Source organism: Paraburkholderia caribensis (assembly GCF_002902945.1).
Taxonomy (GTDB): Bacteria; Pseudomonadota; Gammaproteobacteria; order Burkholderiales; family Burkholderiaceae; genus Paraburkholderia; species Paraburkholderia caribensis.
Window position 1 is genome coordinate 285,407 of the sequence record NZ_CP026102.1, and the last position, 114,308, is coordinate 399,714.

The following is a 114,308-nucleotide window of genomic DNA, read 5'->3' on the forward strand; positions in this document are numbered from 1 at the left end:
CAGAATGATCAAGGCGGGGATCGTCCAGACGGCGACTTCGATTGCCGTCGAATGCGACCAGTTCGGACGGTATTCGGCGGACTTGTTCGATGCGCGATAGCGCCATGCGAACAGCAGCGTCAGGAAGATGACGGGAATCACGACGATCAGCATGGCCCACGTCGAGGTCGCGATCAGCGACTTCTCGGCGGCGCCGATGGGGCCTTTCGGCGTGAGCAGCTCGAGGTTGTTGCACCCCGAAAGCAGGAGGGCTGGGGCAATTGAAACGAGACCGGCTAGCCGGCCCGCGATTTTTTTCGTCATCGCGGCCCTCTACAAAAACAAACGAACGAACGCATGCATTTCCTTGCTCCTTTTATAAGCGCTCGCATAATACGAAATGCACGTGTTGCAGTACAGCACTTTGATGCGAACGAACTATTGCGCGATCAGAGGTGAGACATAGTGTCGCAATGCCGCATCGGAGCCCCTTTTGTGGCGCGCCGACGGTCGGAAAGGCGGGGCTGAAAGGTTGTTGTATGGAATTGGCGGGTATGCCGGATGCGTTTGCTGCGGCACGCCAAAGAATTGCGGAGGACGGGATGGACGATAAATTCGACCTTCGACGCTTCGTCGATGCTCAGGCACCTATTTATGAGCAGGCGCTAGCGGAATTGCGAGGCGGGCGCAAGCAAACCCACTGGATGTGGTATGTCTTTCCCCAGTTTCAGGGGCTCGGATCGAGTCAAATGGCCCAAAAATTTGCCATTGACTCACTCCCCGAAGCTGTCGCGTATTTGCAACATCCGGTGCTCGGTCCCCGTTTAAAGCAGGTGACGCGGGCCGTCAACGAAGTCGAGGGCCGGTCGATCGAGACCATCTTCGGCTATCCGGATTACCTGAAGTTCCATTCGTCGATGACGCTGTTTTCGAAAGCCGCGCCCGACGAGCCGGTGTTCACCGAAGCGCTCGCCAGATACTTCGGCGGCAAGCCGGACGAGAGGACGCTGGAGCTCCTCTGAGCGTCGTACGCAAAGCGCGCGAAGCACCCAAGACGCGCTGCGCCCGCCCCGCAAGCCCGCTAAGCAATTCTTAAGGATCGCGCGGCCAGAATGGCCCGTTGCGAAGCCCGACAGAGGCTTTGCGCTACCGGACGGGGCTCCCCATGATTGCAATCTACGCTGCGTTAAAAGCGGCCGGCCTGCGCCCGACCTCGAGCCGGGCCTCCGTGCTGAGGCTTTTCCACGAGCTCCCGCACGAGCATTTCACTGCCGATCAGGTGTATCGCAAGCTGTCGCGCGAGCCGGAGCCTTGCAGCCTGGCGAGTGTCTACCGCGCGCTCTCGCAGTTGCATGAGGCGGACCTCATCTCGAGCGCGACATTGGGCGATGCGCGCATCATCTACGAACTCAATCGCGGGCAGCGCCACTATCACCTCGTCTGCAACCGCTGCGGACGCATTCAGGACGCGTACGATCCGGGCCTTGAACAGCAGCAGGCCAAGATCGCCGCCGATCAGCACTTTCACTACCTGGCGTCTAGCCTCGTGATCTTCGGCCGATGCGAAGCCTGCGAAGGCCTCCCTGCGATACCGAAGCGCGTCGGCGCGAGCGTCTGAGCGGCCTTCCGGCGAACCGCTGCTTAAGGGCGCGTTAAGCTACGGGTTCCGAGAATGGAGGCTATCGACGGAGAGCATGGGCCATGCGTTTGCTGCTGGTGGAAGATGACGAAATGATTGGCGAGCCCGTCGTGGATACGATGCGTGGCGCGGGCTATGCCATCGACTGGGCGCACGACGGGCGCGAAGCCGAGCTGTCGCTCGCCCACGACGTCTACGATCTGGTGCTGCTCGATCTCGGCCTGCCGAAGGCCGATGGCATCGACGTGCTCAACCGCTACCGGCGCAGCGGCGGCAGCGCGCCCGTGATGATTCTCACCGCGCGCGACGCCGTCGAGAGTCGCATTGCGGGGCTCGACGCGGGCGCCGACGACTATCTCGTCAAGCCCTTCGATCTCGACGAACTCGCGGCGCGCGTACGCGCGTTGCTGCGCCGGCGCACGGGGCACGCCCATCCCGAGTACGCGCACGGCGATCTGACCTTGAACCCGGCCGCACACGAAGCGACGCTGAAGGGCGAACGGCTGTCGCTCGTGCCGCGTGAATTCAGCCTGCTGCAGGCGCTGATCGAAGAGCCGGCGCGCGTCTTCACGCGCTCCGAACTCGAAGACAAGCTGTATGGCTGGGGCGAGGAAGTGGGCAGCAACACCATCGAAGTGCATGTGCATAGCCTGCGGCGCAAGATCGGCGCCGACCAGATCGTGACGGTGCGTGGCGTCGGCTACCGGCTCAAGCGCGCCGTATGACGTCGATCCGGCGCTGGTTGCTCGGCTGGCTGATTGCGGGTCTCGCGCTCGCGGCGTTGAGCGCGGCGTATGGCATTTTCTATACCGCGCGGCTCGAAGCCACCGAGCTGTTCGACTACGAATTGCGCACGGTGGCGCTCTCGGTGCCGGCGACGGTCGGCAGCATCAACGAACTCGCGCGGCGCACGCCGGACTTCGCGGGCCTCGCCGACGATCGCCTGTTCATCGAAGTGTGGGACGACGCAGGTCAGAGCGTGTACAAGTCGCTCGAAGGCATAGACGTGCCGCGCTATCCGCCGGGCTTGCGCACCGTCGAGCGCGACGAGTATCACTGGCGGGTCTTCGGCGTACAGGAAGGCGACCGGTTCGTGCAGGTCGCGCAACCCGTGTCCGTGCGCGAAGATCTCGCGCTGCATCTCGCATTGCGCACGCTGTGGCCGCTCGCGCTGCTTCTGCCCGTCATCGTGCTGATCGTGCTGTTCGTGGTGAGACGCGGTCTTGCGCCGATCGGCAGCATCTCGCGCGCACTCGCGACCCGTTCGTTCGATTCGCTCGATCCGTTGCGCCTGGACGGACACATGCCCGTCGAACTGAAGCCGCTCGTCGATGCGCTCAATGACCTGCTGCACCGCCTGAACCTCGCATCGCAATCGCAACGCACTTTTGTCGGCGACGCTGCACACGAACTGCGCTCGCCGCTCGCCGCATTGAAACTGCAGTTGCAGGGGGCCGAGCGCGACGGCTCGCTGGTCGGTAACAAGCAGACTTTCGAGCGCATCGAAGGGCGTCTGAACCGGCTGATCCATCTCGTGCAACAACTGCTGACGATGGCGCGCGAAGACGCGCAGCGCAGCGCGCATTTCGAGCCGGTAAGCCTGCGCCGCCTGTGCGAGCGCGCCGTGGGCGACTTTTCGACGCTCGCCGAAGCGCGGCAGATCGACCTCGGCCTGGAGTTCAATCCCTCTCGCGATGCCGACGACGCCTACAAGGTCAGCGCCGAGCCAGCCGGTATCGAGGTGCTGCTCAACAATCTGATCGACAACGCTATCCGCTATACGCCGCGCGGCGGCAAGGTGGATGTGATCCTGAAGCGCAATGGCGACACCGTCGGCCTGTGCGTGTCGGACAGCGGGCCCGGCATTCCGGACGTGGAGCGCGAACGCGTGTTCGACCGCTTCTATCGCAGCGCGGGCAACAAGGAACATGGCAGCGGGCTGGGCCTCGCGATTGCGCTGAAAGTCGCGCAACGCCATCAGGCGACGCTGAGCATCGACAACAACGAAAACGGTACGGGGCTTCGCGTCACGCTGTCGGGGCTGCGGGCGCAATAGAGGCGCAATAGCCGCTGAATAGCAGCTGAATCGCAGCTGAATCGCAGCTAGCTTGGCGCGCGCACTCAACGAAACGTCAGCACGAAGCGCGTGCTGCGCGCGTCGCTTTCCGCATGCACGGTGCCGCCGTGCAGCTCCATGATCGTGCGCACGATTGCGAGGCCCAGCCCCGTCGATCCCGGCGAGCCTTGCGGCGAACCTGATGACGGCAACGAACTGCGCGACGGGTCGACGCGATAGAAGCGGTCGAAAATCCGTTCGAGATGTTCGGGCGCAATCGGCTCGCCTTCGTTCGACACCGTGATGCGTACGCTGCCGTCGGTCTCATGAGCGTCGAGCACGATCTCGCGGTCGCGCGGTGTATAGCGCAGCGCGTTCGCGAGCAGGTTGCCGATGGCGCGGCGGAAGAGTTCGAGATCGGCGGTGAGCATCGCGGCGCCTGTCACGCGAACGCGCACGCCGGCATCTTCCGCGACACCTTCGAAATACTCGCCGATGCGCGTCAGTTCCTGTACGGCATCGAACACGCGCATGTGCTTGACGAATTGTGGATGCTCCGCGCGCGCGAGAAACAGCACGTTCTCGATCATGCGCGACAGGCGTTCGCACTCTTCGAGGTTCGATGCGAGCAGGGCTTCGTATTCGTCGGCGGAGCGCGTGCGTGCGAGCGCGACTTCCGTCGCGCCGCGCATATTGCTGAGCGGCGTGCGCATGTCGTGCGCGAGATCGGCGGTGAAACGCGACATCTGTTTGAAGCCGTGATCCATGCGTTCGAGCATGGCGTTGAGCGTGGTCACCAATGTTTCGAGTTCGCGCGGCACGCGTTTAACGGCAATGCGCGTGTTCAGGCGGTTCACGGTGACTTGCGCGGCGCTCGCGGCGATATCGCGTACGGGCCGCATCGCCGCGCGAATCAGCAGATAGCTGAGCACGGTGGTCAGCAGCACGCCAATGATGCCGTAGATCTTGATCTGATCGCGGTAGTGATCGAGCAGTTCGTAGCGGTCGCTCAGGTTGCGCGCGATCAGAATGCTGACGGTTTCGCCGTCGCGCAAGGTCGCGTCGGTGGCGACGCCGCGAATCGGCGCACCCGTGTTGTTGCGCCACGCGACGATGTCGTCTTGCGTGATGCGCACCGTTGGCGGCACGCGCTGAATGGAGCGGCCGGTGGCGAGAATCGAGCCGTCGCTGGCGGGCATGGGCATGCCGAGCGTGCTCGTCAGATTGTGTTCGATGGCGAGTTGCCCGTTGGGATCGAACACCTCCATCGACATGCCGGGATTGCCCAGCACGATGCTCGTGATGCGGTCGCCATGCTCGCGAATGCCTTTCGATGCTTCGATTTCCTGCGCGAGGCGTCGTGCATGACGGGCCGCGAGCACGATGCTCATGTCGTCCTGCGAACTGATCTCCCGTTCGAGCGCGCGATACAGAAAGTTGCCGACCAGCACGAACACGGCGAGCGTCGTCGCGCCGAACGCGAGCGCGAGCGTGGTGGTGATCGAACGGCCGCGCATCAACCCGCGTCCTTGATTTCGAGCACATAGCCGACACCGCGAACGGTATGAATCAGCTTGACGGGGAAGTTGTCGTCGATCTTGCTGCGCAGGCGGCGAATGGCGACTTCGACGACGTTCGTATCGCTGTCGAAGTTCATGTCCCATACGTACGACGCGATCTGCGTACGGCTGAGCACCTCGCCGTGCCGGCGCGCGAGCAGTTGCAGCAGCGAGAACTCGCGCGGCGTGAGATCGATGCGCGTCGTGCCGCGCTTGACGCGGCGGCGGTTCACGTCCATTTCCAGGTCGCCGATGCGGATCAGTTCGCTTTCGCGCGGCGGCCCGCGACGCGCGAGCGTGCGTACGCGTGCGAGCAGTTCGACGAACGCAAAAGGTTTGACGAGGTAGTCGTCGGCGCCGAGTTCGAGACCGCGCACGCGGTCGTCGACGTCGTCGCGGGCGGTGAGAAAGAGCACGGGGGTGGTGCGCGTGGCGCGCAGCGTTTTCACGACGGTCCAGCCGTCCATCCACGGGAGCATTACGTCGAGGATGATGACGTCGTAGTCCTCCTCCTGCGCGAGAATCAGGCCGTGGGAGCCGTCGTTCGCTACCTCGACTGAATAGCCGGACTCTTCCAGTCCTTTCTTCAGGTAGGCGGCTGTTTTGGGTTCGTCCTCGATGACCAGGATGCGCATTGTTCTGCTCCGCTTTGCGGATAGAGGGGGATGGTTTGATCATACCGAGATGTGGGTGGGGGTTGATTACATTTCGGTAATGTTGGTTTGGTTTTGGTTTTGGTTTTGGTTTGTTGGTGTTTGCGCTGGCATCCGCGAATTGTTAGCTCGCTTCACGCGTCGCCCCTGTGCGGGGCGGCACCTACTTTTCTTTGCCGCCGCAAAGAAAAGTAGGCAAAAGAAAGCGGCTCACACCGCCAATTCTTGACGTTTGCCCACGGGCCCCCAACGTCCCCACACTTCAAACATCAGTGCCATGGTTGGCGGCCGTTGCCAACGCTTCGAATGAATGCCTCACCTGCTTCGGATACCCGTACCCGGTCAAGCGGCAGCGAATGGTATGTGCCGCCCAGGTGGCAAACTGTGTGTAGGTTGTCGCGTCGTATAGCCTGGCGCTCTTACCGGGTGGGACGCGTGCGCTAATGGTCCGGAGTGAGGCGTGTGGAGCACTGAGGGCCGACACACAGTTTGCCACCTGGGCGGCGGAGGACTGTCTGGCAAGGCGTGCTGCGACGCGGACGCATGAAGCGGGTGAGGCGCACCGCAAGAGCGTTGGCAACGAAGATGGGTCACGTGATTGCCGTGTGAAGCGTAAGAACCTGTGGGGGCCCTCAGGCAAGAATTAGCGCTGGCGGTGTGAGCCGCTTTCTTTTGCCTACTTTTCTTTGCGGCGGCAAAGAAAAGTAGGTGCCGCCCCGCACAGGGGCGACGCTTGAAGCAAGCTAACGTAACGCGGATGCCAGCGCAAAGTCCAAAATCCAGAACGGCGACGCCTGAAGCAAGCTAACGAATCGCGGATGCCAGCGCAAAGTCCAAAACCCAGAACGGCGACGCCTGAAGCAACCTAACAAATCGCGGATGCCAGCGCAAAGGCTAAAAACACCAAACCGCGACGCGCAAAGCCCGCCAACAACGCAAACACCAAAACACCAAACCGCATTGCCCAATTCGACCACCCCTCCGCGCAGCGTCTATCATTGATCTGGCAATACGAGAGCGAACACCGCAAAAAACATCACGTGCATGCTCTCTGGCTAGCTAACAGCAGCCGCTGCACAAACCTTATGGAGCGGATATGGACGCAGTCCGGACATTGCTCGAATCGCAGCCATTGCTCACCTTGTTTCTCACCGTCGCACTGGGCTATGTGATCGGCGAATGCAGCATCAAAGGCGTGGCGCTCGGCTCGGGCGCGGTGCTGTTCGTCGGACTCGCAATCGGCGGATTCGCGCCGAAGTCCGCGCCGCCCGCGGTGCTCGGCACGTTGGGTCTGCTGCTGTTTCTCTATGGCATCGGCGTGCAGTACGGCGCGCAATTTTTCGCTGGCTTGTCGAGTGCCGATGGACTCAAGGCAAACGCAGCCGCCGTGCTCGGCGTGATCGGCGCGGGCTTCGTGTCGCTCGCGCTCGGGCCGCTATTCGGCGTGAAGCTCGATCAGGCGCTCGGCCTGTATGCGGGCGCAGGCACCAGCACGGCAAGCCTGCAGGCGGTGCTCGCCGTGCTGAAGGGCGAAGGCGCGGCCGTCGGCTATAGCGTCGCGTATCCGTTCGGCGTCGCGGGGCCAATCCTGTTTTTGTATCTGCTGAGCGTCGCGCTGGCGCGCAAGATCGAAGCGCCGCCCGCGCACATCATGGAGACAGCCGAGATCGCGCTGCGTAACCAGGCATTCGTCGGCCTCACCTTTCCCGAACTCAAGGCGCGCCTGCCCGCAGGCCTCGGCATCGCAGCCGTGCGCCGCGCGCATCACAACCAGCTGCCCGCCGACGATCTCGTCATGCAAGCCGACGACGTCCTGCTCGCCACATCAATGGATGGCGACGAACTGCGCAAGGCCACCGAACTGCTCGGCGAATTGCACCCCGGACGCATGACGCGTTTCCGCGAAGACCTCGACTATCTGCGCGTGTTCGCGTCGAGCCGCATCGTCGTCGGCCACGCGCTGCGCGATGTCCGCTTCCCCGACGGCATGGTGTGCTCGATCGCGCACGTGCGCCGCGGCGACGCCGACATGCTGCCGAGCCCCGAGCTGATACTCGAGTTCGGCGACCGTGTCGGCTTGCTGATCGGCCCCGGTCAACGCGAAGCCGTGCGCAAGCTGTTCGGCGATTCGATCAAGGGCACGGCGGAGTTGAGCTACATCTCGATCGGCGTCGGCGCCGCGATCGGCTTGCTGGTCGGCCTGATTCCGCTGCCGATACCGGGCGTCGGCAAGTTGTCGCTGGGGCTTGCCGCGCTGCTGCTGGTCGCGCTCTATCTCGGCAAGATCCGGCGACTGGGTGGACTGGTCTGGACGATGCCGCTTTCCGCCAATCTCGTGCTGCGCAACTTCGGCCTGACTGTGTTTCTCGCGCAAGTGGGGCTGTCGTCGGGACCGAAGTTCTTTGCGACGATCGGCCTCACGGGCATCTCATTTCTGCTGTACGGCGCCGTCATTCTGATTGCACTCGTGTGCATTACTGCGGCGTGCTGCCTGTGGCTTTTTCGCCTGCCGTTCGACGCGACCGTCGGCGTGATCAGCGGTGCGACGGGCAACCCGGCCATCCTCGCGTTCGCGAACCGCATTGCGCCCACCGATCGCCCCGATGTCGGCTACGCCATGATCTTTCCGTCGATGACGATCGTGAAAATCCTGTTCGTCGAGATCGCGGCTGTGGTCCTGGGCGGATAAACCAAACCGCTGTTCAGGCACTATTGATCTGAGGAATGCCCTGCAAAAATGGGCTTTTTGCGAGCATTAGCAGGCGTGTTGCGCAAGCGTGTGTGGCGCCGTCGACACAGCGCGGCACATCACGCAGGTTTCTTTACTGGCGAACGCAGTCGCTCTCGTATCATCAGGTTCGCCGTGAAACTGCCGTAAACATGCAGGAGCGTGACAAACGCGACCGCGTCCCGCAGCCTGGACCAATCGACAGGCGGCGCACCTTGCCGACCCATTCACGCTGCCGAGCCATGATTCGCCCGCAGGACCTCGCTTCGTTCCGCACCATTCCCGCCGTGAAGGCCGCGCTGTCACGCTCGCAGTTCGACGCGTTTTCGCGGCAATTGCCGCTGCTGTACGTGATCCTCGTGATCAACAGCGTTGCTGTGGCCGCAACGCATGTCGCCGTTGCGCCGGCGTGGCTCGCCATCTGGGTGCCGCTCGCGATGTGCACGGCCTGCGCGATCCGGCTCGTCGTGTGGGTGAGGCGAAGAAAATACCTCGCTTCGCTGACGGACGAGCAGGTCGCGTCGCGGCTCAAGACGACCGTCTGGCTGATTGCGCTGCTGGGTGTCATCTTCACCGGCTGGGGATTGCTGTTGTTCCCGTATGGCGATCCGTACGCGCGCGCGCACGTAGCGTTCTACATGTCGATTACGGTGATCGGCTGCATCTTCTGTCTGATGCATATGCGCAAGGCCGCGTTGCTGCTGACGGCCATTGTGATCGTGCCGTTCTCGCTGTTCTTTTCGCTGACGCATAACGCGGTGCTCGTCGCGATTGCGATCAACATGTTGCTCGTTGCCGTCGCGATGATCTTCATTTTGATCACCTACTATCGCGACTTCGCGAACCTCGTCGAATCAAAACACGCCTTGCAGGCGAAACAGGCCGAACTGCAACGGTTGAGCGACGAAAATTCGCGCCTCGCCAATCTCGACCTCTTGACGGGACTGCCGAACCGCCGACGCTTTCTCGCCGATCTCGACGCGCTTTTTCAAACGGCGCAGGACGGGCATGCGCGCTTTGCCGTTGGTGTAATCGATCTTGACGGCTTCAAGCAGGTCAACGATCTGTACGGCCACGGCGCGGGCGACCGGGTGCTCGAAGAAGTGGGCCGTCGGTTGCTCGATGTGTCGGGGCCGCGCATCAGGCTGGCGCGCCTGGGCGGTGACGAGTTCGGGCTGCTGGTGACGGACGTGCGCGAGACGCAGGAACTGCGCGATATCGGCGCGGCGATCTGCGAGATGCTGCGTGCGCCGTATGCGTGGCCGGGTGCGACCGCGCGGCTGTCGGGATCGCTGGGCTTCGCCGTTTATCCCGATGCGGGGTTTTCGCCCGCACAACTGTTCGAGCGTGCGGACTATGCGTTGTATTTCGCCAAGGAGTATCGCCGCGGCTGCACGACGATCTTCTCGTCGGAGCATGAAAGGCAGATTCGCGAGTTGGGACAGGTGGAGCAGGCGTTGCGGCACGCGGACCTCGAACGCGAAATGACGCTGCATTTTCAGCCTATCGTTGACACGTTGCACGAGCGAGTCGTGTCGTATGAGGCGCTTGCGCGATGGCGCAGTCCGGCGCTGGGTGACGTGCCGCCGTCGCTTTTCATCAAGGTTGCTGAACGCAGCGATTTCATTCATACGGTGACGGCGGCGTTGTTGCGCAAGGTGCTCGCAACGATGCGCACGTGCGATCCGGCCGTGCGTGTCGCTTTTAATCTGTCGGCGCGCGATATTGGCTCGGCGGATGCGGTTGCGAATATTGCGGGCATGATTCGCGAGAGCGGTATTGCGCCTGAGCGTTTGACGTTCGAGGTGACGGAGACTGCCGTGATTCAGGATTTCGAGCAGGCGTCTGCAGCGCTGGATGCGTTCAAGCAGCTTGGCGTGCATATCTCGCTCGATGATTTCGGCACGGGGTATTCGAGTCTTACCTGTATTCATCGGCTGCCGTTGGATAAGGTAAAGATCGATCGCGGGTTTCTGGATCGAATCGACAGTGATCCGGCGGCGCGGGATATCGTGAGGAGCATTCTGGAGTTGTGCCGGTCGCTGGAATTGACGTGCGTTGCGGAGGGAGTGCAGACGGAGGCGCAGGCTGATGCGCTGCGGGGGCTGGGGTGCACGGTCATGCAAGGGTTTTTCTTTGGCGCGCCCGCGCCGTTTGAAGAGCAGTCTCTTGTGGTGTGATTTTTGGGGTTTTTTGTCTGCGACGGCTGGATGGGGGTTGGGGTTTGGTCTTTGTGCTGTCGCATTGGCGGTTTGCCTTTGCGTTGGCATCCGCGATTCGTTAGCTTGCTGCAGGCGTCGCGGTTTGGTGTTTTGGCCTTTGCGCGGGCATCCGCGTTACGTTAGCTTGCTTCACGCGTTGCCCCTGTGCGGGGCGGCACCTACTTTTCTTTGCCGCCGCAAAGAAAAGTAGGCAAAAGAAAGCGGCTCACACCGCCAGCCCATGTTCTTGCCTGAGGGCCCCCAAAGGTTCTTACACTTCACACGGCAATCACGTGACCCACGTTTGTTGCTAACGCTCTTGCGGTGCGCCTCACCCGCTTCATATCCCCGCGTTTCAGCATGCTGCGCCACACAGTCCACGGCCGCCCAGGTGGCAAACTGTGTGTGGGCCCTCGCTGCTCCACACGCTTCACTCCAGACCAATAGCGCACGCGTCCCACCCGGTAAGAGCGCCAAGATATACGACGCGACAACCTACACACAGTTTGCCACCTGGGCGGCCCATACCATTCGCTGCCGCTGGCCCGGGTACGGGTAATTGAAGCGGGTGAGGCGTTTGTTCGAAGCGTTGGCAACGGGCACCAACCAAGGCGCTGGTGTGTGAACGATGGGGACGTTGGGGGCCCGTGGGCAAAGGTCAAGAATTGGCGGTGTGAGCCGCTTTCTTTTGCCTACTTTTCTTTGCGGCGGCAAAGAAAAGTAGGTGCCGCCCCGCACAGGGGCGACGCGTGAAGCGCGCTAACAAAACGCGGATGCCAGCGCAAAGGCGAAAAACACCAAACAGCGACGCGCCTGAAGCACGCAAACAAATCGCGAATGCAAGCGCAAACACCAAAACACCAAAACACCAAACCGCGACGCGCGAAGCGCGATAACAAAACGCGGACGCCAGCGCAAAGGCGCAAAAACCCCCGACCTGGCAACGCCCGCGCCGCGAGGGCACATTCCCGAGGGTTTCCCCCCATACCCCGCGCCGCAGGCAAATTTGTATGATGACCCTATGACATGGCAAATCCACTGATATGTTCGAAAAAATCCCGAGCCGGGCACTCAGCGACACCGTCGCCCAACAACTGCTCGCGCAAATCGACAAAGGCACCTTCGCCCGCGGCGGCAAGCTGCCGACAGAAGCCGTGCTATCGCAAGAATTCGGCGTAAGCCGCACAGTCATCAGGGAAGCCATCTCGCGCCTGAAGAACGAAGGCGTGGTCGAGCCCCGCCAGGGCAGCGGCGTGTACGTGTCAGTCCACGGCGCGATCCGCCCGCTGCGAATCGACTACGCAGAAGCAATGGAAGGCGGCTCAGTACTGCACATCCTCGCAGTGCGCCGCGCGATCGAAGCCGAAGTCGCAGCGGAGGCTGCCATGCGCCGCACGGACGCCGACATGCTGGCAATCGACGCCGTCCTCAAAAAGATCGACGAAGCCGTCGCCGAAGGCCGGGACGGTGTCGCTGAAGACGTCGCGTTTCATCGCACCATCGCCACCGTGACGGGCAACCCGTATTTCCTGAAGACCCTAACGTTCCTCAACCAGTATCTCGAAGCAGGCACCGTCATCACGCGCCGCAACGAAGCGCTGCGCGAGGACTTCTCGCGTCAGGTGCGCGACGAGCACGCCGCAATCGTCGCCGCGATTCGCGCAGGCGATCCAATGGCCGCCCGCAACGCCGCGCAAACGCATATGTACAACGCCGCCCGCCGCCTGGCCGAGGCCGGCATCTGCTGATCCACACACACGTGCGCTCGCGACACGCGCGAGCCGTTGTCCGAAGCATTGTTCGTAGGGGAAGGGTATGTCCAGAAATGTCGGAGTGATCGGTCTTGGCGCGATGGGAATGGGCGTCGCGCGCTCGCTGCTGCGCGGCGGCTTCAATGTGCATGCGTGCGACGTGCGCCGCGAAGTGCTCGACCAGTTCGTCGCCGATGGCGGCAAGGCCTGCGCAAGTCCCGCTGAACTCGGCGCGCGATGCGACGTCGTCGTCACGCTCGTCGTCAATGCGGCGCAAACCGAAACCGTGCTGTTCGGTGAGCAAGGCGCCGTTCGCGCGATGAAGCCGGGCGGCGTCGTGATCGCCTGCGCCACCGTTGCGCCCGACTTCGCCATCGACCTCGGCCGCCGCGTCGAAGCGGCCGGCTTGCACCTGCTCGACGCGCCCGTATCGGGCGGCGCGGCGCGCGCGGCATCGGGCGAAATGACGATGATGACCTCCGGCCCCGCCGCCGCCTACGCCGCCTGCGACGACGTGCTCGCCGCGATGGCGGGCAAGGTCTATCGCCTCGGCGACCAGCATGGCGCGGGATCGAAGGTGAAGATCATCAACCAGCTGCTCGCAGGCGTGCACATCGCCGCCGCCGCCGAAGCCATGGCGCTCGGCCTGCGCGAAGGCGTCGACCCCGACGCGCTCTACGACGTCATCACGCACAGCGCGGGCAACTCGTGGATGTTCGAGAACCGCGTGCCGCACATTCTCAACGGCGACTACACGCCGCTTTCCGCCGTCGATATCTTCGTCAAGGACCTCGGTCTCGTGCTCGATACCGCGCGCCGCTCGAAGTTTCCGCTGCCGTTGTCGGCGGCGGCGCATCAGATGTTCATGATGGCGTCGACGGCGGGGCATGGCGGCGAAGACGATTCCGCCGTCATCAAGATTTTCCCCGGCATCGACGTGCCGCCGAAGCGCTAAGCGGAGCCGAAAGAGATGACCACCTCTACCCGCAAGCCTCTGCTCGGCTGTATCGCCGACGACTTCACCGGCGCGACCGACCTCGCGAACATGCTGGTGCGCGGCGGCATGCGCACCGTCCAGACCATCGGCGTACCTACTGCCGATACCCACATCGAAGCCGATGCGCTGGTCGTCGCGCTGAAGTCACGCACCATCGACGCCGCCGATGCCGTCGCGCAGTCGCTCGCCGCGCTCGAATGGCTGCGCGCGCAAGGCTGCCGCCAGTTCTTCTTCAAGTACTGCTCGACCTTCGATTCGACGGATCAAGGCAATATCGGCCCCGTCGCCGATGCGCTGCTCGATGCGCTGTCGGCCGCCGGCGGCGGCACGCCGTTCACGATCGCGTGCCCGGCGTTTCCGGAGAACGGCCGCACGATCTATCGCGGACATCTGTTCGTGGGCGACGTGCTGCTCAACGAATCGGGCATGGAGCATCATCCGCTTACGCCGATGACGGACGCGAACCTGGTGCGCGTGCTGCAACGGCAGACGCGCTCGACAGTCGGCCTCGTACGCCATGACGTGGTGGCGCAAGGCCCGCAAGCCGTGCGCGCGTCGATCGATGCGCTGCGCCGCGACGGTGTGCGCATGGCGATCGCCGATGCTGTTTCGGACGCCGATCTCTACACGCTCGGCGAGGCCTGCGCGGAACTGCCGCTGATCACGGGCGGCTCGGGCGTCGCGCTCGGCTTGCCGGGCAATTTCCGCCGCGCCGGCCTGCTCGACGACGCCGCCGATGCGGGTGAACTGCCGCGCGTCGAAGGCGCGTCGGCCGTGCTGGCGGGCAGCGCATCGAAAGCGACCAACGCGCAGGTTGCCGCATGGCGCGAAACGCGCCCCGCGTTCCGCATCGATCCATTGGCGGCCGCGCGCGGCGAGCCCGTCGTCGATCAGGCGCTCGCCTTCGCGCGCGAGCATATGAATGCGGCGCAGCCTCAGCCCGTGCTGATCTACGCAACGGCATCGCCGGACGACGTGAAGGCCACGCAACGCGAACTCGGCGTCGCGCAGGCCGGCGAACTGGTCGAACGCACGCTGGCTGCGATCGCGCGCGGGCTGCACGATCTCGGCGTGCGCAAGTTCGTCGTCGCGGGCGGCGAGACATCGGGCGCCGTGGTGCAGGCGCTCGACGTCGAAATGCTGCGCATCGGCAAGCAGATTGATCCCGGCGTGCCGGCGACCGCGACCATCGGTGCGCAACCGCTCGCGCTCGCGCTCAAGTCGGGGAACTTCGGCGCCGTCGATTTCTTCGCGAAGGCGCTGCGTCAACTCGACGGAGGCGCGCAATGACGCTCGCCATCCACGCGAACAGCGAGGCGAAAGTCCGCGAAGAAATCTGCGTGACGGGCGCGAGCCTGTACGAGCGCGGCTACACCGTCGGCAGCGCGGGCAACATCAGCGCGCGCCTCGACGACGGCTGGCTGATCACGCCGACAGACGCGTGTCTCGGCCGTCTCGACCCCGCGCAGATCGCGAAGGTCGATCTCGAAGGCAACGCTGTTTCAGGCGGCAAGCCGTCGAAAACGCTCGCCCTGCATCGCGGCGTCTACGAGCGCAACCGCGAGGCGCGCGGCATCGTGCACACGCATTCGACGCATCTCGTCGCGCTGACGCTCGCGGGCGTCTGGAACGATGCCGACGTGCTGCCGCCCATCACGCCGTACTACGTGATGAAGGTCGGCCACATTCCGCTGATCCGCTACCGGCGTCCCGGCGATCCGCAGGTCGCGCAACAGATCGCGGCGCTCGCCGAAAGCGTGCGCGGCGTGCTGCTCGAACGGCTCGGGCCGGTGGTATGGGAGCGGTCCGTCTCTCAGGCTTCGTACGTGCTCGAAGAACTCGAAGAGACAGCGCGCCTGTGGCTGATGACGAACCCGCGTCCCGCCTCACTCGACGAAGCCGCGCTCGAAGAGTTGCGCGCGGTGTTCGGTGCGCGCTGGTGAATCGCTCGCACGCGTAAAGGCTCAACGGTCCGCGAACGCCGCGGACCATCCGCATGACCAACCAGGCATAAAGCCGGAGGACCGACCGCCATGAAGCGGTCGGCCAACAACCGGCGCCATCCGAAGGAGACAGTGCATGACTAGCTATCAGGCGGCATCCGCTCGCCCCGCCTCAACCGCCGACGCAGCCGGCCAACCCGGCGCGGCCGAAATCGAACGCACCTACGGCAAGGTGTTCTGGCGCATCGTGCCGTTCCTGATGCTGTGTTACGTGGTCGCGTATCTGGACCGCGTCAACGTCGGCTTCGCGAAGCTGCAGATGTCGCAGGACCTCGCGTTCAGCGAAACCGTATTCGGGCTGGGCGCGGGTGTGTTCTTCGTCGGTTACTTCCTGTTCGAATTGCCGAGCAATATCCTGATGCACAAGCTCGGCGCGCGGATCTGGATCGCACGGATCATGATCACCTGGGGCGTGATGTCCGCGCTCTTCGTCTTCGTGAAGACGCCCGCGCAGTTCTACGCGCTGCGCTTTCTGCTCGGCCTTGCCGAAGCCGGTTTCTATCCCGGCGTGATCCTGTACCTGACCTACTGGTTCCCGTCGCATCGTCGCGCGAAGATCATCGCAGTGTTCATGTCGGCGATTCCCGTGTCGGGCATTTTCGGCAATCCGCTGTCGGGCTGGATCATGCAGAGCTTCGATTCGCATCACGGATTCGCGGGCTGGCAATGGATGTTCGTGATCGAAGCGGTGCCCGCCATCGCTATCGGCATCGCGACGATTCTGTATCTCGACAACGGCATCGCCAGCGCGAAATGGCTCACGCCGCGCGAGAAGAAACTGCTCGCCGATGAAATCGCCGCGCAGCCGCAAGAAAAAGCGAAGTCGCATTCGGTGCGTGCTGTGTTTCGCGATCCGCGCACGTGGTGGATGTCGCTGATCTATTTCGCTTTCGTCACGGGTCAATATGGGTTGACGTTCTGGATGCCGACGCTCGTTAAATCGACGGGCGTGACGGGCGCGTTCCAGATCGGCCTGTTGAGCGCCATTCCGTTTCTGGTCGCGATCGTCGTGATGAACGTGATGGGCCACAGCGCGGACAAGCGCCGCGAGCGCCGCTGGCATCTGATCGGCCCTGCGCTCGCGGGTGCTGTCGGCTTCACGGTCGCGGCTTCGTTTGCTGACAACACGGTCGTATCGATCGCGTCCCTGTCGATCGCGGCAGCGGGCGTGCTGACTTGCGCGCCGCTGTTCTGGTCGCTGCCGACGGCGTTCATGTCGGGCGCGACGGCGGCGGCGGGTATTGCGATCATCAATTCGATCGGCAATCTGGCGGGCTTCGCGAGTCCGTACATGATCGGCTATCTTAAGGACCTCACGCACAGCACGCAGTCCGGCATGTACGTGCTCGCCGCGATGCTCGTGATCGGCGCGCTCGCCACCTGGCTGACGCCCGCGCGGCTCGTGAACCGCTAAACGTGCTTTAAAAGGAGTTGCTTCGATGCCTCGCTTCGCCGCCAATCTGACGATGATGTACAACGAACACGCGTTTCTCGATCGCTTCGCCGCTGCGGCGCGCGACGGTTTCGAGGCCGTGGAGTTCCTGTTCCCCTATGACTTTCCCGCTGCCGATCTGAAGGCGCGCCTCGACGAGCATGGCCTCACCCAGGCGTTGTTCAATGCGCCGCCCGGCGACTGGGCGGCGGGCGAGCGCGGCATCGCGTCGTTGCCGGGCCGCGAGGACGAGTTTCGCCGCAGCGTCGACACGGCGCTCGACTACGTGCGCGTGCTCGGCAACGACAAGCTGCATGTGATGGCGGGTTTGATCAAGCCGGAGCAATCGCGCGCCGCGCATCGCGAGGTGTATCTGAAGAACCTCGCGTACGCAGCGAAGGCCGCGCAGGCGGACGGCATCACCGTCGTCATCGAGCCGATCAACACGCGCGACATCCCCGGCTTCTTTCTGAACCGGCAGGACGATGCGCAGGCGATCTGCGCGGAAGTCGGCGCGGCCAACCTGAAAGTGCAGTTCGATCTTTACCACTGCCAGATCGTCGAAGGCGATCTCGCCGTGAAGCTCAAGCGCGATATGAAGGGCATCGGTCATATCCAGATTGCGGGCGTACCCGAGCGGCACGAGCCGGATATCGGCGAAGTGAACTATCCGTATCTGTTCTCGCTGATCGATGAACTGGGTTACGACGGCTGGATCGGCTGCGAATACCGGCCGCGTGCGGGCACGTCCGATGGACTTGGATGGATCAGGCCATACGTGAAGGCACGCGGCTGAGGTTGTACCTGAGCGCGTTCGACAGACACACTGAGGATTAACAGGAACATGAAAGTACTGATCACGGGCGGCGCGGGATTTCTCGGCCAGCGTCTCGCGCGCGAGTTGCTCGCGCGCGGCGAACTGAAGGGCACGGACGGACAGCGTCAGCCGATTACCGAACTGGTGTTGCTCGACGTCGTCGCGGCGCAAGGTCCGAAAGACGAACGCGTGCGCGTCGAAGTCGGCGACATTGCCGAGCGCAGCGTGCTCGAACGTCTGATCGACGACAAGACGGCGGCGATCTTCCATCTCGCGGCGATCGTCAGCGGCCAGGCGGAAGCCGATTTCGAGCTTGGCATGCGTATCAATCTGGACGCGTCGCGGCTGTTGCTCGACGTGTGCCGCGCGCGCGGGCATCGGCCGCGCGTTCTGTTCACGAGTTCGGTCGCCGTCTACGGCGGCGACTTGCCCGATGTCGTGCTCGACGAAACCGCGCTCAATCCGCAGTCGTCGTATGGCGCGCAGAAAGCGGGCGCCGAGCTGCTGCTCAACGACTACGCACGGCGCGGTTTCGTCGATGGCCGCGTGCTGCGGCTGCCGACCATCAGCGTGCGGCCGGGCAAGCCGAATGCGGCGGCGTCGTCGTTCGCGAGCGGCATCATTCGCGAGCCGCTGACTGGCGAGCCGGCCGTCTGCCCCGTGCGCGGCTCGACACGCTTGTGGCTGCTGTCGCCGCGCAAGGCGATCGAGTGTCTGATCGCGGGTAGCGAGATCGACAGCGCGGCGTTGGGCAAGAGCCGCACCGTGAACCTGCCGGGCGTGTCGGTGACGGTCGACGAAATGGTCGCCGCGCTGCGCGAAGTGGCGGGCGAGGCGGTCGCGGCGCGCATCGAATGGAAGGCGGACGAGCGTGTCGAGAAGATCGTCGGCAGCTGGCCTGCGCGATGGGATGTATCGCGCGCGACGCAGCTTGGGCTGCACGGCGACGCGTCGTTCAAGGACATCGTCCGCGCGTTCATCGACGACGAACTCGGCGGGAAGATTCCGCAGCACTGAGTGCATCGAGTTGAGCGGGAGCGTGCGTTCGCTCCCGTTATCTGCGCGCATCGGCTTCTATAATCGGACGATCCACTCACACCGAGGGAATCTGATGCGGCGCAGCGCGATTCTCCTGATGTTTTTTCTGACCGCGTGCAGCGCGACTGTCAAGCCGACGCTCACGAACGGCCGCGACGGTGCGGTGATTGCGTGTGACGGCCTGCTCTATAGCTGGAAGATCTGCGACAAGGCGGCAAGGAAAACATGTCCGGGCGGCTACGATGTGGTGGATCGCCAGGAAAGCAGAAACCACACCGATTACGGCAGCTATCCGACGCGCAAGCTCGTCGTGAGCTGCAAACAGTATTAGCGCGGGTCACGCATTGCGCTATTCGACACCGTGGCAGACACGCGAGACTCCCCGCGCGGCGCTGCCAATTTCTTCTTCTCTACGAGCGGCTTCTTCGATCTGAACCGGTCGCGATAGTCGGCCGGGTTGATCTGCAGACGGCGATGGAAGGTCCGGCGAAATCCGTCGGTGTCGTCGAAGCCGCAGCGTTGCGCGATGTCGCGCAGCGACAGGTCGGTGGCTTCGAGAAAGCGCCTCGCTGCATCGATACGCGCATTGGCGAGAAACGTCATCGGCGTGATGCCGCATTCCTTGGCGAACAGTCGCGACAGGTTGCGCGCGCTCATGTGCACGCGTTCGGCGAGCGACGCCACCGTATGGTCGACATGCAGGTTGTCGAGCATGAACTGCTGCAGCGCGACCATCTGCGAACCCGGCGACGCCTGCGTCTCCAGCAGCGGGCTGAATTGCGACTGCCCGCCCGCGCGCCGCAGATAGACGATCAGATACTTCGCGACATCGAGCGCCATCTGGCGGCCGAAGTCGTCTTCGATCATGGCGAGCGACAGATCGATGCCCGCCGTCACGCCCGCTGTCGTGTAGATATTGCCGTCCTGCACGAAGATGTGATCCGGTTCGATCTTCGCCTTAGGAAACGTCGCGGCAAGGCGAGGCACGTCCATCCAGTGTGTCGTCACCACCTTGTTGTCGAGCAGGCCCGCCGCGCCGAGCGCAAACAGCCCGTTGCAGATCGCCGACACGCGGCGGCAATGCCTGTGCTGTGTCCTGAGCCAGCCGCTCAACGCCGGGTCGTCGAACGTGTCGAAGATGCCGAGGCCGCCGGGCACGATGATCGTGTCGAACTCGGGGCATACGTCGAAGATCGTGCGGTCGGGCATGGTGTTCAAGCCACTCGACGATTGCACCGCGCCGCGCGTCGTGCCGACCGTCAGCATTTCGTATTCGCACTCGCCCTTGCTCAGTATCTTCACTTCGGCGAACGCATCCCTCGGCCCGGCGATATCGAGCAGCTGGAAACCGGGAAAGACAAGCATGCCGACCTTGATGCGTTTCATCGCGAGTGTCCGAATACGCTGGAAGACGGGCGCCCGCTTACGCGAGCGCCGCGAACGGTTAGTCTATACGGCAATGTCCGATGCGTCCGGGCGGTCAAAAAGCTTGCGTTGCTGCGCTCGCTTCGCGCGCATTGCGGCGCGCGGGCGAGTCCGCGAGCCCGAGGCGTTCGGCGAGCACGCCGAACAGCGCGCCTAGCGTCGCCCAGATCACGGCCTGCATGCCGATCGCGGCGATGCGGAATTTCCACAAGAGCGTGGCAGGGAAAGCGGCCGGGACTTCGTCGATGGCGGGCAAGGCCGCGAGCACGGCGGTCAGCATCACGACGAACGCGAGCAGCCCCGCCAGCGCGCCGTTCCATGCGCCCAAGCGCCGCGCGGCGACGCTGCGCACGTTCAGCGACAACACCATGATCGCGACCGAGATTGCGATGGCCAGGAAAAACAGTCCCGTGCGATAGCCGATCGTCTCCGGATCGCCGACGGACGGCGGGTTGGCGGGATACTTGAGATTCGGCACGACGACGAGCGCGACGAACGCGCCCAGCGCAAGCCACGCGGCGAGTGGCCGTGCGCCGAGCTTGCCGACGCGTCCCCACGCCCACGCAAAGGTCAGCGCGAAGAGCCCGCCAAACGCCGCGCCGTACGCGACGACGCCCGTCAGCAAACCGAGACCGGCTTGCGTGTCGCGGCTCACCAGTTCGGGTTCGTGCGCGTCGCCTTCCGTGGCGTGCGTATGTTCCTCGAAGGCGATCGCGCGATCGACCTGCGGCTCGCCCGCCACGCGCGCGAATCCAAACGCGATCAACCCCGCGACGACACCCGCGAGCATGCCGTGCATCAACAGCTTGCCGACCATGATGGTCTCCTTGTCAGTGGCAGGGAAAGCCGAGCAGATGGCGCCCGTCGTGCACGAACTCATGCACGTACATACCGGGCACCAGCGACGTCGCGCCTTCCTCCGCGCCGACAAAGTACAGCACCAGCAACATCAGCAGGCCGCCGAACACGATCCAGGGCAATAGCTCGCGCAATGGAATGGGCGTGAGCGCGTCTACGGGTTGGAGCACAGCATCGTTCATGAATGACCTCTTGAGTGTGATTGAATGTTCAGAATGTTCCGCTCACGATTGAGCCGCCGCGCGCCGCGCCGTGACGACTCGCGCGAGTTCGTCGCGCGATAGCACGCCGCTCGCTTCGACCACGTTCAACAACGCTTCGAGAAAGCGTTCGTAGTAGTCCCAGCGCGGCTGGTTCTCGCAGTCGATCGTTTCCCACTTCGCGATCGACGCAATCAGGCTCTGTCGAAAGTCTTCCCATTCGAAGCAGCCCGCCTTCGATAGCGACAGCGCGAGCCCGAACACGTCGCGTTCCCAGCGGTTGGTGAAGAACAGCTTGCCGTCCAGACGCGGCGGCGAGTCCGGCGTGCCGAGCATCGATGCCGCGGCGTATTCCTCGAAGCGCGTGAACATGGCGATGTCCTCAGGCCGCAGGCGCGGCGACGAGCGCGACGCCCATCATCGATTCCGGCGTGACGAGCGCGGCGAGTTCCTCCTCGTTCAGATGCTCCGTGTTCGCGGGACGCTCAGGCACGACGAACCAGCGGATTTGCGCGCTGCTGTCCCACACCTTCACTTCCTTATCCGCGGGCACGGTCACGCCGAATTCCTGCAACACCGCGCGCGGTTCGCGCACGCCGCGCGCGCGAAACACCGGGTCCTTGTACCAGTACGGCGGCAGGCCGAGCACGGGCCACGGGTAACACGAGCACAGCGTGCAGATGATCAGGTTGTGCACGTCGGCGTCGTTGGCGACGGCGGCCATGTGCTCGCCTTCCGCACCCGCCATGCCAAGCGGCAGCGAAAGCTCGGCAATCGCTTTGGGCGTGTCTTCAATGAGCCTTTGCTTGTACGCCGGATCGACCCACGCGTGCGCGACGATCTTCGCACCGTTGAACGGGCCTGCCATCGTCTCGAAGTGTGCGAGCACGGCATCGACGGAATCGCTGCCTATCACGCCTTTCTCGATCAACAACGCTTCGAGTGCGCGGACCTTGGCCGCACTCGATGCTTCGCGGTCTTCCGGATATTCGAACTGTTGGGTCATGCTGGTCTCGCTGTCGGTTTAGTTGGCCGGCTGCACGTAGGCTTCGTACAGGTCGGCGTAGAGGGTCGTGTTCGCTTCGCTCTTGCCTTCGCCCCAGATGTCGGCGGTATCGAAGGCGATCCGGTAGACGGGCATCGGCTCGCCGATGCCGTCCACGCCCGTCGACACGAAGTACGAGAACGCGCCCGGATAGACGAGATCGACGGTGCCCGTCTTGTTGCGCAGATAGCCGGGCAGACGCGTGTGATCGACGGCGTCGGGGTCGGCGATACGCACCGTGTCGCCTTTTGCAAAGCGTGCTTCCCGTTCGAGCGTGTGATAGCCCGAATCGCCGTTTTGCAGATATGAATCGACCTGCGCGGCGAGGGCTGTGTCCGGTTTGTGCGGCAAGGTGGCATCCGGGCTCGCGCGATAGTGCGCCGTCTTCTGCGCGAGTTCTTCCGCCGTGATGTAGCCCTGATCGACGAAGAACTGCGAAATGCCGCCTAGCCACTTCTCGTAGTAGCGGTACTTGAAGTAATCGAATGGCTGCATGTCTTCGGCGCCCGTGCGCAGCGACGCCCATGTCCAGTCGTTCTTGAACGTGGTCGGCAGCTGATCGATCGGGTAGGGATGCAGCGCGTTCGCCAGATGCGCGCTCTCGGCCATCATCACGGTATGAATGCCGAAGATGCGCTTTTCCCACGGCTCGACGAATACGCGCGTCTCGGTGCTGACAGGGCCGAGGTTTTCAATGCCGCCAAGGTGATGCTGTAATTTCACGGTTCGCTCCGCAGAGTGGTGAAGAGAGACTTAGCCAAGCCGGTGCTCGCGCCTGAATGCGAGCGCTTCGCCCACGACTTCCGACACGAAGCCGAACGCCGCGCCCGTCACGAGCGCGGCAGCGGCGACGAGCGCGGGGTTGCCGATGCCCGCCGTCGTGATCGCCTTGCCGGTGGCGACGGTGGTGCCGACTGTCGATGCAAAGCCCCACACGATCGCGGGCAACACGTCGAGCAGCTTGAGCTTCGACGCCTGCACCATCGCCGCGCTGCCGATGCCGACCAGCACGGCGGCCGCGAATGCGCCGCCGCTCGTCGCCGCAATGCACAGCAGCGTCAGCGAGGCGATCACGAGTCCCGTGAGGTTGGACGCGACGCTCTTGACGAAGCCGCCTCGGCCGCCGCCCAGCACGAAGAACGATGCCCAGGCGATGAACGTCACCCAGACGGGGACGGGAAGCAGGGTTCCCGTGAGCCATGTGTCGGCGACAGCAAGAACGCCGATGCTCAATGTGTACGCCTCAGGCTTTTTCATTTGCGTGCTCCTTCAAGGAAGTTGAGTGAAAAGGGTTAGTGCATGCAACTCAATAGACCGTCGCGCATGCGCACGGCGTCGATGTTTCTGCCGATCATCACGAAGCGGTTCTCGCGGTGTTCGTCGCGTGACCATGGCTTGCCGAACTTCGCGTCGAGCAGCATGTGAACGCTGTGAAAATGCAGCCGCCTCGCCTCGTCGTGCAGGTTGAGCACGCCTTTCATGCGCAGCAGTTGCTGGCCGTCGGTCTGCACGAGCTGATTGATCCAGCGGTTGAAGCGCGTTGCGTCGAGCGCGCCTGGCACGACGAACGCGCACGATGCAATGGTGTCGTCGTGTTCGTGGTCATGGGCTGCTTCGTCGAGCAGATCGGGTTCGACGGCGAGCAGGTTGTCGAGCGAAAAGCTGCGCACGCCCAGCAGCGAATCGACGGTGACGGCCGAGTGATTCGCGAAGTCGAGCTGCGCGGTGGGATTGAGCTGGCGGATGCGTTCGACGAGCGCATCGACTGCTTGCGGCGAGGCGAGGTCGGTCTTGTTGACGATGATCCGGTCGGCGAATACCACCTGTTCTCTTGCGATGTCGTCGTCGAGTTGCGCATCGGCATGCAATGCGTCGATAACGGCGACCACCGATTCCAGTTCGACGCGCTCGCGCACGTCGGGATCGGCGAGAAAGGTCTGCAAGACAGGCGCGGGATCGGCCAGGCCCGAGGTCTCGACGATCAGCCGTTCCAGCTGGTCGCCGAAGCGCGCGAGCAGATCGCGCACGCTCGCGACGAGGTCCGCGCGCACCGTGCAGCACACGCAGCCGTTGTTGATTTCGATGACGGCCTGTTCGTCGGCGACGATCAACTGGCCGTCGATACCCACTTCGCCGAACTCGTTCACGACGATGCCGATCTGCATGGGCCGTGTCGCGTCGAGGATGTGATTGACGAGTGTCGTCTTGCCGGCGCCGAGAAAGCCGGTCACTACGGTCGTAGGGATTTTCTTGAGTCGCATCGCGGTCGTCCTTGGCGCTTGCCTTGCGGCGGTGCGCAGGTTGGGAACGCACGATTCTTAGCGACTTCCAGGCCGAATTGTCGCGGCTGTCTTCGGGGCGACCATAGTTGGCAGGAATATGCGGCCAGGGTTACCGGATTTGCCGGAACGGTGCCGGACGGACAGAAGACGGGTGGGAGAGAAAAGGCGCGGCGCTATCGACAATGGGGCGCGCGTGATCGCAAACGGTGCGGGAGATGCATCGAAGCGTGCGGTGCGAGGTGCGAGGCTTGAAAAAGGGAAATGCAATGGTGTGTGCGACGCCACACATACGCGCATCGCCGAAATCTTATCCTCGGATATAAGCGTCAACCGATGGATCGCGAGTTGTTGCTGTTCTATCTCAGGGCCAGTTGCAGTTCAGGCTCGCGCAGGCGGGAGACTGCGATGGGTGTCCATGCATGTGCCGCTACGGAGTTAACATGATTCCTCCGATATTGCAGAGCGTTCAGCAGGCGTGCAACGATTTCTACAACAACACGGGGATACAGACGAGTCCACAGGCCGTGGACTTCATGGCTGGCGTCATTAGCCTCGTCACTGAAGATCCGCATCCCACCTGGAACATACCGGGAGGAAACGTCGAGAAGCTGACGCAAGCCTACCAGGCAGCCGTACCGATCTTTCTGTATCAGATTCTCAAGCAGATGGAATACGAAAGAAATATTACGGCGTTCGACGTGGTGCATTGGCTAGCCTTCAATCTGGATCAGTTCATTTGCGTGATCAAGAAATAGCGGACCCGGCAAAGCCTTCATATGTCTTCTCCTCCGCCATCGCCCGATCCTCCGCCGAGTCCGTGGACGGTTCTCAGTGAATTCTCGAAAGGCATTGTGACGCTTTCGAGTGCCATTTTCGCACTGACAGCGGCGTTCTCGGGCAATCTGCTCGGCAAGCCCAGTAGTTCGAACTACATTGTCCTGCTGCTGTTGTCGTGGGCGGCGCTTGCTTTTTCTATCTGGAGTGCTTCGACTTGTCAGGGTCTTCTGATTAATTTTCTAAGAGATCCCACTGACGATAAAAGCAGAAAGCGCGCAATCTGGAGAGCAAACGGGTCGCACTTCACGATGCTGCTCGGTCTCCTGTTGTTTGCCGCTTTCGCAATGTTATGTTTGAACGTCAAACCAGTCGAACCGCTCGATGCACGCGCAGCCGCCGACAAGACCGTGGGCGCCGCGACCGATATGTACAAACGTCCGGCGTCCGATTTCGCAGTTCGTACAGTGGAGTGGGTAGAACGCGCAAAGACCTATAACGTGACATTGGACCAGGCATCGGCGTCACGCCGTGTTGTCTTCGAGATCGATGCAACGAATGGGCACGTGATTCAAAGCTCGGTTCAGGACCTCACAAAACCCGTCGTGGTTCATCGTGATCCATTCGATATCCAGCTTCAACTCGCGAGACAGGGCTACAAGCCTGGACCGGTCGACGGCGTGATCGGAAAGCGAACCATCGCGGCGATTGCCCGTTTTCAGGCCGATCACGGGCTTGCAGCAAGCGGGATGGTAGATGAAGCGACATTGGCCGCCTTGTTTCCGACGCACGTTTCTTCGCAAGCAGGGGCTCCCTGACCGACCTTTCGGCGATGAATCCCGTTTAGTACCGTCGCGGTTTCTCACTCGTCAACGTAGGTAGAATGCCCGTGTCCCACAAGGCTACCCCTTCGCTATGGAAATCAAGTGGATCGAGGACTTCATTGCCCTCGCTCAGTACCAGAGCTTTTCACGCGCAGCAGAATTCCGGAACGTCACTCAATCTGGATTCAGCAGGCGCATTCAGTCTCTCGAACAATGGGTTGGCGCGGAACTGATCGACCGCAGCAGCTTTCCTCCCGTCCTGACGCCTGCGGGGCAACTGTTCCGCGAAGTCGCCGACGACGTCCTGAACAAGCTCTTCGATACCCGCGCGATCATCCGTACCGAGCAACGCATCGCCGGCAAGAGCCTGCAGATTGCAGCCGGGCACACGATCGCGTTGAGCTTCCTGCCTGCGTGGCTCAAGCATCTTTCGACTCACCTTGGCGAAGTGCGCGCACGTGTGGTGCCCACCAATGTGCACGACTCGATCCTGATGCTCGTGAACGGCAATTGCGAGTTGATGTTCGCGTACCACCATCCCGAACTACCGCTGCATCTCGATCCAGTGAAGTATGAGCACGTCACGGTCGGTATCGATACGCTCATGCCTGCGAGCCGGCCGAACCCGCGTCTGGCTCCGTTGTTCCGCCTGCCGGGAACGACGAAGCAGCCCTTGCCGCACATTTCGTACACGGAAACGAGCTACTTCGGACGTTGTCTTGCCTTGCTGCTCAGCCGGGCTTCCGATACGCCCGCCTTGCGGCTTCACTATGAGTCGGACATGGCCGAAGTGCTCAAGAAGCTCGTCATGGAGGGCGAAGGACTCGCGTGGTTGCCGAAGAGCGCCATCGCCGCCGAACTCGACGAGGGCGAACTGGTTCCCGCTGGGCCGTCTGCGTGGAATCTGGAGATCGAGCTTCGCGTCTACCGCGACGCATCCAACCGCAATGAGTTTCTGGATACGCTCTGGCAACATCTTCGTGCCGTTTCACCCGTGACGCGCTAGGGTTTTCCCGCCTTATGCGGATTTCGCATGCCCGCATGCAGCACTTGCATTCACGTGTTTTTGACCATCTCTACCATCCGTTCTGATTCTGACGCGACGTAAGGCCGACGTCGCTCCAGACCTCTTCCAGTGCACTGCAGTCGCCTTGCGATTGCAGTGCGCCACTCAAGGACGGATGGACATGAAAAATCGCCTTACTCTGAATATTGCCGCGGGGATGGTGCTCGGGGTCGTTGCTGGCTACGTGTGTCACACGAGCTTGTCCGACCCGGCGACGGTCAAGGCCGTGGCCGGTTATTTCTCGATCGTCACGGACATCTTTCTGCGGCTCATCAAGATGATCATCGCGCCGCTGGTCTTCGCGACCCTCGTGTCCGGGCTGGCGGGGATGGACAGCGGGCAGGATGTCGGCCGTATCGGCCTGCGCTCGGTGGGCTGGTTCATCTGTGCATCGTTGCTGTCTCTGGGTCTGGGTCTCGTGCTGGCCAATCTGCTGCAGCCGGGCGCCGGCCTCCATCTGGTCGAGAATGCCGGTGAGGTGAGTACCGGGCTCAATACGTCGGCGTTGAACGTCAAGGACGTCATCACGCACGCGTTTCCGACCAGCCTGATGGATGCGATGGCGCGCAACGACATCCTGCAGATTCTGGTGTTCTCCGTCCTGCTCGGACTCGCACTCAGTGCGTTGAAGAAAGACGAACGCGTGATGGTCGTCATCAAGGTCATCGACGGGATGGTGCCCGTCATGCTGCGCCTGACCAACTATGTGATGCGCGCCGCGCCATTGGGCGTGTTCGGGGCCATTGCTTCGGCGGTGACGCTGCGGGGCGTGGATGTGCTCTACACGTACGGCAAGCTGATTGGCTCGTTCTATCTGGGCCTGGCGCTGTTGTGGGCGATTCTGACGGGCGTTGGCTATGTGTTCCTCGGCCGTCGCGTCGGCACCTTGCTCAAGGCTGTGCGCGAGCCGGCTATGATCGCCTTCTCGACGGCCAGCAGCGAGGCAGCCTATCCGCGTCTGACGGAGCAGCTGGAGAAGTTCGGCGTCGACAAGAAGGTCGTCGGTTTCACGCTGCCGCTGGGCTATGCATTCAATCTGGATGGCTCGATGATGTATCAGGCGTTTGCCGCGATCTTCATCGCGCAGGCCTTCGGCGTAGACATGCCTGTTTCGCAGCAGATCTTCATGTTGCTGGTGCTGATGCTGAGCAGCAAGGGCATGGCCAGTGTGCCGCGCGGTTCGGTGGTCGTCGTCGCCGCGGTGGCGCCGATGTTCCATCTGCCTGCAGCAGGCGTGACGATGGTGCTCGCCATCGATCAGATCCTCGATATGGGACGCACCATGACGAACGTCATCGGCAATAGCGTAGCGACCGCCGTCATTGCAAAGTGGGAGGGCCGCCGGCAAAGCGAGCCTGTGGATGCGCCGCTGTTCGATCAGGCGGAGGTCGGAGCGAAATGACGTCCGGCAATGTCGACAACAGACGCAAGTACGGTATCGTCGGCGGCCTTGGGCCGCTGGGAAGCGCGGACGTGTTCTTCAAGCTCGTCAAGGCGATGCCGCCGTCGACGGACGCCGAGCACGCCGATCTGATTTTCCAGCAGCATCCGTTCAGGAGCTCCGGCGTGGGAAGCGCCGCCACGACCGAGCGCAAGCTGTACATCTTCAACATGATCCGCGATTTTGAAAAGCGGGGCGTGACGACAGTCGTGCTTCCCTGCTTTCTCAGTCACACCTTCATCGACGAACTGAAATCGAACACGACCCTGCAGATCGTCGATATGGTGGAAGCGGTGCGTCATCACATCCGCAAGCGTTTTCGCGGAGCGCGTCGCATAGGCATCCTCGCCTCGGACTACACGCGGGAGAAGCGTCTGTTCGAGCGTTACTTCACGCCGCCGGAGTTCGAGGTTGTCCATCCGCGCATGGATGACGGCATCGACCTCGTCACCGAAGCGGTGTACGGCCAGGAAGGCATCAAGACCGGCCATCTGCGCGGCCGGCCGGTCGAACTGCTGCACAACGCTTGCGCGGATCTTATCGAGCAAGGCGTCGATGTCATCGTTCCGGGCATGACCGAAATCGCGCTCGTCGCGGATGAAATCCGTCTGCTGAATGTGCCGCTGATCGATCCCAACCTCGTGTACGCGCAGCACGTCGTGTCGGGCCAATACGACCCGCCCTCGGGTGTGTTCAAGGTTGGGGTCGTGGGCGGCGTCGGCCCCGCTGCGACGATTGATTTCCTCGACAAGATCGTGCGCAACACACCGGCCCAACGGGACCAGGATCACATCAGGCTGCTGGTCGAACAGAACCCGCAGATTCCCGATCGTACCGAGAATCTGATTGGCGACGGCGCGGACCCGACGGTGTCGCTGTATGCAACGTGCAAGCGGCTGGAGGAGGGCGATGCCGACATCATCGCCATTCCGTGCAACACCGCCCACGCGTTTGTGGAACGCATCCAGCCGTACCTCGGCATTCCCATCGTGAACATGCTGACGGAAACGGTCCGCTATCTGCGCGAGTCGTATCCGGCGCAACGCGAGATCGGCGTGCTCGCGACCTCGGGCACGATTGCGAGCGGTGTTTATGAAAAAGCGCTTGAATCGCAGGGGCTTCGCCAGATTGCGCCGGGACCCGAACTCCAGGCGCGCGTGATGGAAGCGATCTACGGCAAGGACGGCGTGAAGGCAGGGTTCACGACGGGGCAATGTCAGGAAGACATCGCTGAAGCTGTCGAAGGCCTGATTGCAGAAGGTGTCGAAGTCATCGTGCTTGGCTGCACCGAACTCCCGCTGCTGCTGCCACACAGCGAGTTCACGGGCAGAAGCGGCGCGCGCGCGAGGCTGATCGATCCAACCGACGTGCTGGCCCGGCAGTGCATCGCGCATGCAACGGCGGCCAGCGAGTCACCCGCTCGCACGAGCACAACGTAACGCCAATTCTGTCGACGCGACGAACCCGTTGCCTGAATGCATCGGGTGCCGTCGAGCCATCACTGACACGCTAACGGAGCGACACGATGTCCCCATCCAATGAACGGATCGAGCACGATCTTCTTGGCGATCTGCCCGTGCCGAACGACGCCTACTACGGTGTGCACACGCTTCGCGCACTTGCCAATTTCCCGATCACCGGCATCCCGATCTCGACGTATCCGAATCTCGTCAACGCGCTGGCGTGCGTGAAAGAGGCGGCGGCCATGGCCAACTACGACCTCGGCCTGCTTGCGGAACACAAGATGAAGGCGATCGTTCACGCGTGCCGTGAGATCCGCAACGGCATCGCGCATGACCAGTTCGTTGTCGACGTCATTCAGGGCGGTGCGGGCACGTCGACCAACATGAACGCGAACGAAGTGATCGCCAATCTGGCGCTCGAACAGCTTGGCCACGCGCGCGGCGACTACGCGCTGCTGCATCCCAACGAAGACGTCAATCTCGGTCAAAGCACGAATGACGTGTACCCGACCGCGTTGAAGATCGCGACGTACATGGGGATCGTTCAGCTGGTGCATGCGATGGGGATATTGCGTCACTCATTCGAACGCAAGGCAGAGGAATTCCGCGACGACCTCAAGATGGGGCGAACGCAATTGCAGGACGCGGTTCCGATGACGCTCGGTCAGGAGTTCAGCACGTTCGCGGTCATGCTCGGAGAAGACGAAGAGCGGCTCATGGAAGCGTTGAAGCTGATCTGCGAGATCAATCTTGGCGCAACGGCCATCGGCACCGGCATTAACACCTCGCCCGAATACGCTGCGCTTGCGTGCCGGCATCTTGCCAGCATCACGGGCGTACCCGTCATTACGTCACCCAATCTCGTCGAGGCGACGCAAGACGTGGGCTCGTTCGTCCAGTTGTCGGGCGTGCTCAAGCGCGTGGCGATCAAGCTCTCCAAGACGTGTAACGACCTTCGGCTTCTTTCGAGCGGTCCGCGCGCGGGCTTTGGCGAGATCAATCTGCCGCCCGTCCAGGCGGGTTCCAGCATCATGCCTGGCAAGGTCAACCCGGTCATTCCGGAAGTCGTCAACCAGATCGCCTTTGAAGTCATCGGCAATGACGTGACTGTGAGCTTTGCGGCAGAAGCCGGTCAGCTGCAATTGAATGCGTTCGAGCCGCTGATTGCGCATAGCCTCTTCAAGAGCATTGCACACCTGCGTGCGGGATGCCTCACGCTTGCTTCGAAGTGTGTCGAGGGGATCACGGCGAATCGTGACCGGCTTCATGCGCTCGTCGAGAACTCGATCGGCATCGTGACGGCGCTCAATCCGTATATCGGTTATACCAACGCGACGCAGGTGGCGCGCGAGGCGCTCGCGTCGGGCAGAAGCGTCGCCGAGATCGTCGTGGAGAAGGGGCTGCTGAGCCGGGCGCAACTCGACGAAATCCTGCAACCGTCGATGCTGACCCAGCCCAGACAGGCCGTTGTGTTTTCGCCATCGCTGAACGAGGGGGACGGTGCTTGATGGCGCCTCGTCGCCCGCGATGGAAGTCTGCGCGGTTAGATCGTCGACTCTGGATGAGCGAAACGCTACACTCTGAGTATTCGACGACTACCGTAAGCTGTCGGGACGGGCCGAACTCCACGGGCCCGACGCACTACGGGCGCAGTCTTTGCCCTCCGGCATGTGATATTCCGCTGCCGGACAGTCTTGAACGTTGTAGATAGCATTCCGGGCAACGCCTGGCGCATCCTGTTTCGACCTTTCCATCCGCAATACACGCGTAGTGCATGGAGGCTTCGAGATGAACAGAAAAAATGCCGCGGCCATCTGGATTCTGATCGCGATGCTGTTGGGCATCGGGATCGGCTACATGATCTACACGAGTTTTCCGGACAAGAAGGCTGCCACCGAGATCGCGGGCTACATCTCGCTGGTGTCGGACGTGTTCCTGCGTCTGATCAAGATGGTGATCGGCCCGCTCGTCTTCTCTACGCTCGTGGTCGGCATTGCGCACATGGGCGACGCGGCCTCGGTCGGTCGCGTGTTCGCGAAAGCGCTAGGCTGGTTCGTCACCGCTTCGCTGGTCTCGCTGCTGCTCGGCCTGTTGATGTCCAATCTGCTCAGGCCCGGCGAGAATCTTGGGCTGCCGCTGCCCGACATTGGCGCGTCGGCGAACCTGGCCACCGCCAAGTTCACGCTGAAGGACTTCGTCGGTCACATGGTTCCCAGGTCCTTCGCCGAGTCGATGGCCAACAACGAAATCCTGCAGATCGTCGTGTTCTCGATGTTCTTCGGCATTGCGCTCGCCGCGCTGGGTGAGAAGGGCAAGGTGCTGGTGGCCGCGATCGACCAGCTCTCGCACGTCATGCTCAAGATCACCGGTTACGTGATGAAGCTCGCGCCGCTGGCGGTGCTGGCGGCGATGGCCTCTACCGTGGCCGTCAACGGGCTGACTATCCTGTTGAAGTTCGCGGTCTTCATGGGCGACTTCTACCTCAGCCTTTTCCTGTTGTGGGCGGTGCTCACGGCGGCTGGCTTCGTGTTCCTCGGGCCGCGCGTGTTCAAGCTGCTGGCGCTGATCAAGGAAGCATTCATGCTTTCCTTCGCGACCGCGAGTTCGGAGGCCGCGTATCCGAAGATTCTCGACGCGCTCGACCGTTTCGGCGTAAATCGCAAGATTTCCAGCTTTGTGATGCCGATGGGTTATTCGTTCAACCTCGACGGCTCGATGATGTATTGCACGTTCGCGACGCTGTTCATCGCCCAGGCGTACAACATGCACCTCTCGCTGGGTACGCAGCTGACCATGCTGCTGATCCTGATGCTGACGTCCAAAGGGATGGCCGGCGTGCCGCGCGCTTCACTGGTGGTGATTGCCGCCACGCTCAACCAGTTTGGCATTCCAGAAGCCGGGTTGCTGCTGATCCTGGGCGTGGATACGTTCCTCGACATGGGCCGTTCGGCGACGAACGCGGTGGGCAACTCGATTGCGAGCGCGGTGGTCGGCAAGTGGGAAGGGGCGCTGCTGTCAGAAGCCGACGCCGCGGCCAACGCGGCGCGCATCGACGCCGAACTCGGCGCGACGCTGGCCCATCCGGCGGAAAGCTGACAGGGACTGTGCCATGAAGACGCAGCGATTCTGGTCGATGCTGGCCATCGCGGGGCTGCTGGTGGCGGGTGCCGCAGTGCGGGCACAGGACGACCCGCAGTCATCCCGTCCGGTTCCCGACACCGCCGCGCCCGTCGCGCTGACGGGCACGCTGGCCAAGGTGCGGGAGTCGGGTGCGATCGCGCTGGGCTACCGCGAGTCGTCGGTGCCGTTTTCGTATCTGAACGCGCGCAACGAGCCGATCGGCTATTCGATCGAGCTGTGCAAGTCGCTCGTGTCGGCCATCGGGGACGCGGTCAACCGCACCCTGACCATCCAGTGGGTGCCTGTTACAGCCGAGAACCGCATTGACGCGGTGGTCGGCGGCCGTGTCGATCTGGAATGCGGCTCTACGACCAGCAACGTGGAGCGCCAGAAACGGGTGGCTTTCTCGCCGATCATTTTCGTGGCCGGCACCAAGGTGATGGTCAAGAAAGGCTCGCCGATCGGCTCGTTCCGCGACCTCGCTGGCAGGAAGGTAGCGGTGACGGCCGGCACCACCAACGAGAAGGCGTTACGCGATCTTGACCAGAAGTTCAGGCTGGGGATGCAATTGCAGGTGGTGCCTGACCACGCGCAGGGCTTCGCGCAGGTGGCCGAGGGAAAGGCCGATGCCTTCGCCACCGACGACGTTCTGCTGTATGGCCTGATCGCGGAGCATGCCGGCGCGGGCGGCGAGTACCGCGTGGTCGGCGACTATCTGTCTTATGACCCGTACGGCATCATGTTTCGCAAGGACGACCCGCGGCTCGCGCAAGTGGTGAGGGATACCTTCCAGGAGCTCGCGGCGGATGGGGAAATCGATCGCCAGTACAAGCGCTGGTTCTTGCGCCGCCTGCCGTCGGGCACCAGCCTCGACCTGCCGATGAGCAGGCAACTCCACACCATCATCGAGTCGATGGCGGGCGGCGAGGCGCAGTGAGCGGTGCGCTTGCGGCCACCTGGTGGCGCCACCCGCGATACCCGTAGTAACCACGTCTGTAGTAGTAACCAGGGCCATAGTAACCGCGGCCGTAATAGCCCCGATATCCGCCGTGCCAATAAGGATAACGATAGTATCCGGCCCAGGGGCGCGGTCCATAGATCACCGGCGGCCCGTAGACGACGGGCGGCGGCGCAACGAGGCATGAACGAATAGCGCTGAGTCCGTTTTCTATGGGTTCACTACGCGGTAGCTCATACGTGAGGCCGAAAGGCCCTGATCTTTAGAGTGGGCGGGTCGGAAGTCGTTCAGGGACGACGGAAGAGGGCATCGCAACGGAAGCCGGGTCGTCTAACCGTTGAACAGTTCGCTTCGCGCCGCGTCCATGATCATCGCAACAGCAGGATGGCTGATGCGGCGCTCGATCGAGATGGCATAGAACTCTTCGACGATGGTGTTGATCTGCCCGACCATCGTCAGTTTGTGCTCTGCCTGTAACTGGCTCTCCAGCGCGGTTGGCGCGAACAGCAGGCCGCGGCCCTCGCGGCCGAACGCCATGGTCATCGCGCCGTCGTCGAATTCGCCGACGATGCGCGGCGAAATGGCATGCGATGCCAGCCAGTGATCCAGCTTGCGGCGTACTGCGGATTCCGTGCCGGGCAGCAACACCGGCAACTGACCGAGCGACAACGGGAAGCGTTTCCTGGCGGTCTGGACCAGCGCAGGCGCGCCGAAGCAACTCAGCGTCGAACGGCCGAGCCGGTGGTTGAATGCCTTGATGTTGACATCGGCGGGAATGGGCGCATCCGCGATGATCAGGTCGAGGCGGTGCACGGCGAGTTGCGCGAGCAGCGCATGCAGCTTGCCTTCGTGACAGATCATGCGCAGCGAAACGGGCGCGCTGAGCGCGGGTTCCAGCAGCCGGTACGCGATTGCTTTCGGAACTGAATCCGCGATCCCGACACGAAACCGCGTTTGCGCACCGGATTCGTTCTCGCGCCGCACCGCGCTCTCCAGTTCCGAGCCCAGCGAGAATATTTCGTCCGCATAGTCGAGCACCAGCCGGCCTGCATCCGTCAGTTCGATGTTGCGCCCGCTCTTCCTGAACAGTTTTTTATCCAGCGCTTCTTCGAGCAGTTTGATCTGGCCGCTGAGCGTTTGCGGCGAGATGTGCAACTGCTCGCCAGCGCGGACGATCCCGCCCGCGTGCGCCGTGACCCAAAAATAATGCAGATGCTTGAAGTTCACGTGTCCTCCGTCAATGACTCAAAGCTACGGTTTTTACGAAGTATTGGCAACAAAAATACGAATTTTATGTTCTATCGGATTCGGTTAGATTGAAGCCTCGCACCTGGACGCCGGCGAGCGGCTAACGACACTGACAGAGGTGACTTATGGCATCGGTTGCGCAATTTCTTCGTTCAAAAGATTCCCGGACAGTGTGGTCCACCCACGCGTCCGCATCCGTCTACGACGCGATCGCGATCATGGCGCACCGCCGGGTGGGCGCACTGATCGTCGCAAACGAAGGACGCCTGGCCGGTATCGTGACGGAGCGCGATTACGCTCGGAAAATCGTCCTGATGGACCGCTCGTCAAGGAATACGCCGGTGCGCGACATCATGTCGACCGAGGTGCGCCATGTCGGCCCGCAGCACACGACCGACGAATGCATGGCGATCATGACCGCGCACCGGATACGTTATCTGCCTGTGATCACGGCCGGGCAGGTGATCGGAATGGTGTCGATCGGCGACCTGATCAAGAACCTGATTGCCGAGCAGGAACACACGATCCGGCAACTGGAGCACTACATCCACGGCAACGGTTTTCACGTGGGCCATCACGGCTTGCAGGCTCAAGGGCCGCGAGTTTGACGAGTCAATAAATATTACTGTTCGTAATGTTTTCCGCGCGACTATGAAGAGCGCGATCCGGGTAGCCCCCGGACTTACCAAAAGGGGTTTTTTATGTTCATGCAATTCGTCAATCACCTTCGACGCGCTGCCGGTACGGTAACGCGCGGGACGGCAGCGCTGGGTCTGGCGGGACTGCTGGCGCTCGGCGCCGTGGCGTCGAACGATGCAGAAGCGAAGCGGGTGGGCGGCGGTCAAAGCATCGGGCGCCAGTCGCAGTCGGCGTCGCCGTCCGGGCCGGCGCAACAGCGCCAGCAAGCCCAGCCCGCACAACAGGCGACCCAGGCGCCTGCTGCCGCGGCGCGTAACCGCTGGATGGGCCCGCTCGCCGGCCTCGCCGCCGGCCTTGGCATTGCGGCGCTGCTGTCGTCGTTCGGGATGGCTGAAGGACTGGCGCAAATGCTGTCGAATGCGCTGCTCATCGGGCTGGTGGTTTTGGCCGGCGTGATGCTGTTCCGCTTCATTGCCAACCGGCGTCGTCCGGATCTGGCTTATGGACATGGCGCCGCGAACCGGCAGCAAACGAACGGCTCGCCATTTCTCAACCAGATGGGGCAAGCGCGGCCTGAAGCGACGCCCATGGGCTGGCCGCGCGCAGCGATGGGTTCGGCGGGCGCTGCAGGCGCTGTGCAGGCACCGGGACTTGCGCTCGGGCCCGACCAGGCGGCCTTTCTGGTATCGGCAAAGACTCTGTTCATGCGTCTTCAAGGCGCGTGGGACAGGAACGAGCAGGGGGACCTGTTCGAGTTGACGACGCCGGAAATGTTCAGGCAACTGAAGATGGATCTGGAAGCCCGGGGGCGCGAGCCGAGCGTGACGGAAGTCACGCAACTCGATGCCGAGGTGCTGGGCACGCAAAGCAACGCGGAGGAAACACTGGTCAGCGTTCGCTTTTACGGTCAGATGCGGGAGGACGACGCGCAGACGGCCCAGCCGTTCCAGGAGATCTGGAACATCGTCAGGAACGCACAGGGCGACCAGGCGTGGCGAGTGGCGGGCATCGAGCAGATGAACCACTAACCATGCGTAGTTGAACGGGCAGTCGGCTTGCTGCATGTCAGCGAGCCGACGTCGTTTTATTGTCAGCGGGGCAGCGACCGTTGGAGAGGGTAAGCAAAGCGCGCTGCGCGAACAGACTCCAACGCATGAGTTCGCCACCTTGATGCTCATCAAGGACGCGCCGGATCAGATCGAACTTGGCCGCGCTGAGCTCGACACGCTGCTGCAGCGCCAGCCCATATCACTGAGAAACCTCGCTTCAGGACGCCCACGTCCTCATGTCACGCGCGATGGCGATTCCATGCTCAAGGCGGTTTCCCGGATCCGCCAGACAATCAAGCTTCCCGTGCTGCAAACCGTTACACATGACTGTGCGACGGGGCAGCGCTGACGACGTCCATCGTGCCGAGCTCTTGCATGATGCCGCAATCCTGGACGGCATTTTCGGCAGGACAACGCCCACGCAGGGCCAACAACTGACTTTTCAGAACGCCAAGCTCTTCGATACGGCGGACGACGTGTTCGATATGTTCGTCGATAAGGTCATTCACAGCCGTACAGTCCGCTTCTGGCGAGTCCCCAGCCTCTAGAAGTTTGCGGATCTCCTCGTGACTCATATCGAGCGCCCGACAGTTGCGGATGAATCGTAGCCGCTGAACGTGCGAGTCGTCATAGCTGCGGTAATTAGCATCTGTCCGCGCGGGGAGCGGAAGAAGACGCTCCTTCTCGTAAAACCGCACCGTATCGGTCGTGCAGCCCGCTAGCCGGGCGAGTTCGCTGATTTTCATCGAGATTCCTTTCAAACGCTTGACCTTGGAGTGGCTCCAAGGTGTTTACTGCACCATAAATCAAGCAAGGAATCCACCATGTCCGCTTCCAGTCTGTCTCGCTCCAAATCGCACGATGCGCCGGGACTTGCGCACGATCACCCGCGAGATCACGGCCACGCGCATGACGATCATGACCACGACCATGCCGATGACCGCAATCACGCGCACGGCGACGGTTGCTGCACGCCGGCCGCGGCGAGGTTCGAGATGATGGAGGCATCGACGGTGGTCGCGGACGGGGTTCGCACGCCAATCCGCATCCTGCAGATGGATTGTCCGACGGAGGAAGCACTGATCCGCAAGAAGCTGGCAGGCATGAAGTCGGTCACGAGCATGGAATTCAACCTGATGCAGCGGGTGTTGACGGTGGTCCATGCTCCAGATGCGCTCGATGCTGTGCTCGCCGCAGTCCGCTCATTGGGTTTCACGCCCGAGGTGACCGAGTCCGGCGCGAAGGCGCAGCCCGTCCCGGAAGTCCCCCAGAAGCCGTGGTGGCCGCTCGCGTTGTCCGCCATTGCGGCGATTGCGTCCGAAGCGGCCAGCTGGCTCGGACAGCCGCAATGGGTGACGGCCGCACTCGCCATCCTGGCGGTTGTCGCGTGTGGATTGACGACGTACCGCAAGGGCTGGGTCGCCATCCGTAACGGTAACCTGAACATCAACGCGCTGATGAGCATTGCGGTGACGGGCGCATTGATCCTGCGCCAGTGGCCGGAAGCCGCGATGGTGATGGTCCTGTTCACGATCGCCGAACTGATCGAGGCGAAATCTCTCGACCGTGCGCGCAACGCGATCCAGGGCCTGATGCGACTCGCCCCGGATAAGGCGACGGTACAACAGGCCGACGGGTCGTGGGTCGAAGTGGATGCGCAAGCCGTAGCTGTCGGCGCGACGGTGCGCGTGCGACCGGGTGAACGAATCGGACTCGACGGGGAAATCGTGTCCGGTCGCTCAACCATCAACCAGGCGCCGATCACGGGAGAAAGCCTGCCCGTCGAAAAAGCGGAAGGCGATCAGGTATTCGCCGGAACGATCAACGACTCGGGTTCGTTTGAGTATCGCGTCACGGCAACTGCAAGTAACACGACCCTTGCGCGGATCATTCATGCGGTAGAGGAGGCGCAGGGTGCCAAGGCGCCCACGCAACGCTTCGTCGACCAGTTTGCGCGAGTCTATACACCCGTTGTTTTCGCGATCGCGCTCGCCATTGCCGTGGTGCCACCGCTCGTGATGGGCGGCGGCTGGCAGGAGTGGATCTATAAGGCGCTCGTGCTGCTCGTCATTGCCTGCCCGTGTGCGCTTGTCATTTCGACGCCCGTTTCGATCGTCAGTGGTCTTGCCGCCGCTGCACGGCATGGGATTCTGATCAAGGGCGGCACCTACCTCGAACAGGGCCGGAAGCTCACGTGGCTGGCTCTCGACAAGACGGGCACCATCACGCACGGAAAGCCCGTCCAGACCGATTTCGAACTACGTGCCGAAGTCGATTCCCAACGTTGCCGCACGCTGGCCGTCAGCCTTGCAGGGCGTTCGGATCATCCGGTATCGCAGGCAATTGCCCAGACGCCCGACGCTCGAAGCCTGGTGCAACTGGCGGTCGAGGACTTCGCGGCGATTCCGGGGCGCGGCGTGCGCGGGGTCATCGACGGTGTGCAGTATTCGCTCGGCAACCACCGGCTGATCGAGGAACTGGGCCGCTGTTCGCCCGACCTGGAAGCCCGTCTCGACGTGCTGGAGCGGCAGGGCAAGACCGTCGTGATGCTGGTCGATGCCAATCGGGTCCTTGCGCTCTTTGCCGTCGCGGATACGGTCAAGGACAGCAGCAGAGCGGCGATCGCGGCGCTGCACGGATTGGGCGTTCGCACTGCGATGTTGACGGGTGACAATCCGCACACGGCGGACGCGATCGCGAAGCAGGTCGGTATCGATCGGGCCGAAGGCGACCAGTTGCCAGAAGACAAGCTGCGGGTGATCGAAGCGCTATCGGCGGATGGTGCGGTCGTGGGAATGGTCGGCGATGGCATTAACGACGCACCTGCGCTGGCACGTGCGGACATCGGTTTTGCGATGGGTGCCATGGGTACCGATACGGCAATCGAAACCGCAGACGTGGCGCTGATGGACGACGACCTGCGGAAGATTCCGGTGTTCATCCGTCTGTCGCGCGCGACCCGCACGATTCTCGTTCAGAACATCACGGTTGCCCTGGGGATCAAGGCAGTCTTTCTCGGCTTGACTCTGGCTGGTCTGGGCACGATGTGGATGGCGGTCTTTGCCGACGTGGGCGCGAGTCTTCTCGTCGTAGGCAATGGGCTGCGGCTGCTGCGCAAATGAAGATCGTCGTGATCGCGCAACTATCCTGAAGAGGCAAACGATATGGGATTCTGGGAAAGGATGCTTGGCGGACATCATGGCAGTCAGGGCCAGGGCCACGGGAGTGGGCATGGCAGCGGACACGGTCACGGCAGCAGCCATGGTCATGGGTACGGCGGCCCTGTCGATCAAGGTTGGGGGCGCGGTCCTGCTCCGATGACATCGGCAAACGGTGTGGCATGCCCGCAATGCAAGGCGGTCAACGCGCAAGGCTCGCGCTTCTGCGGCCAGTGCGCGACGTCGTTGGTGCCCGTGTCATGCACGAAATGCAGCAGCGCCATTCCTGCAGGCGCGAAATTCTGCAGTCAATGCGGGAATTCCGTTGGGTAACGCGAACGTGCGGACATGCTCTTATCCGATATGGATTGTCGAGCATGTCCCCGGTCCACACCTTTTGTGAACGACCAGTAAAGGATGGCGTGAGAAACCTGTTCCAGGCATCGAGGCCGCCTGGCTTGCAGTTGACGCTTTACTTGTCGGAAGCCGCCCTCACGCACCTGAACCCCGCATACACATGCTGATACCGCGGCTGAAACCAGTTGCGGAACGTCGGCCTGATCATGCATTGCGCGGTGCGTGCCGAACCGCCCTTCAGCACGTAGTGCTGTCCGTCGTAGAAATTGGCCGAGTAGCCGAGATAGAACGGAAAGGCCTCGAAGCCCGGCAGCGCGTCGAATAACGACGACGTCCATTCCCACCCATTGCCGAACTGGCCTTCGACGCCAAACGCGCTGACGTTGTCGGGCGATGCATCGACGGCTTGCGGGTCCCAGCTGCGGAAATCGCAGTTGCCCGAAGCCGTGTTCGATGCGCCCAGCGCGGCGCGCTGCCATTGTGCTTCCGTGGGCAGTGCCTTGCCGGCCCAGCGCGCGTAGGCGCTCGCTTCGGCATGGCTCACATAGACGGGCCAGTCGGGCGGCAGCGCGATATCTTCGAACATCGTGCGCAAGGTCCACTGGCCATCAGCATGCTGCGACCACGTGACGGGATGCGCGACGCCCTCGGCTTCCTTCCACGCCCAGTCCTTATCGTTCCAGTAAGCGCGATGGCGATAGCCGCCTGCGTCGATGAACTCGCGGAATTGCGCGTTGGTCACCATGTAACGGTCGATCTCGAACGCGTCGACCTGCACGCGCTGCTCGCCGAACTCGTTATCCCAGCCGAAGCGGCCATCTTCCTTCTTCATGCCGAGCACGGCTTCGCCCGCTGGCACGCGCACCATCGGCGGCGCCTGGACGTTGCGCTCATATTGCGCGGTCGAGGTGGCGCCCGGCGGCGCGGCTTTCATCTCCAGCGGCAACTGATGCAGCATGTACGCGAGCGTTTCCGCGTGCATCAGACGGTGTTCGATGGCGACATGCATCAGTTGCTCGGGCGAGCCCGTCGCCATGCCGCCGCGGCCGAACTCGCAGGTCGCCAGACGGCTGTCGATCTGCGCGCGCGCCTTGTTCGCGTAGTCGCGCACGACGTCGATCGAAGGCCAATCGGAAGGTTGATCGGTTGGAAAGCCGCCGTCGACGGGATCGATGCCGAACGCGAACAACCTGTCGAGTTCCGGCTCGAACGCGGGCAGCGGGCACAGGCGTTCGTCGAAGAGATTGCGGTCGAAGGCTTCGAGATGGCCGATGTAGAACACGATCCGGTGGCGTTCGCGGATCGGCCGGTCATAGAGGTATTCGGGTTTGACAACCGAGAACAGGGCGTCGGTCACGCGGCGCGCGTCGATGAGACGTTCGGCCAGCGGGTGGTGCGGTGCGGGATCGCGGTTCATTCGCCGGGTCTCCTCGTGAGGACAGCAAGCATCTTTGCACGAGACGAGTGCGGGGTACCGAAGACCCGACTCTCGCCGAGAAGGATAATCTTGGACTGTACCGCAGGCGCAGGAGACGTGCCAGGCGGATGCGCGCCGGCGTCGTGCGAGACGAAGCCGCGCGGCGGGCCTGGCGGATCAGGCGTTAGACGAGGCGCCGACCTGTCGCAAGCCTTCCGGATCGACGATGTGGATCAGGCGGCCTTGTGCGTCGATCAGTCCGCGCTTTTGAAATCTTGACAGGGTGCGGCTCACCGTTTCGAGCGTCATGCCGAGGTAGCTGCCCATATCCTCGCGCGTCATCCGCAGATTGAATTCCGCCGATGAATAGCCGCGCTGGGCGTTGCGCTCGGAGATATCGAGCAGGAAGGCAGCGACACGCTCGTCGGCGCTCAGCGAACCGAGCACCATCATCTGCGCGGCCTCACGCACGATCTGCTCGCCCATCAGCTTGTGCAGCCGCTCCTGCATCGAGCCGATCTCGCGGCACAGATGCTTGAGCGCCGCGTAAGGAATGATGCACACGGAGCTGTCTTCGAGCGCGACGGCGCTGCATGCGTGCTGGTCGCTACTGATGCCGTCGAGGCCGAGCGCTTCACCTGCGATCCTCAAGCCCGTGACCTGTTCGCGGCCGTCGCGATGCGCCATCACCGTCTTCAGCGATCCCGAGCGCACGGCGTAGAGGCTGTCGAACGAATCGCCCGCGCGATAGAGCGCCTCGCCGCGACGCACCGGGCGCGCCGAGCAGATCAGCGCTTCGAGCTGCGGCATTTCATTGGCAGACACGCCTTGCGGCATGCACAGATGCCGCATCGCGCACGATGAACAGCGCGCCGTGCTGCGCACGGCGCGCTGCGCGGGGGAGGCGGGGCCGCGGCGGACAGTGCGGGCAGGGGCGACAGCGGCGGTAACTGCGATGGGATTGAGCATGGGACCAACCGGCGTTAAAAGGTTGACAAGCAGGGTGACAACCGATTGTCCCACTCGATGCGCGCGCAACCAGGCGGCAAAATGACGCGCCACAAGGGGCCGCGCTGTTGAGCGGCGTCAGGCTTCGCTTTCGCGCGCAACGCTCAGGCCTTGGGTTCTTCCTCAGCTTCGCCGCCGCCCGCAGCGGACGGAATCAGCAGTACGGGCAACGTAGATTGACGCACGCAACGCTCGGCCACGCTGCCCAGAATCAGGCGCTGCACGCCGCGCCGGCCATGCGTGCCCATGATGATCAGGTCTGCGTTGAAATCGGCGGCGGCGCGCAGCACGAGCGTCGGCACGTCGTCGAGCGACGAAGCCTCGCCCACCGCGATATCGCCCGATACCCCTTGCGCGCGCATCGCCGCCGACAGTTCCGCCGTCAGTTCCTTGCCCTGCTCGACGAGACGGTTGCGCAGGATGGACGGATCGTAGCCGGGCGCGTCGAAGTACATCGGCGTGTTTTCGACCGCATAGAACGCGCGCAGCGTCGCGCCCAGTTTGCTGGCCAGATTCAGGGCGCTGTCGAACGCGCGGCGTGACGTGTTGCTGCCGTCGACGGCAACGAGGATGCGTGTGTACATGAAGCCTCCGTGTCGTGGAGAGCGTCGCGCCGCCGTGTTCGGCCGGCGCGAGCCGCCTGTGAAAGCCGTATGAATGGGTCCAGATTGCGGTAGCAGCATAAATGATCGACGAAAAAGGCGCGTTTTGGTCAGCGGGAACCCAGATGTCAATCAAGGATTTGTCAAATTTTGCCGTCCGACGCGAGGTCCGTCATACTGGCGGCGTGCGCGCCACCACACGTCTTCTGCCTGGCGTGAGGCGTTATTTCAGGCGGTAGCGCGCGTTATTTGCCTTACAATTCCAGTCTATTCTGACAAGCCGTTTCTCGACGATGAACGAGCGCAAATCGACCGGTCTGCCGGACAAGATCTACGGCGACATCCTGAACCGCATTCTCGAAGGCGAATACAAGGAAGGCGAACGCCTGCCCACCGAGCATGCGCTCGCGGAACGCTTCGAGACGTCGCGGCCGACGGTGCGCGAGGCGCTCGCGCGGCTGCGCGCCGACGGCATCATCGTGACGCGGCACGGTTCGGGCACGACGGTGGCGCGCCGTCCGGACCCCGACGTGCGCCGTTTCGCGCCGCTGGAGACGCTCTCCGATATTCGACGCTGCTACGACTTTCGCATCGTGACGGAGTCGGGCGCCGCCGAACTGGCCGCGCAAATGGCCGAAGCCGATGACATCGCCGCGATCCAGCACGCATGGGATGAACTGGAGCGCGTGATCGAAACGCAGGGTATCGGCGCGAAGGACGACTTCGCGTTTCACCTCGCGGTTGCGCGGGCGTCGAAGAACCAGTTTTTCATCACGATGATGTCGTTCATCGAAGAGCAGATCGTTTTCAGCATGAATCTGTCGCGCAATCTGTCGCTGGTGAAGACGCTCGAACGCCAGCGGCTCGTGCAGGCCGAGCACCTGGCCGTGCTCGACGCGATCCGCAGCAAGGACGCGGCCGCAGCCGGTCAGGCGATGCGCCTGCATCTCGAGCATGCACGCGACCGGATGTTCGGCTCCTGACGTTTTCGCCTTGCTTGCCGGGCCGTCGCGCTGTGCTTGCGGCCCGGTTCCCTGTTCCCCTGATCTGAAAATGCGGCGCGCACTGCGCCGCACCGCAAAGAAGTGAATCCTTCCCGTCCCCTGGTTTTTCGCGACGCACTGCTGGCCATGCTTGGCATCGGTCTCGTCAACATGCTGGTCGCGCTCGATCAGACGGTGGTCAGCACGGCATTGCCGTCGATCGTCGTCGAACTGCACGGTTTCGAGTATTACGCGTGGATTGCGAGCGCCTATTTGCTTGCATCCGTGGTCACGGTGCCCGTGTTCGGGCGTCTCGGCGACTATTTCGGCCGCAAGTATTTCGTGATCACGGCCGTGATCGTCTTCACGGTGGCGTCGGCGCTCTGCGGACTCGCTTCCAGCATGCCGTTTCTGGTGTTCGCGCGGGGCCTGCAGGGTGTGGGCGGCGGGATGATGGTCGGCACGGCATTCGCGTCGATCCCCGACCTCTTTCCCGACCCGCGCACCCGCGTGCGCTGGCAGGTAGTGCTGGCGGCCGCGTACGGAATCGGCACGGCGGCGGGGCCGTCGCTGGGCGGCTGGCTCAGCGAGCAATTCGGCTGGCGCTCGACATTCCTCGTCAATCTGCCCGTCGGCGCGCTCGCGCTGTATTTCATCTGGGCGCATTTGCCGTACTACCGCCGCGAGCGCACGGGCGACGTGCGGATCGACTGGGCGGGCGCCGCGCTCGTCGCGCTGGTGCTGGGCGGGCTTCAGACCTTCATTGAGGCCGTGCCGAAGGACGGCGTGACCACGGGCAACCTGATACTCGCGGCGCTGGTCGTAGTGGGCGCGGCAGCGCTGCTGGCCTGCGAACGCCGCGCGACGCACCCGATCGTGCCGCTCGACCTCTTCAGGGACCCGCAGCTCGTGACACTTTTCACGCTGTCGGTACTGTCGGGTTTCGTGATGTTCTCGCTGATCTTCTTCGCGCCGCTGCTGCTGCAAGGCGGCTTCGGGCTGTCGCCGCAGCAGGCCGGCCTGCTCGCGACGCCGATTGCGGCCTGCATCGCCCTCGGCAGCATGATCAACACGCGCATCGTGATTCACATGAAGCGCCCGACGGCGATCCTGACGATCGGCTTCAGCCTGCTCGTGGCTGCGTCGGTGGGCATCGCGCTCGCCACGCCCGCGACGCCGCATCTCTATCTCGAACTGTCGATGGCGGCCGTCGGCATCGGTCTCGGTTTCATTCTCAACAATCTGAACGTGTTCGGCCAGGAGATTGCCGGCCGCGAGCGCTTCGGCATCACGACGGCGCTGCTGCAATCGACGCGCATGGTGGGCGGCATGCTCGGCACCAGCATCGTCGCGACGATCGTGAACCGGCGCTATGCATCGGGCGTGGAAGAGTCGCTGCGCGTGCTCGGCGAGACCGTCGCGTCGGCGTGGCGGCCGAAGCTCGCCGATCCGCGCATTCTCGTCGACGAAAACCTGCGCGACTCGCTGCTGATCGAGCTGAAACGCGCCGGCCTCGAAGGACCGGCGCTGTTCGACGCCGCCCGTCACGTGCTGGTGCAGTCGATCCACATCGGCGTCGTGCTGACGGGCTGCGCCGCGCTGGCCGCGGCGTTGCTCGTGCGCCGGATCGCGCACATCACGTTCCGGCGCAGCTAGTCTCCGCTCAGGCTCGAACTCAAACTCAAGCCGCCACGGGCATCGGCTTGCAGACGGCGGCGCGAATCGCGTCGACGGTGATGTCGAGCGCGATCGTGCGTTCGACGCCGATCCGCACGGGCGGCCCCAAGCGCGTCACCTCGATGCCCGTACGCCGCAGCAGCCGTTCGATCGCCGTCGTCGTGACGGTCACATAGCGCGTAATACTCATCCGGTCCGCGAAAGTGACCAGTTCGTGGATCGCGTGCATCGTCAGATCTGCAAAGCCAAACGTTTGCTCGCCATCCGTTTCGATAGCAAAGCGGCTCAGTTCCCATATATGCCGTCCGACTGGCGCGTCGTGACCGTCGAGCAACTGCGGGAAAGTGTCTTTCAGCATGTTCGGGCCCTCCGTCGGCATCAGCCGCCAGCAGCCGCGCACCGCGCGGTCGGCGTCCTGGATGAGCATGTAGTACGGCCCGAGCGCGTCGTAGCCGTCGATCTCCATGCCGGCGATGGTCGGAACGTCCCATCCCATGCGATCCCGGAAGACGCGGGCGCGCAGCCGGTACATCTCGTTGATGTGGTTGTTGTCGAACTCTTGCCGTGTGCCAATCCGAATCGCCGTATGCATGGTGTGCTCCTTACGTTGGTCGCGGTACGCAGGAAACCGTATGCATTTCGGATAAAAAAAACACCTATTCACCTGGATAGGTGTTCAGTCCGTCTGATGATTACAAAATTGAGATGAGGGCCAAACACAGGGAAAAACCATCATGGAACTTCAGAATCACTGGCAAGCGGGCGTTCACGCAAACGTTCAACCGACCGTGCAGAGCCGCGGCGCGGATACTTCGACAGGTGTGGACCGCGTGCTGATCATCGCGTACCGCAAGAAAAAGAAAGAGAGCCAACGTCAATTCTGGGCGCGTTTCGGCGTAACCCAGTCGCGCGGCAGCCGCTTCGAATCGGGCGCTGAAATTCCGGCACCCGTCTCGATCCTGCTGGGCCTCTACTTCACGAAGACGGTCACGGACGGCGATCTGGGCAGGGCGGAAAAGGTGCTCCACAACCCGGAAGCGCGTGAGTTCATCAACCTGGATCAATAAGGCCGAGTTGCGTTGCAATCACGGCCGCCGCGCGCCGTGAGTTCACACCGAATTTCGTGCGAATGTTCTTAAGGTGGAAATTCACCACGGCTTCCGAGCAATTAAGAATGTGCGAAATTTCCCAAGTGGACTTACCGCGTGCGGTCCATTTCAGGCATTCCTGTTCCCGCGGCGTGAGCTTCGGCACTAACGCCTGCGTGTGAGCATTCAGATGAGGCTGGCTCGTGTCGATGACGAGATCGCGCAACAGCACGAGGTTGGGCAGGACGACGTCGAGATGACGCCAGAAGTCGTCGGTCGGATTACGGTCGTTGACGAAGCAGATCAGGCCCGATTCCTGTCTCGGCCCGTGGATAGGCAGGCTTACACCGGCGCGCAAGCCGTGCGCGCGCGCCTCCTCATACATGGCTTGCGCCGGATTCGATTCGAACAGATCCGGCGACCAGATCAGCGGCGACGACTTCGTCATGCAATGCGCGACCGTAGGGTCGATGTGCGCGAACCCCTGGTCGTTGTAGAACTGCCGCCAGGACGGTGAATACGTGCTGCGGATGAACGCGTCTTCCAGCCGCATGCCCGGCCGCGGAAGGATGCCGACCAGCACGCGGTCGAAGCCCCAGCCCTCTGCCAGCCGGGCGACCTCGCGGAACCAGCTGACATCGTTCTCCGCTTCCAGCAACGGCGACATCTGTTCAATAAAATGTTGCGGCAAAGTGCTATCTCTCGAGGTTCGCAGCGGAGGGGGCTATGGCCATGCCGATGCTGCGGTGACTCATGGTCTTGTTTCGCATTAATCTATCACTATATTCGCCAGCTAATACGAATTAACGTTAGAGAATTTCTCACCTGTTTCATTTATGGTTCAGAAATCAGGTGCCGCGCCGGGTGACATTTAATCTAGTTGACGCAATTCTCCAGCAAATGCCGCAAATCCGCTCCTGCCGTGCCTCACGGCCATCTGAATAAACTTTTATTCCGTAGGGTTTTACACGGCTTTGAATCGGTACTAAATACGGTTCTTATCTTGAAAAGCGGAAGAGATTACAAAACGTTTGATTCAAACCAGTCCGATACTCCGCCTGTTGTCATACGAGCATTTTTGAAAGCCCAATCTGCGCTGCAGCACGCCGCGCCTGTATTCATATGAAGAAATCAGATCCATGCACGCAGCATTACGTAGACTAGCGATCAAAGTTGTTTGACAACATTGGCGTGGCGATGCTAACTTGCCCCGGTGATCGTCGCTCGCGAGCCGCCCATGGGCGTGTCGCCGATCGTACGTCGATACGCTCGCAGGGCGCGTGAATCGCGGCACATCCGTTGCTGTGCAATAGGCGATCGTGCGCGACGATCCTTCGCGCGACGACTGCCTGAGCCGGCCACTGAAAAGCGTGGATCGGGAAAAGGTGATATCAGAAGTGGGCGGTTTCCTTGCGCTCGTACCGCTCGAAACCTTGCGCGACGACATTTCGCTGAGGCGCGTGCTGCACGGCGTGCTCACCTTGTCGAAGCTCGCGGACAGAGGGCGGCAGCTGCCGCCGTTGCGTTCGACGCCGCCTGAACATCATGCGAAGATCGAAGCCGCGACGCTGGCTTTGCTCGACGTCGAGCGCCGTCTCGCGGAATCGTCCGCCCATTCTTGACGTCGCACTATTTGGATTTCCGGCCGCGCGACGCGACATGCGTTCCTGCCGCGCAGCCACCCACAGGAGCAGGACATGCAAATTACCGGAGACATGCTGATCGGCGGGTCCGAGGTGCGCGGCACCAAAGGCACGCTGCGCGCGTTCGACCCGGCGCGCAACATGGAAATCGAACCCGAGTTCGGTGCGGGCGGCGCAGTCGAGGTGGATCGCGCGTGCACGCTGGCCGCGCTCGCGTTCGACTCGTACCGTCAGACGTCGCTCGAAATTCGCGCGCATTTTCTCGAGACGATCGCCGAAAACATCCTCGGGCTTGGCGACACGTTGATCGAGCGCGCGCAGGCCGAATCCGCGTTGCCCAAGGCGCGGCTCGAAGGCGAACGGGCGCGTACCGTTGGGCAGCTCAAGCTTTTCGCATCGCTGGTGCGCGAAGGCCGCTGGCTCACCGCTACGCTCGATTCCGCTCAGCCGGATCGCAAGCCGCTGCCACGTCCCGACTTGCGTTTGCAGAAGATTCCTGTCGGTCCTGTCGGCGTGTTCGGAGCAAGTAATTTTCCACTCGCCTTTTCCGTAGCGGGCGGCGATACGGCATCGGCGCTTGCGGCGGGTTGTCCGGTTGTCGTAAAGGCGCACGCGGCGCACCTCGGAACGTCTGAACTGGTTGGCCGCGCCCTTCAGAAAGCAGTCGCCGATTGCGGCCTCCATGAAGGCGTGTTCTCGCTGGTGGTCGGCGCGGGTAATGAAATCGGCGAAGCGCTGGTCCAGCATCCGGCAATCAAGTCGGTCGGCTTCACGGGTTCGCGCGCCGGCGGCCTTGCGCTCGTGAATCTCGCGCAGAAACGCCGCGAGCCGATTCCCGTGTTTGCCGAAATGAGCAGCATCAACCCGTTCTTCGTGCTGCCCGGCGCGCTTGCAAAGCGCGCAGAGCAGATTGCCGCAGGTTTTATCGAATCGGTCACGCTCGGCGTCGGACAGTTCTGCACGAATCCTGGTCTCGTGCTGCTTCTCGACGGACCGAACAAGCAGATCTTTATCGACGCTGCTGCAAAGGCGCTCGCGCAAAAGAGCGCGCAGACGATGCTCACGCCGGGCATCGCCAGCGCGTATCAGGGCGGCATTACGCATCGCACCGAGCAACGCGGCGTGCAGAGCATTGCGCGCGGCACGTCCTCGGATGCGACCTGCGCCGCGCTGCCCGCGCTGTTCCAGACTTCGGCGATACAGTTCCTGACCTCAGCGGAACTTGAAGACGAGATCTTTGGGCCGACTTCGCTGATCGTCACGTGCGCCGACATCGAAGAAATGGTGAAGGTGGCCGAATACCTCGAAGGCCAGCTCACGGCAACGCTGCAGATCGAGCCCGAAGATCATGAGATCGCGCGGCGCCTGTTGCCCACGCTGGAGCGCAAGGCCGGGCGCATTCTGGCGAACGGCTTCCCTACGGGCGTCGAAGTGTCATACGCGATGGTGCATGGCGGCCCGTTCCCGGCCACGTCCGATCCGCGCGCGACCTCGGTCGGCGCGACGGCGATCGAGCGGTTCCTGCGTCCTGTCTGCTACCAGGACCTGCCCGCTGACTTGCTGCCGCAATCGCTGCAGGACGACAATCCGCTGAAGCTCTGGCGTCTGCGCGACGGCAAGCCGGCGCAGGCTTGAGTTGAACCGCGACAGCGTTTCAAGCGGCATCGTTACCAATAACCAGTAACCACCACGAACGCCGGGCGTCGATCGAATGATTCGACGCCCGGCGTTGCTCTGACAGCGCCATGACCGAAATCAGCCACCCGAACCAGCGCCGCTATCCCGATCCCTCCATTCGCAGTTTCGACCCTCGCTTCGATGCATTACGCCTCGCCTCGGCTTCCGTCGAATGTCTTTATCAGGGCGCGCGCTGGTCCGAGGGACCCGTGTGGTTCGGCGATGGCCGCTACGTGTTGTGGAGCGACATTCCTAACGACCGCATCCTGCGCTGGGACGAGGAGACGGGCGCTGTGACGCCGTTTCGCCGGCCATCGAACAACGCGAACGGCAATACGCGCGACCGCGAAGGGCGGCTCGTCACCTGCGAGCATCTGACGCGACGCGTCACACGCACCGAATACGACGGGTCGATCACCATAATCGCCGACCGGTATCAGGGCAAGCGCTTCAATTCGCCGAACGACGTCGTCGTGAAGTCGGACGGCTCGGTCTGGTTTACCGATCCATCGTTCGGCATCGACAGCTTCTATGAAGGCGAGAAGCAGGAACCGGAGCTGCCGCAAAATGTGTATCGCGCGGATGGGCAGACGGGCGAAGTAACGATGGTCTGCGACGAAGTGATCGGCCCGAACGGCCTCGCGTTTTCGCCGGATGAGTCCGTGCTGTATATCGTCGAGTCGCGTTCCACGCCGCGCACGATCCGCGCGTTCGATGTGGTCGGCGAAGGGCGGACGCTTGCCAACAACCGCGTGCTGATCGACGCGCAGCAAGGCACGCCGGACGGTTTTCGAATCGATATTCACGGCAACCTGTGGTGCGGCTGGGGCATGGGCACGGACGAACTCGACGGCGTGCGCGTGTTTTCGCCACAAGGCGAAGCGCTCGGGCATATTGCGTTGCCGGAGCGCTGCGCGAACGTGTGCTTTGGCGGCAGGCATCGCAACCGCCTGTTCATGGCCGCGAGTCATGGTCTGTATTCGCTGTATGTGAATACGCAAGGCTTGCGCGGCGGCTGAAGTTGCCTAACAAGTCGACTCTTGGTGTTCTCCCTATGCCGACCGGACGAATCGAAAAAACTCGCTGAAATCCTTACCATAAAAGGACTTGAAGAATTTGAAAGGTCATCGCGCGATGAACGTGTCAGGCTAAAATTTGCTTGACATCATGCGTGCCCGTTCGTTATGTTTCACCCACTAGCAGCCCGTAACACGTCAGCGCCGCGCATCCCGTCGGCGGACGTTCCATATAAAGAGGCGAGGAGACGAAATGGCTTTTTCTGGCAAGGTGTCAGCGAAGTTGCCACTGAAGGTGGCCGCACTATGCGTAGCCGTCGGCGCAGCAGTGGGAGGGTTCACGCAATCGGCGCGAGCGGCGGACGCCGTCACGATCAACATCGTCGACGTCGCGGGCGATCTCCAGTTGACGCAAAAGGGCTTTGAAGCCTTCAAGGCCAAGTACCCGAATCTCGTTTCCAACATCACCTATACGAACGCGCCCGCGCCGCAGTTGCCCGGCAAGATCAAGGCGATGCAGGCGGCCGGCCGCTCCGACATCGATCTCGTCCTGACGGGCACCGACGCGCTTGCCGCCGGTATCGAGCAGAACCTGTGGGTCAAGCTGCTGCCGGAGAACAATGCGGCATTCCCCGGCGTGCTCGACAAGTACGCGCCCGGTCCGCGCAAGATGCAGGATCTCGCGCAGGGCTTCGGTCTCGAAGTCGCCTATATGCCGGCGGGCCCGCTGATCGAATACAACCCGGCCAAAGTCAGCGACCCGCCGAAGACGCCGGATCAACTCCTGCAATGGTGCAAGGCGCATCCGAACAAGCTGATCTACGCGCGTCCGGCCAATTCCGGTCCGGGCCGCACGTTCCTGATGGGCCTGCCGTACGTGCTGGGCGACAAAGATCCGAAAGACCCCGTCAACGGCTGGGATAAGACCTGGGCGTTTCTCAAGCAGTTGAACGACTGCATTCCTTACTACCCGGGCGGCACGTCGGCGGTGATGAAAGAACTGGGCGAAGGCACGCGCGACATGACTGTCACGGTGACGGGCTGGGACATCAACCCGCGCGCGCTCGGCATCGTGCCGGCTGAATTCAAGGTGCAGGCGTTCGACAACATGACATGGGTCAACGACGCGCACTTCATGGTGATTCCCAAAGGCGTGCCGAAAGAGAAGCTCGACGTGCTCTACAAGCTCATGAACTTCATGCTGGAGCCCGCGCAGCAAGCCTTGACGTATGACGACGGCTATTTCTATCCTGGTCCGGCCATCAAGGGCTTGACGGAAGCGCAAGCGCCCGAGCACAGCCAGGACGTGCTGAAGAAGTTCGGCCGTCCGGAGTACGCGAAACTGCTGGCCGACCGTCCGCACGTTCAGCCGCTGAGCGCGGCAGCGATGGTCGCAGCGTTCCAGAAGTGGGACCGCGAAGTGGGCGCACAAAAGACCAAGTAAGTTCAAACCAACGCGTACCCATCACCGCGCAAAGCGGAGCAGCCAATGCCGCGCAGGGCGTGCATGACGCCTTGCGCGGCATCGCCGATCGTGATGACGCGTCATGGGGAGTCGTGCCGTTGGGCGCGCTTCTGGCGTGTCACGCAACATCGTAGGGAAGCGATCATGAAGCATCACTTTGAACAGTTGCGCCTCGAGTCCGTCAGCCGGAGTTTCGTGAATGCCGAAGGGCAAGCGGTTTCGGCGCTGCAGGGTCTCGATCTGAATATCCGTCGGGGTGAATTCATCGCGTTGCTCGGGCCGTCGGGCTGCGGCAAGTCGACGGCGCTCAACTGTATCGCGGGCTTGCAGCCGCTGTCGGGCGGCGGCATCTGGCTCGACGACAAACGCATCGACGTGCTGCCGCCCGAGAAGCGCGGGTTCGGCATGGTGTTTCAGAACTACGCGCTGTTTCCGCATATGTCGGTGCTGGACAACGTCGGCTTCGGCCTGAAGATGCGCGGCATCGCGAAGGCGGAAACGGTGAAGCGCGCGCGAGAAGCACTGCAACTCGTGCAGCTGGTCGGGCATGAGAAGAAGTTGCCGGGGCAGTTGTCGGGCGGTCAGCAACAGCGCGTCGCGATTGCGCGGGCCATTGTGATCGAGCCGCCGCTCATTCTGATGGACGAGCCGCTGTCGAATCTCGACACGAAACTGCGCATCGAAATGCGCGCGGAGATCCGCCGCATTCATAGCCAGCTGGATCGCGCGACCATCTACGTGACGCACGACCAGGACGAAGCGCTGTCGATGGCCGACCGCATCGTCGTGATGAAAGAGGGCGTTGTGCAGCAGGTCGGCACGCCGAAGGAAGTCTACGGGCGGCCGAAGAATCTGCATGTCGCGCGTTTCATGGGCTATCGCAATGTGTTGCCGTTCACACTAGAAGGCACGCAGGGCGAAGGCGTCGCCGTCGAAGCGAACGGTGTGCGGCTGATCGGCACGGCGATGGACGGCTTCAACAGCAAGCGTGTTGCCGTCGCGATGCGTCCCGAGGACATGGAGCGCGCCGCCCCCGGCTCCGAAAATGCGTTCGACGCGCAGGTCACGACGGTCGAATACGGCGGGCGCGATTCGCTGATTCGTGTGAACAGCGCGTTCGGCGAATTGTGGGCGCGCGTCGCGGGCGAATTCGCTGAAGGCGAGCGCGTCACGCTGCGTGTGCCTCCGTCGCGCACGCTGGTGTACGACGGAGAGCCGTCATGAGCACGCTGACGCCCGCCGCCGCCGCGACACCCGTCGCGCAGCGCGATGGCAAGGCGTGGCTCGTGTCGCCGGCCCTGCTGTTTATCCTTGCGCTGTTCGTCTACCCGTTCGTCTACGGCCTCGCGCTGTCCTTCAGTCCGATGGAAGGCGGCGGCATGTGGGCGAACTACGCGAAGTTCTTCAGCGACACGTCGATGTGGCCGACCATCATCGTCACGCTGAAGCTCGCGGTGCCTGCCACGTTGATCAACGTCGGCATATCGGTGCCTGTCGCGTTCGCGCTGCGCCGCCCGTCGCCGTATCAGAAGTTCGTGACGACGCTGCTGGTGATTCCCATCACGCTCGGCACCGTGCTGATCGCGGACGGCATGCTCACTTACTTCGGCCCGAACGGCTGGTTTCCGCAAGCGCTGCAAGGGCTGCACCTCTATACCGACGAAGTGCGCCTCACGCACAACTTCTGGGGCGTGCTGATCTCGCTGGTCGTGTCGGGTTTTCCGTTCGCGTTTCTTTTGACGCTGTCGTATGTGACGGGTATCGATCCGACGCTCGCGAGCGCCGCTGCGACGCTTGGCGCCAACCCATGGCAGCAGTTCCGGCAGATCTATCTGCCGCTGCTCGTGCCGGGGCTGACGATGGCGGCGTGCCTGTCGTTCGTGCAGGCGTTTTCGGTGTTTCCATCGGCTGTGCTGCTCGGCGCGCCTGCGGGGCCGACGCGCGTGATGTCGATTGCCGCGGCAGAGGCCGCGTTCGAGAGCTACGACTATTCGCTTGCGTCCGCAATTGCGATCGTGATGGGTTTCGTGCAGTTGGTGATCGTCGCCGCGATGCTCGGCGCGCGCCGCTTCTTCTACAGTGGACCGGCGACGGGAGGTAAGGGCTGATGGCAACCGATCGTCAAGTCGCGCATCCGTGGCCCGCTGCGCCGCAAGGGCAGACGGTGAAATCGATGAAACCGCATGTCAGTTTGCGTGACCGCGTGTACAAGGCGCTCGTCTGGGGCGCGATGATTTTCTTCCTGCTGAACATCGTGCTGCTGATCGCCACCGTGGCGGTCAATTCAATCGCGACGCGCTGGTTCGGCACGCTGCTGCCGCAGGGCTTCACGCTGCACTGGTATGCGCAGGCGTGGAGCGACTTCCAGCTTGCGGCCGTGCTGTGGGTAACGGTCGAAGTGGTCGGCGCGGTGGTGCTGCTGTCCATTCTGCTCGGCGTGCCCGCCGCCTATGCGCTCGCGCGCGTGCAGTTTCGCGGCAAGCGTTTCGCGATGCTCGTGTTTCTCCTGCCGTTGATGGTGCCGCCTGTCACATACGGCATTCCGATGGCGACCGTGATGTACAAGATCGGGCTGGCGGGGACGCTGTCCGGCGTGATACTCGCGAACCTGGTGCCCGCGCTGCCGTTCGTCATTCTCGTGATGACGCCGTTCATCGAGCAGATCGATCCGAATCTGGAGTCGGCGGCACGGATCTTCGGCGCGAACACGTTCCGCTACTTCCGCTATATCCTGCTGCCCTTGCTGGTGCCCGGCATGCTTGCCGCTGGTTTGCTGGTGCTGGTGCGTACCATCGGCATGTTCGAGCTGACGTTCTTTACGGCGGGGCCGGCGACGCAAACGCTGGTCGTCGCGTTGTACTACGCTGTATTTTCAACAGGCGTGCGCGCGCCGCAGTCGATCGACGCGATGGCGATGATCTACATGGCGATCACGCTGATCTGGGTATTGATTGCGCTGCAGTTCGTCAGCCCGACGCAGATCGTGTCGCGGGTGAAGGAGCAGCGCCCGTAGGAGTCGAAGTGTCGAACGATCACACGAAGAAACGCAAGTCCCCCGACGAACTGCGCAGCCACCGCTGGTATGGCGTGAACGATCTGCGCTCGTTCGGCCATCGCTCGCGCACGGCGCAAATGGGCTACAGCCGCGAGGAGTACGCGGGCAAGCCGGTTATCGCGATTCTCAACACATGGAGCGAGATGAACCCGTGTCACACGCATTTCAAGCAGCGTGTGGAAGAGGTGAAGCGCGGCATCTGGCAGGCGGGCGGCTTTCCGATCGAGTTGCCGGTGCAGACCTTGTCGGAGCCGTTCCAGAAGCCCACCACGATGCTCTACCGCAACTTCCTCGCGATGGAAGCGGAAGAGACGCTGCGCTCGTATCCCGCTGACGGCGTCGTGCTGATGGGCGGCTGCGACAAGACCACGCCCGCGCTGCTGATGGGCGCGATCAGCATGGACCTGCCCACCATCTTTCTGCCCGCCGGCCCGATGCTGCGCGGCAACTGGAACGGCGCGACGCTCGGCTCGGGCTCCGACACGTGGAAATACTGGGCCGACCTGCGCGCGGGCAAGATCACCGAAGAAGACTGGCAGGGCGTCGAGGGCGGCATTGCGCGCTCGCCGGGCCACTGCATGACAATGGGCACGGCGTCCACCATGACGAGCGCCGCCGAAGCGCTCGGCTTCACGCTGCCGGGCTTCGCGTCGATTCCCGCGCCGGATTCGCGTCACGCGCAGATGTCCGCGAAAACGGGCATGCGTATCGTCGAGATGGTGTGGGAAGACCTGAAGCCGTCGGACATCCTCACGGTGAAGTCGATCGACAACGCGGTGACGACCTGCCTCGCGCTGTCGGGCTCGACCAACGCGATCGTGCACATGATTGCGCTGGCGCGCCGCGCCGGGATCGAACTGACGCTCGACCGCTACGACAGCATTTCCCGCCGCACGCCGGTGCTGGCCAATATCCGGCCGACGGGCGCATATCTGATGGAAGACTTCTATTACGCGGGCGGCCTGCAGGCGATGCTCGCGGAGCTGGGCGAACTGATCGACGGCTCGCAGAAGACCGTGAACGGCAAGACGCTCGGCGAGAACCTGGAAGGCGCGCAGATTTTCAACGACGACGTGATCCGCCGCCGCAGCCACCCGCTGATGCCGGACAACGGTCTGGCCGTCCTGCGCGGCAACATCGCGCCCGATGGCGCCGTCATCAAGCCGGGTGCGGCCGAGCCGCATCTGATGGTGCACACGGGCCGCGCGGTGGTGTTCAAGGACTACAACGACATGGCCGCGCGCATCGACGACGACGCGCTCGATATCGACGAAACCTGCGTGATCGTATTGCAGCATGCAGGGCCCGTCGGCGCGCCGGGCATGCCCGAGTGGGGCCAGTTGCCGCTGCCGAAGAAGGTGCTGCAAAAGGGCGTGCGCGACATGCTGCGCATTTCCGATGCGCGCATGAGCGGCACGAGCTATGGCGCATGCGTGCTGCACGTGGCGCCGGAGTCGTTCATTGGCGGGCCGTTCGCGCTGGTGCGCGACGGCGACATGATCGAACTCGACGTGCCGCAGCGCAAGCTGAACGTGCTGGTATCGGATGAGGAACTGGCGCGCCGCAAGGCCGAGTGGGTCGCGCCCGCGCCGAGGTTCTCACGCGGCTACGGCGCGATGCATCAGGTGCATGTGCTGCAGGCCGACAAGGGCTGCGACTTCGACTTCCTGCAACGCGATGGCGCAAGCGCTGCGGCGGGTGAGCCGGAGATTCACTAAACGGCAAGCGCCGCGCAATGAAAAACGAGCGCACGACAACGTGCGCTCGCGAACAGAAGCCAACCCAATGTTCTAGTAGCCGACGCGATACACGCGTCCCGTCTGCGCGCCCTCGACGCTGCGCAGATACGCCTGCGCGGCCTTCTTCGCGTCGACAGGTTCGAAGCCGCGGAAGAACGGCGCGTAGCTTTCCATCGATTCCGTCAGCACCGTCGGGCTCACGACATTGATGCGAATGCCGCGCGGCAGTTCGATCGCCGCGCCGCGCACGAAGCCTTCGAGCGCGAGATTCACTGTCGTCGCGCTGGCGCCCAGCTTGATCGGCTCGTCGGCGAGAATGCCGCTGGTCAGCGTGAACGAACCGCCGTCATTCACATACTTCTGCGCCGCGAGCACGACATTGATCTGTCCCATCAGCTTGTCGCGCAGGCCGACCCAGAATTGATCGACGGTCATCTCGGGCAACGGGCCGAAGTGAACCTTGCCCGTCGCCGTGACGACGCCGTCCACTTTGCCGATTGTCTGAAACAACCGTTCGACGCTCGCCGGGTCCGTGCTGTCGACCTGATGCGCGCCACGCGTCGCGCCGACTTCGATCACTTCATGCCGCGCTTTCAGTTCGGCGGCGACGGCCTGTCCGAGCGTACCCGTTGCACCGATCACGACGATTTTGCTCATCTGCTGCTCCGTGGATGAAATTGCGCCGATTGTGCTGATCGTTTCAAACGCGAAAAAGATGCGCGTGCGACGAAGTCATGCAACCAGGAGTTTCGAATCGCATCGACATTCGCAAAAACGCGAACGCGCACGACGCGCCACGCGACGGCGCATCGTGCGGCAGGCGCGCGGCATTCACTTGACGCGCTCGAGTTCGATCACGCGCATCGGCCGCTGATGATTCAGCGCGAAATGAATGCGCCCGCGCGTGCGTTGGTCCGCTGGCGTCGTGGCTTCATGAAAGCGGTCGTCGAAGTGCTCGGCGGGCTCGGGCACCGTCATGCCCTTGTCGATCACGCGATAGCCCGGCTCCAGCGCGAGCAGCAGATGGTTTCCGCCGATGCGGCTGTCGAATCCCGCCAGTTCCGCATACGGGTTGTCGGGCACGCTGTTGACGAGCGATGCGTTGCTGGTGGTGATCTCATCGGGGCCGATCGGCGCGTGGCCTGCGATGCGCGCGGCTTCGTGATTCTTGCTGTCGGTGTCCACCGTGCTGTCGTGCGTGCGGTCGTTGTGCATCTCGGCGCTGCGCGCGACATGGGTTCCTGATTGTGTCGCCGGTATCTTGCGGGTGTTGAGGCTCATTTTTACGCCCTCCTTGACTCATGCCTTCAAAGCATTGGGAGCGAGCAAAACTCGTTCCGCGTGAGCGCCCAATCACGTTGGAATCCACGCGCGACGGCGCTTAGGGTAACGCGCGAATTTTTACTATTTTTTTGGTGGACGCCCTTTTCCTACAGAGTATTATTCTGGTTCGAGTGCAGCAACGCATACAAGAGCATGACCGCCGCAGTCTCATCGACTGCCTCGACACACGGCATTGCACTCGCAAAAGGACCATCTATGAGGCAGTCAGGGGCGGGTGACTCATGCACGTTGATGCTGCATTCACACATCGTGGCTACTTGCTTAACTGCGCGCCGGCGCGCGCGGGCGATGGGACATGGCAACCGTATGTAGTCGTGTCGCGCTCCAGCGATGGCGAACTCGTCGCCAACCGCTTCTTTCCCACCGACCTCCGCTTCACTGACGAAGCAGCCGCTATCGCGCATGCTCGCGACTGGGCGGTGCGCTGGATCGATGCAAGCAGTATGACCGTATAGCACGTCATTTGCTACGCACTCCCGCGCATGCAACGCCCGGTACTGCATGAGCCGTTCCTTATGCGTTCTTTATGCAATCCGCACCGGCGCCCGGCGGCGTGCGCCGAAACGCGGTAATCTCTGGGGACAATTCACTTTCGTCGCGCTTCGCGCGCGACTGCCGTTCTCGCCATGTCAAATGTTTCCTCCCACAACTGGGGCCTCGAACAGATCGTCGCCGAACTGCGCGCGTCGCGTGAGGAACTGCATCGCACGCGCCATCCGCGCGGTATCCGCGAACTGCCGTCGCGCGACGGCGTGATCAACATCGTCGCGGGATTGCGCGCCGCGCTTTTCCCGACGCACTATGGCGCGCCCGATCTGACCGACGAGAGCGTCGATTATTACGTGGGTCATACGCTCGAAAGCACGCTGCGCCTGCTGGCCGAACAGATCCGGCGCGCGCTGCGCTTCTTGCCGGAGCACGCAGAGACGCCGGATGCCGATTTGAGCGCGCTCGCATTCGACGTCGCGCGCCAGTTCGGCAAGCAGTTGCCGGGCATTCGCGCGTTGCTGGTCAGCGATATCCAGGCGGCGTATGTCGGCGATCCCGCCGCGCAGCACATCACCGAAATCCTGCTCTGCTACCCGGGCGTATGGGCGATGACGCACCACCGGCTCGCCCATGCGCTGCACCAGCTTGGCGTGCCGCTGCTGGCGCGCTTCATCAACGAGATCGCGCACTCGGCGACAGGTATCGACATTCACCCGGGTGCGCAGATCGGCCCGAGTTTCTTCATCGATCACGGCACGGGGGTCGTGATCGGCGAAACGGCCATCATCGGCGAGCGCGTGCGTGTCTATCAGGCGGTGACGCTCGGCGCGAAGAGCTTCGCCGCGGACGAAGACGGCACGCTCGTGAAAGGCAATGCGCGTCACCCGATCGTCGAAGACGATGTCGTGATCTACGCGGGCGCGACCATTCTGGGCCGCGTGACCATCGGACGCGGCTCGGTGATCGGCGGCAACGTGTGGCTCACGCATAGCGTGCCGCCGGGCAGCAGCGTGTCGCAGGGCAAGATTCGCGAAGGCGAGCGCGGACGCAACGACGAAGGGCGGCGCTGATGCGCGGGCGCCTGAGACGATGAAGCCGCGCGGGCGCGTCCAGATGTTGCGTTGCGCGCTCGACGGCGTCGAGGCGACCGTCGCGCACACCACTCACACGTTTGCGCGTCATTCGCACGATCGCTTTGGCATCGGCATCGTCGTCGCTGGCGGACAGCGTTCGGCAAGCGGGCGTGGACCTGTCGAAGCGCGCGCGCACGATGTCATCACCGTCAATCCCGGCGAAGTGCATGACGGCAGTCCGCTCGACGAACACGGACGTGCCTGGCGGATGCTGTATTTCGAGCCGTCGCTGGTGATCGGCACGGTCGCCGAATGCGCGGAGTCACCGTTGCGGGAAGTGGAGTTGACGCGCCCCGTGTTGAACGACGCGCAACTATCGCTGCGGTTTGCGCGACTTTTCTCCGTTGCAGTGCATGAGGCAAACGAGGGCGCGTCGCCCGACAATCTCGCTTGCGAAGAAGCGTTGATCGCGTTGCTTTCTTATGTGGGTCAATACCACGCGACGTCATTGCCGCACAGACCCGAACGCATCGGCCCTGTCTCGCGCGCAAAAAACCGTATCGATGACGATCCCGTGTCGGCATCGACGCTCGCCGATCTCGCCGCCGAAGCCGGTATGAGCCGTTTTCAGCTGCTGCGCAGTTTCGCGCATGAAGTCGGTTTGCCGCCGCATGCCTACCGGATGCAGCGCCGTGTCCTGCTGGCGCGGCAACTGATCGCCAGCGGGTCTACGCTGGTGGATTCCGCTGTCTCGGCGGGTTTCTCCGATCAAAGCCATATGACGCGCGCGTTCGTGCGGCTTCTTGGTGTCACGCCCGCGAGCTACGCGTCCGCCGTCCGCTGATGATCTTCTGCAATAACGTTCAAGACCGCGCGTGAGCGCGGGCCGTACGCTCGCCTCATCGTTCGATACGAGGAGGCAGTGGCATGAACGTGCGTTACGTCGGATATTCCTTTTGTGCGCTGGCGATGATCGGCGTAGGCAGCACGGTCGTCGTCAGCAAGGCGATAGCGGGCGGCTTGCCGCCGTTTTCGGCGACGGCTTTGCGCTTTGCGATGGCGTTTCCCATCTTTGCCGCAATGATGCGTTGGCGAAAAGTCCGCTGGCCGAAGCTCGACGCGCACGATGCGTTGCTCGTGATCGCGCAGGCGGGCGCGGGAAGCGTCGGCTATACGGTTTGTCTGATCGGCGGGATGCGGCTCGCGTCGGCCGCCGATGCGGGTGTGATCGCGGGGACCTTGCCCGCGGTATCAGCGGGCTTCGCGGCGCTCGCGCTCGGCGAGCGGCCGTCACCCGCGCTGCTCGGCGCGATTGCGCTCGCGACGCTGGGCGTACTCGCCTGCACAGTGCGCCTCGACGACGTGGCGGTCGCGAGCGGCACGCATTCCCTCGCGGGTAATGCGCTGGTATTCGCCGCAATCGTCTGCGAAGCGCTCTTCATCTTGCTCAACCGCAAGCTGCACAGGCCGGTCCCGGCTCTGCCGCTGTCCGCGCTGATGAGCGGAATCGGCTTGCTTGTCGCGATCGTGCCCGCCTGTTTCGAGCAGCCGTGGCGCCTGCCATTCGATGCGAACGTCGTCGCCGCGCTTACGGGCGTCGTCTATTACGCGCTCGTGCCGACGGTGCTTGGCTTCGTGTTGTGGTACGCGGGCGCTTCTCGCCTCACCGGCGCGGAAGCGGGCCTCGTGACAGCGCTGGTGCCTGTGTCGACGCTCGCGCTTGCATCGGGCGTGCTGCATGAGCCGATCAGCCATGCGCAGATGGTAGGCGTCGCGTGTGTGCTGGCAGCGGTGCTGCTCGCGACGTTCGGACGGTTTCGGTCGATGAGAATGCGCGCGGAAGCGTGAGTTGGTCGATCCTGGCTTTGCTTGGGCCGCCTCAGACGCCAGAATTTTTGCCGTTTATGCAACTTCAATCAGAACCACTAAGCGTGCTTTGAGAGCTGCGGCACTGACCAGACCGTTGAGACAACCACGCGCCATCCGCGCGCGTGGCTAAAGCGGGCCAATCAACCTCGACCAATCAGGTATTCGCCACGCTAACGGAAGTCGGGCCGTGGACAATCGACAGAAACTCCCGGCGCGTCGACGGGTCGGTGCGGAAAGTCCCGAGCATGCGCGACGTCACCATCTCGACGCCGGCCTTGTGCACGCCGCGCGTCGACATGCATTGATGCGATGCTTCGAGAATCACGCCTACTCCCTTCGGCTGCAGTACTTCGTTGAGAGTGTCGGCGATCTGCACCGTCATTTTTTCCTGAATCTGCAGACGCTTGGCGAACGCATCGACGAGCCGCGCGAGCTTCGAGATGCCCACCACGCGATGCTCCGGCAGATAAGCGACGTGCGCGCGCCCGATGATGGGCACCATGTGATGTTCGCAATAGCTTTCGAAGCGGATGTCCTTCAGCACGATCATCTCGTCGTAGCCGTCCACTTCGGAGAAGGTGCGCGCCAGGATCTCGCGCGGATCGACTTCATAGCCCGCGAAAAATTCTTCATACGCCCGCACCACGCGCGCGGGCGTGTCGAGCAGCCCTTCGCGCTGAGGATTGTCGCCGGCCCAGCGCAGCAGCACGCGCACGGCCTCTTCGGCCTCGTCGCGGGACGGCCGGCCGGGTGCGTCGGCGGACGTTGTGTTCTTCGTATTCATCCTTCGCTCCAATTCCATTAAAACGCGCATCGCACGTTGCGGCATTGTTCCATGTTTCCTGGCCCTACGCCGAGCAGGGATATGCGTCGCGGCTCGTGCGGGCGTGACGGGCGGGGATCATTTCGGCCACTCGTCCTTCGCATCGTTGAACAGCTCCGCGACCACGCCGCGCAACCAGCTCGCGCGCGGATCGTTGTGGAACTTGCGGTGCCAGTGCTGGCGCAAGTCGAAGCGGGGCAACGGCAAAGGCGGCTCGACGAGCGTGATCGACGCGTGTTCCGACACGTACGCGAAGCCGATCGCGTGCGGCACCGTCGCGATCAGATCGGTGCGCGCGAGGATGAACGGCAGGCTCATGAAGTGCGGCGTCTCCAGCACGGCGCGCCGTCGGATGCGCTTTTTCTCCAGATACTGCTCGAGCACTTCCTGGCTGCGTCCTTCGGCGCGCACGACCGCGTGGCCCAGGCCGATGAACTGATCGAGCGTGAGCGGCGCGCCCGCGAGCGGATGATCGCTGCGCATCAGACAGATGAACCGGTGTGTGAACAGACGCTGCTGGAAGAAGTTGTTCCCGGAGAGATCGGGAAAGTAGCCGACGGCGAGATCGACATCGCCCGATTCCAGCCCGCGCTCGACATGCGCGGGCGGCAACGATACCGAACGCAGATTCGCATGCGGCGCGCGCTCGGCGAAGAGTTGCAGCAGCCGGGGCAGGAACACGATTTCGCCGACATCGGACAAGGCCAGCGAGAACGTATGCGTCGACGTCGCGGGATCGAAGTCCTGCGAGTCGAGCATGCCTTTCTCGATGCGCGCGAGCGCCTCGCGGGCAGCGGGAATCAGCGCGAGGGCGCGCGGCGTCGGCTCCATGCCGCGCGACGTGCGCACGAACAGCGGGTCGTTGAAATATTCGCGCAAGCGACCCAGCGCGGTACTCACGCGCGGCTGGCTCACGCCGAGACGTTCGGCGGCGCGGCTCACGTTGCGCATGTCTTCGAGCGCGACGAGGTAGGGAATCAGGTTGAGATCGAGTTCGGCCATGCTTAGGCGCGCGCGGGAATGTAACGCTGCACAGTATCGGTTATGCGTATACAACCTATCCTAAAAATCGCGTTGTCGCATATTCGGGAAAGCGCCGAGAATCAATTGATGACTCGAACAAAAGACTCGGAGACGAACGATGCGCACTCAAGTTGCCATTATTGGCGCGGGTCCCGCCGGTCTGCTGCTGTCGCATCTGTTGCGGCTGGCGGGGGTTGAATCGGTGGTGCTGGAAAGCCGGTCGCGCGAGCACTGCGAGCATCGGATACGCGCTGGCGTGCTCGAACAGGGCACCGTCGATACGCTCGATGAAGCCGGCCTCGGCGCCCGGCTGCGGCGCGAAGGGCTCGTGCACCATGGCATCGAATTGCTGTTCGAGCGCAAGCGGCATCGAATCGATCTGACGGCGCTGACGGGCGGCCGCGCGATCACGGTGTATGGGCAGCATGAGGTGGTGCGCGACATGATCGCCGCTGCCGTCGAACACCAGCAACAGCTGTATTTCGACGTGTCCGACGTGTCGCTGCACGATCTGACGGGCGACGAACCCTGGGTTCGATTCACGCACGATGGCGCCGTGCAGCGCATCGACTGCGACTATGTGGCGGGCTGCGACGGCTTTCACGGCATCGCGCGGGAGTCGATTCCCGCCGACGCGCTGCAAACGTTCGAACGCGTCTACCCTTACGCATGGCTCGGCATCCTCGCCCACGCCGCGCCGACCTGCGACGAACTCGTCTACGCGCATCACGAGCGCGGCTTCGCGCTGTTCAGCATGCGTTCGCCGGAGGTGACGCGTCTCTATCTGCAATGCCGTCCCGACGAAGACCTGGCGCAATGGCCCGACGAGCGCATCTGGGCGGAACTTCACACGCGCTTCGAGAACGCCGACGGCTGGCTGCCTGCCATCGGCGACGTCGCGCAAAAGGGCGTGACGCCGATGCGCAGCTTCGTGTGCGAGCCGATGCAATACGGGCGCCTCTATCTAGCCGGGGACGCCGCGCACATCGTGCCGCCGACGGGCGCGAAGGGCATGAACCTGGCCGTCGCCGACGTGCGCGTGCTGTCGAAGGCGCTCGCGGCGCGTTATCGCGAAGGCCGCGACGACCTGCTTTCCGCATATTCGGCGACCTGTCTGGAGCGCGTCTGGCGCGCCGAACATTTCTCGTATTTCATGACGAACATGCTGCATCCGTCGTTCGACGACACGCCGTTCGTCAACCGGCTGAAGATGTCCGAACTGCGGTACGTCGCGCATTCCGATGCGGCTTCACGGATGCTGGCGGAGAATTATGTGGGGCTGCCGTTTCGCGACTAAACCACGACCCGGCGGCAAACCCGGCGGCACGCCGCCGCATAGGGCAAACCACGAAACCGTTGCCTTGACAAGAGATGCGAGCGCAAACCATAATGCGCCGGTACGTTCGCTAAACGAAACTGTGTTCGCATAGAGAACTTTTCGAGAGTTCGACGGGCGACAGGAATTGAAGGGCGAGCCAAACACATGCGGCCTCCAGGAGGTCTGCATGCCGTCGTCAGCAGGCTATGCAGGACGAAAGCGGACGTGGAGACCGTCCGGCGCGCGTTTCACCGTTAATGGGGAAGCGCGCGGCGCGGATCGACGCGTTTCAGAGGATATTCGACATGATCAACAAGATTTTCGAGTCACTCCAGTCGGCGGTTGCCGACGTGCATGACGGCGCGACCGTCATGATCGGCGGCTTCGGCACGGCGGGCATGCCTTCCGAGCTGATCGACGCGCTCATCGAACAGGGCGCGAAAGAACTCACCATCGTCAACAACAACGCCGGCAACGGCGATACGGGCCTCGCCGCGCTGCTCAACGCGAAGCGCGTGCGCAAGATCATTTGCTCGTTCCCGCGTCAGACCGATTCCTACGTCTTCGACGCGCTCTATCGTGCGGGCGAAATCGAACTGGAACTCGTGCCGCAAGGCAATCTGGCCGAGCGCATCCGCGCGGCGGGCGCGGGCATCGGCGGCTTTTTCACGCCGACGGGCTACGGCACCAAACTGGCCGAAGGCAAGGAAACGCGCGTGATCGACGGCAAGCATTACGTGCTGGAGGCGCCGCTGCACGCGGACTTCGCGCTCATCAAGGCGTACAAGGGCGACCGCTGGGGCAACCTGGTCTATCGCAAGACGGCGCGCAACTTCGGCCCGATCATGGCAAGCGCGGCGAAGACGGCGATCGTGCAGGTGTCGGAAGTGGTGCCGCTCGGTGCGCTCGACCCGGAAGTGATCGTCACGCCGGGCATCTTCGTGCAGCGCATCGTCGAAGTCCCGCAGGCGGCTCACGCCTCGCAACGCCCCGAACAAGCCGCCTGAAGGAGACCGGACATGAAACGACTGACCCGCGATGAAATGGCGAAGCGCGTCGCGCAGGACATTCCTGAAGGCGCTTACGTGAACCTCGGCATCGGCGTGCCGACGCTGGTGGCGAACCACCTCGACGCGAACAAGGAAATCTTCCTGCATAGCGAAAATGGCCTGCTCGGCATGGGCCCCGCGCCCGCCAAAGGCGGGGAAGACGACGAACTGATCAACGCCGGCAAGCAGCACGTCACGCTGCTGACGGGCGGCGCGTTCTTCCACCATTCCGATTCATTCGCGATGATGCGCGGCGGCCATCTCGACTACTGCGTGCTCGGCGCGTTCCAGGTTTCGTCGAAGGGCGACCTCGCGAACTGGCACACGGGCGCGCCGGATGCGATTCCCGCTGTCGGCGGCGCGATGGATCTGGCTATCGGCGCGAAGCAGGTGTTCGTGATGATGGAGCATCAAACCAAGCAGGGCGAAAGCAAGATCGTCGCCGAGTGCTCGTACCCGGTGACGGGCGTCGGTTGCGTGGACCGAATCTACACCGACCTCGCGATGATCGACGTGACGAAAGACGGCCTCGTCGTGCGCGAAATCTTCTCGGATATCGACTTCGCGGAACTGGAAAAACTGACGGGCGTCGCGCTGATCGACGGCACGCAGCAGGCTCGCGCGGCCTGAGCGATACACAGACGCGACACGTAGCAGCCACGCGCGCGCAAATGCGCGCGTGACCTCTGCGCGGCGTTCGGCGACAATGAAGCCGAACGCCGCGCGCTGACAGGCGCGACCCAACGCGCATTCATCCCAAAGCACAGAACATCATGCTAGAAGCTAGCGCTCGCTTGACTGGCCTGATCTGCGGCACGCCGCCGATGAACGACATCTGGTCGCCGCGCGCGACGCTGCAACGGATGCTCGACGTCGAAGCGGCGCTGGCGCGCGCATCGGCGGCACATGGCGTGATTCCGCAATCGGCCGTGGCCGCCATCCAGTCGACCTGCCGCGCGGAAAAACTGGACGCCGACGCGCTCGCCCGCGACGCCGCGCTCGGCGGCAATCTAGCGATTCCCCTCGTCAAGCAACTGACTGCGCGCGTCAAGGACGCCGACGCGGAAGCGTCGAAGTTCGTCCATTGGGGCGCGACGAGCCAGGACATCATCGATACGGCGACCGTGCTGCAACTGCGCGATTCGTTCGATCTGCTCGACGGCGCGTTGTCATCCACCTGCGATGCGATTGCCGCGCTTGCGCAGCAGCATCGCGCCACGCCGATGATCGGCCGCACGTGGCTGCAACAGGCGCTGCCCATCACGCTCGGTTTGAAGTTCGCGCAATGGCTCGACGCGCTGCTGCGTCATCGCGAGCGGCTCGACACGTTGCGCGAGCGCGTGCTGGTATTGCAGTTCGGCGGCGCGGCCGGGACGCTCGCGAGTTTGCGCGACAAGGGCGGCGTGGTGGCCGCCGCGCTGGCGAAGGAATTGAGCCTGGCGATGCCTGCCGTGCCGTGGCACACGCAGCGCGACCGCATCGCCGAAACGGCGTCGTTCTTCGGCATGCTGATCGGCACGCTCGGCAAGATTGCGCGCGATATCTCGTTGCAGATGCAGACCGAACTCGGCGAGCTTGGCGAGCCGGTTGCCGCCGGCAAAGGCGGCTCGTCGACGATGCCGCACAAGCGCAACCCGGTTGGCTGCGCGGCCGTGCTGACGGCGGCGGCGCGCGCGCCCGGCCTCGTCGCAACCGTATTCGGCGGCATGGTGCAGGAGCACGAGCGTGCGCTCGGCGGCTGGCAGGCCGAATGGGACACGCTGCCCGATCTGGCGCGTCTCGCGGGCGGCGCGCTGGCGAACATCGAACAGATCGCGCAGGGACTCGAAGTGAATATCGAGCGGCTCGCGGCGAATCTGGAGGTGACGCATGGGCTGATTCTCGGCGAAGCGGTGATGCTCGCGCTCGGCGACCGGATTGGCCGTATGGATGCGCATCATCTTGTCGAGCATGCGTCGAAAGAGGCTGTGAAGAGCGGCAAGACGCTCTTCGACGTGCTGGCAGCCGATGCGTCCGTCACGCAACATCTGCCCGTCGAGCAACTCAGGCGTCTGCTCGATCCGGCGCATTACGTGGGCAGCGCGCACGCTTTCGTTGACGCCGTGCTGGCTCTTCATACCGCGCGCAAAGCGCGCGCGAATCAACATCAGGAGTAAAGGAATGCCTTACGCCGCAGTCAATGGCATCGAGCTTCACTACCGGATCGACGGCGACCGGCACGGCAGCGCGCCGTGGCTCGTGCTGTCGAATTCGCTCGGCACCGATCTGTCGATGTGGACACCGCAGGTTGCCGAATTCGCGAAGCACTTTCGGGTGCTGCGTTACGACACGCGTGGCCACGGCCATTCGGAAGCGCCGAAGGGACCGTATTCGATCGAGCAATTGACGGGCGACGTGATTGGTCTGCTCGATACGTTGAAGATCGCGCGCGCGAATTTTTGCGGCATTTCGATGGGCGGATTGACGGGCGTAGGCCTTGCGGCGCGCTACGCGGACCGCATCGATCGTGTCGTGCTGTGCAATACGGCGGCGCGCATCGGCTCGCCGGAAGTCTGGGTGCCGCGCGCGGCGCGTGCGCGCACGGAAGGCATGCTCGCGTTGTCGGATGCCGTGTTGCCGCGCTGGTTCACGGCGGAGTTCGTTGCACGCGAGCCGCTGGTGTTCAACTATGTTCGCGACGTTTTTGTGCACACCGACAAGGAAGGGTACGCGCTGAACTGCGAAGCGATCAATGCGACGGATTTGCGTCCTGAAGCGCCCGGTATCAAGGCGCCAGCGCTGGTGATTTCGGGCACGCATGATCTTGCCGCGACGCCTGCGCAAGGCCGCGAGCTGGCGGCGTCGATTCCGGGCGCACGTTATGTCGAACTGGATGCTTCGCATATCTCGAACATCGAAGTTTCCGACGTGTTCACGAAGACCGTGCTCGATTTTCTGAAGGGGCAGCGATGAACGACGATCAACGATACGACGCGGGCATGGGCGTGCGCCGCGCGGTGCTGGGCGATGCGCATGTGGACCGGTCGCTGGCGAATCGCACTGAGGTGACGGAGGAGTTTCAGAACTTCATCACGCGGTATGCGTGGGGTGAGATCTGGACTCGCGAGGGGCTGCCGCGGCATACGCGGAGTTTGCTGACTATTGCGATGATGGTCGCGCTGAATCGCAGCGAGGAACTTGCACTGCATTTGCGCGCGGCGCGGAATAATGGGGTGACGCGGGAGCAGGTTAAGGAAGTTCTGTTGCAGACTGCTGTTTATTGTGGCGTGCCGGCGGCGAATTCTGCTTTTCATCTGGCTGATAAGGTTTTTAAGGAGCAGGATGCGGAGGATGTTCCTAAGGGGTAGGTTCGGGTAGGGTTTTTTTTGTTTGGCGAAGCCGTTGTGATTTGTGTGTCACGCGGCTTTTGTTTTTTTGCTGCGCAGGCTTTGGGGTGGTGTGCTTGTTGTTTGTGCTGGCATCCGCCGATTTGCCTCTTCGCTGGCGTCCGCGAATTGTTAGCGTGCTTCAGGCGTCGCCCCTGTGCGGGGCGGCACCTACTTTTCTTTGCCGCCGCAAAGAAAAGTAGGCAAAAGAAAGCGGCTCACACCGCCAATTCTTGACGTTTGCCCACGGGCCCCCAACGTCCCCATCCTTCACACGGCAATCACGTCATTCGTGTTCGTTGCCAGCGCTCTTGCTGAGCGCCTCACCCGCTTCACGCACCCGCGTTTCAGCATGCCTCACCAGCCAGTCCACGGCCGCCCAGGTGGCAAACTGTGTGTAGGCCGTAGTGCCTCACACGCCTCACTCCGGACCGTTAGCACACGCGTTCCACCCTGTAAGAGCGCCACCCTGTACGACGCGACGACCTACACACAGTTCGCCACCTGGGCGGCGCATACCATTCGCTGCCGCTGGCTCATGTATGGGTGTTTGAAGTGGGTGAGGCGCGGATTCAGCGCGCTGGCAACGCACACGAACAAGGGCGTTGCGGTGTGAAGGGTGGGGCCGTTGGGGGCCCGTGGGCAAACGTCAAGAATTGGCGGTGCGAGCCGCTTTCTTTTGCCTACTTTTCTTTGCGGCGGCAAAGAAAAGTAGGTGCCGCCCCGCACAGGGGCGACGTGTGGAGCACGCTAACAATTCGCGGATGCCAGCGAAAAGGCAAATCGGCGGATGCCAGCGAAGAGGCAAATCGGCGGACGCCAGCGAAAAGTCAAATCGGCGGATGCCAGCGAAGAGGCAAACGCCCAGCGCACGCACAAGCAAACCAAAAACCAACGCCCGCGCCGCGAAGGTGCAAACGCGGATCCCAGCACAAAAGGCAGAAAGCCCACCGCCAAAGCCTCGCGGATGCGAATAAAGAAGCCCCACCCGATCGCAGATCAAAAAACCCCTGCAAACCAAAAACATTTCCGGTATACCTGTCGCCCGACATAACCCGAAGCCAAACCCGCACCCCATCCACCCGCCGCCAGGCAAAAATGCTCCCCAACCTGCTAGTCCAACTGATCAACGGACTCGCCGACGCCTCGGCGCTCTTCCTCGTCGCAGCGGGCCTGTCGCTGATCTTCGGCGTCACGCGCATCGTCAACTTCGCGCACGGCTCGTTCTACATGCTAGGTGTCTACGTTGCCTACAGCATCGCGAGCCGCTTCGGCACGAGCAGCGTCATCGGCTTCTGGCTGTCGATGCTCGCCTCCGCGCTCGTGATCGGCGTACTCGGCGCGCTCGTCGAGTTGATCGTGCTGAGGCGCATCTACAAGGCGCCCGAGCTGTTCCATCTGCTCGCGACATTCGCGCTCGTCCTGATCTTCCGCGACGCCGCCCTCGCAATCTGGGGACCGCAGGACCTGTTCGGCCCGCGCGCGCCGCATCTGTCCGGCGCCGTCGAACTGCTCGGCCATCAACTGCCGACATGGGACATCGCATTGATCGTAATCGGACCGCTCGTGCTCCTGTTGCTGTGGTACGCGTTGACGCGCACGCGCTGGGGCACGCTCGTGCGCGCAGCGACGCAGGATCGCGAGATGCTCGGCGCGCTCGGCATCAACCAGGCGTGGCTGTTCACGGGCGTGTTCTTCGTCGGCGCGTTTCTCGCGGGGTTGGGCGGCGCGCTGCAAGGGCCGCGCATGTCGGCCAATCTGTCGCTCGATCTCGAAACGATCGGCAACGCGTTCGTCGTCGTCGTGGTCGGCGGGATGGGCTCGATTCCGGGCGCGTTCGTCGCGGCACTGCTGATCGCGGAGATCAAGGCGCTGTGCATCGGCATCGGACATGTGTCGCTGTTCGGCATCGACTTCTCGTTGAGCCGCTTCACGCTGGTCGCGGAATTTGTCGTGATGGCCGTCGTGCTCGTCGTGCGGCCGTGGGGCCTGTTGGGACGCGCGACGTCGACGGTTCGCGCGGCAGCGCCCGCCGACATGCCATTGAAGCCCGCGTCCAGCCAGTTCAAGTGGCTCGGGGCATGCGTGCTAGCGATGCTCGTGCTCGCGCCGCTGGCCGCCGGCGCGTTTCCGTACATGCCCGTGCTGCTCGTCGAAATTCTGATTGCCGTGCTGTTCGCGGCAAGCCTGCACTTCATCATGGGACCGGGCGGCATGCATTCGTTCGGTCATGCCGCGTACTTCGGCCTCGGCGCATACGGTGCAGCGCTCTTTCTGAAAGTACTCGATCTGCCGATGGAAGCCGCTCTCGTTCTCGGGCCGCTCCTCGCCGTGCTCGGCGCACTGGTGTTCGGCTGGTTTTGCGTGCGCCTGTCGGGCGTGTATCTGGCGATGCTCACGCTCGCGTTCGCGCAGATCGTCTGGTCCGTCGTGTATCAGTGGGATGACGTGACGGGCGGCAGCAACGGCATTCTCGGGCTGTGGCCGTCGAACTGGTTATCGTCGCCCGTCGCCTATTATTACCTGACGCTCGCGTTTGCCGTGCTCGGCGTGTGGCTGCTGCGCCGCATGCTGTTCTCGCCGCTCGGATTTGCGATGCGCGCGTCCCGCGATTCGGCGCTGCGCGCGGAAGCCATCGGCATCGACACGAAACGCGTGCAATGGGCGGCGTTCGTGATTGCGTCGCTGTTCTGCGGGCTTGCCGGCTCGCTGTACGCGTTTTCCAAAGGCACGATCTCGCCGGAAGTGATCAGCGTGAGCCGTTCCGTCGACGGACTCGTGATGGTGTTGCTCGGCGGCATCCAGACCTTGACGGGGCCCGTCGCGGGCGCGGCGCTGTTCACGTGGCTGCAGGACGCCGTCGCGCGTCAGACCGACTACTGGCAGGCGCTGCTTGGCATGGCGATCCTGTTGCTGGTGATTGCGTTTCCGCAAGGCATCGTGGGTTTCGTGCGCGAGCGCTTCGAGCGCGATGACGTACAGGCAGGAGGCCGCCAATGAGCCTTCTGCGCGTATCGAACCTGTCGATGTCATTCGGCGGCGTGAAAGCCGTCGACGACGTTTCGTTCGACGTGAAGCCCGGCGAACTGCTCGCCTTGATCGGCCCGAACGGCGCGGGCAAATCGACATGCTTCAACATCGTCAACGGACAGCTGCGTCCGGCGCGCGGCTCCGTGATGCTGGACGGACATGAGCTGGTCGGCATGCGGCCGCGTGAGATATGGCGGCGGGGTGTCGGCCGCACGTTCCAGGTCGCGGCGACCTTCAACTCGATGACCGTGCTGGAAAACGTGCAGATGGCGCTCGTATCGCGCGAAAAGCGTCTATACGGATTGTGGAAACCTGCGGCGTCGCACTTCGCGGACGAGGCGATGGCGTTGCTGGAACAGGTCGGCATGACGGCCCATGCGCGGCGCGCGTGCAGCGTGCTTGCCTATGGCGACGTGAAGCGCGTCGAGATGGCCATCGCGCTTGCGAACCGACCCAAGCTGCTGCTGATGGACGAGCCGACGGCAGGCATGGCGCCGCAGGAGCGCACCGAGCTGATGGCGCTGACGAAGCGTCTTTCCGCCGAGCGTCAGATCGGCGTGCTGTTCACCGAGCACAGCATGGACGTCGTATTTTCGACTGCGGACCGGATTATCGTGCTGGCGCGCGGCAAGCTGATCGCACAGGGCGACGCGGACACGATACGCAACGACGCCAACGTGCAGGCGGTCTACTTCGGCACGGGCAAGACGTTCCAGCCACGCGCGGCGTTATCGCGCGATGGCGGCGAGCCACGCACGGAGTCGCGCACATGAACGCACCGCTGCTGAAAGTCGATGGATTGAATGCGTTCTATGGGCGCGCGCAAATCCTCTTCGACGTGAGCCTCGAAGTGGGGCGCGGCGAAGTTGTCGCGCTGATGGGCCGCAATGGCGCCGGCAAATCGACGACGATGAAGTCGATCATGGGGCTGATGGCGCGTCGTGAAGGCGTGATTCATTTCGATGGGGCCGATATCTCTGCGTTGCCGCCGCATCGGATTGCCCGAATGGGGCTTGGTTATGTGCCTGAGGATCGTCGGGTGTTCTCTGGTCTCACTGTGATGGAGAATCTCGACACGGGGCGGCAGCCCGCGCGCGCGGGGGCGCCGGCGTGGACGCCCGGCAAGCTGTTCGAGCTGTTTCCGAATCTTGGTGAGATGCCGCGGCGTCTCGGCGGGCAGATGAGCGGTGGCGAGCAGCAGATGCTTACTGTGTCGCGGACGCTGATGGGGAATCCTTATCTGGTGTTGCTCGATGAGCCGTCGGAGGGTGTGGCGCCCGTGATCGTCGAGCAGATGGCTAATATGATTCTTGAGCTGAAGCGCGAGGGGTTGTCTGTTCTTCTGTCTGAGCAGAACTTTCATTTCGCTGAGCTTGTTAGTGACCGCGTGTATGTGCTTGAGAAAGGTCAGATTCAGTATGGTGGCGCGATGCGTGAGCTCGCGCGGGATGAGGGGGTGAGGCGGGCGTATCTGGGGGTTTGATGTTTTGGTTTTTGCTGCGCATGCGGTGGGGGTGGGTAGTAGTATCTGCGATGGCATTCGAGTTATGGCTCTGCGCTGGCATCCGCGATTTGCTTTTGCTTTCGCTGGCATCCGCGGATTGTTATCTAGCTTCATGCGTTGCCCCTGTGCGGGGCGGCACCTACTTTTCTTTGCCGCCGCAAAGAAAAGTAGGCAAAAGAAAGCGGCTCACACCGCCAGCCCATGTTCTTGCCTGAGGGCCCCCAAAGGTTCTTACGCTTCACACGGCAACCACGTGGCCCGTGCTCGTTGCCAGCGCTCTGAATGAGCGCGTCACCCGCTTCACGCACCCGCGTTTCAGCATGCCTCACCAGACAGTCCACGGCCGCCCAGGTGGCAAACTGTGTGTCGGCCCTCGGTGCTCCACATGCTTCACTCCAGACCGATTGAGCACGCGCTCCACCCTGTAAGAGCGCTAACGTGTACGTCAGGAAAACCTACACACAGTTTGCCACCTGGGCGGCACATACCATTCGCTGCCGCTTGACCGGGTACGGGTATCCGAAGCGGGTGAGGCATTCATTCGGCGCGCTGGCAACGGGCATCAATCAGGGCATTGCCGTATGAAGCGTGGGGACGTTGGGGGCCCGTGGGCAAACGTCAAGAATTGGCGGTGTGAGCCGCTTTCTTTTGCCTACTTTTCTTTGCGGCGGCAAAGAAAAGTAGGTGCCGCCCCGCACAGGGGCGACGCCTGAAGCAGGCTAACGCAACGCGGATGCCATCGCAAAGGCAAGCGCACAGGGGCGACGCCTGAAGCAGGCTAACGCAACGCGGATGCCATCGCAAAGGCAAGCGTACAGGGGCGACGCCTGAAGCAGGCTAACGCAACGCGGATGCCATCGCAAAGGCAAGCGCACAGGGGCAACGCCTGAAGCACGCTAACGAATCGCGGATGCCATCGCAAAGGCAAGCGCACAGGGGCAACGCCTGAAGCACGCCAACGAATCGCGGATGCCATCGCAGATACTACCCACCCCCACGGCACGCGCAGCAAAAACCAAAACAAACAAAAGAACCGGTACGATTCACCCTTCCCCGTCCCACGGATAAAAAAACGGAGCCACCCCATGACCTCGCGCGCAGCATGGACATCCCGAGTCGCCGCTTCACTCGCAGTCTCGCTCACGGCCCTAACCGCCTCCGCGCAACAGACAATAAAAATCGGCGAAATCAACAGCTACAAGGCACAGCCCGCATTCCTGATGCCCTATAAAAACGGCTGGAACCTCGCACTGGATCAGGTCAACGCAACCGGCGGCGTGCTAGGCAAAAAGCTGGAAGTCGTCTCCCGCGACGACAACGCGAACCCCGGCGACACGATTCGCGTCGCGCAAGAACTCATCGCCCGCGAGCAGGTGCAACTGCTATTCGGCGGCTATCTGTCGAACACAGGCCTCGCGCTAACCGACTTCGCGAAGCAAAAGCGCATGTTCTTCCTCGCCGCCGAGCCCCTCACCGACAAGATTGTCTGGGCCGACGGCAACAAGTACACGTACCGCCTGCGCCCATCCACCTACATGCAGGTCGCGATGCTCGTGCCCGAAGCGGCAAAGCTGAAGAAAAAACGCTGGGCGCTCGTATATCCGAACTACGAATACGGCCAGTCGGCGGCCGCGACGTTCAAGAAGCTGCTAAAGGCCGCGCAGCCCGACGTCGAGTTCGTCACCGAACAGGCAACGCCCCTCGGCAACCTCGACGCCGGCTCGACTGTGCAGGCGCTCGCCGACGCAAAGCCCGACGCGATCTTCAACGTGCTGTTCAGCGCAGACCTCGGCAAGTTCGTTCGCGAGGGCAACACGCGCGGGCTCTTCAAGGACCGCAGCGTCGTGTCGCTGCTGACGGGCGAGCCGGATTATCTCGACACGCTCGGCGCAGAAGCGCCCGTCGGCTGGATCGTGACGGGCTACCCGTGGTATTCCATCGATACGCCCGCGAACAAAAAGTTCGTCGCCGACTACGAGGCGAAGTATCACGACTATCCGCGCCTCGGCTCGGTGGTCGGCTATGCGGCGCTGATGTCGATCGCGAACGGCATCAAGAAAGCCGGTTCAACCGATCCCGACAAACTCGCGGCTGCCTTCAAGGGCTTGAATGTCGATACGCCGTTCGGGCCGATCACATATCGCCCGCAGGACAACCAGTCGACAATGGGCGCGTTCGTCGGTGTGACCGCGTTGAAGGACGGCAAGGGTGTGATGACGTCGTATCGCTATATCGACGGTGCAAGCGTGCAGCCGTCCGACGCCGAAGTGAAGAAACTGCGTCCCGCGGACTGATTCCGCGAACCTCCGGGACGCAGGACGCGTCCGGAAGGCCAGCCGCGCGGCTGGCCTTTTTTCATGGATGCGCCGTCATTCCTCGGCGTCGTGCTCGGCCACGAAATGGCGCAGATACGCGAGCACGGCCGCTTCCGCCGCGCGATGGTCCGCGCAGCTTTTCGAACCGGCGTTCTCTTCGTCGCCGAACAGCGTCGATGGCGCATCGTGCACATCCACCTCCTGGCCTTCGCGGAAGATGCGGATCTCGTGCATCGTCTCCGCGTATTCCGCCACCCAGTGAATCCCTTCGATATGGGCGCCTGCCCTGACTGTCTGTGTGTTCATGAGGCGTCTCCTGACGGTTGCATCGCCGCCTTTGACGTAAACCATAGACGCTATCGGCACATTGCGCAGCCCTCGTTGTGTATCGAGGCCGCTTCTGCCGGCACTGCAGGGCAGCGCGAATCGACGCATCGCCTGGCTTCGCGAACGGCCACGGACCGCAAAAAGCAGGGCTAACCGCGCGTCAGCGAGGACAAGGCACAGCCGTTGCTGTGTATATCGGGCCACCATTCAACGGGAGCACTATCATGCCTGATAAAGCAACCCTCAAGCGTGCCGCCGCCGACAAGCGCGCCGGCAAGTCGTCAAGTACGCAAGCGGGCGAATTCGTGAAGGAAGAAATCGACCACGTGCGCGAAGGCAAGCATGGCGTCAAATCGGCGAAGCAGGCCATCGCGATCGGTCTGTCGAAGGCTCGCCGCGCAGGCGTCGCGCTGAAGCAGCCCAAGGCGGGAACGACGAGCGCCGCCACGCGCAAGAAAGCCGCCGCGGACACGTCGGCGGGCCAGAAGAAGGCGCCCGCCGCAAAGCATGCGGCGGCGAAGAAAGCGACTTCGGCTTCGAAGACCAAGGCCGCACGCCGTCCGGGCAGCGAATCGACGGCGAAGCGCTCGCGCGTGGCCGAGGCCGTGCTGAAACGCGAAAGCGGACAGGGCGCATCGAAGGAAGCGTTGTCGAAGCAGGCCAAGGCAGCGGCAGCGCGCCGTCCGGCTGCAAGCCGTTCGGCTACGGCAAAGAAGGCGGCTGCAACGAAGGGCGCGGCGGGCCGGTCGGCGGCTGCGAAGAAAGCTGCGCATACGCGGGCCGCGCGTGCGCATCATTGAAGGTATAGCTGAAGGCTGACAGGAGAACCGCCGCTGTGCGCGCCGTGGTTGAAACCGACGGCGCGCACAGCGGCGTGCAAGTCGCTTACTGGATCGAGGCCAGCGCGTTGCGCACGGTCTGGAAGATCTGGTCGATCTGCGCTTCGTCGATGATCAGCGGCGGCGAGAAGGCCAGAATGTCGCCCGTGAAGCGGATCAGCACGCCTGCCTCGAAGCACTTCACGAACGCCTCGTAGGCGCGGGCGCCCGGCGCGCCGTCGCGCGGCTCCAGCTCGATGCCCGCGACCATGCCGAGGTTGCGGATGTCCTTCACGTGCTTCGCGTCGCGCAGCGCGTGCACGGCGGCTTCGAACTTCGGCGCCATCGATGCCGCGCGCTCGAACAGCCCTTCGCTACGGTACAGGTCGAGCGTCGCCACGCAGGCAGCGGCGGCGAGCGGGTGCGCCGAGTACGTATAGCCGTGGAACAGCTCGATCGCGCCCTGCGCGCCGGCGTTGACGATCGTGTCGTGCACCGTGCGGCTCGCCGCGACGGCGCCCATCGGCACGGCGGCGTTGTTGATCGCTTTGGCCATCGTCAGCAGATCGGGCTTCACGCCGAAATACTCGCTGGCCGTTGCCGCGCCTAGACGCCCAAAGCCCGTGATCACTTCGTCGAAAATCAGCAGGATGCCGTGCTTCGTGCAGATGTCGCGCAGCTTCTGCAGGTAGCCTTGCGGCGGGATCAGCACGCCCGTCGAGCCCGCGACGGGTTCGACGATCACGGCGGCGATCGTCGACGCGTCGTGCAGCGTGACAATGCGCTCCAGTTCGTCGGCGAGATGCGCGCCCCAGGCCGGCTGGCCCTTCGAAAACGCATTGTGTTCGAGGTTGTGCGTGTGCGGCAGGTGATCGATGGAGGGCAGGAGCGCGCCCGAAAACGTCTTGCGGTTCGGCGCGATGCCGCCCACCGAAATGCCGCCGAAGCCCACGCCGTGATAGCCGCGCTCGCGGCCGATCAGGCGCGTGCGCTGCCCTTCGCCGCGTGCGCGGTGATAGGCGAGCGCGATCTTCAGCGCGGTATCGACCGATTCCGAACCGGAGTTCGTGAAGAACACGCGGTCGAGCCCTTCGGGCATCAATTCCGCGACTTTCGACGCCGCTTCGAATGCCAACGGGTGACCCATCTGGAAGGTCGGCGCGAAATCCAGTGTTGCGGCCTGCTTTTGAACGGCGGCGACGATCTCGTCGCGGCCGTGACCCGCATTCACGCACCATAGGCCAGCACATGCGTCGAGCACGTCGCGCCCGTCGGTCGAGCGGTAGTACATGCCTTTCGCCGATTCCAGCAGGCGCGGCGCGGACTTGAACTGGCGGTTGGCGGTGAACGGCATCCAGAAGTTCGACAGATCGTCGATTACGGGGCGCGAAGTCATGGGTATCTCCTCGAATGGATAGCGAAACTGTAGCGTCCGAGGTTAAATGGCGGACATAAACAGTTGAGTCACTGCGCTGCTAACTGTGCTGGTCGAATTGGCTCAACTGTGCTGGAATTGGCTCGATATCTGTTGCCGTCTGGATGAACCCCGATGATCGAACTCGAACTGGATCGTGACCGCCGTCTTGCGCCGACGCTCGTAGAGCAGGTCGTGCAGGGCTTCGCGCATGCGATCGACAATCAGGCGCTGCGCGCCGGCGCGCTGTTGCCGTCGGTGCGCCGGCTCGCGCAATCCCATTCGCTGAGTACCTTCACTGTCACGGAGGCGTACAACCGGCTCGTGTCGATGGGCCTCGTGACGGCGCGGCGCGGCTCTGGCTATCGCGTCGCGCCGCGCGCGCGGGCCGCGCATGCGAATCCCGTCGACTGGCAGCCGCCCAGCCTCACCGCGACATGGCTGCTGTCCGACGTGTTCGCCGACCATTCCATGCCGATCAAGGCAGGCTGCGGCTGGCTGCCGAACGAGTGGATCAACGAAACGGGCATGCAGCACGCGTTCCGCGCGATGAGCCGCGTGCCCGCCGCGCGCCTGGGCGACTACGGGCATCCGTACGGCTTCGCGCCGCTGCGCGCGAGGATCGCCGAGCAGATGGACCGGCTCGGCCTGCCCGTCGAGGTATCGAACGTGCTGCTGACGCAGGGCGCGACCCAGGCCCTCGATCTGATCGTGCGTACGCTGCTGCGCGCGGGCGATACCGTCGTCGTGGAAGATCCCGGCTACTGCAATCTGCTGCAAATCCTGAAGCTCGCCGGGCTGAACGTGATCGGCGTGCCGCGCACGCCGGCAGGCATCGACACGGACGCGCTGGAGCAAATCGTCGACGCGCATCATCCGAAGGCGATCTTCGTCAACACGACCTTGCAGAATCCGACGGGCGCGACGTACGGCATGGCGTCTGCGTTCCGCCTGCTGCAGATCGCCGAGCGCAACCGCATGTGGGTGATCGAGGACGACGTGAGCCGCGAGCTCGGCTCGCCCGGCGCGCCGATTTTCGCGGCTATGGAGGGCCTGCGCCGCGTGCTGTACATCAGCGGCTTTTCGAAGACCGTGACGCCCGCGCTGCGTTGCGGCTATGTGGTCGCCGAGCGCGACGTGCTGCGCGAGCTGGCGCGCACGAAGATGGCGGTGGGGCTGACGTCTTCGGAGGCGATCGAGCGGATCGTCGACAAGGTGCTGCACGAAGGGCGCTATGCGCGGCATGTCGAGCAGGTCAACGAGAGGCTGCGCGCGGCGCACGCGATCGTCGAGGAGCGGCTGGATGCGCTGGGGCTGGAAGCCTTTCACCGGCCGCGCGCGGGGCTGTTCCTGTTCGCCCGCTTGCCCGTCGAGCCGGAGCGCGCAGGCGAAATCGCGACGGCGGCGCTGTCGGACGGTATCTGGCTCGCGCCCGGTTCCTACTTCCGTCCCGACGATGCGCCGAGCGCGTGGTTCCGTTTCAACGTCCCGCATTCGACCGACGACGCGTTGTGGCGCTTCATCGAACGAACCGGCCGGGGCTGAGCGCGGCAAGCGCGCGAGGCACCGTCATGGCCGCGCGAGCGAGTCGATCAGTTCGCCGATGTTGGCCGCGCCGACGTTGTCTTCCAGCAGCCCGATGAACACGCGGCTGTACAACTGATCCTGCTGGACTTCGGGCAGGTCCGTGCGGGCCTTCGCGATCGCTTCCGCCGCGCGGTGCGCCGAACTGACGATGCGTTGTGCAAGTTTCTTTTCCATACCCTGCGCTAACGACAGCAAGCCGCAAAGCTTGAGCCGTTTTCCCCTGTTTAGAGCATTCGTTTCGTCACGAGCAAGCTGGTGCGCCGAATGCGTTGTTGTGGTCCTGCCCCGGGTTCTGCCTGAATCGTCCAACTATCACGCGACGAGCGCGTTCTTTGCCCTTGGCGCGCGGTTGGCGCGGCCGAGTTCCTTTGCGTCGTACATCACCCGGTCCGCGCTCTTTACCAGATCCTCCGCGCGTTCGCCGGGTTGCAGCACCGCGATGCCGAGACTCGCGCACACGCGGTACGCATTGCCGTGCACGCTGACGGGCGCTTCCAGCGCCGCCGTGATCGCGTCTGCCACTTGGGGCGCCAGCGCCGCGCCGTCCTCGATCACGAGCAGAAACTCGTCGCCGCCCAGCCGTCCGACCTGCGCGCGGCCTTGCGCAACCTCCATCAGGCGCCGCGCGATGTCGGCAAGAATCGTGTCGCCCAGATGGTGGCCGAAGGTATCGTTGAGTTCCTTGAAGCGGTCCAGATCGACGAAGATCACGGCCACGCGGCCGGCGGCGTCCGGCGCGGCGACGGCTTCCTCGAGCCGGTCCATGATGCAGCCGCGATTGGACAGACCCGTCAGGCGGTCGGTATGCGCGAGCCGGTGCAATTGCGCCCGGCCCTTCAGCAATTTCAGGATCAGGGCGGCGATCCACGTGGACAGTCCGACCAGAATCGCTGAAATCACGCTGGCCATCGTCACGTAGACGCGGCGCATCCGGTAGTAGTCGTCGAGCGTCTCAGCGACCGAGAGGCCCGCCATCACCGTGAGCCCGTAGCGCTTGACCTCGCGGCGCGCGACGATGCGCTCTACGCGGTCGATCGGGTCGGTGAACATGTCGTCGTTCCCGCGCGGATCGACGTAGCCGGTCGGCAGCGACTCGCCCGTGCGGCTCGGCGCGCCGCCTGCGCGGCGCGACAGCATCGAGCCGCGGTCCGACAGCACCGCGATCATCCCGTGCTCGCCGAGCGCGGCACTCGTGTAGAAGCCGTCGGTGAGCCAGGCGGGATTCTCCGACACGATCACGACGCCGCCGAAGCCGCCGTCCGGACGGTTGATGCGCCGCGTCGCCTGAATCGACCATTGCCGCGAGATCCGGCCGATCAGCGGTTCACTGAGGAACAGTCCGACATCGGGCCGCTCGCGATGCACGCGGAAGTGCTTGCGGTCGCTGAGATCGATCGCGCCGGAAAACGGAATCGTCGACGCGATCACATGGCCGTCCGCGCCCGCTAGTGTGACTTGCAGCGCCGTGTCGGCAGTGATGAGGCCGTAGGCCTGGTATTTCTTGAGGTCGAACGTATCGGGCGAGCTTTCGTAGCCGTATTTGACCAGCAGCGCAATCGTGTCGACGTCGTGAATCGTTTTCAGCGTGTGCGTGTCCAGCGCGCTGGCGACGGTGCCGGCCGCGACACGCGCGTCGTGCAGCACGGCTGCCTTTTCGACGCGCAGCCGCATCAGGATCGTGACCCACAACACAGCGAGGATCAGCACGGTCAGCGCGGGCAGCAGAATGAACGCGCGATGCGGCGCCTTGCCGTGGCCGTGCGGCCGCAAGCACTGGGCGAAAGTGCGAAGTCTGCCTGTCAGCGACCTCGTTACGGACGCGGTGTTCTTCACTGGCTGATGCCTGATGGCTGACGCGTGAGGCGCCTCAACTCGACCGTTCATGGGAGACGGCGCGCGCGTGGCCGCCGTCTTGCTGAACCCTTATAACGGCAGCGCTGGGCGGAAGTTGATTGCGATTCTCAGATTCGATCGAAACAGCATGGACGTGCTGACCTTGGCGGCGTCGATGGCGGGAATCGACTCGATGGAAGCGCTGCCTCGCGTCGAAATCATCCGGGCGGAATGGGGCTGACGGCGAACGCGTAGCCGTTCTTGCCGTGGCGCTTGACTTCGTACATCGCGCCGTCGGCGGCGGCGACCAGCAGCCGGTGATCGGCGATGCGATCGGGATAGGTCGCGATGCCGACGCTCGCACGCACGAGACCGAGGCCCATTTGCGTATCGGTTTCGCCGACGCAGTTCATCAGCCGCGCGGCAATGCCCGCGAGTTCGGTGTCGTTGCCGAAGCCGGACACGAGCGCCGCGAATTCGTCGCCGCCCATGCGCGCGACCATATCGCCGGGGCGCAGCGACTGGCGAAAGCGCTGCGCGAGCGCGATCAGAAATTCGTCGCCGATCGCATGGCCCAAGGTGTCGTTGACCTGCTTGAAGCCGTCGAGATCGACATACAGCACGGCGCATTTGCCGGGCGCGCGTTCGGCTGCGATGCGGTCGAGCCGCGCGAGCAGTTGCTGGCGGTTGGGCAGCCCAGTCATCGCGTCATGCTGGGCGGCGTGGCGGAACTGATGCGTGAGTCCCGCGAGCCGCCGATGCCGCCGCGCAAACACCACGAGCGCCGCGAACAGCGCGCCCGTCACGACGACGGTCAGCACGGCGAGCACGCTCGCCACGCGCAGCGTGCGCCGGCGGACATCGTTGCTGACGGCGTCCCGGCGCGCGCGCCAGTAGTCCGCCGTGGCCGCCAGCGACTGCTTCAGTTCGTCGAGACTTTTTGCCGTCGCATTGGCCTGCGGCAGGCGCGGCGCGGGAACGGGGCTCGATCCGATCAGCGCGTCCAGTTCGGTTACGCGTGCGCCCAGTTCGTCGAGCGCCTGCCGGTATGTCGCGTTAGCGGCAGTCGAAGGTGCGCTGCGCTTCAGCAGAGTCGCGACGTTGAGCGCATTGTCGGCCCGCCCGACGGCCTCGAGCACGAGCGTTGCGTATTGCTGCCGGAAGTGGTCGGAGAAGAGCGCCTTGACCTGCACGGCGACATAAAGCAACCCGACCACGAGACAGGCGAGCGCGATCGCGCCGACCGCGATCGGCTGCGGGCGCCATCGCGGGCTGAGCGGGCGGATCGGCGTGACGGTTCGCTTCACGCCGCTGGGCTAGGGGTGCGAATACGGATCGGGGTGGTTGCCGGGCTCCCGGCCGCTGCGGCGATAGGTGACCTTGCGGAACATCGCGGTTAGCCGCGACACGAAGGTTTCCTTCGGTTTCGCCCGTTGTGCATGGCGCGCGGCGTTGCCCGGCTGCTTGCCGCGGTCGGCGCGAGCGGTAGCGGAATTTGGCGCCGGTGCGGCGCGCGTAGCTTGCGGCGGGTCGTTCGCGTCTGCGTTTGCGTCCGTGTCGTCGTCGGCTGTCTGGTTTGCGGCGAGCGAGTCGGTGCTGGTGGGCGCGGGTTGCTGCGCCGGCGTTGCCGGTATCACCCGGCCCGACACGGAACTGGTCGGCACGGCCGCATGGCTCGGGATGCGCAGGTCGCCGTTCGCGCTGGCGGGCGTCGTGGGCAGCGGGCGCCGGGCCGACTCGACCGCGTCGGCGTAGGCCACCTGATCGCGGTTGAACCAGATCACATACGCAGCCGTACCCATTACACCGACGGCAAGGCCCATCGCTGAGATCAGACAGATCTGCACCCAACTGTAATGGCGTGCCTGCGGATCGTCGCTATCGGGTAGGTAGGCGCTTTCGTACTGCTGCTGCCGGCCGCCGCGCGCGCGGTCCGGAGATTCCTGTGCGTCCATGTGTGCAACGCCTCCGACCCTTGCGGTCTGCGTCTGTCAATGGCGGGACTGGCACGTCGCATCCGCGCCGAAATCTGCTCTGAGATAACCGTGGACCTTGAGCAATTATCGAGCCCGTCAAATGCCGGAATCCGGCGATGGTGCCGGTGAGGACAGCGCTGAGCCCGCTTGCGAAGACAGGGTTATGTGTCGGCTATTCTACTGTCAATTCGCAAGACGGGCCGTGGTGGAAAACGGACGTTCGAAGCGTGCGGCAGTTGCCTGAAAGGCATGCAAAGCGAGAAAAATTTCCAGACTGTCCGCGCCTCACGCCATGAGGCGCAACACGATGGGATAAAGCGTCGCGACGAGCATCAGCGCCATCGCGATGTTGAAGGTGCGCAGCCACACAGGGTTCGACAGGGCGCGGCGCATCGCGGTGCCGAACGCGGCCCACAGGCAGATGCACGGCAAGCCGATCACATAGAACAGCACGGCCATCAACAGCGCGTTGATGCCGAAGTCGGCGCTCAGATGAATGGTCGTTGCGGCCGTGAGCACCATCATCCATGCCTTGGGATTGACCCACTGGAACGCGATCGCTTCATGAAAGCGCATCGGGCGGCGTTCGCCTTTCTTGACCTGCATCTCGCCCGACGTGCCGATCTTCCACGCGAGATACAGCAGGTAGACGACGCTCAGCACTTCCAGCACCGTGTACAACACCTCGAAGCGGCGAAACGCTTCGCCGAGCCCGAAACCGACCGACAGCATCAGCAACGCCACACCCGCGCTGATGCCGAGAATATGCGGCAGCGTGCGGCGAAAACCGAAATTGACGCCGGATGCCAGCAGCATCGTATTGTTCGGTCCGGGCGTGATGGTGGTGACGAGCGCGAACAGGATGCCGGCGGGCAGGGCGCTGGCGCTCAGGGTGTCGAGGGTCATGGACGGCTCCGCGAAGTATTTCGAGATTGGCAATCAGTGTACCGAGTGGAGCCTGTACAGTACCGGTACAGATATGTGAATGATTTCCGGTACGGAGCGCGGGTATGCCGAGGTGCCTTGCCACAGCGCAAACATTCAGGGCACGATGCGTGGATAGCACCCCAACGTACTTGAAGCATGCATAACTCGAAAGACAAATCGTCAGCATCCCTGAGCCTTTTGAAAGGCATCCTGCCCATCGGCCGCGCGAGCGCATGGCGCGACGTGTTCTCCGGCATCTCGCTCGCGTCGATGGACATACCGCAGGTGCTCGGCTACGCGCGCATCGCCGGTATGCCCGCCGTGACGGGGCTTTACACCGTATTTCTGCCGCTCGTCGCGTTCGCGTTCTTCGGCGCGTCGCGCCACCTCGTGGTCGCCGCCGATTCGGCCACCGCGACCATCTTCGCCAGCCGCGCGTCGACCATTGCGCCGATGGGCAGCGCCGAGTACGTCGCGCTGGCGGGCATGGTCGCATTGCTGACGGCCGCGCTCCTGCTGCTCGCGCGCATCTTCAGGCTCGGCTTTCTCGCCGATTTCCTCTCGCGTACCGTGCTGGTCGGCTTTCTGACGGGCGTGGGCGTGCAGGTATCGATTGCGATGCTCGGCGACATGTTCGGCATGACCGTGCCGTATCCATCGTCGCGAAGTCTTGCGCAACTGGTCTACGTGATCGGGCATGTCGTGCACGCGCATCTGCCGACGCTCATGCTCACCGTGCTGGTGGTCGGCGCGATTCTCGCGGGCAAGCGCTTCCTGCCGCGCGTGCCGATTCCCCTCGTTGCCGTGATCGGCAGCATCGCCGCGAGCAAGACCTACGATTTCGCCGGGCACGGCATTACGATCCTCGGCCCGATCAGCGGCGGTCTGCCGCCGTTCGCGTTTCCGGCTGTCACGTGGCAACAGTTTCTCGACCTCGTGCCCGTGGCGGCATCGTGCTTCGTGATGATCATTGCGCAAAGCGCGGCCGCTGCCCGCGTGTTCGCGCAGCAGTATCACGAAGAAGTCGACACCAATGCCGACATTCTCGGGCTGGCGGCGGCCAACGCCGCCGCTGCGTTCAGCGGCACGTTCGTCGTCAACGGCAGCCCGACGCAGACCGCGATGGCCGAACGCGCGGGCACGCGCAGCCAGATCGGGCAACTGGCGTTTGCGGGCGTGGTCGTGGTGGTGCTGCTGTTTCTGAGCTCGTATCTGCAATACCTGCCGCATTGCGTGCTCGCCGGTATCGTGTTCACGATCGCAGTCGGTCTCGTCAACGTGCCGAGCCTCGCGGCGATCCGCGCCGAAAGCCCCGGCGAGTTCACGCTCGCGCTCATCACGGCGGCCGCCGTCGTGATGCTCGGCGTCGAGCACGGCATTCTGCTCGCCGTCGCTTTGTCGCTGCTGCGGCATGTGCGGCACAGCTATCGTCCGCATACCATGGTGATGGAACCGTCGCCCGCCAACGGAAGGTGGCAGCCCGTGCCCGCGAGGCCGGGCATCATGACCGCGCCGGGGCTCATCGTGTACCGCTTCGGCTCCGATCTGTTCTTCGCCAACGATCACGTCTTCACCGCCGAGGTGATCGAACTCGTCGATGCCGCATCCGGCGACCTGCAGTCGCTCGTCGTCGATGCGGGCGCGATCACCGCGCTCGACTATTCGGCGGCCCTCACGCTGAGCGATCTGATTGCGGACCTGCGCGAGCGCAAGGTGGTTGTTATCTTCGGGCGAGTGAATCCCTATCTGCGCGCCGATATGGACCGGCATCGCATTACGCAGATCGTCGGCGAGTCGAACATATTCGACACGCTGCATGAAGCGCTCGCGGCGGCGGGCATCAGCCCGCCGCGCGAGGTGAACGCGTTGTAACTTCGCGGGCCGCGTCATCCACCCGATGGCGCGTTGCAGCAGCCGCGCTGCGGCATTCGCACGGGCCTATCGCTTACCCTGGATCGGGCGTCGAACAGCAGCATGCGCCGTGCGCGCATGTTGCGCCGCACTTCGTTGCCCGGCGGCGCATCGCATCGTCTTCACACGCCAGGACTCCCGCCCATCCCATCCATCCGCACGCATCTGCAACATAGGGCAAGTCCCTAAGCGCATTTAGCCCTGCATTACCACGGCGCACATTGCCCTCCTACACTCAGCATCAAACGGAGGAGGGACGACATGGCCAAGATGATCCACACGATGGTCCGCATTCAGGACCTCGACCGCTCGCTGAAGTTCTATCAACGCGCGTTCGGGCTCGAGCCTTCGCACAGGCTCGATTTTCCTGATTTCTCGCTTGTCTATCTGCGCAACGACGAATCCGACAACGAGATCGAACTCACCTGGAACAAAGGACGCGAAGACCCGTACTCGCACGGCGACGGCTACGGGCACGTCGCGTTCGTCGTCGACGACGTGAAGCGGGAGCGCGAGCGTCTGATCCAGCTCGGCATGACGCCGAACGACGTGCGCGAATTCAAGAACGACGACGGCGCCTTGCTCGCGCGTTACTTCTTCATTCAGGACCCGGACGGCTACAAGATCGAGGTGCTCGAACGTCACGGACATTACCAATAGAAAGCCGCGCGCGACGCGGTACCCCCACAACACAACCACCAAGGAGACAGGCATGAGTCACAGAGTGATTCCAATCGCCGCACCGTCTGCCACGGCTCATGAGCCGGATGCACCGCATGCGCCGCGCTCGCTGGCGAGGCGCGAGTGGCTCAAGGGCACGGGCGTGCTGATCGGCACGCTGGCGTTTCCGTCGATCCTCGCGACGCTTGCGCCCAGCCGCGTATGGGCGCTCGAAATGCAGGCGCTGGATACTCACCAGGGGGCAGTGCTGCTCGCCTTCGTCAAGCAGCAATACCCGCACAAGACGCTCGACGACGCGGTCTATGCACTCGTCGTCAAGGACCTCGACGCGAAGGCGCAGAAGGACCCGGCCGTGCGTCAGCAACTCGCCGATGGCGTGAAGCAGCTCGACGCGCTCAACGGTTCGGACTGGACTAAACGCTCGCCCGCCGACCAGGCGCGCGATGTCGCCGCGATGCAGAAGACACCGTTCTTCACGACGGTGCGCACCACGGCCATCGTCTCGCTGTACAGCAACGACATGGCGTACGCGCACTTCGGCTACGGCGCGGCGAAAGGCGACGGCGGCTATCTGACCAAGGGCTTCAACGATCTGGCGTGGCTGCCGAATCCGCCCGCCGCCGCGAGCGGTCCGATTCCCACCGACAGCTGAGCAACGGAGACCTGACATGGACGACAACAACAAGGTGCATTTCTCGCACAACGATGCGCGCGCCGTGGTCATCATCGGCTCCGGCGCGGGCGGCGGCACACTCGCCAATGAGCTGGCGCAAAAGGGCATCGACGTGATCGTGCTCGAAGCGGGCAAGATGCATACGCAAGGCGATTTCACCACTGACGAATGGGGCTCGTTCTCGATGCTGTCGTGGCTCGACAAGCGCACGACGTCGGGCAGCTGGCGCATCGCCACCGACTTTCCGAATCTGCCCGCGTGGATCTGCAAGACGGTCGGCGGCACGACGACGCACTGGGCGGGCGCGAGCCTGCGCTTTCAGCCGCATGAGTTCAAGGCGAAAACGAACTACGGCACGATCAAGGATGCGAACCTGCTCGACTGGCCCGTGACGAGCGAGGAGATGGCGCCGTGGTACGACCGCGCCGAAAAGAAAATGGGCGTGACGCGCACCAACGGCTTGCCCGGGCTGCCCGGCAACAATAACTTCAAGGTGATGTACAACGGCGCGACGAAGGTCGGCTACAAGGAATGCAACACGGGCCACATGGCGACCAATAGCATCGTGCGCGACGACCGCGCGCATTGCTTCCAGCGCGGCTTCTGCTTCCAGGGCTGCCGCACGGGCGCGAAATGGTCGACGCTGTACACGGAGATTCCGCGCGCGCAGGCCACGGGTCACATGGAATTGCGCACCCAGGCGCAGGTCGTGAAGATCGAAACGGATGCGAAGGGCAAGGCCAGCGCCGTCGTCTATTACGATGCCGCCGGCAAGCTGCAACGCCAGAAGGCGCGCATCGTCGCGGTGGCGGGCAATGCGATCGAGACGCCGCGTCTGCTCCTGAATTCGCATTCGAGCCGCTTCCCCGACGGACTGGCGAATTCATCCGGACAGGTGGGGCGCAACTACATGCGTCACACTACGGGTTCCGTCTACGCCGTGTTCAACGACAAGGTCGACATGTACAAGGGCACGACGATGGCGGGCATCATCGAAGACGAAGCGCGCTTCGATACGTCGCGCGGTTTCGCGGGCGGTTATCACATGGAGACGGTGTCGCTGGGGCTGCCTTTCTATGCGGCGTTTCTCGACCCCGGCGCATGGGGCGCGGACTTCACGCAGGCGATGGAGGCGTATCCGTACACGGCAGGCATGTGGATCGTCGGCGAAGACATGCCGCGCGAGACGAACCGCATCACGCTGAATAACGACGTGAAGGACCAGTATGGCTTGCCCGTGCCCAACGTGCATTTCGACGATCACCCGAACGACGAAGCGATGCGCGAGCACGGTTTCAAGCAGGGCAGCGCCGTGTATCAGGCGGCGGGCGCGAAGACCGTGTACCGCGTTCCGCCGTATCCGTCGACGCACAACCTGGGCACCGCGCGCATGAGCGCGAAGCCGCAGGACGGCGTGTGCAACCGTTTCGGCCAGACGCATGACGTGCCGAACCTGTTCATCTCCGACGGCAGCCAGTTCACCACGGGCGCGGCGGAAAACCCGACACTGACCATCGTGACGCTGGCGATCCGTCAGGCCGACTACATCGCAGGGCAGATGAACAGGCGCACAATCTGATCGATCGCACGTGAACTCATCGGGTGCGGCAGGCGGGCGCGATGGCCGCCGCCGCACTCATACGAACAATGGAGACAAGCCATGTGCAACGTCTACGTGAACGCGGACCCGATCCTGTACGAATCGCGCACGCGTTCGCTGCGCATCCACGGCGTGATTACGACTGTGCGTCTGGAGAATCTTTTCTGGGACGTGCTGCATGAAATCGCGTCGCGAGAGAACATGACGACCACGCAATTCGCCGTCAAGCTCTACGACGAACTCATCGCGCTGCGCGGCGAGGTGCCGAGCAATTTCGCATCGTTCCTGCGCGTGTGCTGCTTGAGGTATCTGTCGATCGTTGCGGGTAAAAGCGAGTTAACCAGCTTTCCCGTCCCCGTTCCCGTGCCCGAAGTGAAGCCGCGCGTGCTGAAGACGGTGTGATCCGTCGCGGCGTTTTTTTCACACAGGCAACCAACGCGCGCCTCAGCGCGAGTGCGTGCGGAACGCCTCGCCACCCAGGCCCGCGCGATCGACGGCGACGATGCGGTTGCGGCCGTTGTCTTTCGCCTGATACAGCTGCGCGTCGATCAGATTGATGAACGCGGTCGTGTCCATGCTGCCCGAAGGCGAGCCGTTCGGCACGATGGTGCCCACGCCGAAGCTCGCCGTGACGCGCTGCTGATGCGGCGAGCGTACATGCGCGATTGACTCGGCGTCGATCAGATCGCGGCAGCGTTCGGCCATCTTCACGGCCGTATCCGCGTCCGTGTCCGGCAGCACCAGCACGAATTCCTCGCCGCCGAACCGTCCGAGAAAATCGCCGGAACGCGCGGCCTGCGCGAGCACGCCCGCGACGCGCTTCAGGCAATCGTCGCCCTGGATGTGGCCGTAGTAATCGTTGTAGGACTTGAAGAAATCGATATCGATCATGATCAGCGACAGCGGCTTGCCGCTTTCCTGACCCGCAATCCACTCGCGCTGCATCACGGCGTCGAACATGCGGCGGTTGCCCACGCCCGTCAGTCCGTCCTGGAACGACAGCGCTTCGAGTTCTTTCTGCAGACGTGCGAGCTTTTCTTCCGTGCGCTTGCGTTCGCTGATGTCGAACATGAAGCCGATCAGCGAATCGACGCCGCCGTCGGGCTTGCGCACCACATGCACGACGTCGCGCAACCACACGTAGCCGCCGTCTTTCGTCAGCGCGCGATAGTCCGCTTCGTGATCGGTGCCTGCCTGCGACTGCGCGACGCAAAACTCGACCACCTTCTGCCGGTCATCGGGGTGCATCCGTTCCGCCCAATCGTTGACCGTTTTCCACGACGACGGCGCCCAGCCGAGCAACGCCTCGATCTGCGGGCCGATGTAGGTGAAGGCCATCGTTGCCCAGTCGATCTTCCACGGAATCGCCCTGGTCGATTCGAGCAGCGTGCGATACACGGCGCTGTCGTGTTCGAGCCGCTCGCCTTCGGCGCGCATGCTGGCGCCTGCATCGTCATGGCGCAGAAACGCGGCGCCGAGCATGTCTTGCGTGTCGTCGATGTTTTTCATGGTCGATTCGTGTTGGTCGATTGCGCCCAATGGCGCGCCTCGCCATGTCAACGGCACGGCGGCATCGTTTCCTGATCGGCGGAAACCCGGACGGACAATTCTACTGATGCGGTGGCGCTGCGTCGCGCGCGAGGTACGTCCTGAACGTCTCGATCAGCGCACGGACCTTGGGCGGCGTGTGCTGCGTCGGCGGAAACACGGCCTGGATGCCCGCCGGTTCCGTCGACCATTCGGGCAACAGCCGGATGAGCCGTCCCGCCGCGACGTCGTTGCCGATCGAAAAGTCCGTCAACAGCCCCAGTCCGCCGCCCGCGAGCGTCGCCGCACGCGCGGCTTCCGCCGTGTTCACGAGAAACGCGTTCTCGCAGCGCACGCTTTGCGTGGCGCCGTTCGTGTGCCGCAAGTCGAGCGTCTGCGGCCGCGGCAGCACCGTCAGCGCTACGAAAGGCAGCGCGGGGAGGTCGGCGGGCGTTGGCGGCTCGCCCCACGTTTCGATGAACGCCGGGCTCGCCACGACCCATTTCTCGAAGCTGCCGAGCGTCACCGCGCGGTAGTTCGAATCCGCGAGACGCCCGAGCCGGATGGCGACGTTGATGCCGTCCGCAATCAGGTCGACGATATGGTCGCTGCACAGCAGTTCGATATCGAGCCGTGGATGCGCGCGGCGCAGTTCGACCAGCACGGGTGCGACTACCAGCGTGCCGTAGTCGATCGGGCAACTCACGCGCAGCGTGCCGCGCACGGGCGCCTCCTCGCCGCCGATTTCAGCCAGCGCTTCCTCGGCGGCGCGCAGGATCTTCACGCTCGCGTCATAGAACGCGCGGCCCGCCTCGGTGACGCCGAGACGGCGCGTGGTGCGCACCAGCAGGCTCGCGCCGACTTCCGCTTCGAGCCGCTGCATGTGCGTGCTGACCATCGTCTTCGCGAGCCCGAGCCGCTTGGCGGCCGCTGTCAGTGAGCCCGCTTCGACCACGGCGACGAACACGGCCAGCCGGTTCAGGTTCACGTCACGCACGTCGGCCATGTCGATTGTCCACTTCAGGAGGATTGTGTATCCAAGGTTATCAGGCTTCTGGGGCAAGGCATCGCGCATTACTCTTCGGATTGTCCAATATGACTGAACCCGGAGTGACGAATGCCCGCAGCCAAGCCCGCCCAGCCGATCCGCCTGTACACGACCCTGCTGTCGGGGCACGGGCATCGCGTGAAGCTGTTCCTGACGTTGCTCGACCTGCCGTTCGAAGTGATCGAACTGGACATGCGCGCCGGTGACAACCGCAAGCCCGAGTATCTGGCGCTGAATCCGTTCGGCCAGGTGCCCACCATCCAGGACGGCGACGTGACGCTGTTCGATTCGAACGCGATTCTGGTGTATCTGGCCAAGCGCTATGGCGACGCGTCGTGGCTGCCGGAAGACCCGCTGGGCGCGGCGGCCGTGCAGCGCTGGCTGTCGCTGGCGGCCGGGCAGATCGCATACGGCCCGTGCTCCGCGCGGCTCGTCACCGTGTTCGGCGCGCCGCTCGATCATGAAACGGCGAAGGGCATCGCGGTAAAGCTGTTCGACGTGATCGAGCGCGAACTGGCGGCGAAGCCATTCGCAGCCGGCGAGCACGTGACGATCGCCGATATCGCGGCACACACGTATATCGCGCACGCGCCGGAAGGCGGCGTGTCGCTGGACCCGTATCCGAACATTCGGGCGTGGCTGCGCCGCGTGGAAGCACTGCCGCGCTTCATCGCGATGCCGCCGACGAAGGCGGGCCTGCTCGCCGAATAGCCAGCGACGAGCGGTTCCGCATTACGCATCACGCTGACGTTTTGCCTGCAGGAGCCTGACATGTCCGGTTTCACTCCTCTGAACGGCTGGGGCCTCGACACCTCGCCGTTTCACGCCGAAGAACTCGCCGCGCAGCGGCTCGCAGGCGTGGACCGCCAGGCTGATTCGTCGGGGCGGCGCGGCATTCGCCGGTACATGCCGGACCAGCACCGCGAGTTCTTTGCGCAGCAGCCGTTCATGGTGTTCGGCGGCGTCGACGCGAGCGGGCAGCCGTGGGCGACGATACGCACGGGCGATCCGGGCTTCGTGTCGTCGCCGGATGCGCGCACGCTGCGCATCGACAGCCGCGCGCTGCCCGGCGATCCGCTCGGCCCGCGCTGGCAGACGGGTGCGATGATCGGCGGCCTCGGCATCCAGCCGCATACGCGGCGGCGCAACCGCATCAACGGCGTCGTGACGGCTGTGGCCGGCGACGCGGTGACGCTCGAAGTGACCCAGAGCTTCGGCAACTGCGCGAAGTACATTCAGGGGCGCGTGCCGACCTTCATCGACCGTGCCGAAGGTGGCGTTCCAGCGCCGCAGGACATCTCGACGCATTTGAGCGATGCGGACCGCGCGTTCCTCGCGCGCGCCGACACCTTCTTCATCGCGAGCGCGAATATGGCGGACGACGCGGACTTTGCACGCGGCGTCGACGTATCGCATCGGGGCGGCGCGCCGGGCTTCGTGCACATCGACGACGCGGCGACGTTGACCGTGCCCGACTTCACCGGCAACAGGTTCTTCAACACGATAGGCAATCTGCTGCACGATCCGCGCGCGGGCCTGCTATTCATCGACTTCGCGAGCGGCGATCTGCTGTATCTCGCCGTGCGCGCCGAGATCATCTGGCAGGGCGCCGAACTGGCCGCTTTCGAAGGCGCTGAAAGGTTGGTGAGCTTTCATGTGCAGGAAGTGCGCCGCAGCCGGGGCGTGTTGCCGTTTCGCTGGTCCGATGTCGAATACGCGCCGCAATTCGCGGCGGCGATTCGCAAGACAGCGGCCGCGTCCCCATGGCACAAGCTGAAGGTGGCGGCCGTCGTCGAAGAGACGGCTTCGATTCGCTCGTTCTATTTCGAATCGACGGATGGCGCGGCGTTGCCTGCGTATCAGGCGGGCCAGTATCTGCCGGTTCGCGTGCCCGTCGAAGGACACGCTGCGCCGTTGACGCGCACCTACACGCTGTCCGGCGCGCACGATCCGCATCATTACCGGATCAGCGTGAAGCGCGAGGGCATCGCGTCGAACTGGCTGCACGACCATCTCGTGGCGGGCATGGAGATCGAAGCGATGGCGCCGCGCGGCGCATTCGTCTACGACATGCAGAGCGCGCGGCCGGCGGTGTTCATTTCCGCCGGCATCGGCATCACGCCGATGATCGCGATGCTGCATCACGCACTGAACGCGCGCGTCGCTGGCGATACTCAGGCGAAGCGCTTGTACTTCTTTCATGGCGCGCGCAGCGACCGCGAGCGTCCGTTCAGCACGAATCTGAAAGACGTGGCGGCGCGTTATCCGTCGGTGTCGCTCCATTTGTTCGATAGCGCCGCGAGCGAGGCCTTGCGCGGGATCACACCAGGACGCGTGAACATCGACGCGTTGAAGCGCGCACTGCCGTTCGACGACTACGACTTCTATCTATGCGGCCCCGAGCCGTTCATGCGCGACCTGTATCGAGGTTTGCGCGCATTGAATGTCGCTGACGAGCGCATCCGTTTCGAAGCGTTCGGCCCCGCCAGCGTGAAGCGCACGCCGACGCGCGCCGAACCCGTTGCGGAAGAAAAGGCTGAATCGGGCGGCGCGCAAGTGACGTTCGCGCGGTCGCAACGCACGGTCCAATGGCTGCCGAAACAGGGCAGCCTGCTCGAACTCGCGGAAAAACACGGCATCGAAGCGCAATCGAGTTGCCGTTCAGGCATGTGCGGCACGTGTTCGACGAAAGTATTGTCGGGACAGGTCGCGTACGACGGCGACGTCGAAGCGGACGTCGCGGACGGTTGCGCGTTGATCTGCATGGCGCATCCCGCTGTCGAAGGGGAGCGCGCGAGCCTGACGCTGGACCTCTGAGCCTGGCGGCTCACATCATTTGCCCGCGCCTGTCGACGGCACGCAGGTGAGGACCAGTGAACTGCCGTTGCCCGCTTCGGCGCTCAACATCGCGCGATGAAACTCGCGGCGATCGCACGACCACGCGGCGGTGAAATCGCGCGCGCACGACGCGCGTTGCTTTGCATCGAGCCGTGCGTTCACGATGTAGCGACAGGTCGCGCGGTCGTTGCAGTGCCTGGCGAGGTCGCGCGTGGCGTTGCCCGATGCCGCGCCGCAATTCGCGCCGTATGTGCTCGATTCGATGCGGATGTGTTGCGCTTGCGCCGCGATGCTGAAGACGCAAGCTGCAACAGCGGCGATCACGAACAAGCCGGGTTTTCGCGCCATGCTGTGTCTCCTGCTATTCGTTTCCCAATCGCGCCAGCACCGAAACGACGATGCGGTCGCAACGCGCGCCGCCGAACTCGAATAGCGCCGGACCCAACTTTTCCACTTAGTCCGCAAGCGATTCGCGCAACAGCAGTTTCGAGATTCAGCCGTGCGTGCGCGTTTTGCGCACGGGTGGGAAATGCTTTTTGCCCGATGTAAAGCTCAGACGCCTGAATTGCTCGCGCTTGTGTTCTTCCTCGAAGTGCGCGACGGAAGGCTTCACAAGATCGCTGCGGGACACGACGCCGAGCAGTTGCATCGAATCGCGATCGACGACGACAGGCAGCCGCTCCAGTTCGTGCACGGCAAGACGCGTCGCAACGAGGCGGCAGGTTTCGTCGGGCAGCGCGACGACCAGCGACTCGCCTTTCAGCAGGTCGGCGAGGGGCGTATCGAGCGTGTGCGGCGTCGCGCCTTCGCGCACGGCGTCGAGCATCGCGCGGTCGACGATGCCGAGCACCGCGCCGCTCTCGCGCACGACGGGATATGCACGCCGTTTCTGCGTCGCGCCGAAATAGGCGGCGAGCGCGTCGCCCACGCTGAGCGTGCCGTCGATCGAATCGGCCTGGTGCGTCATCACTTCGTCGACGTAATGCCGTTCGAGCGGATCGACGCCGTACTCGCGATAGATGTGGTAACCGCGCCGTGCGATTTTCTCGGTCATGATCGAACGCTTCATCACGACGGTCGCGAAGCCGTGCGCGACCAGCGTCGCGGCCAGCAGCGGCAGCAGCGCGTTGCTGTCGTGCGTGAGACCGAAGGCGAACATGATGGCCGTCAGCGGCGCGCCGAGCGTGGCGCCGAGCGTCGCCGCCATGCAGACGAGCGGCCACAGCGCGGGCTCGTTGCCGGGCAGCACGTGGCCGAGCACGGTGCCGAGCCCCGCGCCGAGCATCAGCAGCGGCGCGAGCACGCCGCCCGACGTGCCGGAGCCGAGCGCGATCACCCACATCACCGCCTTCACGACGAGAATCGCCACCGCGACCTGCAACGCAATATGTTGATGCAAAAGATCGCCGATCACGTCGTAGCCGACGCCGAGCGCGCGCGGCTCGATGAATCCGCCGATACCCACCGCCAGCCCGCCGATGGCAGGCCACCACATCCAGTGCAGCGGCAGCCTGTGAAACAGGTCTTCCGTCTTGTAGAGCGCCGCCGACAGGCCCGACGCGAGCGCGCCCGACAACAGCCCTGCGATCACGCACGAGACCAGCGAGATAGCCGTCGGCGGCGCGGTTTGAAGCGCGAACAGGGGATCGGTGCCGAACAGGATGGCGCGCGCGAAACCGGCGACAGCGCAGGCCAGCGCGACGGGCAAGAAGCTGCGCGGCCGCCATTCGAACAGCAACAGTTCGACGGCGAGCAGCACGGCGGCGACGGGCGTGCCGAACACGGCCGTCATGCCCGCGGCGGCGCCCGCGACGAGCAGCGTCTTGCGCTCCGCCGACGTCACCTTCACGCACTGCGCGATCAGCGAACCGAGCGCGCCGCCCGTCATGATGATCGGGCCTTCCGCGCCGAACGGGCCGCCGCTGCCGATCACGATGCCCGACGACAGCGGCTTGAGCACGGCAACCTTCGGCGACATGCGGCTCTTGCCGAACAGAATGGCTTCGATCGCTTCGGGAATGCCGTGCCCGCGGATTTTCTCCGAGCCGAAGCGCGCCATCATGCCGACAATCAACCCGCCGATCACAGGAATCACGATCACCCACGCGCCGAGCGTATTCGTTGCAGGCGAACGGTCGGCGAACGAAAAGCTGCCGAAGAAGAACAGGTTCGTGAACAGATGAATCAGGCTCAGCAGCACGAACGCGGCCAGCGTGCTGAGCAAGCCGATGCCCGCCGCCAGCGCCGAAATGCCGGGCAGCCGCGAGTTGCTGGAAAAGTCCCGCTTGTGAGAGTTGTCGCGCATGAGTGCTGTGTCGAATGCGGTGTCGCTTGCTGGCTAGAGGCCCGAATCAGAGATCGATTTGCGGAATCGTGAACGCGCCCTTGAGCGAGCGCAGCTCGGCGCGATGCAGTTCCGCGAGGCGCGCCAATACCTTTTCTCCCGCTTTCAGCAGATGCACTTCCACCTGGCGGCGGTCGGTCTCGCTGATTTTGCGCTTGACCAGTTCGAGCGCTTCGCAGCGCGATACCAGTGCGACGACGCCGTGATGCTGCGCCTGCAACCGCTCCGCCAGTTCACCGATGGTGGCCCATTCGCGATCGGGGTAGCCCTTGATATGCAGCAGCAACAGATATTGCAGCGGCGTAATGCCTTCGCCTTGCGCGGCCTGCTCGGAGAAGCGCTCGAAGCGCCGCATCTGATAGCGAAACTCCGAGAGCTGTTCGTAGTCCGCCTTGTTCAACGTGCGTGTGAGAACTTTCATGTCGATGGCCGCGCGAGGGAAAGCAAAAAATGTATCACGAAATGATATAAATGGCGATGCCTGCGCATCGCCATTCGCAATCTTCAGGACCTGTAATGGCGGCGCGCGAGGTTCGCGCTCAGGCAGCAGGGCGCTGTTGCGCCTGACCCCTGGCTTGGGCCTGCATCTGCGTCTGCCGATACAGACCTGCGATCAGATCGGACTGCGTGATGATGCCGACCAGCCTGTCGTGCAAATCGATCACGGGAATGTGATGGTGGCCGTCGTCGGCGAAGAGCGGCACCAGTTCGACGATCGGCGTGCTGGTCGAGACGGTGCGTACGTGCGTCGTCATGACGGTGCTGACGAGTTTGCCGCGTGTCGCGTCGAGCTTGAACAGACGCGCCGACAGCGCTTCCATCAGACGCAGGTCCGCGCTTTTCGGTTTGCTCGCCAGATCGGCGCGCGTGACGATGCCCGCCACGTGCTGGCGTTTGTCGACGACGGGCAGCGCCTTGATCGAGTGACGCTGCAACAGGTCCGCGGCGGCGCGCAACGTGCTGTCGGGCGTGACGCTGACGACGGGTGCCGACATCACGTCGCGGCATGCCAGTTCGCTGAAGGTGCGCGCGTAAGCCTGCAACTGTGTTTCGCGAAACAGTGCTTCGAGGTCGTCAGGGTCGATGTCGAGCAGTTCGCCGCGCCGGTTCAGCACGGCTTCGAGGTCGGTGCGCGTGATGCTGTTGCCGGATGCGGGCGCTTGCGGCACGGACGGCGCCGCGCGCGTCGCGTGCGGATAGCGGTGGCCCGTTACCGCGTGATAGACCAGCGCCGCGCCGAGCAGTGCCGCCGACTGGATCAGGATCGGCTCCAGCACGAAGCGAAAGCCGAGCGCGTGAATGGCGGGTCCGCCCACCACGGCTGTCAATGCGACGGCGCCCGACGGCGGATGCACGCAGCGCAACGCGAACATCGCGGCGATCGCCACGCCCACTGCGAGCGCCGCCGCCGCGACGGGATCGGAAATCAGCAGCGCGGCGGCCACGCCCACTGTCGCCGACACCAGATTCCCGCCGATGATCGACCACGGTTGCGCGAGCGGACTGGCGGGCACGCCGAACAGCAGAACGGCCGACGCGCCCATCGGCGCAACCAGCAGCGGAATGTTTGCGTTCGGACCGAGCAGCAGATGCATGCTGCCGCCCGTGAACGCAATGCCGATCAACGCGCCGAGCGCCGAGCGCATGCGCTCGGGCCATTTGACGTTCATCGCGGCAGGATAGAAGCGCGCCAGCCACTGGAAAAAAGGGGAACGGGTCAAGATATTGTGCGATTAGGGGAAACGGGCAGCCGTAAATTAAGGGAAAAGCTGTCACAAAGGAAACAACTTGTCGTCATGGATATATGTCAACGTGATATAAATCCCGCCCAACGACCTCCGGGCGGACGCTAACGGGGCCTGAAAATGCAGGGAAAACCCGTAATCCATGCGTCGCTGCGCTGCATCATAACGTGATATGAAATGGATAGAGCCTGGACGGCTTGCCTGCTGGCATCTGCGTTGCTCGCTGGCGCATTGCCGCATTAACGGGCATGATCGTGCCATGTGCCTGCGTCAAGCCTTCGAGGCACATGCCCAACCCACCGAAGCACATTGTGGAGACCAAGCATGGAACCCTTTGACGCCGCCAATCCGTTCGCCGAGTTCAACAAGCTGTTCGAGCAGTTCAAGTTGCCCGGATTCGACGTGCCGGCCGTGATGGAAGCGCGTCGCAAGGACGTCGAGGCCCTGATCGCCGCGAATCAGACGGCCGTGCAGGGCATCCAGGCGCTCGCGCAGAAGCAGGCCGAAATGCTGCGCGCCACACTCTCCGAACTGCAGGAGGTCGCGCAGAAGCAGGCCGCTGCAGGCGGCGTGCCGTCGGCGCAAACGGCCGAACTCGTCCAGCAGACGCTGCACAAGGCGCTCGCCGACATGCAGCAGCTCACGCAAGCCGCGTATCGCACGCAGGCCGATTCGTACGCGGTGATCGCGAAGCGGGTCGAAGAGAACGTCGAAGAGCTCAAGACACTGCTGCAGAAGAAGTAACGCGCGTTCGCCACGAGCTACAGGCTGCAAGCCGCAACGCGAGGCTCGCCGCGCGTGCGCGGCTACTTGCGCGCCGACGCCTGCGCGATCACACGATGCACGAAACGCAGCTTGTCGACGACGGGCGGCGCCAACGTGAACGGATAGCCGTCCGGCATGCCGAGACTGCGGTTCAGGCTGTTCAGCGCGTCCGTCAGCGGAAACCAGCGCTTTATCAGGTTATCGAAGCTGGCTTCCTCGACGGGTGTCTGGTCGGTCAGGGACGGCTCGTTCGGCGCGGGCGGCAGCAGCGCCAGCCCGTATGCCGTCGACGTATCGAGCACGTCGACGATCATCAGGTAGTGCGCCCACGTTTCGGCCCAGTCTTCCCACGGATGCATGGTCGCGTACGCGCTGATGTAGCTGTTTTCCCAGTCGGCGGGCGCGCCGTTGCGATAGTAGGCGTCCAGCGCTTCGCCGTAATCGGTCTGATCGTCGCCGAAGCGTTCGCGAAACGGCGCGAGCCAATGCGTTCCCGCAACCAGCTTCTCGAAGTAGTAGTGCCCCGACTCGTGGCGGAAATGCCCCAGCAGCGTTCGATACGGCTCGCGCATGTCGGTGCGGACTTGCTCGCGGTGCGCGTCATCGGCTTCGGCCACGTTCAGCGTGATGCGGCCGTTGTCGTGTCCCGTCATCACCGCTTCGCCGTCGCCCGTATTCTCGCGGAAGTCGAATTCGAGGCCATTGTCGGGATCGGCCTGGCGCGATTCGATTGCGAGGCCCAGCGCATCGAGCGTGTAGAGCAGGCGGCGCTTCGCGGTCTCCAGCCGGTACCAGTAGAGCCGGTTGTTCGGTTCCGCGAGATTCGGGATCGTGTGCGTGAGGCGGCATGAGCGGCACAGCGTGTCGGGATCGTCGGCGGGCAGCATCCAGTTGCAGATGTTCTCGACCGCGTAGTTGTGGCATTGACGGTACAGCTTGCCTTTGACGTCGGGATGCAGGCTGCGCCACTGGCCCTCGCCCGCGTCTTCGAAGGCGCTGATTTCGGCCAGTTCCGGCACGTAACCGAGCAGCGCCGCGCAGCGCTCGCACAATACGTTCTCGAAGAACACGCGCTGGTCGCATCGGTTGCAATGGAAGGCTTTCATCGCTTCAATCCGTTTTACGTTGATGTCGTCGTGCAGCAGGCGGAGACGTCCGGCCGCCGCGCCGTGCGTCGTTTGATTTGCGGCGGTGGTCGTGGCAACCTCGACGCGCGTGGGGTTCCCGCAATCTTCATGCCGCTTCGCTATAACGTCGTGGGTCTTGCGCACATTGCGTGCGCGCACGGCCCGCCGCATGCGCTGTTTTGGTGCGTGTGGTCGGTCGCGTGGCATGCGTGCCTTGGCTTTCGAAGACCGTCGAACACCCTTCGAAGCATGGGGCCGCCACGTGACAATGCGATAGCTGCAAGCGCAGGCCCCGTCGCGTTGCCGTGCTCAACGGCACAAAGCTTGCTTTTCGCGTCTGCCCCTTTATCGGCCTTTTCCGCCCAGGAGTCCGTAGTGTCCATACGTGTCGCGCTGAACCATGTCACGCATTACCGCTATGACCGTCTCGTCGGATTGTCGCCGCAGGTCGTGCGGCTGCGCCCGGCGCCGCATTGCCGCACGCCGATCCTGTCGTACTCGATGCGCGTCGAGCCGGAACTGCACTTCATCAACTGGCAGCAGGACGCATTCGCGAACTACCAGGCGCGTCTCGTGTTTCCCGAGCGCACGCCCGAGTTCAAGATCACGGTCGATCTCGTCGCGGAAATGGCCGTCTACAATCCGTTCGATTTCTTCCTGGAGCCCGCCGCCGAACAGTTTCCGTTCGAGTACGCGCCCGAACTCGCGGCCGAACTGGCGCCGTATCTCGTGCGGCGCGAGATGACGCCGCGCTTCAAGGAGTTCGTCGCGAGCATCGATCGCTCGCCGCGCGGCACAGCCGATTTCCTCGTCGAGCTGAACCAGCGTCTGCAGCGCGACATCCGCTATCTGATCCGGATGGAGCCGGGCGTGCAGACGCCCGAGGAAACACTCGTCAATGCGTCGGGCTCGTGCCGCGACTCGGGCTGGCTGCTGGTCGAGACGCTGCGCCAGTTGGGGCTGGCGGCACGCTTCGTGTCGGGCTACCTGCTTCAGCTCGCGCCCGATACCAAGGCGCTCGATGGCCCGAGCGGCACCGAATACGATTTCACCGACCTGCACGCGTGGTGCGAAGTGTTCCTGCCCGGCGCGGGCTGGATCGGCCTCGATCCGACCTCGGGGCTGCTGGCGGGCGAAGGCCACATTCCCGTCGCGTGCACGCCGGAGCCGGGCAGCGCTGCGCCGATCTCGGGCGCCGTCGACCAGTCCGAAGTCGAGTTCGAGCACGCGATGTCGATCACGCGCGTGCTCGAAACGCCGCGCGTGACCAAGCCCTATACGGAAGCCGCGTGGGACCGCGTGCTGACGATGGGCGCGCACGTCGACAGCCAGCTCGCCTCGATGGACGTGCGCCTGACGATGGGCGGCGAGCCGACCTTCGTGTCGGTGCGCGACCGCGACGCCGCCGAATGGAACACCGACGCGCTCGGGCCGACCAAGCGCGGCTATGCCGTCGCGCTGATGGACAAGCTGCGCGGCCATTACGGCGCGAGCGGCTTTCTGCACATCGGTCAGGGCAAGTGGTATCCGGGCGAGCAGTTGCCGCGCTGGGCGCTGTCGCTGTACTGGCGCGCCGACGGCGAGCCATGCTGGAACGACCCGGCGCTGTTCGCCGACGAGCGCAGCCCCGGCCGCTATACATCCAACGATGCGCAGCGCTTCATCACGCGGCTCGCCGACAAGCTGTCCGTCGACAGCAAGTACGCCCAGCCCGGTTACGAAGACACGTGGTATTACCTGTGGCGCGAGCGCCGCTTGCCCGTCAACGTCGATCCGTTCGATTCGCGTCTGGACGACGAAATGGAGCGCGTGCGGCTGCGCCGCGTGTTCGATGCCGGGCTGTCGGGCGTGACGGGCTACGTGCTGCCGTTGGCGCGCTCGACGCAGGGCCCGGGCTGGACGAGCGGCGCGTGGTTCTTCCGCGACGAGCGCATGTACCTGATTCCTGGCGACTCGCCGATGGGCTTGCGCCTGCCGCTCGATTCGCTGCCGTGGGTGTCGAAGGGAGACTATCCATACCAGCACGCGCACGATCCGTTTGCGGAACCCGCGCCGCTGCGCACAGCGGCGCAATTGCGGATGCAGTATGAAGGCGTGTCTTATGACGCTCGCGGCGGTGCCGGACCGGGCGTTGCAAGAGGTGCGGGCACAGGCGGACCCGGCACAGGCACGCCGCCTCAGGACCGCTTCCCCGAACGCGGCGAATCGGCCGCAGCGCTGATCCGCACGGCACTGTGCGTTGAGGCGCGCAATCCGGCGCGGGCGGCGGGTCCGAAAGTGGAGGCCGAGGCGCTTGGCGATGGCCGTGCGCTGCTGCACGTCTTCATGCCGCCGCTCACCGAACTCGACGACTATCTCGACCTGCTGGCCGCCGTTGAAGCCACGGCCGCCGAGCTGAAGATGCCCGTCGTGATCGAAGGCTATCCGCCGCCGCGCGATCCGCGTCTGAACGTGCTGCAAGTGACGCCCGATCCCGGCGTGATCGAAGTCAACATTCATCCGGCGAAGAACTGGGACGAACTCGTCGATCACACCGAGTTCCTCTACAACGCCGCGCACGAAACGTATCTGAGCACCGAAAAGTTCATGCTCGACGGCCGCCACGCGGGCACGGGCGGCGGCAATCACTTCGTGCTCGGCGGCGCGACGCCCGCCGACAGTCCGTTTCTGCGCCGCCCCGATCTGCTGGCGAGCCTCGTCGCGTACTGGCACAACCATCCGTCGCTGTCGTATCTGTTTTCGGGGCTGTTCATCGGGCCGACCAGCCAGGCGCCGCGCGTCGACGAAGCGCGCAACGATCAGGTCTACGAGCTCGAACTGGCGTTCAGCGAACTGCAACGGCAGGTCGATCTGCTCGGCGGCCAGGGTAGCGCGCAACTGCCGCCGTGGATGATCGACCGCGCGCTGCGCAACATCCTGATCGACGTGACGGGCAATACGCACCGCGCCGAGTTCTGCATCGACAAGCTCTATTCGCCCGATGGCCCGACGGGCCGCCTCGGCCTGCTCGAACTGCGCGGCTTCGAAATGCCGCCGCATGCGCGCATGAGTCTCGTGCAGCAACTGCTGTTGCGCGCGCTGGTCGCGAAGTTCTGGAAGACGCCGTACACGCAGCGACTCACGCGCTGGGGCACCGGATTGCACGACCGTTTCCTGCTCGGCACGTTCGTGCAGATGGATTTCGACGACGTGCTCGCCGATCTGCGCGGCGCGGGCTACTCGTTCGACAGCGAATGGTTCGCGCCGCACTTCGCGTTCCGTTTCCCGGCCATCGGCGAGATGCACGCGAACGGCCTGTCGCTGACGATCAGCGGCGCGCTGGAACCGTGGCACGTGATGGGCGAGGAAGGCGCGGCGGGCGGCACGGTGCGGTATGTCGATTCGTCGGTGGAGCGGCTCGAAGTGAAGGTGCTGGGGCTCAACGACAATCGCCACGTGGTGAGCGTCAATGGCGTGTCCCTGCCGTTGCAGCCGACGGGCCGCATCAGCGAATTCGTCGCGGGCGTGCGGTTCCGCGCATGGGCGCAGTCGTCGTCGCTGCATCCTACGATAGGCGTGCACGCGCCGCTGACGTTCGATGTCGTCGATACCTGGACGGGGCGCTCGATTGGCGGATGCCAGTATCATGTCGCTCATCCGGGCGGACGCAACTATCAGACGTTCCCGGTGAACGCGTACGAAGCGGAAAGCCGGCGACGCGCGCGTTTCTTCACGACGGGCCACACGCCGGGGCCGCTCGTGACGCAAGCGCCGCCGCGCAGCCTGGAGTTCCCGTTCACGCTGGATTTGCGGCACTGGTAAGCCGCCGCTGAAACCGTAAGCCCACAACGACAGACTCGCGACAACATCTTGGCTTTTCAATCGACCTTTCCGTTCGAAGCGGCAACAAGCCATCCCGACGCGCTCGCGCTGCTTCGCTCGCTGCCGCTGCTCGACGTGCGCGAAGGCCATTGGGATGAACTGCGCGATACATCGGGCGCGCTGCGCGAGCCGTGGCGGCGCTTTTTCGAGCTGCTCGGCGAGGAAGGCATTGCGGGCCTGGAGCCGGGGAGCGCATCGATCGCCCAGCAGGTGCGCGACAACGACATCACGTACAACGTCTACGCGGATAAGGGCGAACCGCGTCCGTGGGCGCTCGACCTGCTGCCGTTCATCATCGCCGAAGACGAGTGGGCGCATATCGAGCGCGGCGTGAAGCAGCGCGCGCAACTGCTCAACGCGATCGTCGCCGATGTGTACGGCCCGCAGAAACTGCTGCAGCAATGCAAGCTGCCACCCGCGCTCGTCTACGGGCACCCCGGCTATTTGCGCGCCGTGAAGGGCTTCACGCCGCCGGGCGGCCAGTTCCTGCAGGTGGTCGGTGTCGATCTGGCGCGCGCGCCCAGCGGCGAGTGGACGGTCGTGTCGCATCGCACCGAAGTGCCGTCCGGCCTCGGCTATGCGCTGGAAAACCGCATGATCGTCTCGAGCGTATTCGGCGACGCGTTCCGCGAAATGCGCGTGAGCCGCCTTGCGCCGACGTTTTCCACGCTGATCGCGACACTCGCCGAATGGGCGCGCGCCACGATGCGCGACGGCAAGAAGGACAGCGCGCCGCATATCGCGCTGCTCACGCCGGGGCCGTTCGCGGAGACCTATTTCGAGCATGCGTTTCTGGCGCGCTATCTGGGCGTGACGCTCGTCGAAGGCAAAGACCTGACGGTGCGCAACGACATGCTGTATCTGAAGACGCTCACGGGGCTGGAGCGCGTGCACGTCGTCGTGCGTCGCCTCGACGACGCGTTCTGCGACCCCGTCGAACTGCGCGCCGATTCGACGATCGGCGTGCCCGGGCTGTTGCAGGTGATGCGCGCGGGCAATGTGATCGTGTCGAACGTGCCGGGTTCGGGTTTTCTCGAATCGCCGGCCATGCATGGCTTTTTGCCGGGCATCGCGCAGACCTTGCTGAACGAGCCGCTGTTGCTCAACGGCGTGTCGACGTGGTGGTGCGGCGAAGACGCCGCACGCGAGCATGCGTTCGCGAACATGGACGAGGCCTTCCTGCAACCGACATGGCCCACGCGCACGCCGGACGGGCCGCCAGGCATCGCGCCCGGCGCGCAGCGGCTCGACGCGTGGAAGAGCCGCATCGAGCGTGCCCCCGATGCGTTCACGATCCAGCAGCCGCTGCCGTATTCGTGCACGCCGCGCTACGAAGACGGCACGCTCGGCAACCGGCCAAGCGTGCTGCGCGCCATCGCTGTCGCCGACGCGAATGGCAACTGGCACGTGCTGCCCGGCGGCTTCACGCGACTCGCGGGGGAGCGGCAGTCGTCGGTGTCGATGCAGTTCGGCGGCAGCAGCGTCGATACATGGGTGCTCTCCAGCCATCCGAATTCGACCTTCACGCTGTTGCCTTCGCCGCTCAAGCCCGCGGATCTCGCGCGCAAGCATCGCACCGTGTCGAGCCGGGCGGCGGAGAACCTGTTCTGGAGCGGCCGCTACGGCGAGCGGGCGGAGAACAACGTGCGGCTGTTGCGGCTGATTCTCGGCTCGCTGGAAAGCAACGGCGCGGACACCATGTTCGGGACGCTCGCGGAACTCGCGTTGCAATACGGCCTCGTGCAACCGGGCGATGTCGTGGCCGGCCAGTCGCTGCGAGCGTTCGAGCGCACGCTGGTCGCGAATCTGCACGAAAACACGGGCGCGTACAGCATCGGCCAGAATCTCGCGAGCCAGGCGCGCGCGAGCGGCGAAATACGCGGCCGGCTGTCGAACGATCACTGGCGTATCACGCTCGCCGCGCGCAACGACTTCCGCGACGCGCTGCACGAACTGACGCCGGCGGCGGCCGTGTCGTCGAATGCGTCTTCGCGCGGCAAGGCCCGCTACAACCGCGTGTCGCTGATGAACGCGCTCGAACATCTTTCCACGCAACTTGCGGCGATCAGCGGCGCACAGGGCGACCGCATGACGCGCGACGAAGCATGGCGTCTGATGTTCGCGGGCCGGCATATCGAGCGCGTGTGGGCGATGACGTCGATATTGCGCGTCGTCGCGACGCAGCGCCAACTGGCGACGCCCGCCGCGTTCGATCTGCTGCTGCAACTGTTCGACAGCACGCTGACGTACCGTTCGCTGTATCCGGGGCGCCTCGAAGTGCCCGCGCTGATCGATCTGCTCGTGATCGAGCCGACCAATCCGCGCGGACTGTACGGCGTGTACGCACGGCTGTGCTCGAAGCTCGACGATATTTCGATGGCGGCGGGCAACACGCGCCATCGGCGCTTCAACGACATGCTGCCGGACGTGAGCACGCTGCCGTCGCTGGAACAGTTGTGCACGACGGACGGCAGCGGCCTGTACGCGGAACTGATCGCACTGTGCGACCGCCTCGCGATGAGCATGACGGCAGCCGCCAACGAAATCAGCGCGCGCTATTTCAGCCACGCGAACACGCTGGCCGCGCAGGTGTCGTCATGAAAGACGCGCAGACGCTGCTGTCCGTGTCGCATCGCACGACCTATCACTATTCGACGCTCGTCGAAACCGCGCAGCATCTCGCGACGATCCGTCCACTCGCATGCTCGTGGCAGCGCGTGGTCGCGCATACCGAGCGCATCGAGCCGTCGCCTTCGTATCTGCATAGCCGCATCGACGCATTCGGCAACGACGTGCTGTATTTCGCGCTCGACGCGCCGCACGAACGCCTGCAAATGGTCAGCGAAACGACCGTGCAACTCACGCCGCGCTGGCGCGATCTCGATCCCGACGCCACACCCGTGTGGGAAGAGGTGGCGGAAGCGCTGCGGTTTCGCGCGGGAGGCGTGTGCGATCCGCAGGTGGAGTTCCGTTTCGCGTCGCCCAACGTTGCGCTCAAGCCAACGTTACGCGACTACGCGCTGCGCAGCTTCCGCCCCGGCACGCCGATCGTCGCGGGCGCGATCGATCTGATGCATCGCATTTACGCGGATTTCGACTACAAGCCGTCTGCAACGATGTTCGATACGCCCGCCGAACGCGCGTTCGATATGAAAAGCGGCGTTTGCCAGGACTTCGCGCAGGTGATGATCGGCTGCCTGCGCGCGCTCGGGCTGCCAGCGCGCTATGTGAGCGGCTATCTGCGCAACGATCCGCCGCCGGGTCAGCCGCGGCTGATCGGCGCGGATGCGTCGCATGCGTGGGTGTCGGTGCATTGCCCGCAAAGCGGCTGGATCGATCTGGACCCGACCAACGACGTACTCGCCGACATGGACCACGTGACGCTCGCAATCGGCCGCGATTACAGCGACGTCTCGCTGCTGCGCGGCATGATTCTTGGCGGCGGTGCGCATCGCGTCGAGGTCGCCGTCAGCGTGCTGGCGCTCTGAGCAACAATGAATTTCAGCTGACGCAGCGCATCGCCATTTGACAGCGTGCATACGCACATATAGACTTCCTTCCCATGAGCAAGCCTATTTCTCACGACGATTGCAACTGTTTCGCGCTGCGCCAGGCGGCGCGGTTCGTGACGCAGATCTACGAACGCCATCTCGGCCAGGTTGGCCTGACGGCGGCGCAGTTCACGATCGTCGCGAAGCTCGCGCGCAAGCCCGGCCTGACCATGGTCGAGCTGGCCGACACGATGGTGATGGAACGCACCACGCTCGTGCGCGCGCTGAAGCCGTTGCAGCGCGATGGTCTCGTGCTCAGCGAGCCGTCGGAGCACGATGGCCGCACCTATCAGTTCAGCCTGTCGAAAGCGGGCAAGGAAACGTTCGAGCAGGCCGCTATCGCATGGCGCGCCGCGCAGGACGAATTCGAAAGCAAGTTCGGTCGCAGCCGTGCCAAGGCCTTGCGCGCTGAATTGTTCAATCTGACCTCGTAATCCGGTTGTTTTTTGCGCGGTGTATCGCGCGTTCGACAAAATCGATTCAATGGTGTGCATATGCACGTAGAAACGGACACGGAAGACATACAGGTTTCGCCCGACGACGACTGCTTTGCGATCCGGCAAGCGGCGCGCTACGTGACGCAGCTTTACGACCGTCATCTCGGTCAGGTCGGGCTGAAAACCACGCAGTTTTCGATCATGTGCCGTTTGCGCCGCCGCAAGTGGATGACGATGAAGGAACTCGCCGACTCGATGGTGATGGAACGCACCACGCTGGTCCGCGCGATCCAGCCGTTGCAGCGCGACGGGCTCGTGTTCACGGAAGCGTCGCGCAGCAATCGCCGGGTGCTGACGGTGATGCTGACGACCGCGGGCGAAGAACGGTTGCAAGCGGCGCGCGATCACTGGTTCGCGGCGCAGGAAGAATTCGAGCAGCGTTTCGGACCGCAGCGCGCAGCCAATCTGCGAGAAGAGTTGTTCGACATGACGAAGCGCTAACGCTCACGATTTCACGCAACAACGCGGGCGCTTAGGCGCATTTTTTCAACGTTTTCCGGTGCATACGCACATATAGCCATGTCTACCACTCCCTCTATTGCTCCGCCGAGCGTCGCCGGCGCCGCGAAACAGACGCGCAGCATTCCGTGGATGCTGCTGGCGGTGATCACCGTCGTCGTCGTGGTCGCGGCGGCCGCATCGTACTGGTTCTTCGTGGGCCGCTTTGTCGAGACCACCGACGATGCCTACGTGGGCGGCGACGTCACCGTGCTGGCGCCGAAGGTGAACGGTTTCGTCAACGACGTGCTGGTGCAGGATAACCAGTACGTGAAAGCGGGGCAGGTGCTGATCCGCCTCGACGCGCGCGATTACGATGCGCGCCTCGCGCAGGCCAATGCCGAAGTCGCGAGCGCGGAAGCGGCCGTGACGGAACTCGAAGCAAAGAAGTCGCTGCAACTCGCGACGATCAACGAGCAATCCGCCCAGGTGCGGGCGTCGGGAGCGGAACTTACGCGCAGCGCGTCGGATGCGGTGCGTTACCGCGAGCTCGTGAAAGACGACGCGGTGTCGAACCAGGTCGTCGAGCGCGCCGACGCGGACCTCGCGAAAGCGCACGCCGCCGTGGACCGCAGCAGCGCCGCGTTGACGGCGGCGCAGCGGCAGTTGCCCGTGCTCGATGCCCAGATCAACGATGCCCATGCCCGCGTCGCGACGGCCATGGCGGCGCAACGTGTCGCCGCGCTCAACGTCGAGTACACGACGATCCGGTCCCCGATCGACGGCTATGTCGGCAATCGCACGGCACGCGTGGGCGTGCTGGCCAATGTCGGCGTGTCGCTGCTGACGGTGGTGCCCGCTAGCGGACTGTGGATCGACGCGAACTTCAAGGAAGACCAGTTGAAGAAGATGAAGGTCGGCGACACCGTCGACGTCGATCTGGACGCGTCGAGCCATCGCATCGAAGGCGTGGTCGAGAGCCTTGCGCCGGCGACGGGTGCGACCTTCAGTGTGCTGCCCGCGGAGAACGCGACGGGCAACTTCACGAAGATCGTGCAGCGCGTACCTGTGCGCGTGCGGCTCTCGGTGCCGAAAGAGATGCAAGGCGTGCTGCGCCCCGGTCTCTCTGCAACCGTGAAGGTGCATCTGCGCTCCGACGCGGAAGCAGGCCACGACGCAGCCCGCTCGGCTTCGTAACCCACGGACGCCGCGACCATCATGAGCAAGACGACATCCGCCCCCGTGAACCCGGCCGATCTGCCGACGGGAACCAAAGTCTTCGCGTTTTCGCTGCTGTGCCTCGGCTTTTTCATGGCGACGCTCGACATCCAGATCGTGGCGTCGTCGCTGAAGGATATCGGCGGCGGCCTGTCGGCGAGCCAGGACGAACTCTCCTGGGTGCAGACGGCCTATCTGATCGCCGAGATCATGGTGATTCCGATGTCGGGCTGGCTCACGCGCGTGTTCTCGACGCGCTGGGTATTCGCGGCCTCCGCATTGGGCTTCACCGTCACGAGCATGCTGTGCGGGCTCGCATGGGACATCAACTCGATGATCCTGTTTCGAGGGCTGCAAGGCGCGGCCGGCGCCGCGATGATCCCCACCGTGTTCACGACCGCCTTCATGCTGTTTCCCGGCAAGCAGCGGATCATCGCCGCAACGACGATCGGTGCACTCGCATCGCTCGCGCCGACTATCGGCCCTGTGATTGGCGGCTGGATCACCGACCAATGGTCGTGGCACTGGCTGTTTTATCTGAACCTCGTCCCCGGCGTGCTCGTCACGGTGCTCGTGCCGCGCTATGTCAACGTCGATCACGCCGATATCTCGCTGCTCAAGACGGGTGACTATCTGGGCATCGTGCTGATGTCGGGCTTTCTCGGCTGCCTCGAATACGTGCTGGAAGAAGGGCCGCGCAAGAACTGGTTCGGCGACAACGCGATTCTCTTTTGCGCGTGGATCTGCGTGATCTGCGGCTTCCTGTTCCTGGTGCATGCGTTCACGGCGAAAGAACCGATCGTCGATCTGCGAGCGCTCGCGATTCGCAACTTCGGTATCGGCAGCCTGTTGTCGTTCATCACGGGCATCGGCCTGTTCTGCACGGTGTTCCTGACGCCCGTGTTTCTGTCGCGGGTGCGTGGCTTCGATTCGCTGCAGATCGGCATCGCGCTGCTGTCGGTCGGTTGCGCGCAACTGGTCGCGCTGACGGCGTACTCGTTTCTTGCACGCCGGGTCGACATGCGTCTGCTGATGGTGTTCGGGCTGACCTGCTTCGGCGTCGGCTGTTACCTGTATGTGCCGCTGACGAACCAGTGGGGATGGCATGAACTGCTGATTCCGCAGGTGCTGCGCGGCGTCGGGCAACAGTTCTGCGTGCCGCCCATCGTGACGATGGCGCTCGGATCGCTGCCGCCTGCGCGGCTCAAGTCGGCGAGCGGCCTCTTCAATCTGATGCGTAACCTGGGCGGCGCGATCGGCATTGCCGTGTGCAGCACGATGCTCAACGACCGCCTGAACCTGCATTACGAACGGCTCGACGAACATGTGACGGCTGGCCGCCCGGTGATCGAAGCGATGCTGCGCAATCAGGCCGCGCACTTCTCGGCGGTCGGCGGCGACATGCTCAACGGCGCGTCGGCGGGTCTTGCATCGCTGCACTCGCTGCTGATGCGCGAAGCGCTCGTGCTGACGTTCTCCGACACGTTCCTCGCGGTCTCGCTGTGCTTCGCAGTGGGCCTGATCAGCGTGCTGTTCTCGCGGCCTTTCGGTCTTACCGCGCCGCCGCCGGACGCTCACTGAACCCGCGCACCGAACCACGCGAAAGCCATCAACACATTCGATGATTGGAAGACCCGACATGAAAACGATCGTAGCCAAAGCGCTCGCCGTTGCCGCCGCCATGACGCTCGCCGCGTGCGCGGTGCAGCCTGAGACGCACGCGGACTTGCCGCAGACCGTGAAGACCGTCGCCCCGGATGCATGGAGCGTCGACGCGCCGAAAGACAGCGTGGACGCCGACCAGTGGTGGTCGCAATTCGGCGATCCAGCCATGCACAAGCTCGTGGACATCGTGCTCAACGACAACCTCGACGTAAAGGCCGCCGTCGAGCGCGTGAAGCAGGCGCAGGAGGTCACGAAGCAGCAGCGCGCAGCACTCGCGCCGCAACTCGATGCGGGCGCGACTGCCGCCTACGAGCGGCAGAACACGCCGCCGCCGCTCGGCTATGTGAAGCAGGCGGGCATCGGCTTGACGGCTTCGTGGCAGCCCGATGTATTCGGCGGTGAACGTCTTGCGGTGCTGGCGGCGCAGGCGCAGGTGTCGGGGCGTCAGTCGGCGTTGAACGAATTGCGGCTCGCGCTCGCTGCGAGCGCAGCCGCCGCGTATATCGACTTGCGCTGGGCGCAGTCGCAATTGCAGATCGTCAACGACAACGAGGAAATCCGCGCCCGCGCGCTGAAGCTCACGCAACAGCGCCTGAAATACGGGC

At 63.6% G+C, this 114,308-nt stretch carries 107 protein-coding genes (2 of these 107 running past the window's edge); 71 read left to right on the forward strand and 36 right to left on the reverse strand.

Annotated features, from left to right (window positions below; all coding sequences use genetic code 11):
* Positions 1–303, reverse strand: partial view of a ubiquinol oxidase subunit II gene (cyoA, locus tag C2L66_RS17680; RefSeq protein WP_054932977.1) — the 5' portion only. 600 nt of this gene lie to the left of the window's left edge; the window shows 303 of its 903 coding nt (coding positions 1–303); the start codon lies at positions 301–303; its stop codon lies beyond the left edge, outside the window.
* A 278-nt stretch (positions 304–581) separates the two neighbouring features.
* Here cyoA and C2L66_RS17685 point away from each other — a divergent pair, with 278 nt between their 5' ends.
* The 4 genes from C2L66_RS17685 (at position 582) to C2L66_RS17700 (ending at position 3,674) form a co-directional block, all read left to right on the forward strand.
* Positions 582–1,001 carry a DUF1810 domain-containing protein gene (locus C2L66_RS17685; RefSeq protein WP_054933005.1) on the forward strand — a complete coding sequence of 140 codons (420 nt, stop codon included), beginning with the start codon at positions 582–584 and terminating at the stop codon, positions 999–1,001.
* Between the two features lie 143 nt (positions 1,002–1,144).
* Positions 1,145–1,597, forward strand: coding sequence for a Fur family transcriptional regulator (locus C2L66_RS17690; protein ID WP_054932976.1), 453 nt, complete (start codon positions 1,145–1,147; stop codon positions 1,595–1,597).
* Positions 1,598–1,680: 83 nt separating this feature from the next.
* Positions 1,681–2,343, forward strand: a complete 663-nt coding sequence (locus tag C2L66_RS17695) for a response regulator (protein ID WP_054932975.1) — start codon at positions 1,681–1,683, stop codon at positions 2,341–2,343.
* Positions 2,340–3,674 carry a sensor histidine kinase gene (locus tag C2L66_RS17700; RefSeq protein ID WP_060604173.1) on the forward strand — a complete coding sequence of 445 codons (1,335 nt, stop codon included), beginning with the start codon at positions 2,340–2,342 and terminating at the stop codon, positions 3,672–3,674. The genes C2L66_RS17695 and C2L66_RS17700 overlap by 4 nt, the downstream gene beginning before the upstream one ends.
* 65 nt (positions 3,675–3,739) lie before the next feature.
* Here C2L66_RS17700 and C2L66_RS17705 read toward each other — a convergent pair whose 3' ends face one another.
* A complete protein-coding gene (locus C2L66_RS17705; protein WP_060604172.1) occupies positions 3,740–5,191 on the reverse strand; it encodes a heavy metal sensor histidine kinase in 1,452 nt (483 codons plus the stop codon).
* On the reverse strand, positions 5,191–5,868 hold the full coding sequence (locus C2L66_RS17710) for a heavy metal response regulator transcription factor (RefSeq protein ID WP_035999940.1): 678 nt from the start codon (positions 5,866–5,868) through the stop codon (positions 5,191–5,193). Before C2L66_RS17710 ends, C2L66_RS17705 begins: the two co-directional genes overlap by 1 nt.
* Before the next feature lie 1,114 nt (positions 5,869–6,982).
* Between C2L66_RS17710 and C2L66_RS17715 the strand changes: the two genes are divergently transcribed.
* The 10 genes from C2L66_RS17715 to C2L66_RS17760 all read left to right on the forward strand — a co-directional run bounded on the left by C2L66_RS17715 (position 6,983) and on the right by C2L66_RS17760 (position 19,184).
* The gene (locus C2L66_RS17715) at positions 6,983–8,575 is read left to right on the forward strand and encodes an aspartate-alanine antiporter-like transporter (protein WP_060604169.1); all 1,593 of its coding nucleotides are present in this window, start codon (positions 6,983–6,985) and stop codon (positions 8,573–8,575) included.
* A gap of 281 nt (positions 8,576–8,856) precedes the next feature.
* Positions 8,857–10,794, forward strand: a complete 1,938-nt coding sequence (locus tag C2L66_RS17720; RefSeq protein ID WP_060604165.1) for a putative bifunctional diguanylate cyclase/phosphodiesterase — start codon at positions 8,857–8,859, stop codon at positions 10,792–10,794.
* A gap of 1,064 nt (positions 10,795–11,858) precedes the next feature.
* Entirely contained in the window at positions 11,859–12,563 is a 705-nt protein-coding gene (locus C2L66_RS17725; RefSeq protein ID WP_060604162.1) for a FadR/GntR family transcriptional regulator, read from the forward strand.
* 67 nt (positions 12,564–12,630) lie between these two features.
* Positions 12,631–13,521 (forward strand): L-threonate dehydrogenase, encoded by an 891-nt coding sequence (ltnD, locus tag C2L66_RS17730; protein ID WP_060604159.1) that lies wholly within the window; start codon positions 12,631–12,633, stop codon positions 13,519–13,521.
* Between the two features lie 15 nt (positions 13,522–13,536).
* Entirely contained in the window at positions 13,537–14,853 is a 1,317-nt protein-coding gene (gene otnK / locus C2L66_RS17735; protein WP_060604157.1) for a 3-oxo-tetronate kinase, read from the forward strand.
* On the forward strand, positions 14,850–15,506 hold the full coding sequence (gene otnC / locus C2L66_RS17740; protein ID WP_060604154.1) for a 3-oxo-tetronate 4-phosphate decarboxylase: 657 nt from the start codon (positions 14,850–14,852) through the stop codon (positions 15,504–15,506). The genes otnK and otnC overlap by 4 nt, the downstream gene beginning before the upstream one ends.
* A 136-nt stretch (positions 15,507–15,642) precedes the next feature.
* Positions 15,643–16,980: an MFS transporter gene (locus tag C2L66_RS17745; protein WP_054932959.1), complete on the forward strand. Its 1,338-nt coding sequence runs from the start codon at positions 15,643–15,645 to the stop codon at positions 16,978–16,980.
* 25 nt (positions 16,981–17,005) lie between these two features.
* The gene (gene otnI / locus C2L66_RS17750; protein ID WP_054932958.1) at positions 17,006–17,794 is read left to right on the forward strand and encodes a 2-oxo-tetronate isomerase; all 789 of its coding nucleotides are present in this window, start codon (positions 17,006–17,008) and stop codon (positions 17,792–17,794) included.
* Between the two features lie 48 nt (positions 17,795–17,842).
* Positions 17,843–18,832 (forward strand): D-erythronate dehydrogenase, encoded by a 990-nt coding sequence (denD, locus tag C2L66_RS17755; RefSeq protein WP_060604151.1) that lies wholly within the window; start codon positions 17,843–17,845, stop codon positions 18,830–18,832.
* A gap of 118 nt (positions 18,833–18,950) precedes the next feature.
* Positions 18,951–19,184, forward strand: a complete 234-nt coding sequence (locus C2L66_RS17760; RefSeq protein ID WP_224099899.1) for a hypothetical protein — start codon at positions 18,951–18,953, stop codon at positions 19,182–19,184.
* On the opposite strand, the gene C2L66_RS17765 is transcribed toward C2L66_RS17760, so the two are convergent.
* From C2L66_RS17765 to C2L66_RS17800, 8 genes are all read right to left on the reverse strand, one after another.
* Entirely contained in the window at positions 19,181–20,239 is a 1,059-nt protein-coding gene (locus C2L66_RS17765) for a GlxA family transcriptional regulator (protein WP_054932955.1), read from the reverse strand. The two genes, C2L66_RS17760 and C2L66_RS17765, sit on opposite strands and share 4 nt — an antisense overlap.
* A gap of 94 nt (positions 20,240–20,333) precedes the next feature.
* On the reverse strand, positions 20,334–21,095 hold the full coding sequence (locus C2L66_RS17770; RefSeq protein WP_060604149.1) for a CbtA family protein: 762 nt from the start codon (positions 21,093–21,095) through the stop codon (positions 20,334–20,336).
* Between the two features lie 13 nt (positions 21,096–21,108).
* Positions 21,109–21,318: a CbtB domain-containing protein gene (locus C2L66_RS17775; RefSeq protein ID WP_054932953.1), complete on the reverse strand. Its 210-nt coding sequence runs from the start codon at positions 21,316–21,318 to the stop codon at positions 21,109–21,111.
* A gap of 42 nt (positions 21,319–21,360) precedes the next feature.
* Complete coding sequence (locus C2L66_RS17780) at positions 21,361–21,708, reverse strand: nitrile hydratase accessory protein (RefSeq protein ID WP_060604146.1); 348 nt, start codon at positions 21,706–21,708, stop codon at positions 21,361–21,363.
* Between the two features lie 10 nt (positions 21,709–21,718).
* Positions 21,719–22,342, reverse strand: a complete 624-nt coding sequence (nthA, locus tag C2L66_RS17785; RefSeq protein ID WP_054932951.1) for a nitrile hydratase subunit alpha — start codon at positions 22,340–22,342, stop codon at positions 21,719–21,721.
* Positions 22,343–22,360: 18 nt separating this feature from the next.
* Complete coding sequence (gene nthB, locus C2L66_RS17790) at positions 22,361–23,104, reverse strand: nitrile hydratase subunit beta (protein WP_060604142.1); 744 nt, start codon at positions 23,102–23,104, stop codon at positions 22,361–22,363.
* A gap of 30 nt (positions 23,105–23,134) precedes the next feature.
* Entirely contained in the window at positions 23,135–23,638 is a 504-nt protein-coding gene (locus C2L66_RS17795) for a DUF1097 domain-containing protein (protein ID WP_054932949.1), read from the reverse strand.
* Between the two features lie 35 nt (positions 23,639–23,673).
* A complete protein-coding gene (locus C2L66_RS17800) occupies positions 23,674–24,642 on the reverse strand; it encodes a CobW family GTP-binding protein (RefSeq protein WP_060604139.1) in 969 nt (322 codons plus the stop codon).
* Positions 24,643–25,103: 461 nt separating this feature from the next.
* Here C2L66_RS17800 and C2L66_RS17805 point away from each other — a divergent pair, with 461 nt between their 5' ends.
* From C2L66_RS17805 to C2L66_RS17840, 8 genes are all read left to right on the forward strand, one after another.
* On the forward strand, positions 25,104–25,418 hold the full coding sequence (locus C2L66_RS17805) for a hypothetical protein (RefSeq protein ID WP_060604136.1): 315 nt from the start codon (positions 25,104–25,106) through the stop codon (positions 25,416–25,418).
* Positions 25,419–25,439: 21 nt separating this feature from the next.
* Positions 25,440–26,255 carry a peptidoglycan-binding domain-containing protein gene (locus C2L66_RS17810; RefSeq protein WP_082433959.1) on the forward strand — a complete coding sequence of 272 codons (816 nt, stop codon included), beginning with the start codon at positions 25,440–25,442 and terminating at the stop codon, positions 26,253–26,255.
* A 97-nt stretch (positions 26,256–26,352) separates the two neighbouring features.
* A complete protein-coding gene (locus C2L66_RS17815; RefSeq protein WP_060604129.1) occupies positions 26,353–27,267 on the forward strand; it encodes a LysR substrate-binding domain-containing protein in 915 nt (304 codons plus the stop codon).
* 181 nt (positions 27,268–27,448) lie between these two features.
* Entirely contained in the window at positions 27,449–28,729 is a 1,281-nt protein-coding gene (locus C2L66_RS17820; RefSeq protein ID WP_060606968.1) for a dicarboxylate/amino acid:cation symporter, read from the forward strand.
* Entirely contained in the window at positions 28,726–30,207 is a 1,482-nt protein-coding gene (gene cuyB / locus C2L66_RS17825) for a cysteate racemase (RefSeq protein WP_060604126.1), read from the forward strand. Before C2L66_RS17820 ends, cuyB begins: the two co-directional genes overlap by 4 nt.
* 86 nt (positions 30,208–30,293) lie before the next feature.
* On the forward strand, positions 30,294–31,739 hold the full coding sequence (gene aspA / locus C2L66_RS17830) for an aspartate ammonia-lyase (protein WP_060604123.1): 1,446 nt from the start codon (positions 30,294–30,296) through the stop codon (positions 31,737–31,739).
* A 280-nt stretch (positions 31,740–32,019) separates the two neighbouring features.
* Positions 32,020–33,327 carry a dicarboxylate/amino acid:cation symporter gene (locus C2L66_RS17835; protein ID WP_054932942.1) on the forward strand — a complete coding sequence of 436 codons (1,308 nt, stop codon included), beginning with the start codon at positions 32,020–32,022 and terminating at the stop codon, positions 33,325–33,327.
* A gap of 13 nt (positions 33,328–33,340) precedes the next feature.
* Positions 33,341–34,288, forward strand: coding sequence for an amino acid ABC transporter substrate-binding protein (locus C2L66_RS17840; protein WP_060604119.1), 948 nt, complete (start codon positions 33,341–33,343; stop codon positions 34,286–34,288).
* A 351-nt stretch (positions 34,289–34,639) separates the two neighbouring features.
* On the opposite strand, the gene nhaR is transcribed toward C2L66_RS17840, so the two are convergent.
* Positions 34,640–35,536 carry a transcriptional activator NhaR gene (nhaR, locus tag C2L66_RS17850; protein ID WP_060604116.1) on the reverse strand — a complete coding sequence of 299 codons (897 nt, stop codon included), beginning with the start codon at positions 35,534–35,536 and terminating at the stop codon, positions 34,640–34,642.
* A 146-nt stretch (positions 35,537–35,682) separates the two neighbouring features.
* Between nhaR and C2L66_RS17855 the strand changes: the two genes are divergently transcribed.
* The 3 genes from C2L66_RS17855 (at position 35,683) to C2L66_RS17865 (ending at position 37,594) form a co-directional block, all read left to right on the forward strand.
* On the forward strand, positions 35,683–36,165 hold the full coding sequence (locus C2L66_RS17855) for a CBS domain-containing protein (RefSeq protein WP_054932939.1): 483 nt from the start codon (positions 35,683–35,685) through the stop codon (positions 36,163–36,165).
* Positions 36,166–36,258: 93 nt separating this feature from the next.
* Positions 36,259–37,224 (forward strand): Tim44 domain-containing protein, encoded by a 966-nt coding sequence (locus C2L66_RS17860; protein WP_060604114.1) that lies wholly within the window; start codon positions 36,259–36,261, stop codon positions 37,222–37,224.
* 34 nt (positions 37,225–37,258) lie between these two features.
* Positions 37,259–37,594: a hypothetical protein gene (locus C2L66_RS17865; protein ID WP_103323710.1), complete on the forward strand. Its 336-nt coding sequence runs from the start codon at positions 37,259–37,261 to the stop codon at positions 37,592–37,594.
* Here C2L66_RS17865 and cadR read toward each other — a convergent pair.
* Complete coding sequence (cadR, locus tag C2L66_RS17870; RefSeq protein WP_060604110.1) at positions 37,563–37,991, reverse strand: Cd(II)/Pb(II)-responsive transcriptional regulator; 429 nt, start codon at positions 37,989–37,991, stop codon at positions 37,563–37,565. The genes C2L66_RS17865 and cadR overlap by 32 nt on opposite strands.
* A gap of 78 nt (positions 37,992–38,069) precedes the next feature.
* On the opposite strand from cadR, the gene C2L66_RS17875 reads away from it, so the two are divergent.
* Together C2L66_RS17875 and C2L66_RS41670 are read left to right on the forward strand one after the other, a co-directional pair.
* Positions 38,070–40,367 (forward strand): heavy metal translocating P-type ATPase, encoded by a 2,298-nt coding sequence (locus C2L66_RS17875; protein WP_060604107.1) that lies wholly within the window; start codon positions 38,070–38,072, stop codon positions 40,365–40,367.
* A 195-nt stretch (positions 40,368–40,562) separates the two neighbouring features.
* A complete protein-coding gene (locus C2L66_RS41670; RefSeq protein WP_224099908.1) occupies positions 40,563–40,736 on the forward strand; it encodes a double zinc ribbon domain-containing protein in 174 nt (57 codons plus the stop codon).
* Between the two features lie 139 nt (positions 40,737–40,875).
* Here the strand turns inward: C2L66_RS41670 and C2L66_RS17885 are convergent, their stop codons facing one another.
* From C2L66_RS17885 to C2L66_RS17895, 3 genes are all read right to left on the reverse strand, one after another.
* A complete protein-coding gene (locus tag C2L66_RS17885; protein WP_060604104.1) occupies positions 40,876–42,177 on the reverse strand; it encodes an SUMF1/EgtB/PvdO family nonheme iron enzyme in 1,302 nt (433 codons plus the stop codon).
* 177 nt (positions 42,178–42,354) lie between these two features.
* Positions 42,355–43,029, reverse strand: coding sequence for a helix-turn-helix domain-containing protein (locus C2L66_RS17890; protein ID WP_054932890.1), 675 nt, complete (start codon positions 43,027–43,029; stop codon positions 42,355–42,357).
* A 260-nt stretch (positions 43,030–43,289) separates the two neighbouring features.
* A complete protein-coding gene (locus C2L66_RS17895; RefSeq protein WP_054932889.1) occupies positions 43,290–43,769 on the reverse strand; it encodes a universal stress protein in 480 nt (159 codons plus the stop codon).
* 311 nt (positions 43,770–44,080) lie between these two features.
* On the opposite strand from C2L66_RS17895, the gene C2L66_RS17900 reads away from it, so the two are divergent.
* Positions 44,081–44,770, forward strand: a complete 690-nt coding sequence (locus C2L66_RS17900) for a FadR/GntR family transcriptional regulator (protein WP_036000061.1) — start codon at positions 44,081–44,083, stop codon at positions 44,768–44,770.
* A 147-nt stretch (positions 44,771–44,917) separates the two neighbouring features.
* Positions 44,918–46,426, forward strand: a complete 1,509-nt coding sequence (locus C2L66_RS17905) for an MFS transporter (protein WP_060604102.1) — start codon at positions 44,918–44,920, stop codon at positions 46,424–46,426.
* Positions 46,427–46,451: 25 nt separating this feature from the next.
* Here the strand turns inward: C2L66_RS17905 and C2L66_RS17910 are convergent, their stop codons facing one another.
* Entirely contained in the window at positions 46,452–47,039 is a 588-nt protein-coding gene (locus tag C2L66_RS17910) for an acyl-homoserine-lactone synthase (RefSeq protein WP_036000067.1), read from the reverse strand.
* Positions 47,040–47,181: 142 nt separating this feature from the next.
* Here C2L66_RS17910 and C2L66_RS17915 point away from each other — a divergent pair, with 142 nt between their 5' ends.
* The gene (locus C2L66_RS17915) at positions 47,182–47,514 is read left to right on the forward strand and encodes a helix-turn-helix domain-containing protein (RefSeq protein ID WP_060604098.1); all 333 of its coding nucleotides are present in this window, start codon (positions 47,182–47,184) and stop codon (positions 47,512–47,514) included.
* Here the strand turns inward: C2L66_RS17915 and C2L66_RS17920 are convergent.
* Positions 47,498–48,202, reverse strand: coding sequence for a helix-turn-helix transcriptional regulator (locus C2L66_RS17920; RefSeq protein ID WP_054932887.1), 705 nt, complete (start codon positions 48,200–48,202; stop codon positions 47,498–47,500). The genes C2L66_RS17915 and C2L66_RS17920 overlap by 17 nt on opposite strands.
* 652 nt (positions 48,203–48,854) lie before the next feature.
* On the opposite strand from C2L66_RS17920, the gene C2L66_RS17925 reads away from it, so the two are divergent.
* The 8 genes from C2L66_RS17925 to araD all read left to right on the forward strand — a co-directional run bounded on the left by C2L66_RS17925 (position 48,855) and on the right by araD (position 58,109).
* On the forward strand, positions 48,855–49,157 hold the full coding sequence (locus C2L66_RS17925; RefSeq protein WP_233444993.1) for a hypothetical protein: 303 nt from the start codon (positions 48,855–48,857) through the stop codon (positions 49,155–49,157).
* A gap of 75 nt (positions 49,158–49,232) precedes the next feature.
* Positions 49,233–50,813 (forward strand): aldehyde dehydrogenase (NADP(+)), encoded by a 1,581-nt coding sequence (locus C2L66_RS17930; RefSeq protein ID WP_060604095.1) that lies wholly within the window; start codon positions 49,233–49,235, stop codon positions 50,811–50,813.
* Between the two features lie 110 nt (positions 50,814–50,923).
* Positions 50,924–51,874: an SMP-30/gluconolactonase/LRE family protein gene (locus tag C2L66_RS17935; protein WP_054932885.1), complete on the forward strand. Its 951-nt coding sequence runs from the start codon at positions 50,924–50,926 to the stop codon at positions 51,872–51,874.
* A gap of 250 nt (positions 51,875–52,124) precedes the next feature.
* Positions 52,125–53,315 (forward strand): extracellular solute-binding protein, encoded by a 1,191-nt coding sequence (locus C2L66_RS17940; protein ID WP_054932884.1) that lies wholly within the window; start codon positions 52,125–52,127, stop codon positions 53,313–53,315.
* Positions 53,316–53,480: 165 nt separating this feature from the next.
* Positions 53,481–54,560: an ABC transporter ATP-binding protein gene (locus tag C2L66_RS17945; RefSeq protein WP_060606962.1), complete on the forward strand. Its 1,080-nt coding sequence runs from the start codon at positions 53,481–53,483 to the stop codon at positions 54,558–54,560.
* Positions 54,557–55,444: an ABC transporter permease gene (locus C2L66_RS17950; RefSeq protein WP_036000081.1), complete on the forward strand. Its 888-nt coding sequence runs from the start codon at positions 54,557–54,559 to the stop codon at positions 55,442–55,444. Before C2L66_RS17945 ends, C2L66_RS17950 begins: the two co-directional genes overlap by 4 nt.
* On the forward strand, positions 55,444–56,349 hold the full coding sequence (locus C2L66_RS17955; protein WP_054932882.1) for an ABC transporter permease: 906 nt from the start codon (positions 55,444–55,446) through the stop codon (positions 56,347–56,349). The genes C2L66_RS17950 and C2L66_RS17955 overlap by 1 nt, the downstream gene beginning before the upstream one ends.
* Before the next feature lie 8 nt (positions 56,350–56,357).
* The gene (gene araD, locus C2L66_RS17960; RefSeq protein WP_054932881.1) at positions 56,358–58,109 is read left to right on the forward strand and encodes an L-arabinonate dehydratase; all 1,752 of its coding nucleotides are present in this window, start codon (positions 56,358–56,360) and stop codon (positions 58,107–58,109) included.
* Positions 58,110–58,181: 72 nt separating this feature from the next.
* Here araD and C2L66_RS17965 read toward each other — a convergent pair whose 3' ends face one another.
* Both C2L66_RS17965 and C2L66_RS17975 read right to left on the reverse strand, forming a co-directional pair.
* Positions 58,182–58,787, reverse strand: coding sequence for a short chain dehydrogenase (locus C2L66_RS17965; RefSeq protein WP_060604091.1), 606 nt, complete (start codon positions 58,785–58,787; stop codon positions 58,182–58,184).
* A gap of 174 nt (positions 58,788–58,961) precedes the next feature.
* A complete protein-coding gene (locus C2L66_RS17975) occupies positions 58,962–59,411 on the reverse strand; it encodes a DUF3005 domain-containing protein (protein ID WP_060604089.1) in 450 nt (149 codons plus the stop codon).
* 284 nt (positions 59,412–59,695) lie between these two features.
* Between C2L66_RS17975 and C2L66_RS17980 the strand changes: the two genes are divergently transcribed.
* The 4 genes from C2L66_RS17980 to C2L66_RS17995 all read left to right on the forward strand — a co-directional run bounded on the left by C2L66_RS17980 (position 59,696) and on the right by C2L66_RS17995 (position 62,884).
* On the forward strand, positions 59,696–59,929 hold the full coding sequence (locus C2L66_RS17980) for a hypothetical protein (protein ID WP_007586604.1): 234 nt from the start codon (positions 59,696–59,698) through the stop codon (positions 59,927–59,929).
* Positions 59,930–60,100: 171 nt separating this feature from the next.
* Positions 60,101–61,033, forward strand: a complete 933-nt coding sequence (gene epsC / locus C2L66_RS17985) for a serine O-acetyltransferase EpsC (protein WP_054932877.1) — start codon at positions 60,101–60,103, stop codon at positions 61,031–61,033.
* Between the two features lie 19 nt (positions 61,034–61,052).
* Positions 61,053–61,880, forward strand: coding sequence for an AraC family transcriptional regulator (locus C2L66_RS17990; protein ID WP_060604086.1), 828 nt, complete (start codon positions 61,053–61,055; stop codon positions 61,878–61,880).
* 83 nt (positions 61,881–61,963) lie between these two features.
* Positions 61,964–62,884: a DMT family transporter gene (locus C2L66_RS17995; RefSeq protein WP_060604083.1), complete on the forward strand. Its 921-nt coding sequence runs from the start codon at positions 61,964–61,966 to the stop codon at positions 62,882–62,884.
* A gap of 175 nt (positions 62,885–63,059) precedes the next feature.
* Here the strand turns inward: C2L66_RS17995 and folE are convergent, their stop codons facing one another.
* Entirely contained in the window at positions 63,060–63,689 is a 630-nt protein-coding gene (gene folE / locus C2L66_RS18000) for a GTP cyclohydrolase I FolE (RefSeq protein ID WP_007745422.1), read from the reverse strand.
* A 117-nt stretch (positions 63,690–63,806) separates the two neighbouring features.
* Positions 63,807–64,730, reverse strand: coding sequence for a LysR family transcriptional regulator (locus C2L66_RS18005; protein ID WP_054932874.1), 924 nt, complete (start codon positions 64,728–64,730; stop codon positions 63,807–63,809).
* A 139-nt stretch (positions 64,731–64,869) separates the two neighbouring features.
* Here C2L66_RS18005 and C2L66_RS18010 point away from each other — a divergent pair, with 139 nt between their 5' ends.
* The 10 genes from C2L66_RS18010 (at position 64,870) to C2L66_RS18055 (ending at position 77,311) form a co-directional block, all read left to right on the forward strand.
* Entirely contained in the window at positions 64,870–66,048 is a 1,179-nt protein-coding gene (locus tag C2L66_RS18010; protein ID WP_060604080.1) for a 4-hydroxybenzoate 3-monooxygenase, read from the forward strand.
* Positions 66,049–66,374: 326 nt separating this feature from the next.
* Positions 66,375–67,076: a 3-oxoacid CoA-transferase subunit A gene (locus C2L66_RS18015; protein ID WP_036002191.1), complete on the forward strand. Its 702-nt coding sequence runs from the start codon at positions 66,375–66,377 to the stop codon at positions 67,074–67,076.
* Positions 67,077–67,088: 12 nt separating this feature from the next.
* Positions 67,089–67,748: a 3-oxoacid CoA-transferase subunit B gene (locus C2L66_RS18020; protein ID WP_060604077.1), complete on the forward strand. Its 660-nt coding sequence runs from the start codon at positions 67,089–67,091 to the stop codon at positions 67,746–67,748.
* Between the two features lie 143 nt (positions 67,749–67,891).
* Entirely contained in the window at positions 67,892–69,274 is a 1,383-nt protein-coding gene (locus tag C2L66_RS18025) for a 3-carboxy-cis,cis-muconate cycloisomerase (protein ID WP_060604073.1), read from the forward strand.
* 4 nt (positions 69,275–69,278) lie between these two features.
* Entirely contained in the window at positions 69,279–70,070 is a 792-nt protein-coding gene (gene pcaD / locus C2L66_RS18030; protein ID WP_060604070.1) for a 3-oxoadipate enol-lactonase, read from the forward strand.
* Positions 70,067–70,465, forward strand: a complete 399-nt coding sequence (gene pcaC, locus C2L66_RS18035) for a 4-carboxymuconolactone decarboxylase (RefSeq protein WP_054932870.1) — start codon at positions 70,067–70,069, stop codon at positions 70,463–70,465. The genes pcaD and pcaC overlap by 4 nt, the downstream gene beginning before the upstream one ends.
* 1,116 nt (positions 70,466–71,581) lie before the next feature.
* A complete protein-coding gene (locus C2L66_RS18040; protein ID WP_060604066.1) occupies positions 71,582–73,483 on the forward strand; it encodes an ABC transporter permease in 1,902 nt (633 codons plus the stop codon).
* A complete protein-coding gene (locus tag C2L66_RS18045) occupies positions 73,480–74,286 on the forward strand; it encodes an ABC transporter ATP-binding protein (protein WP_060604063.1) in 807 nt (268 codons plus the stop codon). Before C2L66_RS18040 ends, C2L66_RS18045 begins: the two co-directional genes overlap by 4 nt.
* Positions 74,283–74,996 carry an ABC transporter ATP-binding protein gene (locus C2L66_RS18050; protein ID WP_060604060.1) on the forward strand — a complete coding sequence of 238 codons (714 nt, stop codon included), beginning with the start codon at positions 74,283–74,285 and terminating at the stop codon, positions 74,994–74,996. Before C2L66_RS18045 ends, C2L66_RS18050 begins: the two co-directional genes overlap by 4 nt.
* Before the next feature lie 1,106 nt (positions 74,997–76,102).
* Positions 76,103–77,311: an ABC transporter substrate-binding protein gene (locus C2L66_RS18055; protein ID WP_060604057.1), complete on the forward strand. Its 1,209-nt coding sequence runs from the start codon at positions 76,103–76,105 to the stop codon at positions 77,309–77,311.
* A 75-nt stretch (positions 77,312–77,386) separates the two neighbouring features.
* Here C2L66_RS18055 and C2L66_RS18060 read toward each other — a convergent pair whose 3' ends face one another.
* Positions 77,387–77,638 carry a hypothetical protein gene (locus tag C2L66_RS18060; protein ID WP_054932864.1) on the reverse strand — a complete coding sequence of 84 codons (252 nt, stop codon included), beginning with the start codon at positions 77,636–77,638 and terminating at the stop codon, positions 77,387–77,389.
* 245 nt (positions 77,639–77,883) lie between these two features.
* Here C2L66_RS18060 and C2L66_RS18065 point away from each other — a divergent pair, with 245 nt between their 5' ends.
* Positions 77,884–78,459 carry a DUF6496 domain-containing protein gene (locus C2L66_RS18065; protein WP_060604054.1) on the forward strand — a complete coding sequence of 192 codons (576 nt, stop codon included), beginning with the start codon at positions 77,884–77,886 and terminating at the stop codon, positions 78,457–78,459.
* 85 nt (positions 78,460–78,544) lie between these two features.
* Here C2L66_RS18065 and C2L66_RS18070 read toward each other — a convergent pair whose 3' ends face one another.
* Entirely contained in the window at positions 78,545–79,873 is a 1,329-nt protein-coding gene (locus tag C2L66_RS18070; RefSeq protein ID WP_060604051.1) for an omega-aminotransferase AptA, read from the reverse strand.
* A 153-nt stretch (positions 79,874–80,026) separates the two neighbouring features.
* Here C2L66_RS18070 and C2L66_RS18075 point away from each other — a divergent pair, with 153 nt between their 5' ends.
* On the forward strand, positions 80,027–81,436 hold the full coding sequence (locus C2L66_RS18075) for an aminotransferase-like domain-containing protein (protein WP_054932861.1): 1,410 nt from the start codon (positions 80,027–80,029) through the stop codon (positions 81,434–81,436).
* Between the two features lie 24 nt (positions 81,437–81,460).
* On the opposite strand, the gene C2L66_RS18080 is transcribed toward C2L66_RS18075, so the two are convergent.
* Both C2L66_RS18080 and C2L66_RS18085 read right to left on the reverse strand, forming a co-directional pair.
* Positions 81,461–81,652, reverse strand: a complete 192-nt coding sequence (locus C2L66_RS18080) for a hypothetical protein (RefSeq protein WP_054932860.1) — start codon at positions 81,650–81,652, stop codon at positions 81,461–81,463.
* Between the two features lie 138 nt (positions 81,653–81,790).
* Complete coding sequence (locus C2L66_RS18085) at positions 81,791–83,248, reverse strand: sensor domain-containing diguanylate cyclase (protein WP_233444994.1); 1,458 nt, start codon at positions 83,246–83,248, stop codon at positions 81,791–81,793.
* Positions 83,249–83,360: 112 nt separating this feature from the next.
* Here C2L66_RS18085 and C2L66_RS18090 point away from each other — a divergent pair, with 112 nt between their 5' ends.
* A complete protein-coding gene (locus C2L66_RS18090; protein WP_060604045.1) occupies positions 83,361–83,552 on the forward strand; it encodes a hypothetical protein in 192 nt (63 codons plus the stop codon).
* On the opposite strand, the gene C2L66_RS18095 is transcribed toward C2L66_RS18090, so the two are convergent.
* From C2L66_RS18095 to C2L66_RS18105, 3 genes are all read right to left on the reverse strand, one after another.
* Complete coding sequence (locus tag C2L66_RS18095; protein ID WP_060604042.1) at positions 83,530–84,618, reverse strand: GGDEF domain-containing protein; 1,089 nt, start codon at positions 84,616–84,618, stop codon at positions 83,530–83,532. The two genes, C2L66_RS18090 and C2L66_RS18095, sit on opposite strands and share 23 nt — an antisense overlap.
* A gap of 9 nt (positions 84,619–84,627) precedes the next feature.
* Positions 84,628–85,266, reverse strand: coding sequence for a hypothetical protein (locus C2L66_RS18100; protein ID WP_060604039.1), 639 nt, complete (start codon positions 85,264–85,266; stop codon positions 84,628–84,630).
* A 306-nt stretch (positions 85,267–85,572) separates the two neighbouring features.
* A complete protein-coding gene (locus tag C2L66_RS18105; protein WP_054932855.1) occupies positions 85,573–86,193 on the reverse strand; it encodes a LysE family translocator in 621 nt (206 codons plus the stop codon).
* 177 nt (positions 86,194–86,370) lie between these two features.
* Here C2L66_RS18105 and C2L66_RS18110 point away from each other — a divergent pair, with 177 nt between their 5' ends.
* The 5 genes from C2L66_RS18110 (at position 86,371) to C2L66_RS18130 (ending at position 91,481) form a co-directional block, all read left to right on the forward strand.
* Positions 86,371–88,086, forward strand: coding sequence for a SulP family inorganic anion transporter (locus C2L66_RS18110; protein WP_054932854.1), 1,716 nt, complete (start codon positions 86,371–86,373; stop codon positions 88,084–88,086).
* A gap of 300 nt (positions 88,087–88,386) precedes the next feature.
* Positions 88,387–88,785 carry a VOC family protein gene (locus tag C2L66_RS18115; RefSeq protein ID WP_054932853.1) on the forward strand — a complete coding sequence of 133 codons (399 nt, stop codon included), beginning with the start codon at positions 88,387–88,389 and terminating at the stop codon, positions 88,783–88,785.
* A 52-nt stretch (positions 88,786–88,837) separates the two neighbouring features.
* Positions 88,838–89,458 carry a tat (twin-arginine translocation) pathway signal sequence gene (locus tag C2L66_RS18120; RefSeq protein ID WP_054932852.1) on the forward strand — a complete coding sequence of 207 codons (621 nt, stop codon included), beginning with the start codon at positions 88,838–88,840 and terminating at the stop codon, positions 89,456–89,458.
* 16 nt (positions 89,459–89,474) lie between these two features.
* The gene (locus C2L66_RS18125) at positions 89,475–91,058 is read left to right on the forward strand and encodes a GMC family oxidoreductase (protein WP_054932851.1); all 1,584 of its coding nucleotides are present in this window, start codon (positions 89,475–89,477) and stop codon (positions 91,056–91,058) included.
* Between the two features lie 81 nt (positions 91,059–91,139).
* Positions 91,140–91,481: a ribbon-helix-helix domain-containing protein gene (locus C2L66_RS18130; protein ID WP_054932850.1), complete on the forward strand. Its 342-nt coding sequence runs from the start codon at positions 91,140–91,142 to the stop codon at positions 91,479–91,481.
* A 42-nt stretch (positions 91,482–91,523) separates the two neighbouring features.
* Here the strand turns inward: C2L66_RS18130 and C2L66_RS18135 are convergent, their stop codons facing one another.
* Together C2L66_RS18135 and C2L66_RS18140 are read right to left on the reverse strand one after the other, a co-directional pair.
* Entirely contained in the window at positions 91,524–92,588 is a 1,065-nt protein-coding gene (locus tag C2L66_RS18135) for a sensor domain-containing diguanylate cyclase (RefSeq protein ID WP_060604036.1), read from the reverse strand.
* Between the two features lie 100 nt (positions 92,589–92,688).
* Positions 92,689–93,612, reverse strand: coding sequence for a LysR family transcriptional regulator (locus C2L66_RS18140; RefSeq protein ID WP_060604033.1), 924 nt, complete (start codon positions 93,610–93,612; stop codon positions 92,689–92,691).
* Between the two features lie 111 nt (positions 93,613–93,723).
* Here C2L66_RS18140 and C2L66_RS18145 point away from each other — a divergent pair, with 111 nt between their 5' ends.
* Positions 93,724–94,365 carry a glutathione S-transferase family protein gene (locus C2L66_RS18145; protein WP_060604031.1) on the forward strand — a complete coding sequence of 214 codons (642 nt, stop codon included), beginning with the start codon at positions 93,724–93,726 and terminating at the stop codon, positions 94,363–94,365.
* 60 nt (positions 94,366–94,425) lie between these two features.
* A complete protein-coding gene (locus C2L66_RS18150) occupies positions 94,426–96,471 on the forward strand; it encodes a 2Fe-2S iron-sulfur cluster-binding protein (protein WP_060604028.1) in 2,046 nt (681 codons plus the stop codon).
* A gap of 15 nt (positions 96,472–96,486) precedes the next feature.
* On the opposite strand, the gene C2L66_RS18155 is transcribed toward C2L66_RS18150, so the two are convergent.
* From C2L66_RS18155 to C2L66_RS18175, 4 genes are all read right to left on the reverse strand, one after another.
* Positions 96,487–96,840, reverse strand: coding sequence for a hypothetical protein (locus C2L66_RS18155; protein WP_060604025.1), 354 nt, complete (start codon positions 96,838–96,840; stop codon positions 96,487–96,489).
* A 145-nt stretch (positions 96,841–96,985) separates the two neighbouring features.
* The gene (locus C2L66_RS18165; protein WP_060604022.1) at positions 96,986–98,797 is read right to left on the reverse strand and encodes a chloride channel protein; all 1,812 of its coding nucleotides are present in this window, start codon (positions 98,795–98,797) and stop codon (positions 96,986–96,988) included.
* 46 nt (positions 98,798–98,843) lie between these two features.
* The gene (locus tag C2L66_RS18170; protein WP_036000194.1) at positions 98,844–99,257 is read right to left on the reverse strand and encodes a MarR family winged helix-turn-helix transcriptional regulator; all 414 of its coding nucleotides are present in this window, start codon (positions 99,255–99,257) and stop codon (positions 98,844–98,846) included.
* Between the two features lie 118 nt (positions 99,258–99,375).
* Positions 99,376–100,557 (reverse strand): HPP family protein, encoded by a 1,182-nt coding sequence (locus C2L66_RS18175; RefSeq protein ID WP_063803373.1) that lies wholly within the window; start codon positions 100,555–100,557, stop codon positions 99,376–99,378.
* Positions 100,558–100,905: 348 nt separating this feature from the next.
* On the opposite strand from C2L66_RS18175, the gene C2L66_RS18180 reads away from it, so the two are divergent.
* Positions 100,906–101,325 carry a phasin family protein gene (locus C2L66_RS18180; RefSeq protein ID WP_054932842.1) on the forward strand — a complete coding sequence of 140 codons (420 nt, stop codon included), beginning with the start codon at positions 100,906–100,908 and terminating at the stop codon, positions 101,323–101,325.
* A gap of 62 nt (positions 101,326–101,387) precedes the next feature.
* Here the strand turns inward: C2L66_RS18180 and C2L66_RS18185 are convergent, their stop codons facing one another.
* Positions 101,388–102,452, reverse strand: coding sequence for a zinc-binding metallopeptidase family protein (locus C2L66_RS18185; RefSeq protein WP_060606960.1), 1,065 nt, complete (start codon positions 102,450–102,452; stop codon positions 101,388–101,390).
* Positions 102,453–102,848: 396 nt separating this feature from the next.
* On the opposite strand from C2L66_RS18185, the gene C2L66_RS18190 reads away from it, so the two are divergent.
* From C2L66_RS18190 to C2L66_RS18225, 8 genes are all read left to right on the forward strand, one after another.
* Complete coding sequence (locus tag C2L66_RS18190) at positions 102,849–106,274, forward strand: transglutaminase family protein (RefSeq protein ID WP_060604018.1); 3,426 nt, start codon at positions 102,849–102,851, stop codon at positions 106,272–106,274.
* Between the two features lie 48 nt (positions 106,275–106,322).
* Entirely contained in the window at positions 106,323–108,935 is a 2,613-nt protein-coding gene (locus C2L66_RS18195; protein ID WP_060604016.1) for a circularly permuted type 2 ATP-grasp protein, read from the forward strand.
* Complete coding sequence (locus tag C2L66_RS18200) at positions 108,932–109,822, forward strand: transglutaminase family protein (RefSeq protein ID WP_054932839.1); 891 nt, start codon at positions 108,932–108,934, stop codon at positions 109,820–109,822. The genes C2L66_RS18195 and C2L66_RS18200 overlap by 4 nt, the downstream gene beginning before the upstream one ends.
* Before the next feature lie 74 nt (positions 109,823–109,896).
* Positions 109,897–110,319, forward strand: a complete 423-nt coding sequence (locus C2L66_RS18205; protein ID WP_007747272.1) for a MarR family winged helix-turn-helix transcriptional regulator — start codon at positions 109,897–109,899, stop codon at positions 110,317–110,319.
* 60 nt (positions 110,320–110,379) lie between these two features.
* Positions 110,380–110,823, forward strand: a complete 444-nt coding sequence (locus C2L66_RS18210; protein ID WP_054932838.1) for a MarR family winged helix-turn-helix transcriptional regulator — start codon at positions 110,380–110,382, stop codon at positions 110,821–110,823.
* Positions 110,824–110,901: 78 nt separating this feature from the next.
* On the forward strand, positions 110,902–112,017 hold the full coding sequence (locus tag C2L66_RS18215; RefSeq protein ID WP_054932837.1) for an HlyD family secretion protein: 1,116 nt from the start codon (positions 110,902–110,904) through the stop codon (positions 112,015–112,017).
* Between the two features lie 21 nt (positions 112,018–112,038).
* Positions 112,039–113,619 (forward strand): DHA2 family efflux MFS transporter permease subunit, encoded by a 1,581-nt coding sequence (locus tag C2L66_RS18220; RefSeq protein WP_054932836.1) that lies wholly within the window; start codon positions 112,039–112,041, stop codon positions 113,617–113,619.
* A gap of 58 nt (positions 113,620–113,677) precedes the next feature.
* Positions 113,678–114,308, forward strand: the start of a protein-coding gene (locus C2L66_RS18225; protein WP_060604013.1) for an efflux transporter outer membrane subunit. It continues 824 nt past the right edge of the window; 631 of the gene's 1,455 nt are visible here — the first part of the coding sequence; its start codon is at positions 113,678–113,680; its stop codon lies beyond the right edge, outside the window.

Bases quoted from the DNA above. Each gene is read 5' to 3' on its own strand.
- C2L66_RS17865 (WP_103323710.1), top strand. From the start codon at position 37,259: ATGTCAGCGAGCCGACGTCGTTTTATTGTCAGCGGGGCAGCGACCGTT.
- C2L66_RS17855 (WP_054932939.1), top strand. From the start codon at position 35,683: ATGGCATCGGTTGCGCAATTTCTTCGTTCAAAAGATTCCCGGACAGTG.
- C2L66_RS17695 (WP_054932975.1), top strand. From the start codon at position 1,681: ATGCGTTTGCTGCTGGTGGAAGATGACGAAATGATTGGCGAGCCCGTC.
- C2L66_RS18200 (WP_054932839.1), top strand. From the start codon at position 108,932: ATGAAAGACGCGCAGACGCTGCTGTCCGTGTCGCATCGCACGACCTAT.
- C2L66_RS17795 (WP_054932949.1), bottom strand. From the start codon at position 23,638: ATGAAAAAGCCTGAGGCGTACACATTGAGCATCGGCGTTCTTGCTGTC.
- C2L66_RS17765 (WP_054932955.1), bottom strand. From the start codon at position 20,239: ATGAAACGCATCAAGGTCGGCATGCTTGTCTTTCCCGGTTTCCAGCTG.
- C2L66_RS18145 (WP_060604031.1), top strand. From the start codon at position 93,724: ATGCCCGCAGCCAAGCCCGCCCAGCCGATCCGCCTGTACACGACCCTG.
- C2L66_RS17685 (WP_054933005.1), top strand. From the start codon at position 582: ATGGACGATAAATTCGACCTTCGACGCTTCGTCGATGCTCAGGCACCT.
- C2L66_RS18020 (WP_060604077.1), top strand. From the start codon at position 67,089: ATGAAACGACTGACCCGCGATGAAATGGCGAAGCGCGTCGCGCAGGAC.
- C2L66_RS17885 (WP_060604104.1), bottom strand. From the start codon at position 42,177: ATGAACCGCGATCCCGCACCGCACCACCCGCTGGCCGAACGTCTCATC.
- C2L66_RS17890 (WP_054932890.1), bottom strand. From the start codon at position 43,029: ATGCGGCATCTGTGCATGCCGCAAGGCGTGTCTGCCAATGAAATGCCG.
- C2L66_RS18210 (WP_054932838.1), top strand. From the start codon at position 110,380: ATGCACGTAGAAACGGACACGGAAGACATACAGGTTTCGCCCGACGAC.
- C2L66_RS17800 (WP_060604139.1), bottom strand. From the start codon at position 24,642: ATGCGACTCAAGAAAATCCCTACGACCGTAGTGACCGGCTTTCTCGGC.
- C2L66_RS17715 (WP_060604169.1), top strand. From the start codon at position 6,983: ATGGACGCAGTCCGGACATTGCTCGAATCGCAGCCATTGCTCACCTTG.
- pcaD (WP_060604070.1), top strand. From the start codon at position 69,279: ATGCCTTACGCCGCAGTCAATGGCATCGAGCTTCACTACCGGATCGAC.
- C2L66_RS17990 (WP_060604086.1), top strand. From the start codon at position 61,053: ATGAAGCCGCGCGGGCGCGTCCAGATGTTGCGTTGCGCGCTCGACGGC.
- C2L66_RS17915 (WP_060604098.1), top strand. From the start codon at position 47,182: ATGGAACTTCAGAATCACTGGCAAGCGGGCGTTCACGCAAACGTTCAA.
- C2L66_RS17980 (WP_007586604.1), top strand. From the start codon at position 59,696: ATGCACGTTGATGCTGCATTCACACATCGTGGCTACTTGCTTAACTGC.
- C2L66_RS18125 (WP_054932851.1), top strand. From the start codon at position 89,475: ATGGACGACAACAACAAGGTGCATTTCTCGCACAACGATGCGCGCGCC.
- C2L66_RS18185 (WP_060606960.1), bottom strand. From the start codon at position 102,452: ATGAAAGCCTTCCATTGCAACCGATGCGACCAGCGCGTGTTCTTCGAG.
- C2L66_RS18115 (WP_054932853.1), top strand. From the start codon at position 88,387: ATGGCCAAGATGATCCACACGATGGTCCGCATTCAGGACCTCGACCGC.
- otnI (WP_054932958.1), top strand. From the start codon at position 17,006: ATGCCTCGCTTCGCCGCCAATCTGACGATGATGTACAACGAACACGCG.
- C2L66_RS18100 (WP_060604039.1), bottom strand. From the start codon at position 85,266: ATGGACGCACAGGAATCTCCGGACCGCGCGCGCGGCGGCCGGCAGCAG.
- C2L66_RS18140 (WP_060604033.1), bottom strand. From the start codon at position 93,612: ATGGCCGACGTGCGTGACGTGAACCTGAACCGGCTGGCCGTGTTCGTC.
- C2L66_RS17975 (WP_060604089.1), bottom strand. From the start codon at position 59,411: ATGAGCCTCAACACCCGCAAGATACCGGCGACACAATCAGGAACCCAT.
- C2L66_RS18070 (WP_060604051.1), bottom strand. From the start codon at position 79,873: ATGACTTCGCGCCCCGTAATCGACGATCTGTCGAACTTCTGGATGCCG.
- pcaC (WP_054932870.1), top strand. From the start codon at position 70,067: ATGAACGACGATCAACGATACGACGCGGGCATGGGCGTGCGCCGCGCG.
- C2L66_RS17700 (WP_060604173.1), top strand. From the start codon at position 2,340: ATGACGTCGATCCGGCGCTGGTTGCTCGGCTGGCTGATTGCGGGTCTC.
- C2L66_RS18045 (WP_060604063.1), top strand. From the start codon at position 73,480: ATGAGCCTTCTGCGCGTATCGAACCTGTCGATGTCATTCGGCGGCGTG.
- C2L66_RS18155 (WP_060604025.1), bottom strand. From the start codon at position 96,840: ATGGCGCGAAAACCCGGCTTGTTCGTGATCGCCGCTGTTGCAGCTTGC.
- C2L66_RS18120 (WP_054932852.1), top strand. From the start codon at position 88,838: ATGAGTCACAGAGTGATTCCAATCGCCGCACCGTCTGCCACGGCTCAT.
- C2L66_RS18130 (WP_054932850.1), top strand. From the start codon at position 91,140: ATGTGCAACGTCTACGTGAACGCGGACCCGATCCTGTACGAATCGCGC.
- C2L66_RS17860 (WP_060604114.1), top strand. From the start codon at position 36,259: ATGTTCATGCAATTCGTCAATCACCTTCGACGCGCTGCCGGTACGGTA.
- C2L66_RS17705 (WP_060604172.1), bottom strand. From the start codon at position 5,191: ATGCGCGGCCGTTCGATCACCACCACGCTCGCGCTCGCGTTCGGCGCG.
- C2L66_RS17720 (WP_060604165.1), top strand. From the start codon at position 8,857: ATGATTCGCCCGCAGGACCTCGCTTCGTTCCGCACCATTCCCGCCGTG.
- aspA (WP_060604123.1), top strand. From the start codon at position 30,294: ATGTCCCCATCCAATGAACGGATCGAGCACGATCTTCTTGGCGATCTG.
- C2L66_RS17940 (WP_054932884.1), top strand. From the start codon at position 52,125: ATGGCTTTTTCTGGCAAGGTGTCAGCGAAGTTGCCACTGAAGGTGGCC.
- C2L66_RS17950 (WP_036000081.1), top strand. From the start codon at position 54,557: ATGAGCACGCTGACGCCCGCCGCCGCCGCGACACCCGTCGCGCAGCGC.
- C2L66_RS17840 (WP_060604119.1), top strand. From the start codon at position 33,341: ATGAAGACGCAGCGATTCTGGTCGATGCTGGCCATCGCGGGGCTGCTG.
- C2L66_RS17945 (WP_060606962.1), top strand. From the start codon at position 53,481: ATGAAGCATCACTTTGAACAGTTGCGCCTCGAGTCCGTCAGCCGGAGT.
- C2L66_RS18170 (WP_036000194.1), bottom strand. From the start codon at position 99,257: ATGAAAGTTCTCACACGCACGTTGAACAAGGCGGACTACGAACAGCTC.
- C2L66_RS17965 (WP_060604091.1), bottom strand. From the start codon at position 58,787: ATGAGCAAAATCGTCGTGATCGGTGCAACGGGTACGCTCGGACAGGCC.
- C2L66_RS18015 (WP_036002191.1), top strand. From the start codon at position 66,375: ATGATCAACAAGATTTTCGAGTCACTCCAGTCGGCGGTTGCCGACGTG.
- C2L66_RS17935 (WP_054932885.1), top strand. From the start codon at position 50,924: ATGACCGAAATCAGCCACCCGAACCAGCGCCGCTATCCCGATCCCTCC.
- C2L66_RS17910 (WP_036000067.1), bottom strand. From the start codon at position 47,039: ATGCATACGGCGATTCGGATTGGCACACGGCAAGAGTTCGACAACAAC.
- C2L66_RS17775 (WP_054932953.1), bottom strand. From the start codon at position 21,318: ATGAACGATGCTGTGCTCCAACCCGTAGACGCGCTCACGCCCATTCCA.
- C2L66_RS18050 (WP_060604060.1), top strand. From the start codon at position 74,283: ATGAACGCACCGCTGCTGAAAGTCGATGGATTGAATGCGTTCTATGGG.
- C2L66_RS17810 (WP_082433959.1), top strand. From the start codon at position 25,440: ATGTCTTCTCCTCCGCCATCGCCCGATCCTCCGCCGAGTCCGTGGACG.
- folE (WP_007745422.1), bottom strand. From the start codon at position 63,689: ATGAATACGAAGAACACAACGTCCGCCGACGCACCCGGCCGGCCGTCC.
- C2L66_RS18055 (WP_060604057.1), top strand. From the start codon at position 76,103: ATGACCTCGCGCGCAGCATGGACATCCCGAGTCGCCGCTTCACTCGCA.
- C2L66_RS18090 (WP_060604045.1), top strand. From the start codon at position 83,361: ATGGGAGACGGCGCGCGCGTGGCCGCCGTCTTGCTGAACCCTTATAAC.
- C2L66_RS18150 (WP_060604028.1), top strand. From the start codon at position 94,426: ATGTCCGGTTTCACTCCTCTGAACGGCTGGGGCCTCGACACCTCGCCG.
- C2L66_RS18215 (WP_054932837.1), top strand. From the start codon at position 110,902: ATGTCTACCACTCCCTCTATTGCTCCGCCGAGCGTCGCCGGCGCCGCG.
- C2L66_RS17780 (WP_060604146.1), bottom strand. From the start codon at position 21,708: ATGTTCACGCGCTTCGAGGAATACGCCGCGGCATCGATGCTCGGCACG.
- epsC (WP_054932877.1), top strand. From the start codon at position 60,101: ATGTCAAATGTTTCCTCCCACAACTGGGGCCTCGAACAGATCGTCGCC.
- C2L66_RS18025 (WP_060604073.1), top strand. From the start codon at position 67,892: ATGCTAGAAGCTAGCGCTCGCTTGACTGGCCTGATCTGCGGCACGCCG.
- C2L66_RS41670 (WP_224099908.1), top strand. From the start codon at position 40,563: ATGACATCGGCAAACGGTGTGGCATGCCCGCAATGCAAGGCGGTCAAC.
- C2L66_RS18165 (WP_060604022.1), bottom strand. From the start codon at position 98,797: ATGCGCGACAACTCTCACAAGCGGGACTTTTCCAGCAACTCGCGGCTG.
- C2L66_RS17710 (WP_035999940.1), bottom strand. From the start codon at position 5,868: ATGCGCATCCTGGTCATCGAGGACGAACCCAAAACAGCCGCCTACCTG.
- C2L66_RS18005 (WP_054932874.1), bottom strand. From the start codon at position 64,730: ATGGCCGAACTCGATCTCAACCTGATTCCCTACCTCGTCGCGCTCGAA.
- C2L66_RS17805 (WP_060604136.1), top strand. From the start codon at position 25,104: ATGATTCCTCCGATATTGCAGAGCGTTCAGCAGGCGTGCAACGATTTC.
- cadR (WP_060604110.1), bottom strand. From the start codon at position 37,991: ATGAAAATCAGCGAACTCGCCCGGCTAGCGGGCTGCACGACCGATACG.
- otnK (WP_060604157.1), top strand. From the start codon at position 13,537: ATGACCACCTCTACCCGCAAGCCTCTGCTCGGCTGTATCGCCGACGAC.
- C2L66_RS18080 (WP_054932860.1), bottom strand. From the start codon at position 81,652: ATGGAAAAGAAACTTGCACAACGCATCGTCAGTTCGGCGCACCGCGCG.
- cuyB (WP_060604126.1), top strand. From the start codon at position 28,726: ATGACGTCCGGCAATGTCGACAACAGACGCAAGTACGGTATCGTCGGC.
- C2L66_RS17995 (WP_060604083.1), top strand. From the start codon at position 61,964: ATGAACGTGCGTTACGTCGGATATTCCTTTTGTGCGCTGGCGATGATC.
- otnC (WP_060604154.1), top strand. From the start codon at position 14,850: ATGACGCTCGCCATCCACGCGAACAGCGAGGCGAAAGTCCGCGAAGAA.
- C2L66_RS17900 (WP_036000061.1), top strand. From the start codon at position 44,081: ATGAACGAGCGCAAATCGACCGGTCTGCCGGACAAGATCTACGGCGAC.
- nthA (WP_054932951.1), bottom strand. From the start codon at position 22,342: ATGACCCAACAGTTCGAATATCCGGAAGACCGCGAAGCATCGAGTGCG.
- C2L66_RS18180 (WP_054932842.1), top strand. From the start codon at position 100,906: ATGGAACCCTTTGACGCCGCCAATCCGTTCGCCGAGTTCAACAAGCTG.
- C2L66_RS17955 (WP_054932882.1), top strand. From the start codon at position 55,444: ATGGCAACCGATCGTCAAGTCGCGCATCCGTGGCCCGCTGCGCCGCAA.
- C2L66_RS18220 (WP_054932836.1), top strand. From the start codon at position 112,039: ATGAGCAAGACGACATCCGCCCCCGTGAACCCGGCCGATCTGCCGACG.
- C2L66_RS17760 (WP_224099899.1), top strand. From the start codon at position 18,951: ATGTTTTTTCTGACCGCGTGCAGCGCGACTGTCAAGCCGACGCTCACG.
- C2L66_RS17895 (WP_054932889.1), bottom strand. From the start codon at position 43,769: ATGTACACACGCATCCTCGTTGCCGTCGACGGCAGCAACACGTCACGC.
- C2L66_RS17835 (WP_054932942.1), top strand. From the start codon at position 32,020: ATGAACAGAAAAAATGCCGCGGCCATCTGGATTCTGATCGCGATGCTG.
- C2L66_RS17725 (WP_060604162.1), top strand. From the start codon at position 11,859: ATGTTCGAAAAAATCCCGAGCCGGGCACTCAGCGACACCGTCGCCCAA.
- C2L66_RS17745 (WP_054932959.1), top strand. From the start codon at position 15,643: ATGACTAGCTATCAGGCGGCATCCGCTCGCCCCGCCTCAACCGCCGAC.
- C2L66_RS18205 (WP_007747272.1), top strand. From the start codon at position 109,897: ATGAGCAAGCCTATTTCTCACGACGATTGCAACTGTTTCGCGCTGCGC.
- C2L66_RS18040 (WP_060604066.1), top strand. From the start codon at position 71,582: ATGCTCCCCAACCTGCTAGTCCAACTGATCAACGGACTCGCCGACGCC.
- C2L66_RS17930 (WP_060604095.1), top strand. From the start codon at position 49,233: ATGCAAATTACCGGAGACATGCTGATCGGCGGGTCCGAGGTGCGCGGC.
- C2L66_RS18065 (WP_060604054.1), top strand. From the start codon at position 77,884: ATGCCTGATAAAGCAACCCTCAAGCGTGCCGCCGCCGACAAGCGCGCC.
- C2L66_RS18075 (WP_054932861.1), top strand. From the start codon at position 80,027: ATGATCGAACTCGAACTGGATCGTGACCGCCGTCTTGCGCCGACGCTC.
- C2L66_RS18010 (WP_060604080.1), top strand. From the start codon at position 64,870: ATGCGCACTCAAGTTGCCATTATTGGCGCGGGTCCCGCCGGTCTGCTG.
- C2L66_RS17815 (WP_060604129.1), top strand. From the start codon at position 26,353: ATGGAAATCAAGTGGATCGAGGACTTCATTGCCCTCGCTCAGTACCAG.
- C2L66_RS17820 (WP_060606968.1), top strand. From the start codon at position 27,449: ATGAAAAATCGCCTTACTCTGAATATTGCCGCGGGGATGGTGCTCGGG.
- C2L66_RS18105 (WP_054932855.1), bottom strand. From the start codon at position 86,193: ATGACCCTCGACACCCTGAGCGCCAGCGCCCTGCCCGCCGGCATCCTG.
- denD (WP_060604151.1), top strand. From the start codon at position 17,843: ATGAAAGTACTGATCACGGGCGGCGCGGGATTTCTCGGCCAGCGTCTC.
- C2L66_RS18060 (WP_054932864.1), bottom strand. From the start codon at position 77,638: ATGAACACACAGACAGTCAGGGCAGGCGCCCATATCGAAGGGATTCAC.
- C2L66_RS17690 (WP_054932976.1), top strand. From the start codon at position 1,145: ATGATTGCAATCTACGCTGCGTTAAAAGCGGCCGGCCTGCGCCCGACC.
- C2L66_RS17875 (WP_060604107.1), top strand. From the start codon at position 38,070: ATGTCCGCTTCCAGTCTGTCTCGCTCCAAATCGCACGATGCGCCGGGA.
- C2L66_RS18135 (WP_060604036.1), bottom strand. From the start codon at position 92,588: ATGAAAAACATCGACGACACGCAAGACATGCTCGGCGCCGCGTTTCTG.
- ltnD (WP_060604159.1), top strand. From the start codon at position 12,631: ATGTCCAGAAATGTCGGAGTGATCGGTCTTGGCGCGATGGGAATGGGC.
- C2L66_RS17905 (WP_060604102.1), top strand. From the start codon at position 44,918: ATGCTTGGCATCGGTCTCGTCAACATGCTGGTCGCGCTCGATCAGACG.
- C2L66_RS18110 (WP_054932854.1), top strand. From the start codon at position 86,371: ATGCATAACTCGAAAGACAAATCGTCAGCATCCCTGAGCCTTTTGAAA.
- C2L66_RS17770 (WP_060604149.1), bottom strand. From the start codon at position 21,095: ATGGTCGGCAAGCTGTTGATGCACGGCATGCTCGCGGGTGTCGTCGCG.
- C2L66_RS17920 (WP_054932887.1), bottom strand. From the start codon at position 48,202: ATGTCGCCGTTGCTGGAAGCGGAGAACGATGTCAGCTGGTTCCGCGAG.